73 protein-coding genes, 12 pseudogenes and 1 riboswitch are annotated in these 92,439 nt (G+C 72.4%); of the genes and pseudogenes, 43 read left to right on the top strand and 42 right to left on the bottom strand.

The window, feature by feature from the left end; translation table 11 throughout:
* A pseudogene (locus TU30_RS24870) lies at window positions 1–223 on the top strand (hypothetical protein); the annotation flags it as partial.
* A gap of 116 nt (window positions 224–339) precedes the next feature.
* The gene (locus tag TU30_RS24865) at window positions 340–1,071 is read left to right on the top strand and encodes a class F sortase (protein ID WP_176726123.1); all 732 of its coding nucleotides are present in this window, start codon (window positions 340–342) and stop codon (window positions 1,069–1,071) included.
* Between the two features lie 80 nt (window positions 1,072–1,151).
* On the opposite strand, the gene TU30_RS24860 is transcribed toward TU30_RS24865, so the two are convergent.
* The 5 genes from TU30_RS24860 to TU30_RS24840 form a co-directional block, all read right to left on the bottom strand.
* A complete protein-coding gene (locus TU30_RS24860) occupies window positions 1,152–2,834 on the bottom strand; it encodes a cellulase family glycosylhydrolase (protein ID WP_042173782.1) in 1,683 nt (560 codons plus the stop codon).
* Window positions 2,835–3,021: 187 nt separating this feature from the next.
* On the bottom strand, window positions 3,022–4,116 hold the full coding sequence (locus tag TU30_RS24855; protein WP_042173779.1) for a GDSL-type esterase/lipase family protein: 1,095 nt from the start codon (window positions 4,114–4,116) through the stop codon (window positions 3,022–3,024).
* Window positions 4,117–4,287: 171 nt separating this feature from the next.
* On the bottom strand, window positions 4,288–5,781 hold the full coding sequence (locus TU30_RS24850) for a tripartite tricarboxylate transporter permease (protein ID WP_042173778.1): 1,494 nt from the start codon (window positions 5,779–5,781) through the stop codon (window positions 4,288–4,290).
* 1 nt (window position 5,782) lies between these two features.
* Window positions 5,783–6,232, bottom strand: coding sequence for a tripartite tricarboxylate transporter TctB family protein (locus TU30_RS24845; protein WP_078878492.1), 450 nt, complete (start codon window positions 6,230–6,232; stop codon window positions 5,783–5,785).
* 117 nt (window positions 6,233–6,349) lie between these two features.
* Window positions 6,350–7,333: a tripartite tricarboxylate transporter substrate binding protein gene (locus TU30_RS24840; RefSeq protein ID WP_042173774.1), complete on the bottom strand. Its 984-nt coding sequence runs from the start codon at window positions 7,331–7,333 to the stop codon at window positions 6,350–6,352.
* 479 nt (window positions 7,334–7,812) lie between these two features.
* Here TU30_RS24840 and TU30_RS24835 point away from each other — a divergent pair, with 479 nt between their 5' ends.
* From TU30_RS24835 to TU30_RS24820, 4 genes and pseudogenes are all read left to right on the top strand, one after another.
* Window positions 7,813–8,646 carry a response regulator gene (locus TU30_RS24835; protein WP_078878491.1) on the top strand — a complete coding sequence of 278 codons (834 nt, stop codon included), beginning with the start codon at window positions 7,813–7,815 and terminating at the stop codon, window positions 8,644–8,646.
* Between the two features lie 198 nt (window positions 8,647–8,844).
* Complete coding sequence (locus TU30_RS24830; protein WP_042173772.1) at window positions 8,845–9,960, top strand: Gfo/Idh/MocA family protein; 1,116 nt, start codon at window positions 8,845–8,847, stop codon at window positions 9,958–9,960.
* Window positions 9,957–10,955, top strand: a complete 999-nt coding sequence (locus TU30_RS24825) for a PmoA family protein (RefSeq protein WP_042173770.1) — start codon at window positions 9,957–9,959, stop codon at window positions 10,953–10,955. The genes TU30_RS24830 and TU30_RS24825 overlap by 4 nt, the downstream gene beginning before the upstream one ends.
* A pseudogene (locus TU30_RS24820) lies at window positions 10,949–11,731 on the top strand (cupin domain-containing protein). The gene TU30_RS24825 and the pseudogene TU30_RS24820 overlap by 7 nt, the downstream one beginning before the upstream one ends.
* Before the next feature lie 44 nt (window positions 11,732–11,775).
* Here TU30_RS24820 and TU30_RS24815 read toward each other — a convergent pair.
* Window positions 11,776–12,447, bottom strand: coding sequence for a phosphatase PAP2 family protein (locus TU30_RS24815; protein ID WP_042173768.1), 672 nt, complete (start codon window positions 12,445–12,447; stop codon window positions 11,776–11,778).
* Between the two features lie 226 nt (window positions 12,448–12,673).
* Entirely contained in the window at window positions 12,674–14,989 is a 2,316-nt protein-coding gene (locus TU30_RS24810; protein ID WP_256081882.1) for a cation-translocating P-type ATPase, read from the bottom strand.
* A 217-nt stretch (window positions 14,990–15,206) separates the two neighbouring features.
* Here TU30_RS24810 and TU30_RS24805 point away from each other — a divergent pair, with 217 nt between their 5' ends.
* Window positions 15,207–16,202 carry a hypothetical protein gene (locus TU30_RS24805; protein ID WP_042173766.1) on the top strand — a complete coding sequence of 332 codons (996 nt, stop codon included), beginning with the start codon at window positions 15,207–15,209 and terminating at the stop codon, window positions 16,200–16,202.
* Window positions 16,203–16,250: 48 nt separating this feature from the next.
* Here TU30_RS24805 and TU30_RS24800 read toward each other — a convergent pair whose 3' ends face one another.
* Window positions 16,251–17,030, bottom strand: coding sequence for a DeoR/GlpR family DNA-binding transcription regulator (locus TU30_RS24800; protein ID WP_042173764.1), 780 nt, complete (start codon window positions 17,028–17,030; stop codon window positions 16,251–16,253).
* Between the two features lie 155 nt (window positions 17,031–17,185).
* On the opposite strand from TU30_RS24800, the gene TU30_RS24795 reads away from it, so the two are divergent.
* Together TU30_RS24795 and TU30_RS24790 are read left to right on the top strand one after the other, a co-directional pair.
* Window positions 17,186–18,067, top strand: coding sequence for an SIS domain-containing protein (locus tag TU30_RS24795; protein WP_042173762.1), 882 nt, complete (start codon window positions 17,186–17,188; stop codon window positions 18,065–18,067).
* A 23-nt stretch (window positions 18,068–18,090) separates the two neighbouring features.
* A complete protein-coding gene (locus tag TU30_RS24790) occupies window positions 18,091–18,945 on the top strand; it encodes a class II fructose-bisphosphate aldolase (RefSeq protein ID WP_042173760.1) in 855 nt (284 codons plus the stop codon).
* Between the two features lie 89 nt (window positions 18,946–19,034).
* On the opposite strand, the gene TU30_RS24785 is transcribed toward TU30_RS24790, so the two are convergent.
* Window positions 19,035–20,177 carry a methyltransferase gene (locus tag TU30_RS24785; RefSeq protein ID WP_042173759.1) on the bottom strand — a complete coding sequence of 381 codons (1,143 nt, stop codon included), beginning with the start codon at window positions 20,175–20,177 and terminating at the stop codon, window positions 19,035–19,037.
* Between the two features lie 88 nt (window positions 20,178–20,265).
* Here TU30_RS24785 and TU30_RS24780 point away from each other — a divergent pair, with 88 nt between their 5' ends.
* The 4 genes and pseudogenes from TU30_RS24780 (at window position 20,266) to TU30_RS24765 (ending at window position 23,810) form a co-directional block, all read left to right on the top strand.
* The gene (locus TU30_RS24780; RefSeq protein WP_042173868.1) at window positions 20,266–20,916 is read left to right on the top strand and encodes an alpha-ketoglutarate-dependent dioxygenase AlkB; all 651 of its coding nucleotides are present in this window, start codon (window positions 20,266–20,268) and stop codon (window positions 20,914–20,916) included.
* A 35-nt stretch (window positions 20,917–20,951) separates the two neighbouring features.
* Window positions 20,952–22,190 carry an ROK family protein gene (locus TU30_RS24775; RefSeq protein ID WP_042173758.1) on the top strand — a complete coding sequence of 413 codons (1,239 nt, stop codon included), beginning with the start codon at window positions 20,952–20,954 and terminating at the stop codon, window positions 22,188–22,190.
* A 177-nt stretch (window positions 22,191–22,367) separates the two neighbouring features.
* A complete protein-coding gene (locus TU30_RS24770) occupies window positions 22,368–23,255 on the top strand; it encodes an NAD(P)-dependent oxidoreductase (RefSeq protein WP_042173866.1) in 888 nt (295 codons plus the stop codon).
* Window positions 23,256–23,389: 134 nt separating this feature from the next.
* Window positions 23,390–23,810 (top strand): annotated as a pseudogene (locus TU30_RS24765) (pyridoxamine 5'-phosphate oxidase family protein).
* 423 nt (window positions 23,811–24,233) lie between these two features.
* Here TU30_RS24765 and TU30_RS24760 read toward each other — a convergent pair.
* Entirely contained in the window at window positions 24,234–24,788 is a 555-nt protein-coding gene (locus TU30_RS24760) for an ATP-binding protein (protein ID WP_176726122.1), read from the bottom strand.
* 195 nt (window positions 24,789–24,983) lie between these two features.
* Window positions 24,984–25,307 carry a hypothetical protein gene (locus TU30_RS24755; RefSeq protein ID WP_042173754.1) on the bottom strand — a complete coding sequence of 108 codons (324 nt, stop codon included), beginning with the start codon at window positions 25,305–25,307 and terminating at the stop codon, window positions 24,984–24,986.
* Between the two features lie 351 nt (window positions 25,308–25,658).
* Between TU30_RS24755 and TU30_RS24750 the strand changes: the two genes are divergently transcribed.
* A complete protein-coding gene (locus TU30_RS24750; protein ID WP_042173752.1) occupies window positions 25,659–26,810 on the top strand; it encodes a PLP-dependent cysteine synthase family protein in 1,152 nt (383 codons plus the stop codon).
* Between the two features lie 79 nt (window positions 26,811–26,889).
* Here the strand turns inward: TU30_RS24750 and TU30_RS24745 are convergent, their stop codons facing one another.
* A complete protein-coding gene (locus tag TU30_RS24745) occupies window positions 26,890–27,729 on the bottom strand; it encodes a DeoR/GlpR family DNA-binding transcription regulator (RefSeq protein ID WP_042173749.1) in 840 nt (279 codons plus the stop codon).
* A 293-nt stretch (window positions 27,730–28,022) separates the two neighbouring features.
* On the opposite strand from TU30_RS24745, the gene TU30_RS24740 reads away from it, so the two are divergent.
* Window positions 28,023–30,401: a membrane protein gene (locus TU30_RS24740; RefSeq protein ID WP_042173747.1), complete on the top strand. Its 2,379-nt coding sequence runs from the start codon at window positions 28,023–28,025 to the stop codon at window positions 30,399–30,401.
* An 83-nt stretch (window positions 30,402–30,484) separates the two neighbouring features.
* On the opposite strand, the gene TU30_RS24735 is transcribed toward TU30_RS24740, so the two are convergent.
* The 3 genes from TU30_RS24735 to TU30_RS24725 all read right to left on the bottom strand — a co-directional run bounded on the left by TU30_RS24735 (window position 30,485) and on the right by TU30_RS24725 (window position 34,734).
* Complete coding sequence (locus TU30_RS24735; protein WP_042173745.1) at window positions 30,485–32,920, bottom strand: right-handed parallel beta-helix repeat-containing protein; 2,436 nt, start codon at window positions 32,918–32,920, stop codon at window positions 30,485–30,487.
* 435 nt (window positions 32,921–33,355) lie between these two features.
* Entirely contained in the window at window positions 33,356–34,180 is an 825-nt protein-coding gene (locus TU30_RS24730; protein ID WP_042173742.1) for an MOSC domain-containing protein, read from the bottom strand.
* A 122-nt stretch (window positions 34,181–34,302) separates the two neighbouring features.
* The gene (locus tag TU30_RS24725) at window positions 34,303–34,734 is read right to left on the bottom strand and encodes a DUF6643 family protein (RefSeq protein ID WP_042173864.1); all 432 of its coding nucleotides are present in this window, start codon (window positions 34,732–34,734) and stop codon (window positions 34,303–34,305) included.
* A 291-nt stretch (window positions 34,735–35,025) separates the two neighbouring features.
* On the opposite strand from TU30_RS24725, the gene TU30_RS24720 reads away from it, so the two are divergent.
* On the top strand, window positions 35,026–36,318 hold the full coding sequence (locus tag TU30_RS24720) for a TerD family protein (RefSeq protein ID WP_042173740.1): 1,293 nt from the start codon (window positions 35,026–35,028) through the stop codon (window positions 36,316–36,318).
* 85 nt (window positions 36,319–36,403) lie between these two features.
* Here TU30_RS24720 and TU30_RS35610 read toward each other — a convergent pair.
* Window positions 36,404–36,547, bottom strand: a pseudogene (locus tag TU30_RS35610) (glycosyl transferase family 2); the annotation flags it as partial.
* 102 nt (window positions 36,548–36,649) lie between these two features.
* Between TU30_RS35610 and TU30_RS24715 the strand changes: the two are divergent.
* The 10 genes from TU30_RS24715 (at window position 36,650) to TU30_RS24670 (ending at window position 47,495) form a co-directional block, all read left to right on the top strand.
* Window positions 36,650–37,435, top strand: a complete 786-nt coding sequence (locus TU30_RS24715) for a glutamate racemase (RefSeq protein ID WP_199816894.1) — start codon at window positions 36,650–36,652, stop codon at window positions 37,433–37,435.
* 100 nt (window positions 37,436–37,535) lie between these two features.
* Window positions 37,536–38,081 (top strand): hypothetical protein, encoded by a 546-nt coding sequence (locus TU30_RS24710; RefSeq protein WP_042173738.1) that lies wholly within the window; start codon window positions 37,536–37,538, stop codon window positions 38,079–38,081.
* Between the two features lie 123 nt (window positions 38,082–38,204).
* Complete coding sequence (gene lnt, locus TU30_RS24705) at window positions 38,205–39,809, top strand: apolipoprotein N-acyltransferase (protein ID WP_042173735.1); 1,605 nt, start codon at window positions 38,205–38,207, stop codon at window positions 39,807–39,809.
* 75 nt (window positions 39,810–39,884) lie between these two features.
* A complete protein-coding gene (locus TU30_RS24700) occupies window positions 39,885–40,364 on the top strand; it encodes an NUDIX domain-containing protein (protein WP_042173733.1) in 480 nt (159 codons plus the stop codon).
* 113 nt (window positions 40,365–40,477) lie between these two features.
* A complete protein-coding gene (locus TU30_RS24695; RefSeq protein WP_042173731.1) occupies window positions 40,478–40,681 on the top strand; it encodes a hypothetical protein in 204 nt (67 codons plus the stop codon).
* A 246-nt stretch (window positions 40,682–40,927) separates the two neighbouring features.
* Complete coding sequence (locus TU30_RS24690) at window positions 40,928–41,242, top strand: DUF2809 domain-containing protein (protein WP_078878490.1); 315 nt, start codon at window positions 40,928–40,930, stop codon at window positions 41,240–41,242.
* Between the two features lie 273 nt (window positions 41,243–41,515).
* The gene (locus tag TU30_RS24685; protein ID WP_234307979.1) at window positions 41,516–42,043 is read left to right on the top strand and encodes an SRPBCC family protein; all 528 of its coding nucleotides are present in this window, start codon (window positions 41,516–41,518) and stop codon (window positions 42,041–42,043) included.
* Between the two features lie 116 nt (window positions 42,044–42,159).
* On the top strand, window positions 42,160–44,496 hold the full coding sequence (locus TU30_RS24680; protein WP_042173728.1) for an FdhF/YdeP family oxidoreductase: 2,337 nt from the start codon (window positions 42,160–42,162) through the stop codon (window positions 44,494–44,496).
* Between the two features lie 267 nt (window positions 44,497–44,763).
* Window positions 44,764–45,960: a Vms1/Ankzf1 family peptidyl-tRNA hydrolase gene (locus tag TU30_RS24675; RefSeq protein WP_042173726.1), complete on the top strand. Its 1,197-nt coding sequence runs from the start codon at window positions 44,764–44,766 to the stop codon at window positions 45,958–45,960.
* A gap of 326 nt (window positions 45,961–46,286) precedes the next feature.
* Window positions 46,287–47,495 (top strand): MFS transporter, encoded by a 1,209-nt coding sequence (locus TU30_RS24670; RefSeq protein ID WP_042173724.1) that lies wholly within the window; start codon window positions 46,287–46,289, stop codon window positions 47,493–47,495.
* Window positions 47,496–48,162: 667 nt separating this feature from the next.
* Here the strand turns inward: TU30_RS24670 and TU30_RS24665 are convergent.
* A complete protein-coding gene (locus TU30_RS24665) occupies window positions 48,163–49,041 on the bottom strand; it encodes an alpha/beta fold hydrolase (RefSeq protein WP_042173722.1) in 879 nt (292 codons plus the stop codon).
* Window positions 49,042–49,209: 168 nt separating this feature from the next.
* Here TU30_RS24665 and TU30_RS24660 point away from each other — a divergent pair.
* The 6 genes and pseudogenes from TU30_RS24660 to TU30_RS34550 form a co-directional block, all read left to right on the top strand.
* Window positions 49,210–51,247 (top strand): annotated as a pseudogene (locus tag TU30_RS24660) (BTAD domain-containing putative transcriptional regulator).
* A 284-nt stretch (window positions 51,248–51,531) separates the two neighbouring features.
* Entirely contained in the window at window positions 51,532–52,551 is a 1,020-nt protein-coding gene (locus tag TU30_RS24655) for an aldo/keto reductase (protein ID WP_042173720.1), read from the top strand.
* A 324-nt stretch (window positions 52,552–52,875) separates the two neighbouring features.
* Window positions 52,876–53,084, top strand: a riboswitch (cobalamin riboswitch).
* 60 nt (window positions 53,085–53,144) lie between these two features.
* A pseudogene (locus TU30_RS24650) lies at window positions 53,145–54,207 on the top strand (ABC transporter substrate-binding protein).
* Window positions 54,204–54,586 (top strand): annotated as a pseudogene (locus TU30_RS24645) (iron chelate uptake ABC transporter family permease subunit); the annotation flags it as partial. The pseudogenes TU30_RS24650 and TU30_RS24645, both read left to right, overlap by 4 nt.
* A 19-nt stretch (window positions 54,587–54,605) precedes the next feature.
* Complete coding sequence (locus tag TU30_RS24640; protein ID WP_234307978.1) at window positions 54,606–55,361, top strand: right-handed parallel beta-helix repeat-containing protein; 756 nt, start codon at window positions 54,606–54,608, stop codon at window positions 55,359–55,361.
* A gap of 99 nt (window positions 55,362–55,460) precedes the next feature.
* A pseudogene (locus TU30_RS34550) lies at window positions 55,461–55,685 on the top strand (methyltransferase); the annotation flags it as partial.
* 95 nt (window positions 55,686–55,780) lie between these two features.
* Here TU30_RS34550 and TU30_RS24630 read toward each other — a convergent pair.
* From TU30_RS24630 to TU30_RS24600, 7 genes are all read right to left on the bottom strand, one after another.
* Window positions 55,781–56,116: a TcmI family type II polyketide cyclase gene (locus TU30_RS24630; RefSeq protein ID WP_042173716.1), complete on the bottom strand. Its 336-nt coding sequence runs from the start codon at window positions 56,114–56,116 to the stop codon at window positions 55,781–55,783.
* 28 nt (window positions 56,117–56,144) lie between these two features.
* Window positions 56,145–56,627, bottom strand: coding sequence for an SRPBCC family protein (locus TU30_RS24625; protein WP_042173714.1), 483 nt, complete (start codon window positions 56,625–56,627; stop codon window positions 56,145–56,147).
* 2 nt (window positions 56,628–56,629) lie between these two features.
* Window positions 56,630–56,890, bottom strand: a complete 261-nt coding sequence (locus tag TU30_RS24620; RefSeq protein WP_042173712.1) for an acyl carrier protein — start codon at window positions 56,888–56,890, stop codon at window positions 56,630–56,632.
* Window positions 56,891–56,917: 27 nt separating this feature from the next.
* A complete protein-coding gene (locus TU30_RS24615) occupies window positions 56,918–58,168 on the bottom strand; it encodes a ketosynthase chain-length factor (RefSeq protein WP_042173710.1) in 1,251 nt (416 codons plus the stop codon).
* Window positions 58,165–59,433, bottom strand: coding sequence for a beta-ketoacyl synthase (locus TU30_RS24610; RefSeq protein ID WP_042173708.1), 1,269 nt, complete (start codon window positions 59,431–59,433; stop codon window positions 58,165–58,167). The genes TU30_RS24615 and TU30_RS24610 overlap by 4 nt, the downstream gene beginning before the upstream one ends.
* Entirely contained in the window at window positions 59,430–59,912 is a 483-nt protein-coding gene (locus tag TU30_RS24605; RefSeq protein WP_042173706.1) for a cupin domain-containing protein, read from the bottom strand. The genes TU30_RS24610 and TU30_RS24605 overlap by 4 nt, the downstream gene beginning before the upstream one ends.
* A 68-nt stretch (window positions 59,913–59,980) precedes the next feature.
* Window positions 59,981–61,120, bottom strand: coding sequence for a SchA/CurD-like domain-containing protein (locus tag TU30_RS24600; protein ID WP_370626707.1), 1,140 nt, complete (start codon window positions 61,118–61,120; stop codon window positions 59,981–59,983).
* A gap of 252 nt (window positions 61,121–61,372) precedes the next feature.
* Between TU30_RS24600 and TU30_RS24595 the strand changes: the two genes are divergently transcribed.
* The gene (locus TU30_RS24595) at window positions 61,373–63,034 is read left to right on the top strand and encodes an FAD-dependent monooxygenase (RefSeq protein ID WP_042173704.1); all 1,662 of its coding nucleotides are present in this window, start codon (window positions 61,373–61,375) and stop codon (window positions 63,032–63,034) included.
* A gap of 22 nt (window positions 63,035–63,056) precedes the next feature.
* Here TU30_RS24595 and TU30_RS24590 read toward each other — a convergent pair whose 3' ends face one another.
* On the bottom strand, window positions 63,057–64,031 hold the full coding sequence (locus tag TU30_RS24590) for a hypothetical protein (protein WP_042173702.1): 975 nt from the start codon (window positions 64,029–64,031) through the stop codon (window positions 63,057–63,059).
* Window positions 64,032–64,881: 850 nt separating this feature from the next.
* Between TU30_RS24590 and TU30_RS24585 the strand changes: the two genes are divergently transcribed.
* Window positions 64,882–65,634 (top strand): hypothetical protein, encoded by a 753-nt coding sequence (locus TU30_RS24585; protein ID WP_199816893.1) that lies wholly within the window; start codon window positions 64,882–64,884, stop codon window positions 65,632–65,634.
* A 362-nt stretch (window positions 65,635–65,996) separates the two neighbouring features.
* On the opposite strand, the gene TU30_RS24580 is transcribed toward TU30_RS24585, so the two are convergent.
* The 5 genes from TU30_RS24580 to TU30_RS24560 form a co-directional block, all read right to left on the bottom strand.
* A complete protein-coding gene (locus tag TU30_RS24580) occupies window positions 65,997–66,593 on the bottom strand; it encodes a hypothetical protein (RefSeq protein WP_052479900.1) in 597 nt (198 codons plus the stop codon).
* A 197-nt stretch (window positions 66,594–66,790) separates the two neighbouring features.
* Window positions 66,791–68,590 carry a polyprenyl diphosphate synthase gene (gene uppS, locus TU30_RS24575; protein ID WP_042173700.1) on the bottom strand — a complete coding sequence of 600 codons (1,800 nt, stop codon included), beginning with the start codon at window positions 68,588–68,590 and terminating at the stop codon, window positions 66,791–66,793.
* Window positions 68,542–69,381 carry a hypothetical protein gene (locus TU30_RS36590; RefSeq protein WP_042173849.1) on the bottom strand — a complete coding sequence of 280 codons (840 nt, stop codon included), beginning with the start codon at window positions 69,379–69,381 and terminating at the stop codon, window positions 68,542–68,544. Before TU30_RS36590 ends, uppS begins: the two co-directional genes overlap by 49 nt.
* On the bottom strand, window positions 69,378–69,983 hold the full coding sequence (locus tag TU30_RS24565) for an ATP-binding cassette domain-containing protein (RefSeq protein ID WP_042173698.1): 606 nt from the start codon (window positions 69,981–69,983) through the stop codon (window positions 69,378–69,380). The genes TU30_RS36590 and TU30_RS24565 overlap by 4 nt, the downstream gene beginning before the upstream one ends.
* Window positions 69,984–70,293: 310 nt before the next feature.
* Window positions 70,294–71,745 (bottom strand): glyceraldehyde-3-phosphate dehydrogenase, encoded by a 1,452-nt coding sequence (locus tag TU30_RS24560; RefSeq protein WP_042173695.1) that lies wholly within the window; start codon window positions 71,743–71,745, stop codon window positions 70,294–70,296.
* 231 nt (window positions 71,746–71,976) lie between these two features.
* Here TU30_RS24560 and TU30_RS24555 point away from each other — a divergent pair, with 231 nt between their 5' ends.
* Window positions 71,977–72,378 (top strand): SseB family protein, encoded by a 402-nt coding sequence (locus tag TU30_RS24555; protein WP_042173692.1) that lies wholly within the window; start codon window positions 71,977–71,979, stop codon window positions 72,376–72,378.
* A gap of 454 nt (window positions 72,379–72,832) precedes the next feature.
* Here the strand turns inward: TU30_RS24555 and TU30_RS24550 are convergent, their stop codons facing one another.
* From TU30_RS24550 to TU30_RS24530, 5 genes and pseudogenes are all read right to left on the bottom strand, one after another.
* On the bottom strand, window positions 72,833–73,222 hold the full coding sequence (locus TU30_RS24550) for a MarR family winged helix-turn-helix transcriptional regulator (protein WP_042173690.1): 390 nt from the start codon (window positions 73,220–73,222) through the stop codon (window positions 72,833–72,835).
* A gap of 77 nt (window positions 73,223–73,299) precedes the next feature.
* Window positions 73,300–74,331, bottom strand: coding sequence for a LacI family DNA-binding transcriptional regulator (locus TU30_RS24545; RefSeq protein WP_042173688.1), 1,032 nt, complete (start codon window positions 74,329–74,331; stop codon window positions 73,300–73,302).
* Window positions 74,328–75,199 (bottom strand): annotated as a pseudogene (locus tag TU30_RS24540) (carbohydrate ABC transporter permease). Before TU30_RS24540 ends, TU30_RS24545 begins: the two are co-directional and overlap by 4 nt.
* A 34-nt stretch (window positions 75,200–75,233) precedes the next feature.
* Window positions 75,234–76,213: pseudogene (locus tag TU30_RS24535) on the bottom strand (carbohydrate ABC transporter permease).
* Window positions 76,210–77,533 (bottom strand): annotated as a pseudogene (locus TU30_RS24530) (ABC transporter substrate-binding protein). The pseudogenes TU30_RS24535 and TU30_RS24530 overlap by 4 nt, the downstream one beginning before the upstream one ends.
* Before the next feature lie 216 nt (window positions 77,534–77,749).
* Here TU30_RS24530 and TU30_RS24525 point away from each other — a divergent pair.
* From TU30_RS24525 to crcB, 6 genes are all read left to right on the top strand, one after another.
* Complete coding sequence (locus TU30_RS24525) at window positions 77,750–79,771, top strand: beta-galactosidase (RefSeq protein WP_042173685.1); 2,022 nt, start codon at window positions 77,750–77,752, stop codon at window positions 79,769–79,771.
* Between the two features lie 116 nt (window positions 79,772–79,887).
* The gene (locus TU30_RS24520) at window positions 79,888–81,471 is read left to right on the top strand and encodes an arabinogalactan endo-1,4-beta-galactosidase (RefSeq protein WP_042173683.1); all 1,584 of its coding nucleotides are present in this window, start codon (window positions 79,888–79,890) and stop codon (window positions 81,469–81,471) included.
* A gap of 180 nt (window positions 81,472–81,651) precedes the next feature.
* On the top strand, window positions 81,652–81,948 hold the full coding sequence (locus TU30_RS24515) for a hypothetical protein (RefSeq protein WP_042173680.1): 297 nt from the start codon (window positions 81,652–81,654) through the stop codon (window positions 81,946–81,948).
* Between the two features lie 199 nt (window positions 81,949–82,147).
* Window positions 82,148–82,597, top strand: a complete 450-nt coding sequence (locus TU30_RS24510) for a CrcB family protein (RefSeq protein WP_042173677.1) — start codon at window positions 82,148–82,150, stop codon at window positions 82,595–82,597.
* The gene (locus TU30_RS24505; protein WP_042173675.1) at window positions 82,594–82,971 is read left to right on the top strand and encodes a DUF190 domain-containing protein; all 378 of its coding nucleotides are present in this window, start codon (window positions 82,594–82,596) and stop codon (window positions 82,969–82,971) included. Before TU30_RS24510 ends, TU30_RS24505 begins: the two co-directional genes overlap by 4 nt.
* Window positions 82,968–83,342, top strand: coding sequence for a fluoride efflux transporter CrcB (gene crcB, locus TU30_RS24500; RefSeq protein ID WP_042173673.1), 375 nt, complete (start codon window positions 82,968–82,970; stop codon window positions 83,340–83,342). Before TU30_RS24505 ends, crcB begins: the two co-directional genes overlap by 4 nt.
* Window positions 83,343–83,661: 319 nt before the next feature.
* Here the strand turns inward: crcB and TU30_RS24495 are convergent, their stop codons facing one another.
* Window positions 83,662–84,882: a D-alanyl-D-alanine carboxypeptidase family protein gene (locus TU30_RS24495; protein ID WP_042173671.1), complete on the bottom strand. Its 1,221-nt coding sequence runs from the start codon at window positions 84,880–84,882 to the stop codon at window positions 83,662–83,664.
* 165 nt (window positions 84,883–85,047) lie between these two features.
* A complete protein-coding gene (locus TU30_RS34545; protein ID WP_370626706.1) occupies window positions 85,048–85,191 on the bottom strand; it encodes a hypothetical protein in 144 nt (47 codons plus the stop codon).
* Window positions 85,192–85,257: 66 nt separating this feature from the next.
* On the opposite strand from TU30_RS34545, the gene TU30_RS24490 reads away from it, so the two are divergent.
* Entirely contained in the window at window positions 85,258–86,001 is a 744-nt protein-coding gene (locus tag TU30_RS24490; RefSeq protein WP_042173847.1) for a class I SAM-dependent methyltransferase, read from the top strand.
* A 204-nt stretch (window positions 86,002–86,205) separates the two neighbouring features.
* Here the strand turns inward: TU30_RS24490 and TU30_RS24485 are convergent.
* The 4 genes and pseudogenes from TU30_RS24485 to TU30_RS24470 form a co-directional block, all read right to left on the bottom strand.
* Window positions 86,206–86,996 (bottom strand): annotated as a pseudogene (locus TU30_RS24485) (GntR family transcriptional regulator).
* Between the two features lie 253 nt (window positions 86,997–87,249).
* Complete coding sequence (locus tag TU30_RS24480; RefSeq protein WP_042173669.1) at window positions 87,250–88,218, bottom strand: acetylxylan esterase; 969 nt, start codon at window positions 88,216–88,218, stop codon at window positions 87,250–87,252.
* Window positions 88,219–88,426: 208 nt separating this feature from the next.
* Window positions 88,427–89,146 (bottom strand): ferredoxin reductase, encoded by a 720-nt coding sequence (locus TU30_RS24475; protein ID WP_042173666.1) that lies wholly within the window; start codon window positions 89,144–89,146, stop codon window positions 88,427–88,429.
* A 136-nt stretch (window positions 89,147–89,282) separates the two neighbouring features.
* The gene (locus TU30_RS24470) at window positions 89,283–89,888 is read right to left on the bottom strand and encodes a sulfite oxidase-like oxidoreductase (protein WP_042173664.1); all 606 of its coding nucleotides are present in this window, start codon (window positions 89,886–89,888) and stop codon (window positions 89,283–89,285) included.
* A 431-nt stretch (window positions 89,889–90,319) separates the two neighbouring features.
* Here TU30_RS24470 and TU30_RS24465 point away from each other — a divergent pair, with 431 nt between their 5' ends.
* Window positions 90,320–91,069: a putative protein N(5)-glutamine methyltransferase gene (locus TU30_RS24465; RefSeq protein ID WP_042173845.1), complete on the top strand. Its 750-nt coding sequence runs from the start codon at window positions 90,320–90,322 to the stop codon at window positions 91,067–91,069.
* On the opposite strand, the gene TU30_RS24460 is transcribed toward TU30_RS24465, so the two are convergent.
* Window positions 91,059–92,439, bottom strand: a 1,381-nt coding sequence (locus tag TU30_RS24460) for a PP2C family protein-serine/threonine phosphatase (RefSeq protein ID WP_042173663.1), incomplete at its 5' end; no start/stop codon positions are given. The genes TU30_RS24465 and TU30_RS24460 overlap by 11 nt on opposite strands.

The following is a 92,439-nucleotide window of genomic DNA, read 5'->3' as shown; positions in this document are numbered from 1 at the left end:
CAATGAGGACGGCTGGAGCGGCAAGCACGACAAGGACGAGTCGAAGGACGACTACGAGGGCAAGAAGGACTGGGAGCACGAGAAGCCGAGCGGTGGCATGCACACCGGCGGTGGCGGGCTCTCCGACCCGAGTGTCTCCGGCGGCGGCCTGGCCGCGCTGGCGGTTCTCGGCGCCGGTGCCTACGCGCTGCGGCGCAAGAAGGCGTCCGGAAGCGTGGCCTGAGCCATGCCTGGCGCCATAGCAGACGGGGCCGCCGTACACGCGTCGCGTGTCATGGCGGCCCCGCTCGCCCTTTCGCCTCCTGTTCTTGCTGCCGTATCCGAATGAGGTGGTCCCCGATGGCAGCCCGCCCCCCTTCCTCCGTCCCCACCGACCCGGCCCCGGCGCGGCGGAAGCTGCGCGCCGTCATGACGGCGATTTTCTGGGGTACGGCAACCCTGGTGCTGGCGGTGACCCTGCTCGGCGGCAGGGAGGGTCCCCCTGCCGACGCCCTCGGCACGCACGCCCCTCCCGCGGCCTCCGCCACGGTCACCGCTTCCGCCGCCGCTTCTGCTTCTGCCTCCGCCACGCGTCCTGAGCCAAGCCGTTCCGACGCGCCTCAGCCGGCCGGCACGTATCTGCCGCGGTCCGCCCCGACCCGGTTGCGCATCCCCGACATCAAAGTCGACGCGCCCTTCACCGATCTGGCCATCGGCGCTTCGGGCCAGCTCGACGCACCACCCCCGGACGACATCAACCTGGTCGGCTGGTTCGCCGACGGAGCGTCCCCGGGGGAGCGCGGAACATCGATCATCGCCGGACACGTGGACACGAAGACCTCGGCCGCGGTGTTCGCCCGGCTCTCCGAACTCGAGAAGGGCGACCGCTTCGAGGTGGAGCGGGCCGACGGGCGTGAGGCGAAGTTCGTGGTCGACCACGTGGAGTCGTTCGCCAAGGACGGCTTCCCCGACGAGCGCGTCTACGCCGACACGGACGATGCCCAGGTCCGGCTCATCACCTGCTCCGGGGACTACGACCGCAAGGCCAAGGACTACACCGAGAATCTGGTGGTCTTCGCCCACCTGGTCTGACGTGCACGAACCGGTCGGCCCGGCCCGAATGGACCGCTGCCCGGAAGGGGGGAAGGACACCCTTCCGGGCAGCGCGTTCGTCAGGCCACGGTGCACACCGACCCGTTGAGGGTGAACGCCGACGGAGCGGGGTTGCTGCCCGTCGTGGTGGCGGTGAAGCCGAGGGCGACGGAGCCCGCCGCGGGAATCGACGCGGTGTAGGGAGCCGAGGCGACACCGACCTCGGAACCGGTCTGGACGGGGGCGCCGCCCCACATGGTGGTGATGCGCTGAGCGCCGGGGAAGGTCCAGTTCAGCGTCCAGCCGGCGACCGCCGAACTGCCGGTGTTGCGGATGGTCACCTCGCCCTGGAATCCGCCGGGCCATTCGTTCGCCACCCGGTAGGCGACCGCGCAGGAGCCCTGGCTCCCGCCGGAGGACGTGGTGACCGTCACCGTGCCGGAGCGCGGCGAGCGGTTGCCGGCCGCGTCCCGGGCGTACACGGCGAACGTGTGGGAGGACCCGGGGGAGAGACCGGTGAGGGTGGCGGAGGTGCTTGTGGTCGTGGTGGCGACCGTTTCCTCACCGTCGCCGATCCGGACGACGTCGTAGCCCGTCACCCCGTTCTCGTCGGTGGCCGCCGCCCAGGAGAGCGTGGCCGACGAGGAGGTCACCGCGGAGGCGGCCGGCGTGCCGGGGGCGGTCGGGGCCGTGGTGTCACCGCCCGAGCCGGAGGAGTAGATCTCGGCCTCCTCGGAGGTGGCGGCGATGCCGTTGGCGCCGTTGAAGAGCCGCTGCCCCCAACCGGTCAGCTGGTCCGGGTCGAAGTTCGTGACCAGGTCCAGGTACTCGACCCCGCCGCCGTTGCCGCTCCAGGACCAGCCGAGGTAGCCGAGGCCGAGCTGCTGGGTGACGGCCAGGATGGCGTCCTCGTCGGGGTTCCCGTCCGAGTGGTCGTGGCCGAACTCACCCACCACGATCGGCAGGCGCGCGGAGACAAAACGGCCCAGGTAGTCGCTGATCTCGGCGGCGGTGTCGAAGACGCCGTACATGTGGATGGAGAACACGGTGTTGGCGTCCGGGTCGGCGGCGAAGACCGAGGCGGCGTTGTCACGCATGGTGAATGCCCAGTCCTGGCCCCAGTTGGGGGCGTCGACCATCAGCGTGTGGTCGAAGCCCGCGTTGCGCAGTTTCCGGATGGCGGTCTTGGTGTCGGCCGTCCAGTTCGCGTAGTCGGTGTTGCCGTAGGGCTCGTTGCCGATGTTGACGACGACGTGGTCCTCCTGGCCGGTCAGCGCGCTCTGGACGCCGATCCAGTAGTCGGCGGCGCGGGAGAGGGCGACCGCTCCGCTCTGCTCGCCGTAACCGGTGGTGTCGTGCACCTCGAGGACGCAGATCAGCCGGTTCTGCTTGCACTGCGCGACGACGTTCGTCACGTCGGCGGTGTCGTTGGCGGTCCACCGGTCGCCACTGGAGAGGACCACGCGCACGGTGTTGGCGCCCTTGGCCTTGATGTGCGCGAGGGAGCTGATCCGGTCCGTGTACCAGGTGTGGGCGTGGTTGACCCCGCGCATCACGAAGTCGTTCCCGGAGGCCTCCAGCAGCCGGCCGTTCTCGACGCGGAAGCCGGTGGGCGCCGCGTGCGCCGGGGTGCCCAGGGCGAGGAGGGGGAGCAGGAGACCCAGGAGGGCGGCGATCAGGCCGGCTGTACGAGGGAGTGCGGTGACACGGGGGGCGGAGGTCGGGACGGATGCAGGGGAGGGTGTGGGCGGACGGGATCTCATGGCGGCTCCAGAGGGGCGGCTCGGGTGGGAGGAGTGATGCGGGGTCGGTCCCGGTTCGATTCCGGATCCGGTGCTGGTGCGTTGTCCGTGCCGTGGTTCATGAGGGAGCGTCATCCGTGCCGTGGGTGGTGCGGTGCGTGCGTCGGTGTGAGGGCCGTACGGGGGAGTGCTGTACGTGCGCCGCGGGTCAGGAGGCCGCCGCGGCCGTGCAGTCGACGGTTGCCGCCGGAGCCCCGGAGGTGGCCGGGGTACTGGCGATGAAGCCGAAGGAGGCGCTCGCGCCGGGATCGAGCGTGCCGTTCCAGCCCGCGTCGGTGACGGTCACCGTGCCGTCGTCGGCGGTGCCGAGCGTGCCGCCCCACACCTGGGTCAGCCGCGCGCCGTCGGCCGGCGCCACCGTCACGGTCCAGCCGGTGAGCGCGGCGGCGGAGGTGTTCCGTACCGTCACCTCGGCCTGGTAGCCGCCCGGCCAGGTCGAACCGGCCAGGAACGACGCGGTGCAGGTGGCGTTGTCACCGGGGTCGCCGGGGTCGCCGGGGTCACCCGGGACGCCCTGTTCGAGGACGTCCGCCAGGGCCGGATACCAGCGGGCGGCGATCTTCTCGTTGCCGGCGTCGTCCGGGTGCACACCGTCATAGGTGTCGGTGGCCGTGTCGAAGCCCGTCCACTGGTCGACCACGGTCACCGGCGAACGGGTGGTGCTCGTCTCCGCGGCCCAACCCGGAATCCGCGCGTTGAAATCGACGACGCGCTGGGCGCAGCCGGTGCAGCCGGCAGGGTTCATCGGGATGATCCGGGCGACCAGGAGCCGTGTGTCCGGGTTGGCCGTCCGCATCTGCGTCACCAGTTTGGTGTAGGCGGCGAGGATGCGGTCGGGAGGAATGCTGCTCCAGACGTCGTTCGTACCGAAGTGCATGACAACGATGTCCGGCCGAGTCGCCGCCAGCCGCGCGGGCAGCAGGTCCCGGTCCGCGACGTTGGTCACCAGCTCGCCGCCGTGGCCCTCGTTGTCGCCGTCGTGCGCCATGCCGCAGCCCTGGCCGGGCAGGGTGCCCACGAAGTCGATGTCCGTGTGGCCGGCGTCCTGCAACCGGTTCCACAGCAGGGCCCGCCAGCAGCCCGGTGAGCCGGTGATCGAGTCGCCCAGCGGCATGATGCGGACGGGGGCCGCGTCCGGTGCCGCGACCGCGCGCGGGGCGAGGGGGAGGGTGAGGCCGAGCGGGAGGAGCAAAGTGGTCAGCACGAGCAGGGCCCGTAGCGGTAAGTGGTCGATGACGCGCATGGTGTTCCCTTCCCTGGACGAGGTGGGAGCGCTCCCATGGAGACATCAAGTCATCTTTGTCGGTGGCTCGTCAAGGGTCTGGGGCGAGGGAGTGCGGGCAGGCCGTGGGCGCGGCGCACCTGTGCGCCACGCCCACGACCTGCCCGCGAGGGAAGGGCCCTGCGACCGGGATCAGCTCTCGGTCCCCCGGCGGGTCACCGCCTTCTTCAGCAGCGGCCAGGCCAGCAGCAGCGCGATGACCGCGTACACGGTGACCGAGAAAGGCGTGTCGACCAGGCCCGAGACACTGCCGTCGCTGATCTGCAGCGCGCGGCGGAGCTGCTGCTCGGCGGCGGGTCCGAGGACGACGGCGATGACGGCGGGCAGCACCGGCAGTCCGTACCGCCGCATGCCGAATCCGACCAGACCGATGATCAGCAGAATCACCAGGTCGATGACCTCGCCGCCGACCGCGTACGCGCCGATCGCCGCGAAGAACAGGATCCCGGCGTAGAGGTACGGCCGCGGTATGCGCAGCAGCTTCACCCACACCGGTGCCAGCGGCAGGTTGAGGGCCAGCAGCAGCACCATGCCGACGAACAGCGAGGCGATCAGGCCCCACACCAGGTCGGGCTCACGCTCGAAGAGCAGCGGGCCCGGCTGGATGCCGTACTGCTGGAAGGCGGCCAGCATCACGGCCGCGACCGCCGTGGTCGGCAGGCCCAGTGTCAGCATGGACACCAGCGTGCCCGCCGCCGAGGCGGACGCCGCCGACTCCGGTCCCGCCACGCCCTCGATGGCGCCCTTGCCCCATTCGTCCTTGTGCTTCGACAGCCGCTTCTCCGTGACGTACGACAGGAACGTCGGGATCTCCGCGCCGCCCGCCGGGATGGCGCCGAACGGGAAGCCGATGAACGGGCCGCGCGCCCAGGCCTTCCACGTGCGCCGCACCTCACCGCGGCCCAGCCACGGCCGGCCCACCGGAATCGGCTCGGGCGGCCTGCGCCGCAGATGCGCCGCGACCCACAGGGCCTCACCGATGGCGAACAGGCCCACCGCGACGATCACCACGTCGACGCCGTCGGCCAGTTGCAGGGAACCGAAGGTCAACCGCTGCTGGCCGGTCATCCGGTCCAGGCCCACCAGGCCGATCGTCAGGCCGATCAGCAGCGAGGCCAGCCCCCGGATCCGCGACGAACCCAGCACCGACGTCACGGCGACGAACGCCAGGACCATGATGGCGAAGTAGTCCGGCGCACCGATGTCCACGGCGAGTCCGGCGACCGCCGGCGCCAGTGCGACCAGCAGAACCGTGCCGACCATGCCGCCCGCGAAGTGCCCGATCGCGGCGGCGGCCAGCGCCTGCGCGCCACGGCCGGACTTGGCCATGGGGTTGCCCTCCATGGCCGCGACCACGGCGGCGCTCTCCCCCGGTGTGTTCAGCAGGATCGAGGTGGTCGAACCGCCGAACATCGCGCCGTAGTAGATCCCCGCGAACATGATGAACGCACCGATCGGGTCGAGTCCGTACGTCACCGGCAGCAGCAGTGCCACCGCCGTCGCCGGGCCGATGCCGGGCAGCACGCCGATCGCCGTGCCCAGCAGCACACCGATCGTGGCCCACAGGAGGTTGATCGGGGTCAGAGCGGTGCCGAAGCCGTCCATGAGGGAGGTGAGGGCGTTCACGTCACAGCACTCCCATCAGCGGACCACCGGGCAGCGGTACTCCGAGCAGGTTGTCGAACACGGTGTGGGCGACGAGGGAGACGGCCGCCGCGATCAGCGGGTCGCGGTCGAATCTGCGGCTGCCGAGGGTGAAGGCCGTGCCCCAGAAGAGCAGCGCGCCGGCGACCGGGAAGCCGAGCGGTTCGATGAGCACGGCCGAGCCGAGGAACACCCCGGTGAGCAGCAGCATCGTGCGCCAGTCGGCGGGTTCGGACAGATCGACGTCCTCGCCGGTCCCGGCCTGGCCCCGGCCGCCGCGCAGGACGTCCACCGCGAGCAGGGCGGCGACGACGAGGAGTCCGGCGCCGACCGTGACGGGCACCGTCCTCGGCCCGACAGGGCCGCGCTGGGTGATGTCGACGTCCATGGTGAGGGCATCGGTCAGGACGAGTATGCCGAGCGTCAACAGCATTATGCAGACGCCGAGTTCGGAGTGATCGCGCAGCCAGGAACGCTGTTCTGTGGCGGGCGCGGGCGCGGGCGCGGGCGGGGGGCGGGGTCGCGGGGGACGGTCCGCTGATCGGCGTCGTCACAGTCCGAGCTCCTTCAGAACGGACACCACGCGTTTGTCCTCGGCGTCCAGGAAGTCACCGAACTCCTCACCCGTCAGGAAGGCGTCGTCCCAGCCGTTGTGCTTCATGGACGCGCGCCATTCCTCCGAGTCGTGCAACTCCTCGGCCAGGGAGACGAGTTTGTCGCGCTCGGTGCCGGTCAGACCGGGAGGGGCCACGATGCCCCGCCAGTTGGTGAAGTTCACGTCGTAGCCCGCCTCCCGCAGTGTGGGCGCGTCCAGCCCCGGGACCCGCTCCGGGCCGGTGACCGCGAGCAGCCGCAGCTCGCCCGCCCTGATCTGGTCGAGGTACTCGCCCACGCCGGACACGCCGAACGCGACCTTGTTGCCGAGGATCGAGGCGAGCAGTTCGCCACCGCCGTCGAACGGGATGTAGTTGACCTGCTTAGGGGCGATCCCGGCGGCCCGTGCCATCAGCATCGGCGCGATATGGTCGGGCCCGCCGGGCGGGGAACCGCCGCCCACCGGCAGCTTGCCGGGGTCCTCCTTCCAGGCGCCGATCAGGTCGTCGACCGTCCTGTACGGGGAGTCCTCGGCGACCACGACGACGTCCTGCTCCTCGGTGAGCCGGGCGACCGGAGTGGTGTCGGCGAGGGTCTTCGGCGCGTCGTTGGACCGGACGGCGCCGACGATGCCGAGGCCCATCGACATGGCGAGCTTGCCGTTGCCGCGCTCGCTCACCAGCCTGCTGAGGCCGACGGTGCCGCCGGCACCGGGCAGGTTGAACACCTCGATGGTGTGGGTGAGCCCGGCGTCCTCGGCGTTCTTCGCGGCCGTACGGGCCGTGATGTCGTAGCCGCCGCCGGGCGTGTTGGGAACCATGAGGCGCAGGCCCGGGATCTGTGTGCCGGTCTCGGTGCCGCTGCCGGTCGTGAGCAGCGGCGGACCCACGAGTACCAGCACGGCGGCCCCGAGCAGGGCGAGGGGAGTGCGCAGGCACATGATGCCACCACCTGTCGGTCGGTCGTCTGAGGGTCACGCAAAGCCCTGTGGGGGTGGGTGACGTGCGCCACATGGTGCACGTGCGCCGCCCGGCTGTCCCCCTTGCGGAACCAACGGAGGTTCTGGTCATTGCGTCAGCGCGTCGCCGGGCGTTCCCGAGCCGTCTTGCCACGTTCACCCGGGCCCGTCCCTGCTCCGCGAGGCGCAGGCGGGCGCCATGCCGGGGCAGCCCGCGCCATCCGGCGCGCCGCACCTCGTCGTGCCCGCCGGGTGCGGGGCACGGCCGACCGGAGAGTCCGCCAAGGCCTTCCGGCGCGGTTGCACCGCCGAGGCCGCCCAGGAGGGCGGGCGCGGTGTCGGCCTGGCGCTCACCCGCCCCGTCTGGGAACGTCACGGCGGTGAGACGGCGGTGACCCGGTGTCCACCGCCCGCACGACCGTCAGCCACCTCGCCGACGCGGTGGCGGAAGGAACCGGCCGATGACCAGCACACACGGTGAGCACGCAGGGTCCGCGCGCGCCGACGCGATCGACGTGCTCGTGGTCGACGACGACTTCATGGTGGCCCGGGTGCACCGCGCCTTCGTCGAACGCGTCGAGGGGTTCAGGGCCGTGGGCGTCGCAGGCACCGGTGAGCAGGCGGTCGCCGCGGTGGACGACCTCCGTCCCGATCTGGTCCTGCTCGACCTGTATCTGCCGGACCTGTTCGGCCTCGACGTGATCCCCCGGCTGCGCAGTGCCGGCCACGACTGCGACGTGATGGTCATCAGCGCCGCGCGGGAGGCGGACACGGTACGCGGTGCGGTCCGCCAGGGGGTCGTCGACTACCTGCTGAAGCCGTTCGGGTCCGAGGACCTGCGGGCCCGGCTGGAGCGTTACGCCGTCCGGCGGGGCCTGCTGCTCGGCGCGGTCGTACGGGGCCAGGCCGACGTCGACCGGGTCCTGGCCGGAGCGACGGTGCCGGTGGCCACCGCACCGGCGCTTCCCAAGGGCATGAGCGTGGAGACGGCCGAACTCGTCGAGCGCACCCTGCGGGAGGCCGACGGCACGCTGTCGGCCACCGAGTGCGCCGCCCTCACCGGCGTCTCCAGGGTCAGCGCCCGCCGCTACCTGGAGCACTTCCACACCGTGGGCAGGGCCGAGGTCTCCCTGCGGTACGGGGCGGCAGGGCGGCCGGAACGCCGCTACCGGCTCCTGGGACTGCCGGGAGACCGGCCCGACCGGGTACCCCGGAAGCGGCCCGAACCGCAGATCGTCGGACAGGCCGCCGGGCGGACCGGTGGGCGCCGGCCGGGTGGCGGGGCGCGGGCGTAGAGGTACGAATCGGCGCCCCCGGCGGACCTCGTGCGGGGCGAACTCGCTCATGGCACGGGGTTGTCCCCGTTCACGTCCGGATCTATGGTCGACCAGCGGGTGCAAGCGCTTTCTGTCTCCTGCGTGACCGATGGAGGGCTCCCGGGGACCGGGAGCCCTCCGGCAGCCTGTGCCCGCGGACCGTCCAAAGGAGTGCCGATGTCCCTGCCCCCTGTCCGCCGCCGCGTCGCCGTCGTCGGCACCGGCGCCATCGTCGCCGGCGGCCACCTGCCGGCGCTGCGGGCCCACGCGGACCGCACCGAACTCGTGGCCGCCGTCGACGTGGACCCGGGCAGGCTCGGCGGCTTCTGCGAACTGGCCGGGGGGCAGGTCGCCGGATACGCCTCGGTGGACGCGATGCTGGACGCCGTACGCCCGGACCTCGTGCTGATCGGAACGCCGCCGTCGCTGCACCGGGAGCAGACGGTGGCCTCGCTCCGGGCCGGCGCCTGGGTGCTGTGCGAGAAGCCCTTGTGCCTGTCGCTCGCCGAGTACGACGAGATCGCGGCCGCGGAGGACGCGTCGGGCGCGTACGCCTCCGTGGTCTTCCAGCACCGCCACGGGTCGGGCTCCGTCCACGCCCGGGAACTGATCGCGAGCGGTGCCCTGGGCGCCCCGCTGGTCGCGCACTGCCAGACCACCTGGCACCGGGACGCCGCGTACTACGCCGTCCCCTGGCGCGGACGGTGGGCCACCGAGGGAGGCGGCCCGACGATGGGGCACGGCATCCACCAGTACGACCTGCTGCTCCATCTCCTCGGCCCGTGGGAGGAGATACGGGCCATGGCGGGCCGGCTCGTCCACGACACCGAGAGCGAGGACGTCTCCACCGCCCTGGTCCGCTTCCGGGGCGGCGCCCTCGCCACCGTCGTCAACAGCGTGCTCTCGCCGGACGAGGTGAGCCGCGTCCGCGTGGACTGCGCCGACGCCACGGTCGAGCTGACCCACCTGTACGGGCACCGCAACGACGACTGGTCGTACACCCCGGCGCGGCACGTCCCCGCCGAACGTGCCGCCGCCTGGCGCACCCCGCCGCACGACGTGCCCAGTTCGCACACGGCCCAGCTCGGCGCCCTCCTCGACGCCTACGACGCCGGTGTCCGGCCGCCGGGCAGCGGTCAGGAGGCCCGGGGAACACTCGAGTTCGCCGCCGCCCTGTACAAGTCCGCGTTCACCGGCAACCCGGTGCGGGCCGGGGAGATCGTGGCCGGCGACCCCTTCCACACGGCCATGCACGGCGACCACCCCGACTGGTCCCCGAAGGAGCACGCATGAGCACCCGCGCCGAGCAGGCCGCGCACACCGCCCGTGCCGCCCACGGTCTCCGCGTCGGCCACACCCACGGTGAGGCCGTCACCGTCACCACCGTGGACGGCACGGAGATCCTGCGCTACGTCTACCGTCCCGACCCCGACGCCTTCGAGTCCCGCAAGCCGTACGTACACCCGTTGCGCACACTCGCCGGCCGCACGGTGACCGGGTACCGGCCGAACGACCACCGCTGGCACAAGGGCCTGCAGATGACGGCAAGCCACCTGTCCGGGCAGAACTTCTGGGGCGGCAACTCCTACGTCCACGGGCGCGGTTACCTTCCCCTGCCCGAACGCATCGGCTCCATGCGCCACGACGGCTTCTCCGCGTTCACGGCCGGGGCCGACCGCTTCGACTGCACCGAGGACCTCACCTGGGTGGAGAACGGGGGAGCGGAGTGGGCGCGCGAGGAACGCGGGCTGAGCGTCCACTCGGTGGACGAGGAGGCCGGTGCCTGGGTGCTGGACTGGTCGATCCGGCTCACCAACGTCCGTGACGAACCACTGGTGTTCGGCTCTCCGACCACCGCCGGACGTGAGATGGCCGGCTACACCGGCCTCCAGTGGCGCGGCCCGCGCGATTTCACCGGTGGCACGGTCCTCGCGCCCGGTGCCGGCAATGGCGATCCGGGCGCGGGGACGCCGGCGGATACGGGCAGGTTCATGGGCACGCAGGGCCCGTGGCTCGCCTTCACCGGTGAGCACGACGAGACCGACGGTCATTCCACGCTCGTCTTCGCCCACGCCCCGGAGAATCTCGACGCGCGCGCCGCGATCCACGTCTCGCACTGGTTCGTCCGCTCCGAGCCGATTCCGTCGGTGGCGTTCTCCTGGGCGTTCTTCGAGGAGTTCGTGCTGCCGCCCGGCGAGTCCTTCGCCTACCGCTACCGGATCGTCGTGGCGGACGGCGCCTGGGACCGTGAGCGGGTGGCCGCGCACCTGGAGAGCCTGCCGTGGTGAGCGGGCCCGGACCGGCGTATCCGCATCCGCTGCCCGGTGCGGTGGGGCTGTCCCACCTGGGCGCGTGCGGCGGGGAGGCCGCCGACGGCGTGTGCGGTGGCAGCCCGCACCTGCACCTGGTGTGCACGGAGGCGTACGTCGTCACCGCAGGCCGGGGCGCGGTGCAGACGCTCAGCCCCGACGGCTACCGGGACATCCCGCTGCGGCCCGGTTCGGTCGCCCGGTTCACCCCGGGCACCGTGCACCGGATGGTCCGGGACGGGGCCCGGGGCAAGGGCGGGGACGGCACCGGAGGCGGGGACCATGTCCTGCGGATCACCGTGCTGATGCAGAACAGCGGCCTGCCCGAGGCCGGTGACGCGGTCCTCGTCCCCCGCCCGACGTTCTCGCCGACCCGGGCCGGTACGCCGCCGCCGCGGCTCTGCCGCCCGGCACGGGTCCGGAGACGAAGGCCGCGGCCCGGCGCCGCCGGGACCTCACGGTCGGGGGCTTCCTCGCCCTGCGCGAGGCGTCCGTGACCGGTGGCCCCGGCCCCTACCGGGACTTCCAGCGCGCCGCCGCCCGGTTGGTGCGCGACCGCGTGCCGGTCCGGCGCCCTGGCCGCCGCCGGGCGCACCGGCGCCCGGCTCGACGCACTCGCCGACGGTGACTCCGCCTACCTCGCCGGGGCCACGGCCTACGCGGCCGAACCCACCCGGCGCGGCGGGTTCGGCATGTGCGGACGGCGGGACGAGTACACGCCGGTGGGTGTCACGGTGCCGTACGGCGACGGCTGAACCACCGGGACGGGCGGGGGCGGCGGCCCCGGGACGGACGCCGGTCACCGTCCCCGCACCGGTTGCTGCCTCGAGCCCCCGTACGAGTGGGGGAGGCGGGCCGAGGCCACGGCGAGGGCGGTGGCCGCGCTCGCGATGCCGAGGACCGCGCCGGCGGCGACATCCCCCGGATAGTGCACGCCCGTGTGGATGCGTGAGTAGCCGACCGCGCCGGCCAGCGCGCCGAGCGGGACGGAGGCGGCGGGCAGGACCGTACCGACGGCGGTCGCGAACGCGACCGCCGACGCGGTGTGCCCGGACGGGAAGGAGGCCGACGTCGGCATCGGGACGTGCCGGTCCACGGTCACCCGGGCGGCCTCCCGGTCCGGCCGGTCCCTGCGGACGAGGCGCTTGCCGAGGACGTTGGCCGATGCCGACGCCACGGCTATCGCCCCGACCCCGACCAGCGCGGCCCGCCGCGACCGCGACCCGCCCAGGGCCAGGGCACCGGCGAGGGCGAACGAGATCTTCGAGTGGTCGGCGGCGTGCGAGAGGCGGCGCAGCGCCCGGTCGAGGGCGGGCGTGGGAGTGGCGGCCACCGCCGCGTACAGGGCGCCGTCGACGGACCGGAGATCACTGAAGACGGCGGACACCACCCGGCGGAGTCCGTCGGCAGGAGGTACCGGCGTCGTCAGCGGGCGGGTCCCGCCCTGGTCGGTGGTGCTCGGCTCGCTCATTCGTCTCTCCCGCGGTGGTGTGGTGGAGCAGGGTCCGCGCGTCCGGGGCCGGCCGGGCACACCCGCACCGCGGACCGGGAATCACCAGGTGCCCACGGTACGCGTGGTCCGCCCGGTGCGTTCGCGCACCCCCGTCACCCCTCCCGCCGCCACGCCCGGCGGAGGCGCCGCACCGGCCTGGACCGAGGAGGTCCGACGGCTGCCCGCACTCACCGGGCGCTTCCCGTCAGCCCGCCCGGAAGGTGCGCAGTCGGAGGGAGTTGCCGACCACGAAGACCGACGAGAAGGCCATGGCCGCCCCCGCGATCATCGGGTTGAGCAGGCCGGCCGCTGCCAGCGGCAACGCTGCCACGTTGTAGGCGAAGGCCCAGAAGAGATTGGTCCGGATGGTGCCGAGGGTGCGGCGGGCGAGCCGGATCGCGTCCGCGGCGGCCCGCAGGTCGCCCCGTACGAGGGTCAGGTCACCGGCCTCGATCGCCGCGTCCGTGCCGGTCCCCATGGCCAGCCCGAGGTCGGCCTGGGCCAGCGCGGCGGCGTCGTTGACCCCGTCACCGACCATCGCGACCGAACGGCCCTGCGCCTGAAGGCGCTTGACCACGTCCACCTTGTCCTGCGGCAGCACCTCCGCGAAGACGTCCTCGGGCGTGATCCCGACCTCGTGGGCGACGGACCGGGCCACCGCCTCGTTGTCGCCGGTCAGCAGGACGGGCCGCAGGCCGAGCGCACGCAGCCGGCGTATCGCCTCGGGGCTGGTCTCCTTCACGGCGTCGGCGATCTCCAGCACCGCGCGCGCCTCACCGTCCCAGGCCACCAGGACGGCGGTGCGCCCGGCCGCCTCGGCGGCCTCCCGGGCCCGCGCCAGGTCCGCCGGCGGCTCCATCTCCCACTGGGCCAGCAACCGCTCCCGGCCGACGAGCACCGCGTGGCCGTCCACGACCCCCTGGACGCCGAGTCCGGGCACGTTGGTGAAGTCCTCCGGAGCGGGCAGGGTGCCCAGCTTCTCCCGTGCCCCGTCGGCGACGGCGCGGGCGACGGGGTGTTCGGAGGAGTGCTCCAACGCACCCGCCAGCCGGAGTACTTCGGCCTCGTCGGTGCCCGCGGCGGGGTGCACGGCCAGCAGGGTCATCCGGCCGGTGGTGATCGTGCCGGTCTTGTCGAGCACGACGGTGTCGACGCGGCGGGTGGACTCCAGGACCTCGGGGCCCTTGATGAGGATGCCGAGCTGCGCGCCGCGTCCGGTGCCGACCATGAGCGCGGTCGGGGTGGCGAGGCCGAGGGCGCAGGGGCAGGCGATGATCAGTACCGCGACGGCGGCGGTGAAGGCGGCGGTGAGTCCGGCGCCGTTGCCCAGCCAGAAGCCCAGGGTGCCCAGCGCCAGCGCGATCACCACCGGCACGAAGACCGCGGAGATCCGGTCCGCGAGGCGCTGCGCCGAGGCCTTCCCGTTCTGCGCGTCCTCCACCAGCTTTGCCATCCTGGCCAGTTGGGTGTCGGCCCCGACCCGGGTGGCCTCCACGACGAGACGCCCGCCCGCGTTCAGCGTGGCGCCGGTGACGGCGTCCCCGGCGCCCACCTCCACCGGGACGGACTCGCCGGTGAGCATGGAGGCGTCCACCGCCGACGTGCCCTCGACGACGGTGCCGTCGGTCGCGATCTTCTCGCCGGGACGTACCAGGAAACGGTCTTCGACCGCCAGTTCCCCGACGGGAACCGTCTCTTCGCGCCCGTCCGGGCGCAGCACGGTGACGTCCTTCGCGCCCAGTTCCAGCAGCGCCCGCAGCGCCGTACCCGCCTTCCGCTTGGCGCGCGCCTCGAAGTACCGCCCGGCCAGCAGGAACGCGGTCACGCCCGCGGCGGCCTCCAGGTAGATGTTCCCGGCGCCGTCCGAACGGCTGATGGTCAGCTCGAAGGGGTGGGTCATGCCCGGTGTGCCCGCGGTGCCGAAGAAGAGAGCCCACAGTGACCACAGGAACGCCGCCGAGGTGCCGACCGAGATCAGCGTGTCCATGGTGGCCGCACCGTGCCGCGCGTTGGTGAACGCGGCCCGGTGGAAGGGCCACCCCGCGTACGTCACGACCGGAGCGGCGAGCGTCAGCGACAGCCACTGCCAGTACTCGAACTGCAGGGCGGGGATCATAGCCATCGCCATGACGGGCACCGACAGCACCACGGCCGTGATCAGCCGCTCCCGCAGCGGGCGCAGCTCGTCGGGCGCGGCCGGAGCCGGCGTGTCCTGGCCCGCCGCGGGCGGCGCGGGCGGCGCGGGTTCCCGCGCCGTGTACCCGGTGGCCTCGACGGTGGCGATCAGGTCCCGCACGGTGACGCCTTCACCGTGCGACACCCGGGCCTTCTCGGTGGCGTAGTTGACGGTGGCGGTGACCCCGTCCATCCGGTTGAGCTTCTTCTCGACCCGCGCGGCGCACGAGGCGCAGGTCATCCCGCCGATGGCCAGCTCCACCTGTACCTCGGCCCGGTTCCCGGCCGGCCACCCGGCGGACGTGGCCCCGGGTTCGTTCCCGGCGCCGGCTGTACGGACGGTCATGAGTGCTCCTGGTGACGAGGGTCGGCCGGACAAGCCCGACGGCCGACCGCAGTATACGGGCCAGGGGTATCTGTCCCCGCAGGTTCAGATATACCCCCCATGGGTATGTGATTCAAGGGGTGCCGACCTTGACTATATACCCCATAGGGGTATGGTGAGGTGTGTGGACACCGACCCGGAGCCGGGCCGGACACGCTGTTTTCGAGGAGAGACGGCCATGCAGACCGGACTGAAGATCACCGCATTCGCCGCAGCCCTGGCCGCGACCTTCGGTGCGGCGTACGGCGTCGGCCGGGGGCTGGACCCGGTCGTCGAGGACGGAGCACCCGTCTCCGCGCACGACGAGCAGCACACCCCCGCCCCGCCGGTCCCGCACGGGGACGACGGTGACGGCGGGCACGAGACCGCTCCCGCGGGGGGCCTGCAGATCTCCGACAGCGGCTACACCTTCGACCTGGGAACCCCGACGGTCGAGGCCGGTCGACGCGCCGACCTGCGGTTCACCGTCCGTGACGACAGTGGGCGGGCGGTCACCGAGTACCAACGCGAGCACGACAAGGAACTCCACCTCGTCGTGGCCTCGCGCGACCTGCTCACCTACCGCCACCTGCACCCCACGCGCGCCGCCGACGGCACCTGGAGCACCCCGGTCGACCTGCCGAGGGCCGGCGGCTACCGGGTCCTCGCCGACTTCACCCCGGCGGCGAAGGGTGCCGAGGGCCTCACCCTCGGCGCGGACCTCGCCGCTTCCGGCCCCTCCCGGCCGCAGCGCCTGCCCGAACCCCGTGACACGGCCCGGGTCGGCGGCTACGAGGTCCGGCTGGACGGAGCGCTGAGGCCGGGCCGCAGGACCGGGCTGAACCTGACCGTCTCCCGTGACGGCAAGCCGGTCACCGACCTCCAGCCCTACCTCGGTGCCTACGGCCACCTGGTCGCCCTGCGCTCCGGAGACCTCGCCTACCTGCACGTCCATCCGAACGGTGAACCCGGCGACGGCGGCACCGAGCCCGGCCCGGCGGTCTCGTTCACGGCCACGGCGCCCAGTGCCGGCAGCTACCGGCTGTTCCTGGACTTCAAGCACGACGGGGTCGTCCGTACCGCGGCGTTCACGGTCCGGGCGGGCGCGCAGCCGGGCGTGGAGGCGGGCACCCCCGCACCGGACGCGCCGGACTCCGGTACCGGGGGTCGGGGCGGGGACGGTCACGGTCACTGAGCCGCGCCCGCCGGGCAGGGCCGCCGCGGCCGGTCCGTGGCGCACGCTTCACGCCACGACGACGCGCAGCCCCGCCTCCTCGAACCGGCGCACCGTCTCCGGAGCCACCGCCGAGTCCGTCACCAGGGTGTCCACCGACCCGGCCGGGCAGATCCGGGCGAACGCCCGCCGGCCCAGCTTGCCGGAGTCGGCGGCCACGACCACCCGCTCGGCCCGCTCGCACAGCAGCCGGTTGACCGCCGCCTCCGCCTCGTCGTGTGCCGCCGCTCCGTGCGCGACGTCGAAGGCGACGACACCGAGCACCGCCACGTCGAGCGTGATCTGTCCCAGCACACCGTCCGCGAGCGGCCCGACCAGCTCGTACGACTGGGCCCGTGCCACACCGCCCGTCACCACGATCTTGAACTGCGGACGCACGGCGAGTTCGCCCGCGATGTTGAGCGCGTTCGTCACCACGGTCAGGGCGGGCGACCCGGACGCGAGATCACCGCGCGCCGCCAGCGCGCGCGCCACCTCCGTGGTGGTCGTCCCGCCGGTCAGTCCGACCGCCTCGCCCGGCGCGAGCAGATCAGCCACGGCCCGGGCGATGCGCTGCTTCTCGGAGGCGCGGCGCGCTGTCTTGTAGCGCAACGGCAACTCGTACGACACCCCGTGCGCCACCGCCCCGCCCCGGGTGCGCACCAGCATCTGCTGCCCGGCGAGCTGGTCGAGGTCCCGGCGGATCGTCGCGGCCGACACCCGCAGCTCGGCGGCGGTCTCGTCGACGTCCAGCCGGCCCCGTTCGGCGAGCAGTTCCAGCAAAGCCTGCCAGCGGGCGTCCCGCGACATCCGCCCTCCCGTCGTGCGGTTCCCGTCCTCTTCCGGGTTACGGCGACCCTAGCGCACCCCGCTTCTGCTCGAATGCTTGATTCTGCTCGAAAGCAAGCCCTATCTTGCAAGAACAAGCATGAAGTCAATCGCTGAGAGCCAGGGGTGGGGCGGTCATGACGTATGTCGAGGACGAGCTGACGAGTCAGCCCGAGTGCTGGACACGTGCCGCGGCCCAGGCGGCCGCGCACGCCCGGGCGCTCCCCGCCCCGGGGGAGCGGGTCGCGGTCGTCGGCTGCGGCACCTCGTACTTCATGGCGCAGGCGGTGGCGGCCCTGCGCGAGGGCTCGGGCCAGGGCGAGACGGACGCCTTCGCGGCCTCGGAGTTCCCCCACGGCCGGGCCTACGGCCATGTCGTCGCCCTCACCCGTTCCGGCACCACCACCGAAGTCCTCGGGCTGCTCGACCGGTTGAAGGGCGGCACCCGCACCACCGCGCTCACCGCCGACCCGGACACTCCCGTGACGACATCGGCGGACGAGGCCGTCGTGCTCGACTACGCGGACGAACGCTCCGTCGTGCAGACCCGGTTCGCCACCACGGCCCTCACCCTGCTCCGCGCCCATCTCGGCCTGCACGGAGACACGGTCGTCGAGGACGCGCGCACCGCCCTCGCCCAACCGCTGCCCGAAGGGCTGGCGGACCGCACCCAGTTCACCTTCCTCGGGCGCGGCTGGAGCGTGGGTCTTGCCGGCGAGGCCGCGCTGAAGATGCGGGAGGCCGCACTGTCGTGGACCGAGGCCTACCCGGCGATGGAGTACCGGCACGGACCCATCAGCGTCACCACCCGCTCCACCGCGACCTGGATGCTGGGCGACGCACCGGAGGGCCTCGCCCAGCAGGTCCGGGACACCGGCGGGTTGTGGATCCAGGGCACCCTCGACCCGCTGGCCGAACTCGTCCGCGTCCAGCGCCTTGCGGTCGCCGTGGCGGCGGCCCGCGGTCTCGACCCCGACCGCCCCCGCCACCTCACCCGCTCCGTCGTCCTCGACTCCTGACACCCCCGCCCGAAGGACAGGCCGTGCCCCTCACCACCACCGGCGAACTCGTCGGCCGCGCCGCCGCGGCCGGATCGGCCGTCGCCTCGTTCAACGTCATCACGCTGGAACACGTCGAAGCCGTGATCGCCGGCGCCGAGTCGGCAGGCGCCCCCGTCGTCCTCCAGGTCAGTGAGAACGCGGTGAAGTTCCGCTGCGGCCGCCTGCTACCGCTCGCCCGTGCCGCCGTCGCCGCCGCCGAACGCGCCGCCGTGCCCGTCGCGTTGCACCTCGACCACGTCCAGAGCGACGCCCTGTTGCACCAGACCCCGGACGCCGGCTTCGGCTCCGTCATGTACGACGCGGCCCGGCTGCCGTACGCCGAGAACCTCGCCGCGACCAGGGCGGCCGTCGACTGGGCACACGCCCGGGGGCTGTGGATCGAGGCCGAACTGGGCGAGATCGGCGGCAAGGACGGCAGGCCCCCGCTGGACGCCCACGCGCCCGGAGCCCGCACCGACCCCGAGCAGGCCCGCGCCTTCGTCGCCGGCTCGGGCGTGGACGCGCTCGCCGTCGCCGTCGGCACCACGCACGCGATGACCACCCGCACCGCAGCCCTCGACCACGCCCTCCTCGGACGCCTGTCCGCCGCCCTGGACGTTCCCCTCGTCCTGCACGGCTCCTCGGGTCTCCCGGACGCCGAACTCACCGCCGCCGTCGGATCGGGCATCGCCAAGGTGAACATCGGCACGGCGCTGAACATCGCCATGACCGGCGCCGTCCGCGGCTTCCTCGCCGACCGCCCCGAAGCGGTCGACTCCCGCGGCTACCTGACCGCGGGCCGCGAGGCGATGACCCGCGCGGTGGCGGCCGTCATCGGGAGGCTCACCGCCCGCTGAACCGCCCTGAGCCCGGACCAACCGGGAACTTCCCGGCCGGTCCGGGCTCAGGTCCGGGCACCGGGCCGACGGCCGAGGACGGGGGCGGCCTACCGCTTCACGGCCTTCAGTACGACGAACTTCCGGTCGCTCGCCACCACTTCGCTGTTCCCGAACAACCGTCGCAGCTTCACGTGGTAGCCCAGATGCCGGTTGCCGACCACCCACAGCTCACCACCCTGCCGCAGGGCGCGCCGGGCACCGGTGAACATGCGCCAGGCGGTGGCGTCGCTTGTCGCCTGGTGGGAGTGGAACGGCGGATTGTTCAGCACCAGGTCGACACTGGAGTCCGGGACACCCGTCAGGCCGTCGCCGACCCGGAACTCGGCATGCCCGGGTACTCCGTTGGCCCGGTAGGTCGCCTGCGCGGACGCCACCGCCTGGAACGACTCGTCCACGAACAGCAGCTCGGCCCGCGGGTCGGCCAGCGCCACCGCCGTACCGACGACGCCGTTGCCGCACCCGAGGTCCACCACCCGAAGCCCCGGCCGCTTCGACGACGGCTGGGGCAGATGCCGGAGGAAGAACCGGGTACCGATGTCGAGCCGGTCCGCGCAGAAGACCCCCGCGTGGTTGACGACGGTCCGGCCGGACGCCGCGCCGATACCGTCGGGCAGCCGGTAGCTGTACGGCCAGGGACCGGCGGGACGGACCAGCGCCGGGTCCGGGGTGCAGAAGATCAGCCGCGCCTTCTTCTCGGCGAGGGAGGTCCGGGTGGGGCCGATGATCCGTTCGAAGAGGTTCAGCGTCGAGGTGTGGATCTCCTTCACCATGCCGGTGCCGACGACGACCGTGCCCTCGTGCACCGCGGGCGCCAGCCGCAGCAGCTGGTCCTCCAGCAGCGCCAGGCTCTTGGGCACCCGCACCAGCAGCACGTCGATCCGGCCCGGCGGTGGGTCCTGCGTGGTGAGCAGCGGCACCGTACCGGGCCCGACCCCGGCGCGTGCCAGGTTCGCGCGGGTCGCCTCCTGTCCCAGCCAGGAGTCGGTGATCTGCGTCGGCCGGTGGGCGGCGAGCGCCGTGACGAGCGCCCCCCACCGGTCCCCGACGACCACGACCGTGCCGGCCAGTGGCACCTCTTCCCGGTCGAGATGCCCGAGCAGGTACTCGTCGGAGGCGTCCCAGGCGCGCAGCCTGTCGCGGGGATCCTCGGGGAAGCGGGCCAGGACCGGCGCGCCCCACGCAGTCGTCATGCGGTCGTTCATCGTGTGGACCAGGCTAGCCGAGCCGCAGCTCGGAGGGCGCCGGGCGGGAGACGAGCCGTCGGGCACGATGGGAACCATGGACGGCGAACTGTTCCCCCGGACCCGGGCCGAGGTCGCGCCCGGAGCGGTGCACGTGCCGCACTGGCTGGACGCCCGGACACAGCGCACCCTGCTCGACGCGTGCCGCGCGTGGGCCCGGCCGCCCGCCGGGCTGCGTACGGTCCGCACCCCCGGCGGCGGCACGATGACCGCCCGGCAGGTGTGCCTGGGCTGGCACTGGTACCCGTACGGCTACGCGCGCACCGTCGTCGACGGCGACGGCGCCCCGGTCAAGCCGTTCCCCGCCCGCCTCGGCGAACTCGGACGCCGTGCGGCGGCCGACGCACTGGGGACCCGGGCGGCGTCGGGAGCCGCGTACGACATCGCGCTCGTCAACTTCTACGACGGTGACGCCCGCATGGGCATGCACCGCGACAGCGACGAGGAGAGCGACGCCCCCGTGGTGTCGCTGAGCCTCGGCGACACCTGTGTCTTCCGCTTCGGCAACCCCGGCACCCGGGCCCGCCCCTACACGGACGTCGAGCTGCGCAGCGGTGACCTGTTCGTCTTCGGCGGGCAGTCGCGGCTCGCGTACCACGGCGTCCCCCGCGTGCACGCGGGCACGGCACCACCGGAGTTGGGGCTCACCGGGAGGCTGAACATCACACTGCGGGTCAGCGGCCGGTAACCGGACGCGGTCGCGATCATGGGAGACTCGCCCTCATGAGCGGGAAGGCGGACCCCCGGCCGGCGGGGGAAGGGACCACCTCGAGGACGCGGCTGGACCGGGGGCGCGGTGCACTCGGGCCCGCGTTGGAGCTCGTGCACACCGGACGTGCGCCGACCCGCGCGGTACTCACCGCGGAGCTGGGCGTGACGCGGGCGACCGCAGGTGCGGTCGCCGCCGAACTGGAGGCACTCGGCCTGATCCGGGTCGACGCCCGGCCCGGCGCGGCGGCCGGCTCCCAGGGCCGTCCCTCGCACCGGCTCTCGGTCGCCGAGGACGGCCCGGTGACGCTGGCCGCGCAGGTGCACGCCGACGGCTTCCGGGCCGCCCTGGTGGGCCTCGGCGGCCGGATCGTGGCCACTGCCCCCGGCTGCGAGGTCATCGACGCCGACCCGGCGAAGGTGCTCGGTTCCGTCGTCGCGGCCGGCGCCGGCCTGCTCCGGGAGACCGGGCGCCGGTGCGTCGGAGCGGGGCTCGCCGTGCCGTCCGCGATGGCCGAACCCGAGGGACTGGCCCTCAACCCGATGCACCTGGCCTGGCCCGAGGGCGCCCCGGTACGGGAGATCTTCGCCGAGCAGGTGCGTGCCGCCGGCCTCGACGGCCCCGCCTTCGCGGGGAACGACGTCAACCTCGCCGCCCTCGCCGAGCACCGGCACGGCGCCGGGCGCGGCGCGCGCGACCTGCTGTGCGTGGCCACCGGCCACCGGGGCGTCGGCGGCGCACTGGTGCTCGACGGCCGTTTGCACACCGGCAGTTCCGGCCTCGCCCTCGAGGTCGGTCACGTCGCCGTCAATCCCGGGGGCCGCCCCTGCCACTGCGGCAGCCGGGGCTGCCTGGACGTCGAGGCGGACCCGCTGGCCTTCCTCACCGCGGCCGGCCGCGAACCCGGCCCCGAGATGTCCCTCCTGAAACAGGCCGGCACACTGATCCGCGAGCACGACGACGACCCGGCCGTCCGCTCCGCCGTCGCCACCCTCGTCGACCGCCTGGGGCTGGGCCTGGCCGGCCTGGTGAACATCCTCAATCCGGACAGGATCATCCTCGGTGGCCTGCACGGCACCCTTCTGGACGCCGCCCCGGACCGGTTGCGTGCCGTCGTCGCCGACCGCAGTCTGTGGGGCCGCAGCGGCGGCGTCCCGATCCTGGCCTGCGCCCTGGACCACAACAGCCTGGTCGGCGCAGCCGAGCTGGCCTGGCAGCCGGTCCTGGACGACCCCCTGGTGATCCTGGCGTAACCGGCCGGCGTAAGGGCAGCCGGTACGGCGGACGCCCGGCCGACAGGCGCACCCTGCGCGGACCGTCGCACAATGACCCACGAGGTACGAACGGTCCGTGCCGACGGGCCGCAGACACGGGTCCCGGGAGCGGACCCGTGCCGTACGGACCGGACCGACCGACAGAAGGCCGAGGTCATGACCGACAAGCTCACCGTGAGCGTCCTGGGAACCGGCATCATGGGGGCGGCGATGGCACGCAGCCTCGCCCGTGCCGGCCACCCCGTCCGCGCCTGGAACCGCACCCGTGCCAAGGCCGCCCCGCTCGCGGCCGACGGCGTGCACGTCGCCGGCAGCCCCGCAGAGGCGGTCGAGTCCACCGATGTCGTCCTGACCATGCTGTACGACGGTCCCGCCACCCTGGAGACCATGCGGCAGGCCGCACCCGCGCTGCGGCGCGGCACCGTCTGGGCGCAGTCCACCACCGCCGGCCTCGAAGGCGTCGCCGAGCTGGCCGGCTTCGCGCACGAGCACGGCCTGCTCTTCTACGACGCCCCGGTGCTGGGCACCCGTCAGCCCGCCGAGGCCGGACAGCTGACCGTGCTCGCCGCCGGACCGGCCGAGGGCCGGGAGACGGTGACGCCGGTGTTCGACGCCGTCGGCGCCCGCACCGTGTGGACCGGGGAGGACGGTGCGGCCGGCAGCGCGACCCGGCTCAAGCTGGTGGCCAACAGCTGGGTCCTCGCGGTCACCTCGGCCGTGGGGGAGACCCTGGCCCTGGCCAGGGCACTGGACGTCGAGCCCGGCGGCTTCTTCGGCCTCATCGACGGCGGGCCGCTCGACATGGGCTACCTGCGTGCCAAGGCGGGGCTGATCCTCGACGGGCCGCTGTCCCCGGCCCAGTTCGCCGTGAGTACCGCAGCCAAGGACGCCCGGCTGATCGTCCGGGCCGGCGAACGCAACGGCGTACGCCTGGACGTGGCCGCCGCCGGCGCCGAGCGCATGGAACGCGCCGCCGCCCAGGGCCACGGCGACGAGGACATGGCCGCCGCCTACTACGCCAGTTTCGACCGGCCGCCGGCCTGAGTGCCCCACCGGGGCCGGCCCGCGCTCCCGGCTCCGCAGACCCTCACTCCCCCTCCCCGGGCGCCCGTGCGCGCCGTCCGGGAAGCCGTCCGCAGCCCCTCCGACCGCAGACCGGACCCCTCGATGAGTCCGTCATGTCCCAGCCTCCGCTGCCGCCCCGGGCCGACGCCCTGCTGGGCCGTCCCACCCCATGTGTCATGGCCACGCTCCGTTCCGACGGAGCACCCGTCTCCCCCTACCTGGTACGTGGGGGAGGACGGCCGTGCGCCGATCAGCCTCGACGAGGGCCGGGTCCGTCTGAAGCACCTGCGCCGCGACCCGCGGGTCACCCTCACCGTGCTCGCCGATGACGACTGGTGCACCCACGTCACCCTCATCGGCCGCGTCGTCGAACTGAAGGACGACGAGGGCCTGGCCGACGTCGACCGCCTCTCACGGCACTGCACCGGCAATCCGTACCCGGACCGGGTGCGGCCGCGGGTCAGCGCCTGGATCGAGGTCGAACGCCGGCGAGGCTGGGGCGCGATGGAGGACAGCGACCAGCCGTCCACCTGAGCCCCGGCCCCCGGAGCGGAACGGGTTCACCTCCCGGGGCCGCCAATGCCCCCTGGGGGAAAGCCGGTTCCGCCCCGGCGCCGCCCACGGCAGTGCCGGCCGGGAGCAGTCGTCGCAGCGCCGCGCACTCCCGCGGGGGTACGCACGGCGCCACCGGCCGTACGACGGCAGAAAGCCGGCTCCCCCCCGGCCGGGGAGCTGAACGAGCACGCAGCCTTGGCGCACTCCGGTGACGGCGGGCCCGCGGTGACGGACGCCCCGCCCCTCGAGGTGTTCGCTCACCGCTCCGCCTCCGCCGCGATCGACGAGGACGGGTACGGGCGTCGGCTGTGCGTACCGGACGAGGCGTCCGGCCGGCGCGGCAAGGGCGGCGCGGCACGCCCCCGAGCGAGGCCTTCCGTACGGAAGGAGGTCACCGCCCGGTCAGCCGGCAACGGCGGAGCGGGCGGGAGCAGGTTCGGGCCGGTGGCTCTCGACGGCGTGCTCGGCGTGCTCGACGAGCGTGACGTCCGCGAACCGGTGCGCGGCGTGCTCGGGGGCGGTGATCCTCGGATACCGGTCCCAGTCCACGACGGGAGCCGCGGAGGGGGCCGGCAGCGTGAACCACACGACCTTGCCGGACTCGCTGTCCGGCAGGGCGCCCCAGTTCTCGCTCATCGCGGCCACCATCGCGAGCCCGCGCCCACAGGTGGCGAGCGGAGCGGCGTCCCCGAGGACCGGCAACCGCGGGTCGTGGTCGTGCACCGAGACCTTGAGCCGGTCGAGCAGCACCTCCAGCTCGACCGTGCAGGTCTTGTCGGGCTGGGCATGCCGGTGGACGTTGGACAACAGCTCCGTCACACCGAGCGAGGCCCGGTCTATCAAGGTGTCCATATGCCAGTAGCGCAATTGTGCAGATACGATTCTGCGGACCTGGCCGATCCTTGGCGGCAGAGCCTGGAGCTCCACCGTGCAGTGTCTGCTTGGGTGAGTGATCACAGCTGCGACTCCCCGGTGTCAGGCCCGGACGGGCGTCCGGAAGAACGCGGAGTACGGATCCAGCAGGATGCCTGCGTGGCGTGGCCGCCTGCTGTCGTGGCCGGCGGGCTGGTTCGCAGCGTTATCGCCGGTAAACCCAGAGTGACGTGAGAACAGCGTGACGCAGGGGCTGGGGCGGCGCAACTCGCGGGCATCTCAGGCGCCGCGCCCCGATGCCCGGCGTACGGCTTCGACGAAGCGGCGCGCCGTGGGCGGCCCCGGCTCGCCCGGCGCCGGGTCGTGGTCGCCCAGGGTCAGCAGGTACCGATGGCCGTTGAGGTCGGCCAGGGCGCGGCCTCCCGGGGCGAACCAGGGGCGGGAGGCGCGCACGGCCTGCACCGGTGCGCTGTCGATCTCGCTTCCGTAGCTGGTGAGCAGCTCGAGCCTGCCGTCGCTGATCCGGACCTGCCCGGCCCGGGTGAGCGACCGCAGCCGTCTGCCGATCCGCACGCCCCTGGCCGTGAACTCCGGCTCGGCCATGCCCTGCCCCCTCGTGCGCGTCGGTGTACCGGACCGTGCTCCGCGGGCCGGCCCGTGTCCTGGTCCAGTGTGTCCCCCCGTCCGGGACCTTGCTCCGCGGGCAGTCTGCCCGCCCCCGCCGTCGAGCACCAGTACGCGCGTCCCTCTTCCCGGGGGCGCCCGAAGCACTCGCGCGAATGCGCCCCCGCCCCCTGCCAGGTGCCGGGGAGGGGCGCCCGGGCGGGCCCCCAGGGCTTCCTTTGAGCCGCTCAAAGGGGCGTTTATGCAGGTGAGGGGCGGTGCTCAGGGTCCTATGATCGGTGTGCCGGCCGCGCTGGACGCCGTCGGCGTCCCCCCGTGAGGAGCCTTGTCGTGAGCACTTTCCCGTCGTCCCGGCCGTCCCCGCCGTCCCCGCGGCCCCCGGGCGGTCTCACTCTCGACGCCGACCACAGCGACTCCGGCTACCGCGACTGGCTGAAAGAAGCCGTGCGCAGGGTCCAGGCCGACGCCAACCGGTCGGCCGACACCCACCTGCTGCGCTTCCCGCTGCCCGAGCGGTGGGGCGTGCACCTCTACCTCAAGGACGAGTCGACGCACCCGACCGGCAGCCTCAAGCACCGGCTCGCCCGCTCGCTCTTCCTCTACGGACTGTGCAATGGCTGGATCCGCCCGGGCCGCCCGGTGATCGAGGCGTCCAGCGGTTCGACCGCCGTGTCCGAGGCGTACTTCGCGAAGCTGATCGGGGTGCCCTTCATCGCGGTCATGCCGCGCACGACGAGTGCCGAGAAGTGCCGCCTGATCGAGTTCCACGGCGGCCGGTGCCACTTCGTGGACGACCCGCGCACCATGTACGAGGCGTCGGCCGCCCTCGCGGCGGAGACCGGTGGCCACTACATGGACCAGTTCACCTACGCCGAACGCGCCACGGACTGGCGGGGAAACAACAACATCGCCGAATCCACCTTCCGCCAGCTGAAGCTGGAACCCCATCCGGAGCCCGCCTGGATCGTCGCCACGGCCGGCACCGGCGGCACCTCGGCGACCCTCGCCCGCTACGTCCACTACATGCAGTACGACACCCGCATCTGCGTCGCAGACCCCGAGAACTCCTGCTTCTTCGAAGGCTGGACCACCGGCGATCCGGACGTCACCTGCGACCGCGGCTCCCGTATCGAGGGCATCGGCCGGCCCCGGATGGAACCGAGCTTCGTGCCCGGCGCGATCGACCGGATGATGAAGGTCCCCGACGCGGCCGCCGTCGCCGCCGTACGGGCTCTCGAGCAGGCGATCGGCCGCAAGGCGGGCGGCTCCACCGGTACGGGACTGTGGAGCGCGCTGAAGATCGTCGCGGAGATGGTGGCAGAGGGCCGGCAGGGGAGTGTGGTGACGCTGCTGTGCGACCCGGGGGACCGCTACCTCGACAAGTACTACTCGGACACCTGGCTGGCCGATCAGGGCCTGGACATCGCCCCGCACACGGCGACGATCGAGACGCTGCTGCGGACGGGAGCCTGGCCGGACTGACCGCGGGAGCCCGTCCGGACCGACGGCCGCCGCGCCTTTGCCCACGGTCGCGTGACCCCGCCCGAGCGCCGGAGGCGGGTCAGGCGTCCGAGGGGTCCGCCGGCTCCTCGGGCTCGCCCGCCACGACCAGCCGCGGCAGGTGCTCGGAGATCTCACCGCGGGCCTCGGCCGGCAGTCCGAAGTCCGTGACCAGTGTGTCCACCTGGTCCAGGGAGGCGAACGAACTCAAGCCCACCGTACCCCACTTGGTGTGGTCGGCGACCACGACCACCCGCCGCGCCGACTGCACCAGACGCCGGTTCGTCTCGGCCTCGGCGAGATTCGGAGTCGACAGCCCGGCCTCGACCGATATCCCGTGCACGCCGAGGAACAGCAGATCGAAGTGGAGCACCGCGATCGCCTGGTCGGCCACCGGCCCCACCAGCGAGTCGGACGGCGTACGCACACCGCCGGTCAGAACGACCGTGGCCGCGCCCTGACGGGGGCCCGAGGTGCGCTGCGCCGCGTGGAAGACGTCCGCCACCCGCACCGAGTTGGTGACCACGGTGAGGTCGGGCACGTCCAGCAGCTGATTCGCCAGCGCGTACGTCGTCGTACCGCCCGAGAGGGCGATCGCCGCGCCCGGGGAGACCAGTTCGGCCGCCGCCCGCGCGATGTCGTCCTTCGCGCTCAGCTCCAGACCGGACTTGGCCTCGAAGCCGGGCTCATGGGTGCTGGCCTCGACCAGCGGGACCGCGCCGCCGTGCACCTTCTCCAGCACGCCCTGACGGGCGAGGGCGTCGAGATCGCGACGGACCGTCATGTCCGACACGCCGAGCTTGCGGGTCAGTTCGTTGACCCGGACTCCGCCGCGGCGCCGGACCTCGTCGAGGATCAGGGCGCGCCGCTGCTCCGCGAGGAGGTTCTGATTCTCGCTCACGTACGCTCCGGTCCTTTCGCCGCCAAGCCGTCCGACACGCCCCGCGCACCCGGTCCGACGGGTACGTTCCGCCCGCCGCCGGTGCGCCGGCGTCCCATCCTCGCATGCCGGGGCAAGGGGGGGCGCACCCGGTGATTCGTCGCGCACATGCCATTGCTCTCCCGCGGGTCGCCCGTTCGTCACCCGGCTCGGGAAAATTCCGTGAGGAGGGGTGTCAGCCGCTCAGGATGAGGAGATCCTGTTGCCCGCACGGACGGATCCGACGACGCGTCACCGGGGGGAAGTGCGAAGCAGTGGAACGTGCGCAGGAAGGCACACCCGCCGAGCGGGGCGAGATCGTGGACGGCCCCGCCGAGCGGCCGAAGGACTCGGGAGCCGCCCTGGAACTCCTGGTCCACGGGGTGGGCGGCGCCACTCCGAAGGACATGCTGAACGATCCGCGTACCGTGCGGATCACCGGCGACGACGTCGCCGCCGTGTTCCGGCGCGCCGACGACGTCCGGGCGGAGCACGGACCCGCCGGCCACCGGGAGGAACCGGTCCCCGAGGCCTACGTCTGGTGCAACCTCACCTCCGGGAACGGCACCCGCGCCCTGTGGCTGTTACTGCTGCCCTTCATGGTGGTCAACCTCGCCCACTGGATGCGCCCGACGGCCCGCGGCCGCAGGCGCCTCACCCGGCTGTACGGACTACTGGTGCGGCTCGCCGGGCTGAGCCTGACGGTGCTGCTCGTCGCGGCGGCGTGCGAGGTCGCCCTCGACCTGGCGGCCTGGCAGTGCGCGGGTACACGGGCGTGCGCCGACCGGCACTCCTGGCTCGGCTTCCTCTCGCCCGAGGCCTCGGACGGCGGCTGGTGGAGCGGGCCGGGACGCCGGCTCGCCCTCGCCGCCCTGGTACCCGCCGCCCTGACCGGGCTGCTGTGGTACCTGTCCCTGCGCACCTGGAGCGCGTACGAGTCCCAGCAGCCGATGACCCACGAGACCGCGCCCGAGGACGACGGCCCCGTCGCGCTGGGCCGGCCCGGTTTCTGGTACGGCCGGCGCCTGGTCGCCCGACTGCGCGCCGCGCACACCGCCGCCGGACTGCTCACCGTCGCCCTCGCCCTCGCCCCCGCGGCCGCCCGGCACGACCGCGCACCGGGCGGATCCGAGGCCCTGGCCGTCCTCGGCCCGCTCCTGCAGGCGTCCCTGCTCGCCGCCGCGGCCGTCGTGGTGTGGGTGGTCTGCCGCCGCGGCCGTACCGACCGCCGCCTGGACGACGCCCTCGACGCACGCCTGCTGCGTCTGCTGCCCCTCACCGCGCTCCTCCTGCTCGCCCTCACCCTTCTGTACGCCGGATGGCGCCGCCCCGGCTGGGAATCGGCCGGCCGGCTGCCCGGCGACACGGCCTTCGGCGCGATCACCCTTGCCCAGGGCCTGCTCGTGATCGTCCTCGCCGGCGTCGCCCACACCCTGCACCGCGGCGCCCCCGACCGGCGCGCCGCCATGCGGGGCCTGGCCGGGCCGGCCGTCGCGATGCTGGCCTGTGCGCTGGGCGGCGTGATGTCCGGCGGCGTGGCCCAGCGCGTCGCCGACTGGCTGGACGGCACCGGGGCGTCGATCCCGGGGCCGCCGGTGGTCCTGACCTGGCAGGCGTCCGTGATCCCGCCGCTGCTCGTCCTGATCCTCGGGCTCTGCTGCTGGCTGGCCCGGCGGGCCTGGCACATCGCCCGCGACGAGCGCGCCGCCGTGGCACGCGAGTTCCCGGACGAGACCGGCGACCCCGCCCGCACCCGGCGGATCGCCAACGCCCGGGCCATGGCCTCCCTCACCGACCGGGGGCCCCGCATCGTCGCCGTCACCTCCGCCGCGACCCTGCTGCTGGGCGCGGGCGCCCTCGCCGGCTCCCTGACCACCGGCCGCACGCCCGGCGAGGCCGCCCAGGGAACCTACGCCGTCGTCCACGGTGCCGCCGAGACGGCGCAGGCGCTGGGCTCCTGGCTGATCGGACTCGGCTTCATACTGTTCGTCACCTGGGGCCGGCGCGCCTACAAGGACTCCTCCGCGCGGCGCACGATCGGCATCCTGTGGGACGTCGGCACCTTCTGGCCGCGCGCCGCCCACCCCTTCGCCCCGCCCTGCTATGCCGAACGCGCGGTGCCCGACCTGACCTGGCGGATCGAGACCTGGACGCGGGCCACCGGCGGACGTCTGGTGCTCTCCGGCCACTCCCAGGGCAGCGTCCTCGCCGCCGCCGCGGCCTGGCAGCTCACCCCGTCCGCCCGGGGGCGCGTCGCCCTGCTCACCTACGGGTCCCCGCTGGAGCGGCTGTACGGCCGCTGGTTCCCCGCCCATTTCGGAACGGACGCGCTCGGCGCACTGCACCAGGAGGTCGACTGCTGGCGCAACCTCCACCGCCGCACCGATCCCATCGGCGGCCCGGTGCGGCTGCCCGGCGGCCGTGGCCCCGAGGTGGACCGCTCCCCGCTCAAGGACCCGCTGGCGTACGGCCGCACCGAGAGCCACCCGCTGCCCGAGCCGATCCTCGGCCACTCCGACTACCAGGCGGACCCGGCCTTCTCGGAGGAACGCCGACAGCTGCTCGCCCGGCTGCGGCCGGACGTCCCCGCACCGCGGCACCCCCAGGAACCCGGCGACGGCGCCCGCACCGGCTCAGGGGCCCCCGCCGGGTGAGGGACCAGGGAGCCGGAACGCGCCCGCGCCTCGGCCAGGGCCTGGTGCGAAAGCCCCGGATGCCGGGCGCGACAGGCCCTGGGTCAGGACAGCTCGGGCAGATCGTCGGCGTAGAGCAGGGTCAGGTCGTCCGTGCTCGGCTCCGGCAGCTGGGCGACCCGGCTCGCGTGCCGCTCCACCATCGCCTCGAACGTCTGCCGCGCGGTACGGCCGTTGCCGAAGGCGGGGCCCTTGGGGATCTCCGTGAAGTACTTCAGCAGGCCCTCCGAGGCACCCGGCGCCAGCCGGTACTCGTGCTCCTCGGCCTGCTGCTCCACGATCCGCAACAGCTCCCCGGCCCCGTAGTCGCCGAAGGTGATGGTCCGTGAGAAACGGGACGCCACACCCGGGTTGACAGACAGGAACCGCTCCATCTCGGCGGTGTACCCCGCGACGATCACCACGACCGCGTCCCGGTGATCCTCCATCAGCTTCACGAGCGTGTCGATGGCCTCCTTGCCGAAGTCACGCCCGGAGTCCTCGGGGGAGAGTGCGTACGCCTCGTCGATGAACAGCACGCCGCCGCGCGCCTTCTCGAACGCCTCCTGGGTACGGATCGCCGTGGATCCGATGTGCTCGCCCACCAGATCGACGCGCGAGACCTCGACCAGGTGCCCCTTCTCCAGTACGTCGAGGGAGGCGAGGATCTCGCCGTACAGCCGCGCGACCGTGGTCTTGCCGGTACCCGGGGAACCCGTGAAGACCAGGTGGCGCTTGACGGACGCGGCCTTCAGCCCCGCCTGCTGCCGACGCCGGCCCACCTCGATCATGTCGGTGAGGGCCCGTACCTCCCGCTTGACGCTCTCCAGGCCCACCAGCGCGTCGAGTTCGCCGAGTACGGTGCCCGACGGACGCGTCTCCTTCTCCTCCGGCCCGGTGACCGGCCCGGGCGGCGTCCGCTCGGCCGGCTGCCCGGGCAGGGCGCCGAGCAGGCCGGGGGAGTGGCCGGTGGTCTGCACGACCGGCTCCGGTGCCGCCGGCGGTGTGAGGCTGCCGCTCTCGTCGCTGGTGCAGTCCTCCACCAGCGGACCTCCCGCACCGGAGGCCGCGCCGCTCTCGGCGAACTCGTACCCGCTGCGCGCGCAACGTTCCGTGCGGCACTTGCGCAGCGTCGTCCGGCTGCCGTCTATCACGTGGAAGCCGTAGCCGCCGCTGCCCGTGACCCGGCAGTTGAGGAAGCTGCCCCGGCCGCCGGCCGAGACGTAGACACCGGCCTCCGCCGGAGAGGCGATGGTGCAGCGCTCGACGGTCGGGTCGGCGCCCTTGGTGACGATCACGCCGGTCTGCATCCCGTCCAGGGTGCAGTTGCTGAGGGTGCCGCCGCTGCCGTGGTCCCGGAACCAGGCTCCCGTGGCCGCCTCCCGGATCCGGCAGTCGTCGAGCTGGGCGGTGGCGCCGTCGCTCACCGACACGGCGGTGTTGCGCACCTGCGACAGGTCGCTGTCGACCACGTCCGCGCGCGAACCGCGGTCGAGGACGAACAGGGCGTCCGGCACGTCGTGCACCCGGCACGAGTCCAGGACGACGGTGGCGCCGTCGCTCACCCACACCGCCGGATAGTCGCCGGTGCTGTCGAAGATCTCGCACTGGTTGGCGTCCACGCGGGTGCCCGGGTCCCACACCGACAGGCCGTTGCGGCCGAACTGCCGCACGGTGGTGCGGGTCATGGTGAGCACGGAGCGGGACCGCAGGTCGACCGCGTTCTCCGGGATGTCGTGAATGCGGCAGTCGGCCAGCGTCAGCACCGCGTCGGTGTCCAGCGTGACCCCGTCGCCGGTGGTGCGGTGCACATCGCAGTCGGTGAGGTGCGCGGTCGCCCGGCCGGTGACCTGGACACCGCTGCCCCGCACCTCGTAGACCTCGCAGCCCACCGCCTCGAGCGCCGAGTCGTCCCCGGTCGCGGTCAGGCCCGAGCCCGCGGCATGGTGCACACGGCAGCGTTCGAGGCGGGGCCGGGCGCCCCCGCGCACCGCGATGCCCGCCTGCCCCGCCGCGACCACCTCGCACTCCTCGAACACTCCGCCCCCGCCGTCGAGCACGGCTATGCCGATGCCCGCCGGATTGTCGACCGTGCAGCGGCGGACCGTCGGCCGGGCACTGCCGCGCACCTCGATGCCGGCCGCGGACCGGGTGACCACCCGTATGTCCCGCAGCTCCGGGGTGCCGTCCTCGACCAGCAGGGCGGGCGCCGCCGCGTCCTGCCCCTCCACGTGCAGGTCCTGGACCACCGCCGAAGCGCGTACGGTCAGCGGAACCCCGTCCAGGGGCGCGATGCGCACCGATCCGGACGAGCCCTCGGGACCGCGAAGGGTCACCGCCCGCTCCACGACGAGGTTCTCCCGGTAGGTGCCGGGAGCGACGGTGAGGACGTCGCCTTCGGCCGCGGCCTCCAGGGCGGCGGCGAGCGACGCGTACTCACCTGTGCGGCGCCGCCACCGCGATGTGCCGGTGTGCGTCACCTGGACCGTGCCCTGTGCCATGGCGTAGCTGTGCCCCCACCTCGTTGTACGCGGGTTTGTCGTCGATTCCTTCGGCCGGACCACCGTAGCGTGCGCACGGCCGCCGGATTGACCAGAGGCGGAAGACCGTCGGCTTCCGGCGCCGGTCGGGCCCCGGTCGGGGCCCGCTTTGCCCCCTGCCCGGTCCAGGACCGCGTACCGGCGGCGGACCGGGCGCCGGAGCCGGAGTTCGCCGACCGCCCGCACCGGCGCACCCCCTTTCTCCCTCCGTGACCATCCCGTGGTACCCCCGACGGGGCCGTTCCCCCGGGGGTTCCGCCGGCAGGGAGAGGGAGGTCGCCCCGACGTCACCCCGGGCCCTCCCGCCGACCTCCCGGAAAGGCCGACGGGCGGGCCCGGGACGCGGTTCCCGCGCACGCCCAGGCCCTGCACGGCATCGCGGCGTCCGGACGTGTGTCAGGCGAGGACCGTGACCGGATCGCCGACCCGGACCGTGCCGGGCGCGAGGGGCACCAGGTTCTGCCCGAACACCAGCTTGCCGCCGAACCGGCGGTGTCTGCCGAGCGAGTGCAGGGGTTCCCGGCCGCGCCCGGCGGTGCGCTGGTCGGTGGTCGTCACCACACACCGTCCGCTGGGCTTGGCGACGCGGAAGGCGACCTCGCCGACCGTGATGCGCGACCAGGTGTCCTCGGCCCAGGCGGTGGTGCCCTCGACCACCAGGTTCGGCCGGAAGCGGTTCATGGGCAGGGGCCCTTCGCCCGCGTGATCGCCCTCGGCGACCAGGGCGTTGAGGGCGTCGAGGGACGCGGTCGTGGTGAGCAGCAGGGGATAGCCGTCGGCGAGGCTGACCGTTTCGCCCGGCAGTGCGAACCTCGGGTCCACCGGCCGGCGCGTGGCGGGGTCGTCCAGGTGCACCAGACGCACCTCGGAGCCGAGGAAGGCGCTGCACCAGGCGTGCACGGCGTCGTCCTCGGCCGGCACCACGTGGATCCTGTCGCGGAAGATCTCCACCCGCTCGGCGGGGCCTGCCGGCACAGCCACCGTCACCGGGGCCCTGCCGGGTGCGGACAGCCGCAGACCGCCGCCGGGCAGCGGCTCGGCAGCGGCCAGCGCGAGGCACGGGTGCGTGCGTTGTGTGACGACCCTTCCCCCGTCGTCGATCAGCATCCAGCGCCGGTCTCCGGCCGGTCCCCAGGGCTCCACGACGACCTCCGGGAGAGGCAGGCTCCGGAAGGCCTTGACCGGATGGATGTGAAGCGAGTGCAGCAGCATGTTCCCCATGGGGTCATCGTGCCAGCCGGTGACGACGACTTCGGGGCGGCGGCCCGCGGGACGGTTCAGGATCCGGGGCTCATCGTCCGGAACGGCTCGGTGTCCAGTGCTCGGCGAGCACCGGACACCGCTCAGTACCCGCGGTACTGCTGGTTGTTGTACGGGTCCTGGTACGGCGTCGGCACCGGGCGCGGGGCCGCGGGGCGCATCGCCTCGTAGCCCGAGCCGGGAGCGGCGGGACGCGGCTGCTGCGGCTGGGGGCCGGGGTAGCCGCGCGGCGCGGTGGCCTGCTGCGGGATGTACGGCGAGTACGCCTGCTGGAGCGGCGCCGGCTGCTGCGCCTGCGGGTACCCGTAGGCGGGCTGGGAAGGGGCCGCCGGGAGCGCGGGCAACGCCGAGGGAAGCGCGGGCAGGTGACTGCCCGGCGCGTCATAGGCGGAGGGGACCCGGATCGGGGCGATCTGCGGGGTGCCCCGCTCGGCCACGAGCGAGTCGTAGATCGGAGTGTCCGGGAAGGAGGCGGAGTAGTAGCCGCCGCCATAAGTGGAGCGGGGGGAGGTCATGGCCATAAGTTAAGCCCACGATGTGCTGGTTGGGGAGACCGATAAGAGGGTTGTTTTCCGTGCCCGACGTGCCCTGGGATAGCTAATCCGGGCGAACTTGGATGAAACGGCTGTATGTTCGGATGGCTGTCTGGTAAAAGCCGAGTTCCGGTGGGGTTACCTGCGGTGATCGACCTCTCCGCGCATGCCCCGTGGGAGTTCCCGTGCGCGGGTATGAGGTTGTGCGGACGGAGTACGACGCATGCCGGGTGCCGCCCGGCGAGGTGACATGCGATGGAGGCGGACATGTCAATGTCGAAGGGGTCGAACACGCCGGTGCCGACCACGGCACTCCGCGTGGAACTGGGGTGGCGCACCGGCCCCGGAGTACCCGACGCGGACGCCTCCGCGCTCCTGCTGGCCGGCGGCAAGGTCCGCTCCGACAGCGACTTCGTCTTCTGCAACCAGCCCGTCCACTCCTCCGGAGCCGTCCGGCACGAGGGCAAGCGGAACGCCGGAGGGCAGGTCACCGACACCGTCCTCGTCGACCTCGCGCGGGTGGAGCCCGGCATCGAGACGGTGCTCCTCGCGGCCTCCTGCGACAGTGGCACCTTCGACCGGATCCCGGGCCTGTACATCGAAGTCAAGGACGCCGCGCAGGGGGCCGTCGCCGCCCGCTTCGACAGCACGGGTGCCACCAGCGAGAGCGCCTTCGTGCTCGGCGAGTTCTACCGCCGCCAGGGCGCCTGGAAGTTCCGCGCCGTCGGACAGGGCTACAGCAGCGGACTCGAGGGCCTGGCCACCGACTACGGCATCACCGTCGACGAGCCGCAGCGTGCCGCTCCCGCCTCCCCCGCCTCCCCGGCGGTCGCCCCGCCGCCCCCGGCCCCGGAGCCCCCGGTCACCGCCCCGCCGCCCCGGCCGGCCGGCCCGCCCCCGTCGGCCGCGCCCCCGGCCGCGTCGCCGGTGCGGCTCACCAAGGTGACACTCACCAAGGCCGCCCCCTCCGTCTCGCTGACCAAACAGGGCGGAACCTCGGGCGCCCTGCGGGTGAACCTCAACTGGCAGGTGCGCAAACAGTTCTCCGGCTGGGCGGGCAAGCTGGGCCGTCCGGTCGCCACGCACTCCGACCTCGACCTCGACCTGTGCGCCCTGTTCGAACTCAGCGACGGCAGCAAGGGAGTCGTCCAGGCCCTCGGCAACGCGTACGGGGCACTGCAGCGGCCCCCCTTCATCCACCTCGACGGCGACGACCGCACCGGCGCCGTGGACTCCGGCGAGAACCTCACCGTCAGTCTCGACCACAAGCAGTACTTCCGCCGCATCCTCGTCTTCGTCACCATCTACGAGGGCGCCCGCTCCTTCGCCGACCTGCACGCCACGGTCACCCTCCAGCCGCAGCACGGCGCTGCGGTCGACTTCTCGCTCGACGAGTGCACCGTTCCCTCGACGGTGTGCGCCCTCGCCCTCATCACCAACACCGGCGGCGACCTCGTCGTCCAGCGCGAGGCCCGCTACCTGGTGCCCGAGCGGGGCGTCAGTCCGCAGCGCACCGTCGACCGCGTCTACGGCTGGGGCATGAACTGGACTCCCGGCCGCAAGTGATCCCCGGCCGGCAGCGGCTCCGGCGGCACGGGACCCCCGACCGGGCAGAAGACGTCCTGCCCCCTGACGCCTCACAGGCCCCGGTTCAGCCCTCGTCGGGGCCGGGCACGGCGCCCGGACGCGGGTAGGTGCGGCCCTTCCGGGCCCCGCCCCGCCCGCGGTGGTGCCGTACCGCCGAGTCGACCGTCATCAGCAAATACAGGAACGCGGTGAACGGCAGCAGCCACAGCCAGGCGGCGAGGGACACGGCGGCGGTCCAGGCAAGGGCGCTCACGTGCGCAGTCTGCCCCGGACGAGCGGCCGGACACGGTCCATCGTCTATCGTGACCGGGTGAAGATCGCGCTCATGGACTCCGGAATCGGCCTGCTGGCGGCCACCGCAGCGGTACGGCGCCTCCGCCCCGACGCCGATCTCGTCCTCTCCCTCGACCCCGACGGCATGCCCTGGGGGCCCAGGACCCCTCAGGACCTCACCGCCCGCGCCCTCGCCGTCGCCGAGGCGGCCGCCGCGCGCCGGCCCGACGCCCTGATCGTCGGCTGCAACACCGCGACCGTGCACGCGCTCACCGCCCTGCGTGCCCGCCTCGAACCGGTCCTGCCCGTCGTCGGCACGGTTCCGGCGATCAAGCCGGCCGCGGCCGGCGGCGGACCGCTGGCGATCTGGGCGACCCCCGCCACGACCGGCAGCCCGTACCAGCGAAACCTGATCCGGGAATTCGCCGGCGGCGTCGACGTCACCGAGGTGCCGTGCTGGGGGCTCGCGGAGGCCGTGGAACGCGCGGACGAGAGCGCGATCGCCGCCGCCGTCGCCGCCGCCGCCGAACTCACCCCGGACGAGGTGACGACCGTCGTCCTGGGCTGCACCCACTACGAACTGGTCGCCGAACGCATCCGGGCCGCGGTGCAGCGCCCCGGCCTGCCGCCGCTCGTCCTGCACGGCTCCGCCGGAGCGGTCGCCGCCCAGGCCATGCGCCGCCTCGGCGAGCGGCCCGCCCCCGGGACCCCGGCGACCGGCACCCTCACCGTGCTGCTGAGCGGACGCGAGGGCACGTTGCCCCGGCCCGCCCTCATCTACGCGGAAGGCAGGCTGCTCCAGCAGGTCACCCCCGCGGTGTGACCCCGGCCACCCGACACCTCGGCTCCACCCCCGCCCGGTCGGCGCAGTGACGCCGGGCGACGCGGTGCCCGGGGAGCGAGACGTGAGTAACCTCGAGGGCATGAGGGACCAGCCCCGTGGCGTCCACACCCCTTCCCCCTACGTCTGGACCGGTCGCGCGACCAACCGGATGCAGTGGCTGCCGGCGCTGATCGGTGCCGCCTGCACGGCGCTCGGCATCGTGCTCGCCGTCGACCCGGCCTGGTCGAACGGCACCGTGCCGCTGGCCATGGCCGTCGTCGGGTGCATCGCGGCCGGACTGCTGGTCCTGTTCGGCACCCTCGCCTTCGTGCACGTCGCGCTGCGTGTCGACGAGGAGAACGTGGAGGTGCGCTGCGGCCACATCGGAGTGCCGCGCCGCCGCATCCCGCTGTCGCACGTCGCCGGAGCCGAGTTAGTCCCGCACGTCACACCGCGGCACTGGGGCGGCTGGGGCTACCGCTGGCGGCCCGAGAAGGGCACCGCGGTCGTCGTGCGCCGTGGCGAGGGCATCGCCCTGAGCCTGTGGGACGGACACACCTTCACGATCACCGTGGACGACGCGGAGGCGGCGGTGAGCGCCATCCGTGACCGTCTCCACCCGCACCGGCCGGACCCGGCGGGCTGAGCCACCGTGCCGGGGACGGTCACGGTGCGAGCCGGGCCCCGCCCACGGGAGTGTCCGTCGGCCGCCCCGGTGCACCGGAGGCGGCACGGCCGGGGCCCGGGCCGGTCGCCGTAGACTCGCGGAGTGACCGTCACCGCAACCTCCGTCGGCGAGTCGGACCCGATGCCCCCGCAGACCGCGCCCGGTGCGTGGCGCCGGCGGCTCGTGCGCCTCGTTCCGTTCGCAGCGGCAGCACTCTCCGGGCTGCTCCTCTACGTCAGCTTCCCGCCGCGCACCCTGTGGTGGCTGGCGCTGCCCGCCTTCGCCGTCTTCGGCGGGCTGCTGCGCGGGCGGAGCTGGAAGGCGGGGCTCGGCATCGGCTACCTCTTCGGCCTGGGCTTCCTGCTGCCGCTGCTGGTGTGGACCGGTGTGGAGGTCGGGCCGGGCCCGTGGATCGCCCTCGCCGTGATCGAGGCGGTCTTCGTCGCACTGGTCGGCGCCGGTGCCGCCGCGGTCTCGAAGCTGCCCGGGTCGCCGGTGTGGGCCGCCGCGCTCTGGACCGCCGGGGAAGCGGCACGCGCGCGTGTGCCGTTCAGCGGGTTTCCCTGGGGCAAGATCGCGTTCGGGCAGGCGGACGGCGTGTTCCTGCCGCTCGCCGCGCTGGGTGGTACCCCCGTGCTCGGCTTCGCGGTCGTCCTGTGCGGCTTCGGCCTGTACGAGATCGTGCGCGTGGTCCTGGACGCCCGCCGTACCACAACCGTGCGCCGCGTCGCGGCGGCCGTCGGCGCGCTGAGCGTGGCGGCGCCCCTCGTGGCCGCGGTCGCCGCCCGTCCACTGGTGAGCGACACGGCCGAGGACGGCACGGCGACCGTCGCGGTCGTCCAGGGCAACGTGCCGCGTCTGGGGCTCGACTTCAACACCCAGCGGCGGGCCGTCCTCGACTACCACGCGCGCGAGACGGAGCGTCTGGCCGCCGCCGTCGACGCGGGCGAGGCCGAGCGGCCCGACATCGTGCTGTGGCCGGAGAACTCCTCCGACATCGACCCCTTCGCCAACGCCGACGCGCGTGCCGTCATCGACCGTGCGGCGCAGGCGATCGGCGCCCCGGTCTCGGTCGGCGCCGTGGTGGGCAAGGACGGCAAGCTGCTCAACGAGCAGGTTCTCTGGGACCCGGACAAGGGCCCCGTGGACATCTACGACAAGCGGCAGATCCAGCCCTTCGGCGAGTACCTCCCGCTGCGTTCCCTGGTCGGGGCGATCAACGACGAGTGGACGTCGATGGTCCGCCAGGACTTCAGCCGGGGCACCGAACCGGGCGTGTTCACCATGGCCGGCACCGGCGTCGGACTCGTCACCTGCTACGAGGCGGCCTTCGACTGGGCGGTGCGCGACACGGTCACCGAGGGCGCACGGCTGATCTCCGTACCCAGCAACAACGCCACCTTCGGCCGCAGCGAGATGACCCACCAGCAGCTCGCCATGTCCAGGGTCCGCGCCGTCGAGCACAGCCGCACCGTCACCGTTCCGGTGACCAGCGGCGTCAGCGCGATCATCATGCCGGACGGGAAGGTCAGCCAAAGGACCGGCATGTTCGTCGCCGACTCCCTGGTGCAGGAGGTGCCGCTGCGCTCCTCGCTGACGCCCGCCACCCGCCTCGGCGTCCTCCCCGAGACCGTCCTCGTCCTGGTCGCCGCGGGCGGCCTGGGGTGGGCCGTCGCCACCGGTGTGCGCGGGCGGGTGCGCCGGTGACGCGCCGTCGTGCGTCCGGCGCGCGCCTCCTGAAGCGTCGTGGAGCGGCCCGCCCTGCCCGTTAGGGTCTGGGGCATGGCTACTCCTGACTTCATCAGCACCCTGCGCGTCCTGGCCGGTCACCAGTTGCTCTGGCTTCCCGGGGTCACCGCCCTCGTCTTCGACGACGAGGGCAGAGTGCTGCTGAACCGCCGCTCCGACACCGGTAAGTGGTCGGTGATCGGCGGCATCCCCGATCCGGGGGAGCAGCCCGCGGCCTGCGCGGTGCGCGAGGTCGAGGAGGAGACCGCGGTGCGCTGCGTCGTCGAGCGGGTCGTGATGGTCCAGGCACTGGAGCCGGTGACGTACGACAACGGCGACATCTGCCAGTACATGGACATCACCTTCCGCTGCCGTGCCGTCGGCGGCGAGGCCCGCGTCAACGACGACGAATCGCTGGACGTCGCCTGGTTCGACGTGGACGCGCTGCCGGAGCTGAACGAGTTCGGGCGGTTCCGGATCAAGCAAGCCATGGCTGACGCACCCACATGGTTCGACCCCACTGCTTCCGGCTGAACTGTGGGGCACCACCACACGGGGCGGAGCAGGGGCGCTGCCCAGGGTCAGGACATGACCGCGCCCCACGCCCCGGTGCCGACGGGGCGCACAACCTGAGCGGTGGCCTGGCGGTGGGCGGCGCGTCCGTGGTCGACGTCCGGCCGGGCCCGGTGACATGGCTGGTGGCCGCGGCGCACGAGGTGCCGCAGAAGCTGGGGGACTTCGGCATCCTGGTGCACAGCGGCCGGAGTCCCCGCCGGGCGCCGGCCTGCAACCTGGTCTCGGCGCTGTTCTTTCCGCATCGTCCGCCCACGCCCCGAACCCCCCACGCCTGACGCCACGGTCCTGTCAGGACGCCCACGCGCCGTGCCCCGTTCGGCGGAAGTCCGGTGGCTGCCCGCGGTGCCGACGCCCACGCTCGACCTGGTGGGCCACGCTCACGCCAGTCGCCCGCCGCTCGCAGTCGGTGACGGGCCGGGCTGCGAGGAGTCCATGAGCTGCCACCCCGGGGCCGGAAAGACACGCCGAATACCAGGAGACCCGTCATGGAGATGCCCGTCGTGACCGGAGCTTGAGTTCTAGTGATCGTCGCCCTCGTCGTCCTGGTGGCGCCGCGGGTGACGGCGTGGAAAGCCGGCGCACTTGAGCTGGCCGTCAGTTGGGGGGTCGAGTTCCTGCAGCTCAGTGGGGTGCCGGCAGAGCTCTCCCGGCACAGCGTTGCTGCCCGCTTGATCCTCGGTTCCATCTTCGACGCACCGGACCTGTTCTGGTACGCGGTCGGTGCGCTGGCCGGACGGCTCGGCGTGGCCTCTCGAAGGGCGGGTGGGCGGTGGACGTCCTTGTCCGCACGGAAGGCCCCGGCCGGCTCGCGGACCAGGCCGCGGAAGGTTCCGTAGCCGCGACGCCGGAGCGGCGTGGAGCGGCGTTCTTCGAGAGGGCGGACCGGGCGTGCGGGGGTTCTCGGCGTTCCAGGGGCGCCGACGTCGTCCCGGTCCCGCGAAGGGTCCGGCAGTGACCTCCGTCCCGTCCCACCTGTGCACGCCGGCCACCCGTATGCCCGACCATCGATCGGCATAAAACGGTGCTTACCGGAGACTCGATGGTGCGAGCGTGGGTGAGCGCGCCCGGTGTCGTGCTGCGCGACCACCGGTGACGGCGAGGAGACGGGCATGGTCCTGAAGTCCATGAGCACCATCGAAGAGTCGGTCGACATCGACGTCCCGGTCCATGTGGCGTACAACCAGTGGACGCAGTTCAAGACGTTCCCCCGCTTCCTGGACGGCGTCAGACGTGTCGACCAGATCCAGGCGGTGATGACCCACTGGGTGACCCGGTTCGGCCCGAGGACGTACGAGTACGACGCGGAGATCGTGGAACAGATCCCGGACCGGCTGGTCCGCTGGGAGGTCCTCGACGAACCCCGGCACACCGGCGCGGCGGTCTTCGAGGCACTCGACGCCGGCCACTGCCGGATGATCCTGCGCGTCGACCTGCGGTCCCGGGGAGTCCTGAAGCGGGCGGCGACCGCTCTCGGCCTTCCCCGCCGTGTGGTCCACACCGCTCTGACGTCCTTCAAGGAGTTCACCGAGGGGCAGGGCCGCGAGACCGGCGCCTGGCGCGGCGAGATCAGCAAGGGTCACGTCCAGCCCACCGAGGGCCGGAGCCGCCCCCATGTGCCGACCTGGCCCACCGGCTGACCGGCTGACCGGCAGGCCGGCAGGCCGGATCAAGGGGCCGGCCCGTACCCGGCAGAACGGCCACGGGGCCGCACCGGCGTCAGGGGATGCAGGACACGGAGCGAGGAGGGATCACGTTGCAGAAGCCGCCGAACGAGGAACCGGCCGACGACCGCCCTGAGGTCACCCCGCCCCACACCTGGGCCGCGGGCGTACCAGCGGTGTACCACGCGATGAAGTACTCCCTGGGCCAGACGTCGGTCCGGCGTACGGGGCTCACGCTGCTGAACCTCAACCAGGTCCGCGGCTTCGACTGCCCCGGCTGCGCGTGGCCCGAGCCCGAGCCGGGGCACCGCCCCGTGAACGAGTACTGCGAGAACGGTGCCAAGCACACCAACGACGAGGCCACCTCGCGCCGTATCACGGCTGATTTCTTCCGCCGGTACCCGATCAGCGAGCTGGCCGGGAAGTCCGACCGGTGGCTCAACCAGCAGGGCCGCCTCACCCGGCCCGTGGTCAAGCGGCCCGGCTCCGACCACTACGAGCCGATCAGCTGGGACGCAGCCCTCGACCTGCTCGCCGGCGAGCTGGAGGCGCTGGCCTCCCCGAACGAGGCGATCTTCTACACCTCCGGCCGCGCCAGTAACGAGGCCGCGTTCGTCCTGCAGCTCTTCGCCCGCGCGTTCGGCACCAACAACCTGCCGGACTGCTCCAACATGTGCCACGAATCCAGTGGCACCGCGCTCAACGAGACCCTCGGCACCGGCAAGGGCGACGTGTCGCTGCGTGACATCCACCACGCCGACCTCATTCTGGTCGTCGGCCAGAACCCGGGCACCAACCACCCCCGGATGCTGTCCGCGCTGGAGAACTGCAAGCGCCGTGGAGGCAGGATCGTCGCCGTCAACCCGCTGCCCGAGGCGGGCCTGGCCCGCTTCAAGCAGCCCCAGCGGCCCCGCGGCGTCATCGGTCGTGGTACGCGGATCGCCGACCGCTTCCTCCACATCAGGATCGGCGGAGACCTGGCCCTGTTCCAGGCGCTCAACCTCCTGCTCCTGGAGGCGGAGGAGGCCGCGCCCGGCACTGTCCTCGACCGGGACTTCGTCAACGCCCAGACCGAGGGCTTCGAGGAGTTCGCCCGGCACCTGCGCGCCACCGTCTCCTGGCCCGAGGTCGAGAAGGCCACCGGTCTGACCCGCGCCCGGATCGAGGAAGTGCGCGACATGGTCCTCGAGAGCAAGCGCGTGATCGTCTGCTGGGCGATGGGCCTGACCCAGCACAAGCACGGCGTGCCCACCATCCGCGAGGTGGTCAACTTCCTGCTGCTGCGCGGCAACATCGGCCGGCCCGGCGCCGGTGCCTGTCCCGTGCGAGGTCACAGCAACGTGCAGGGCGACCGGACCATGGGCATCTGGGAGCGGATGCCGGACCACTTCCTCGACGCCCTCGCCCGCGAGTTCCGCTTCGAGCCGCCCCGCGAGCACGGCTGGGACTCCGTCGGCTCGGTCCGGGCCATGCGTGACGGCCGTGCCACGGTCTTCCTCGGCCTGGCCGGGAACTTCGTCCGCGCCATCTCGGACAGCGAGGTCAGTGAGGCCGCCATGCGCAACTGCCGGTTGACCGCGCACATCTCCACCAAGCTCAACCGCTCCCACGTCGTGTGCGGCGAGACCGCCCTGATCCTGCCCACCCTCGGCCGCACCGAGCGGGACGTGCAGGCCACCGGCGAGCAGTTCGTCACCGTCGAGGACTCCATGAGCCAGATCCACGCCTCCCGCGGCGTCCTCGAACCGGCCTCCCCCCACCTCCTCAGTGAGGTCGCCGTCCTCAGCCGCCTGGCCCGCCGTACCCTCGGTGACAAGGCCTCCGTCCGCTGGGAACGCTTCGAGACCGACTACGACTGCGTCCGCGACCACATCTCCCGTGTCGTCCCCGGCTTCGAGGACTTCACCACGCGTGTCCGCCGCCCCGGCGGCTTCGGCCTGTCCAACCCGGTCAACGAGGGCGTCTTCCCCACACCCGTCGGCAAGGCCCTCTTCAGCCGCAACGACTTCGAGGCCCTGACCGCCCCGCCCGGCCATCTGATCCTGCAGAGCCTGCGCTCCCACGACCAGTGGAACACCGTGCCATACACGGACGACGACCGTTACCGAGGCATCCACGGCTCCCGCCGCGTCGTCTTCGTCAACTGGTACGACATGCGCGAACTCGGCCTGGAAGAGGGCGTGCCGGTCGACCTGGTCGGTGTCTGGAAGGACGGTGCCGAACGCCGGGCGGAGAACTTCCGGGTGGTCGGCTACCCGACCTCACGGGGCTGTGCGGCTGCCTACTACCCGGAGACCAACGTGCTGGTGCCGCTGGACAGCGTGGCGTACCTGAGCAACACGCCGACCTCGAAGGGGATCGTGGTGCGGCTGGAACCCCGGGAGGGGGCGCGTGCGACGGCGGCGGGAGAAGAGGGAGGCTCGTCCTGACCCCGGTCCCCTGACCCCGGTCCCCTGACCCCGGTCCCCTGACCCCGGTCCCCTGACCCCGGTCCCCTGACGGGGCCTCCGGATGAGGCCCCGTCAGGGGGAGGGCATGCCGGCGACGGGAACGACGGCACGAGCGGCGCGGCGGGAGCGCTCCGCCGGGCGAAGCCGTCGAGCGTGGTCGGGGGGGGAATGTGCACACCCGCGGGTGTTCCCGGCCGGTCTTCGGGCACTCGGCCCCGGAACCACTGGGACGTATGGGGAGGAACCATGCAGCTGTCATTCCTTGAGCCGCTTTTCGACCGTCCCGGTCCCTGGGCGACGGTCTACCTCGGCCCCGGGGAGAACGACGAGTCGGGTGCCAAGCGGCGTGAGCTGTCCGTACGGGAAGCCTGTCGGACGCTGGAGGAGAACGGCGCCGACGAGGCGACCGCACAGGCGGTCCACGACGACCTGATGGGCATGAGTCCCGCGGAGGACCCGGCGGGCCGGGCCGTCTTCGCCACGGGTGGCGAGGTGGTGCTCGGGCACCGCCTCGCCCGGCCCCCGCAGCGGGACATCGCGGCCTGGGCCCCTCTGCCCCGCCTGACCCCGCTGCTGGAACTGGCCGGTCAGGATCCCGTATGCCTCGTGGCGTACGTCGACCGGGCCGGCGCGGACTTCGAGGTGCGCGGGGCGGCCGGGCGCACCCGGGACGCCGGGCAGGTGGAGGGCCGGCAGTGGCCGATGCACCGCACGTCCACGGCGGACTGGTCCGAGCGGCACTTCCAGCTCAAGGTCGAGAACACCTGGGAGCACAACGCCGGTGAGATCGCACGGGCGCTGACCGGAGTGTACGAGGAGTCCGGCGCCGATCTGATCGTGCTGGTCGGTGACGCCCGTGAACGGCCGGCGGTGTATGACAGGCTCCCCGACGCCGTCCGTGAGGTGACGGTGGAGACCGAGCACGGAGGCCGTGCCGCCGGTTCGTCCTCACCCGCACTCGAGCAGGCCGTCGAGCAGGCCCGGAGCCGGTACACCCGCCGTCGCGTGGACGAGGCGCTGGAACGCTTCCGTGCCGGGCGGGTGGGCACCGACCGGCCCACGGACGCCGTCGAGGGTGTCCCGGCCGTGGTGGAGGCGGCACGCGAGCACCGTATCGACACCCTGTTGATCCGGCCCGACGGACCGGATCTGGGCCGTGAGACGTGGGTGGGAGCGGGGCCCGACCAGGTGGCGGTGCGCCGGACCGACGCGCAGACCCTCGGCGAGAGCGATCCCGTCTCCGCCCGCGCGGACGACGCGCTGTTGCGGTCGGCTGCCGTCACGGCCGCCGACGTGCTGGTTGTTCCGCCACTGGATCCTCGGAATGTTTCCGATGCTCCCGACGTTTCCGAGGCGGTCGAAGGCACGGGGGAGGACGCCGACATCCCGGTGGGCGGTCTCGGTGCCCTGCTGCGCTGGACGCACGAGCCCACCGTGCGGTGACCGGGCTCAGCGCCCGGCCTTGACCTCCGTACCGTTGCCGCCGCCCGTCGGGGCGGCGGCAACGTGGGTGAGACGGTGTGTGACCGTGGACAACGTTGCCGCCGTTGCCACGTGTCAATATATGACCAATCAATTATTTGAATGACCACCGGTCCGAGGGAGTCCTCGCGGCGCCGTCACTCGGGCGCGCAGCGCGAACTCGCGACGACCGCCATGGGCCGAGAGGCTTACCAGCTCGGGTTCCAGGGGCCGACGACGTCCCCGCCCCTCCCGCTCCTGTACCGCTCCGCTCCTGTACCGCTGCCTTCGAAAGGTTGTTCCGCACCATGCCGCTGGCTCTGCTGGCCCTGGCCGTCGTCGCGTTCGCCATCGGCACGACCGAGTTCGCCACGATGGGGCTGCTGCCCCAGATCGCCGACGGGATCGGTGTGTCCGTGCCGCACGCCGGCAACCTCGTCTCCGCCTACGCGCTCGGTGTCGTCGTCGGCGCGCCCCTGCTGACGGGCATCGGTGCGCGCATGCCCCACAAGCGACTGCTGCTTCTCCTGTCGGGACTGTTCGTGGTCGGCAACGCGGCGTCCGCGCTCGCTCCCGACTTCGGCCTGCTCTTCGCCGCACGGTTCCTGGCGGGCCTGCCGCACGGAGCGCTGTTCGGCGTGGGGGCCGTCGTCGCCTCACGACTGGTCGCCCCGGGGCGCGCGGCACGTGCCGTCTCCAGGGTGTTCCTCGGTCTCACCGTCGCCAACATCGTCGGCGTACCGGCGAGCACGGCCCTCGGGCAGCAGCTGGGCTGGCGGTCCGCCTACTGGGCGGTCACCGTCATCGGACTCGTCGCCCTCGTCATGCTGGCCTGCTTCGTCCCCCACCAGCCGCGTGGCCGGCAGTCCGGCATCCGGTCCGAGCTGCGGGCCATGGGGAACAGGCAGGTCGCGATCGGCATGGCCGTCGCCGTGGTCGGGTTCGGCGGATTCTTCGCCGTCTACAGCTACCTGGTGCCCATGCTGACCAATCTGACGCGAATGTCGGACTCCTCGACCACTCTGGTCCTTGCGCTCTACGGCGTCGGCATGACGCTCGGCACGCTGATCGCGGGACCGCTCACGGACCGCGCCCTGCGGCCGACGCTGTACGCGGGCCTGACGCTGCTCGCCGCGGCACTGGTGACGTTCTACTTCACCGTGCACAGCGTCGTGCCCGCCCTGGTGACGATCACCGTCATCGGCGCGATGGGCTCTCTCATCACCACGCCCGTCCAGATGCTGCTCATGGCCAAGGCCAAGAACGCTCCGACGATGGCGGCTGCCTCCAACCACTCCGCGTTCAACCTGGCCAACGCGGGTGGGGCCTGGATCGGAGGCCTGGTCATCTCGGCGGGCTGGGGCTGGGCCGCGCCCAGTCTGGTCGGTGCGGCTCTTGCCCTGGCCGGTCTCGGTCTGGCCGTCACGGGTGGCCTGATGGACCGGGGCAGCCGGCCCTCCGAGGTGATCATGGAAGGCCCGGCCGTGGCCGACCAGGAGACGCGTACGGCCACGTGACGACCTGAGAAGAGGACGAACCGCCGGGCCCGTCAGCAGTGTGGGCGGGCCCGGCGCGGTGTCCAGGCGTCGGCAGGGGGTGCCGGACGTCTCCGGACGAGTTGCCCGCGCAGCGTCGCGAGGGGCAGGTGCGGGTCGGGCGTCCGGTGCGGGAACGCGTGGGGCGGTGGACCCGTGCCGGCCCTTCGCGCCGCGTCGTTGAGGGTCTCCCGGCCGGTCGTCCGGTCATGGCCGGCCCGGTCATGGCCGGCCCGGTCTGCCGGCGGGCTGCGGCCATGGCCGTCCCGAGCGTGACGCGTGGGTGGACGAGGTCGTGGACGTGGCCGGAGAGGCGGCTGCGTCACCGGGTTCCTTGCAGAAAGCCCCGGCGTTCGCGCCGGGGATGGACGCGTGCACTTCAACGGGGGCGTTTCTGCTGCTCGATGTACTGACGCAGGACAGCCGACGGCGCCCCGCGGCACGACGCGGAGAAGCAGGACGGCGACCGCAGGTGTCCGTGTATGACTGCGTCATCCGTTCCATCGCGGCGTCGGAGTTCTCTCCACCGGGCGCGTCGACGCACCCGATCGGGGCGCGTCCCGACGCGCGGCCGAAGGAAGTCGTACCTCCGGCCGCGCTGGAGGCGACAGCCGGCGACGGTCGCTCAGAGGGCCCAGCCGGTCAGGGCTCAGCGGGCGAGCAGGTCCCGCAGGGCCCCGGTGACGTCGCCGGGTGCCTCCTCGGCCATGAAGTGGCCGGAGGTGACGGTGGTGTGCCGCAGGTCGGGTGCCCAGGCGCGCCAGACCGCGGCGGCGTCGTAGCCCAGGGCCGCGCCCCGGTCCTGCTGGAGCACCGCGACCGGCATGCGCAGCCGGTTCCCGGCGGTCCGGTCGGCCCGGTCGTGTTCGAGGTCGACGCCGGCGGAGGCACGGTAGTCGGCCACGATCGAAGGAACCGCGGCACGGCAGGCCGCCAGGTACGCGGCGCGGATGTCGGCCGGGACCGCCCGGTCGTCGGCCGTCCAGCTGTCGAGGAAGTGCCCGAAGAAGACGTCCGGCTCGGCAGCGATCATGCGCTCCGGCAGGCCCGGCGGCTGAGCCATCAGGTACAGGTGGAAGGCGACGGACGCGGTGACCCCGTGCAGCACCTCCCACATGTCGAGGGTCGGCAGGACGTCGAGGCAGGCCAGGTGGGTGACCGTACCGGGGTGGTCGAGCGCGGCGCGGAAGGCCACCAGGGCGCCGCGGTCGTGCCCGGCCAGCGCGAACCGCTCGTGCCCGAGGGCGCGGGCCAGGGCGATGACGTCGCCGGCCATGGTCCGCTTGGCGTAGACGGTGCCGTCGGTGTCCTCCGGTTTGCCGCTGGCACCGTAGCCGCGCAGGTCGGGGCAGATCACGGTGTGATCGGCGGCGAGGTCGGTGGCCACGTGCCGCCACATGAGGTGGGTCTGCGGGAAACCGTGCAGCAGTACGACGGGAGGGCCCGAGCCGCCTACGGCCGCGTACAGGAAGACCTCGTCGGCGACGGGAATGCGATGACGGCCGAAACCGGCGATGACAGGCGTCATGGCCAGGCTCCTTTCCTCGGGGAAGCGGGTTCTTCCATGCTGTGGGCGCCGGATGAGCAGCGAATGAGCAACGTCGCGCGGCAGCCGGGAACGGCACACGGACGGTTGCCTTGCGGCGGCATCCCGGCCTGAGGCCACCGCGCCCGGCGGAAAGAGAGTGGGGGAAGGGTGCGTGTCGTCTTCGGTGTGCTCGGACCGGTGGTGGCCTGGAACGCAGACGCAGACGCAGACGCGGGTGCAGGAGCTGAGGCCGGAGCGGAGGGGAGCGGCAGGACGGCCATCGCCCTCAAGGGCCCCCGGCACCGCTCGGTGCTGGCGCGGCTGATCATCGCCCGGGGACGTGTCGTGCCCCTCCGGCGTCTGATCGACGACCTCTGGCCCGATCCGCCCGGCGACGCGGTGGGTTCGGTACGCACGTTCGTCGCCGCGCTGCGCCGTGCTCTGGAACCGGAACGCGCTCCGCGTACTCCGGCCGGGCTGCTGGTCACCGAAGGCCCCGGGTACGCGCTGCGCGCCGCCGCGGACGAGGTGGACGCCTGGTGTTTCGAGCAGGAGGTCACCGCCGCCGCGGCGCTGCCGCCCACGGACGTGGCCTCCCGGCTGGGGGAGGTGCTCGGCCGGTGGCGCGGACCGGCCTACGCGGAGTTCGCGGACCAGCCGTGGGCTCGGGCGGAGAGCCGACGCCTGACCGAACTGCGGCTGCACGCCGTCGAGCGGCACGCCGAAGCGCTGCTGGCCCTGGGCCACCCCGAGCGGGCGGCCGCCGACCTGCGGGTGCACACGACGGAGCACCCGTGGCGGGAGCACGCCTGGCGGCTGCTCGCCCTGGCGCTGTACCGCGCGGGCCGTCAGGGCGACGCACTGGCCGTGCTGCGGCAGGCCCGCACCGCGCTCGCGGAGGAACTGGGCATCGAGCCGGGTCCGGGCCTGCGCGGCCTGGAGGCCGACATCCTCCATCAAGCGGACCCTGCGCGCCCCGCCTCCGGCACCGGCGGGACGGCGGGGCAGGTGTGGGAACGGGCCGCTGCCTCGTACGACCGCACCGTGGCCACCAGCGCGCGGGCCCGCCTGGAATCCACGGTGGGACTGCTGCGCGACCTCGCGGTGGCCGGCGGTGGCCGGCGGTGGTGGCGGCCTGCCGGCCGCCTTCGAGCACCGGGTCTCGGCGGTCATGGCGGCCGAGGAACTCGGCGACGCCGAACTCACCGCCCGAGTGATCGGCGCCTACGACGTCCCGGCGATCTGGACGCGCTCGGACGACCCGAAGCAGGCGGCGCACATCGTCCGGGCCGCCGAGCGTACCCTCGCAGCCCTGCCCGCCGGGGGCCACGAGGCCGCCAAGGCCCGGTTGCTGGTGACGATCGCCCTGGAATCGCGCGGCACGGGCGGCCTGCGCGGTCCGCAGGCCGCCCGGCAGGCCGAGCAGCTGGCCCGCGGTCTCGGAGACCCGGCGCTGCTGGCGTTCACGCTCAACGCCGTCTTCATGCAGTCCTTCGACCGGACCGGGCTGGCCCCGCGCCGGGAGGCGATCGGCAGGGAGCTGACCGACGTCTCCGCCCGGCACGGCCTGGCCACGTTCGAGATCCTCGGCCACCTCGTCCGGCTGCAGGCGCGCGGCGCCCTCGGCGACTTCCCCTCGGCCGACCGGCACGCGGCCGCCGCCGACCGTCTGGCCGCCCGTCACGAACGTCCGCTGGTCGCCGTGTTCACCCGGTGGTACGCCGCTCTGCGGCTGGACGCGACCGGCCGGGCACCGGCCCCCGAGGCGGAGGCGGCCTACCGGGACGCGGCCGCCCTGCTGGACGGCTGCGGCATGCCCGGCCTGGCCCGGGGTCTGCTGCCGCTGGCGCTGCTGTGCCTGCGTCTGCGCCGTGGCCTGTCCCCGCGCTTCGACGGGACCGTCGACTGGGGACCGTACGCGGACTGGGTCCGACCGCTGATGCTGCTCGAACAGGGCAGCCGCGCCGAGGCCGCCGAGGCCCTGCACGGGACTCCCGAACCGCCGCGCGACCTCCTCCAGGAGGCCCTGTGGTGCCTCACCGCCCGAGCGGCACTCGCCCTCGGTGACCGGGACGGCATGCGACGTGCCCGCACCGCGCTCGCCCCGGCGGCCGGCGAACTGGCCGGCGCGGGCAGCGGGCTGCTCACCCTCGGTCCGGTGTCGGCCCACTTGGCCGACCTCTCGGTCGCCCTCAAGGACACGTGACGGTTCTCCACCGCTGCCGGACGGCCGAGCCGGTTCGGGAGCGCACCACCGGCCCCGGCCGCGACGGCGCACCGGCGTGTCCGTACCCGCCGTGACGAAGACGGCGGGTGCCGTCCTTTCGGCCGCTGCCGCCGTACCACTGCCGCGCTTGTAAAACGGAACGTCGTTCCGTATTGTTTCCGGAGCGGTGTTCCGCTTTTCTCGTGGTGCCGGAGCGGACGTCCGGCACCCAGGCCACGCCGCGCCCCACCACAACACCCCACTCCCTATGGAGGAACACGGCCATGCAATACCGCACCTTGGGCCGCACCGGCGTGCAGGTCAGCTCCCTCGCGCTCGGCGCGATGAACTTCGGCAGGATCGGGCGCACCACTCAGGACGAGGTCACCGCCGTCGTCGACGCAGCCCTGGAGGCAGGGATCAATCTCGTCGACACCGCCGACGCGTACAGCGGCGGCGAGTCGGAGGAGATGGTGGGCAGGGCCGTCGCCGGGCGCCGTGACGACATCGTGCTGGCCACGAAGGCGACCATGCCCATGGGGGACGAGCGAAATCATCAGGGCAGTTCGCGCCGCTGGCTGGTCACCGCCCTTGAGGACAGCCTGCGCCGCCTCGGCGTCGACCACGTCGACCTCTACCAGATCCACCGATGGGACCCGCGCACCAGCGACGAGGAGACCCTCTCGGCGCTGACCGACCTGCAGCGCGCCGGAAAGATCCGCTACTTCGGCTCCTCGACCTTCCCGGCGCACCGGATCGTGCAGGCCCAGTGGGCCGCCCGCGACCATCGCCTGAGCCGCTACGTCACCGAACAGCCCAGTTACTCGATCCTGCAGCGCGGGATCGAGACCCACGTGCTGCCCGTGACCGAGGAGTACGGCCTCGGCGTACTGGTGTGGAGCCCGTTGGCCTCCGGCTGGCTCTCGGGTGTGGTCCGCGAGGGCCGGGACGTCACCACCAACCGCTCCACGTTCATGCCGCAGCGCTTCGACACCGCCATTCCCTCCAACCGGGCCAGGCTCGACGCCGTCGAGCGACTCGCCAGGATCGCCGACGAGGCCGGCCTGACCCTGATCCAGCTGGCGCTCGGATTCGTGACCGCGCACCCCGCTGTGACCAGCGCGCTGATCGGCCCTCGCACACTGGACCACCTGCGCTCGCAACTCGCCGCAGCCGGCACCGTGCTCCCCGCCGACGTGCTGGACGCGATCGACGCCGTGGTCGCCCCCGGCACCGACCTGGCCGCGCACGAGAAGAACGACACCCCGCCCGCGCTGCTCGACCCCTCGCTGCGCCGCCGTTGACCCTCCGGGGGCCGCGCGCCGAGGGGGAACGCGCACGGCAGGCCGTCGCACGGGTGCTCCCCGCGACGGCCTGCACGGAACGCGCCGTGGACGGCGCCGACGCAGGTCGCGGCCCGTTCGGGGCCAGAATGCCGGTGCCCGCACCGGCGTGGCTCGGCGGGAGGCGTCCGTCCACCCGTCAGGACAACTGCAGCGTACGCGTCCGAACCCTCTGAGCAGTCCCCACGCCCGGCCGGTCCGCCACCACCGCCGCCGCCACCACCGCCACCGACGGCACCGGACACGGCAACCCCATACGCTCCGTCCAGGTCGTCCGACCGGTCTTGGTACGCTTCCGGGGCCAGTCGTGCCACATCCGAGGCCAGGGAATCCGGTGGAAATCCGGAACTGACGCGCAGCGGTGAGGGGGACGGGCGGAGCATGCATGACGCCACTGGGGCGGCCGGCCGGAAGGACGGCGCGCACTGCCCCGGGAAGGCGCTCCGTCCGGGCGAACCCGAGTCCGAAGACCTGCTGGCACCCCGCCGCCATGGGTGGTGGGGTCCCTCGTAGGCCAGGCTCCGCGTACGAGCCCCGACAGGCAAGGCGTCCCCGTGCCCCGTGCTCTCTCCGTCCCCCGCTGCCGTGCCGCCGTCCTTCTCCTCACTCCCGCCCTGCTGCTCACCGCCTGCGGCGGTGGCTCCGGCGACAACGACGCAGGCAAGGGCTCGGACAAGCCCGCCGCGTCCGGCCACCCGCTCACCCTCGACAACTGCGGGCACCAGGTCACGGTGAAGTCCGCACCACAGCGGGTCGTCTCCCTCAACCAGGACACCACCGAGATCCTGCTCTCCCTCGGCCTCGCCGACCGCATGGCCGGCACCGCCACCTGGACCGACCCGGTGGCCAAAGGCCTCGAGAAGGCCAACGCGTCGGTGCCCCGCCCGGCGGACAACGGTCCGTCCTTCGAGAAGGTGCTGGACACCGAGCCCGACTTCGTCACCGCCTCCTTCGTCTCCACGCTCGGCAGAGGCGGCGTCGCCACCCGCGAGCAGTTCGAGGAGCTGGGCGTACCCACGTACGTCTCACCGGCCGACTGCGCCGCCGGAAAGGACTAACGACAGCGGCGGCGACGGCTCCCGCAGCAAGCCGCTCACCCTCGACACCGTCTACGGCGAAATACGCGACCCCGCCCGCGTGTTCGGCGTCGAGGAACGCGGCGACGAACTGGTCGCGGAACTGGAGGAGCGGGTGCGCAGGGCCACCGACGGCCTGGACGCCTCCGGCACCTCCCTCATGTACTGGTTCGCCAACTCGCAGTCGCCCTACCTGGCCGGCTGCTGCGGCGCCCCCGGTGCCATCACCCGCGCGACCGGCGCCGAGAACGCCTTCTCCGACACCCACGACGAGTGGCCGCAGATCGACTGGGAGACCGTCGCCGACCGCGACCCCGACGTCATCGTCCTCGCCGACCTCACCCGCAGGTCCCAGACAGCGGAAACCGCCGAGGCGAAGATCCGTTTCCTGGAGACCCATCCGGCCACACGCAACCTCGCCGCGGTGAAGGAGAAGCGGTACGTCCTGCTCAGCGGGCAGGCGATGAACCCCTCCCTCCGCACCGTGGAAGGGATCGAGCAGGTCGCCGCCGGCCTGCGCGACCTCGGGCTCACCACGTGAGCCTCCGCACCCTGCTGCCGGCGGGTGGCGGGCTCGCGGCGCTGGCCGCCTCCGTCGCCGTGACCATCGGGGCCGCCGACATCTCCACCGCCGACGTGTGGGCGTCGGTGGTGGAGATGTCGGCCGCGGCGAGAGCACGTTGACACCGTTGCGCGACGGAATCGTGTGGAACCTGCGGATGCCGCGCACCCTGCTCGCCGCCCTGTGCGGCGCCGGACTCGCCCTGTGCGGCGCGATCATGCAGTCCCTGTTGCGCAACCCGCTCGCCGACCCGTTCGTCCTCGGCGTGTCCTCCGGGGCGTCCACGGGCGCGGTCGCCGTGGTGGTGCTCGGCATCGGCGGCGGGGCGGTGTCGCTGTCGGCGGGCGCCTTCGTCGGCGGCGGGACACGGCATCTGCGTGACCGGCACGCACAAGGCCCCGCTCGAGGACGTCACCGTGAGCTCGTTGACGCTGCGCGGCTTCACCCGGAACGGGCTGTGGGCCACCGGCACCGACCGGCTCCGGGTGCAGGGCGTGACCGCCGAGAAGAACGGCAGGTGGGGCATCGCCGAGCAGCGCTCGGTGCGCAGCGTACTCAGCCACAACGTGCTCGAGGCGAACGGCGACGCCGGACTGTTCGTTTCCAACACCGCCGGCGCGGAGGAGGACGCCCGGGACGCCCGGATGACGGTGATCCGCCACAACCGCATGGCCGGCAACCGTGTCGGCGTCACCGTGCGGCGGCTGCGGAACCTGACCGTCTCCCACAACGAGGCCGCCGGCAACTGCGTCGCCGTGTTCGTGGTGGGCGACGGGTCCGGGCCCGCCGCCGACGGGCTGCGGGTGCCCCACAATCACCTGTACGCCAACAACAAGCACTGCGCCGCCACACCCCGGCTCCCCTTCCTGCAGGGCACGGGCATCGTCCTCACCGGAGCCGAGGACACCCTCGTGGCCCACAACCGGGTCGAGAGCAACAGGGGCACCTCCCCGCTGTCCGGTGGTGTCGTGATCCGCACGGGCTTCGTGGGCGCCGCCCACAAGCGCAACGCCGTCCGAGACAACCTGGTCACCGGCAACGGCCCGGCCGACCTGGCCGACCGGGACACCGCCACGCCCCACACCTTCGCCGGCAACACCTGCACGCTCTCCGAGCCCGCCGGACTGTGCTGAACGCCCCGCCGCGCCACCGCCCCGCCCCTCACCACGCCCTCGCCCCTCCCCAGCACGACGGAAGAAGCGGGGCGACGGATGACGACAGTCGCCCCGGCTTCCGCCGCGCGGCCCGGAGCGCGCGTCGTCGTCATCGAGAACCTCGTCGACCACACCCCCTCGATGCGGTTCACCACGGCCACGGGCCTGCTGCTCCTCGACGTCGGCGGTGCCGGGCACGCCCGGCGGAGCATGACCGACCGGCCGACCGACGCGGGCCCGGTCATCGGCGAGGTCCGGCCGGTCGACGCCTGCCCGCACGCCGTCGAGTGCGCCGCCCCGGCTGATCCGTACCGCACCGGCCGGGGCCACCCCCCCGGGGCCGCCGGCTCCGCGACATACGCGGGACCGGCGGCCCCGGGGGTGTTCCGGGCCGGTGCTCAGGAGCCGGCGCCGCGCTCCCAGTGGTAGAAGCACTGCGCCATGGCGTCCTTGGGGCCGCGCCAGGTCTGGGGGTCGTACGGACTGACGTAGGCCTCCAGCCGTTCGCTGATGCCGCGGAACTCGGGGTGCCCGGCCACCTTCGCGATGGCGGGCGCCGGGTCCCGCTCGGACTCGATGAGGTGCAGATACACGTCGTCGCCGAACTGGAAGAGCCGGCGCCTGTTCACCCCGATCAGGCCGGGGAGTTCGCCCCGGTCGGAGGCGGCGAACACCTCGGCGATCTGCGAGGCCGAATCGGGCGCCATACGGGCCACGATGAGTGCGTGGTGCATCGACGGTCCTTTCCGGATCGGTCGGCGGTCAGCCGGAGGTGACGGACGCGGTGCCCCTGCGCTCGCCGGCGGCCTGCTCGATCCGGTCCCGGATGAGCGCCATCTGCGTACGCGAGTTGCGGTTGATGTTGTCCGTCATCCAGGCGTCGTCGACCGGCGCGTCGGGCTTCATTGCGAAGTCCTGCGTCCAGTTCATCCGGACGCCGTCCGGCAGCTGTTCGTACTCCCACAGGATGTCCATGTGGGCGAACGGGCCCGTCTCGACACGGCGGGCGCGCACGGTCCGGCGGGCCCGGTCGGGGGTGCGCTCGGAGACCCAGCTCCACACCTTCCCGTTGTCGTCCGGGTGCATGGTCAGCCGGAACGTCGTGGTGTCCCCCTCGCGGGAGAGCACCTCGACCGACGCGTACTCGCTGAACAGGTTCGGCCAGTTCTCGAGGTCGTTGGTCATCTCCCAGACGAGGTCGAAGGGAGCGTCGACGGTGATGCTGTTCTCGGTGTGTCCTGCCACTTTCAGGCTCCAGCCTTGAGGGTGCTGTTGACGAGGTCCAGGAACTCCCGGGGCGACCTGCAGCGCTCCGAGTCGGGAGGAAGGGAGAGGCCGTAACGGTTCTCCAGCTCACCGACGATGCCGAGCAGGCCGAGCGAGTCGAGGCCGAAACTGTCGAAGGGGGACTCCGCGGCCTGCTTCAGCTCCTGCGGGTCGACGGTGATGCCGGCGGCCTTCTTCATCAGGACGGCCAGTTCGTCGACGGTCACTTCGGTGGTGATCATGAGTGTCTGCTCCTTCCGCGCCCGGACCTACCGGGCGGATTCGCCGCCGCGGCGCACGACCAGCGCCGCGTTGGAGCCCATGAGTCCCCTGCTGAGGACGAGGGCCGTGCGCAGCTCGGCGGGCCGAGCACGCGCCATCACCAGGTCGAGGTCGTGGCAGATGTCGAACACGTTGGGCGTGGGCGGCACCTGGCCGTGTTCCATGGCGAGCACCGCGGCCACCGTGTCCAGCACGGGCGCCGCGCAGTGGGCCCGTCCGAAACCGGTCTTCGGCGCAGTGACGGGTACCCGCCTGCCGTGCGCGCCCAGCGCGTCGGCGATCGCCAGCGCCTCGGCGCGGTCCGCCTCCGGTACGCCCATCGCGTCGGCGAACACCACGTCGATGTCCTCCGGCGCGGCGCCCGCCTCGTCGAGGGCGCCGCGGATCGCGCGGGCCAGGCCCTCCCGCGACTCCTCCCACCGGGAGGCGCCGGTGAAGGTGGCGGCATGGCCGGCGAGGGTGGCCCGCACCGGTACCCCCCGCCCGCGGGCCCGGTTCTCGTCCTCGACGACGAGCAGCGCACCGCCCTCGGCGGGCACGAACCCGCAGGCCTTCGCGGTGAAGGGGCGGTAGGCGAGGTCCGGGTCCTCGACGGTGCTGATCTCGGGGTAGCCGAGCTGGCAGACCATCGAGTACGGGGCCAGTGGGGCCTCCGCGGCCCCGACGACCATCGTGTCGGTGCCGCGCCGGACCGCCCCGGCGGCGTGCGCGAGCGAGTCGAGGCCGCCGGCCTCGTCGCTCGCCACCACACCGCACGGGCCCTTGAAACCGCTGCGGATGGAGATCTGTCCGGTGCTCGCGGCGTAGAACCAGGCGATGGACTGGTACGGGCCGACGAACCGGGGGCCCTGCCCCCACAGCTTCTGCAGCTCACGCTGCCCGAACTCACCGCCGCCGGAGCCGGCCGCGGTGACCACGCCGACGGAGAACGGCTCCGCGGGATCACCGCTGCCGAGCCCGGCGTCGTCGAGGGCGAGGGCGGCAGCCGCCATCGCGAAATGGCTGAACCGGTCGGTCTGGACCAGGAACCGGTCCTCGATGAGGGCCGCCGCGTCGAAGGAGCGGACCTCGCCCGCCACCCGCAGCGGCAGGTGCCCGCAGCCCTCACGGGTGATGCGGTCCAGCACGCCGATGCCTTCGCTGACGGACTTCCAGTAGGCGTCGGTCCGCTGCCCGTTGGGTGCGATCACACCGATGCCGGTGACGGCCGCGCGGCGGGGTTGCCGAGTGCTGCTCATGGTGTCCTCCCACCCGGCCCGGTCAGCAGTACCGCGGACTGGAAGCCGCCGAAGCCGCTGCCGACGGAGAGCACGTTCCTCAGCTTCCGGGGGCGGGCGGTGCGCGGCACGTAGTCCAGGTCGCACTCGGGGTCGGGGGTCTCGTAGTTCGCCGTCGGCGGTACGGCCTGGTGCCGCAGGGCGAGCACGCAGGCCACCACCTCGATCGCACCGATCGCGCCCAGCGAGTGCCCCACCATCGACTTGATGGAGCTCATGGGCGTGTCGTAGGCGTGGGCCCCGAGGGACCGCTTCACCGCGGCCGTCTCGTGCCGGTCGTTCTGCCGGGTGCCGGAGCCGTGCGCGTTGACGTAGTCGATCAGTGTGGGATCGAGACGGGCCTGGTCGAGGGTGCTGTCGATGGCCCGCGCCATCTCCAGGCCCTCGGTGGTCAGACCGGTCATGTGGTAGGCGTTGCCGTACGTGGCGTAACCGCCGATCTCGCAGTGGATCCGCGCGCCACGGGCCCGCGCGTGCTCGTACTCCTCGAGGACCAGGACCGCCGCGCCCTCGCCCATCACGAACCCGTCGCGGTGCGCGTCGAAGGGGCGGGAGGCGTGCTCCGGGTCGTCGTTGTTCGGCGACGTCGCCTTGATGGCGTCGAAGCACGCCATCGTGATCGGCGAGATCGGAGAGTCGGAGGCCCCGGCGATGCAGACGTCGGCCCGGCCCTCGGCGATGGTGTGGAAGCCGTACCCGACCGCGTCCAGCCCCGAGGTGCAGCCGGTGGAGACTGTCTGCACCGGTCCCCGCGCACCGAAACGCTCGGCGACGACCGCGGCGAGCGTGCTCGGCTGGAACGCCAGGTGCAGTTTCGGGTCGGCGGCCCGGTGGTCCACGTCCCAGCGCGAGCCGTGCTCGCTGACCTGGACGTAGTCGTGCTCCAGCCGGGTGGTGCCGCCGACCGCGCTGCCCAGTGACACCGCGGTGCGCCAGGCGTCGTCGCCCTCCGGGGCGAGCCCGGAGTCGCGGACCGCCTCGCCGGCGGCGACCACGGCGAACTGGATGTACCGGTCGGCGTGCTGGCACAGGTCCGGCTCGAGACCGTGGCCGAACGGGTCGAAGTCGCACTCGGCCGCTATCCGCGAGCGCAGCCCGCTCGGGTCGAACAGAGTGATGCCGCGGGTCGCGGTGCGGCCGGCCGACAGAAGGTCCCAGAACGCCGTCGCCCCGGTGCCGCCCGGAGCGACCACCCCGATACCGGTGACGGCCACCCGCCGGGTCACTTTATGGCCTCACTGCGTCCGGCCGGCCGGCCCTGCCCGGTCCCGGACGTGACCGGACCGCCCACGGTCAGCTGAGGGCCGGTCTCGGAGCCGGCGTTCTCCTCGGTGTCGACGTGCCCGAGGCTCGGGTGCGGGGCGAGCGGGCCCAGGTGGAAGACCATGCGGGCCTCGGCGTCGGAGACGTTGCGGAAGCGGTGCCGCATGTCGATCGGGATCATCAGACCCTGCTCGGCCCGCAGCGCGAACGCCTCCCCGTCCAGGTCGACCTCGAGCGCGCCGCTGACGACGTACACGAACTCCTCGGAGTACGGGTGGTAGTGCTCGCCGATGCGCTCACCGGGCTGGATGACGGCCAGACCCATGAAGCCACTGGTGGAACCCACCGTGGCCGGGGTGAGGAGGGTCCTGAGATCGCCTCCACGCCTTCTGTTGGGTTCCGTCTCGCTCAGGTCCACGATGCGTGGATGCTGTTGGGACATGGTTGGTACCTCCGGGTGGGGCGGGGACGTCCGGGCGGGCCGGCCACGGACGTCACCACGGTGTGCCGTCAGGAATCCACCGCGCTGCGGTCGGTGATGGGCAGCATGTCGGCGTGCGACAGCAGCCGGTTGAGGTTGCGCTCCGAGTTCAGCGGGGCGTCGACTCCGACCGCCGCGCCGTCCAGGAGCCGCTCCAGCTCCGCCGCCTTCCCCGCGCCCTTGACGCCCAGGGCCCATTCGGGGTCGACGTCGAGGTCGCCGGCGACGTCGATCATGCGGACCACGATGTCGTCGCGCTGGAAGACGGTGCTCGTGAAGACCGGGCTGTCCGGGGCGCCGGTCGCGGCCTCGTCCTGATGGGAGAGGAACCGGGCCAGCTCCGTGCCCCGGCCCTCGACGGCCGGGTAGTACAGGGCGTGCCGCCGCAGGCCGGCGGGCTCGGGGCCGTCCGCACGGACGTGGTGCACGGAGGGGAGCGCGGCCCGTGTGAAGAACACCCGCGCGGAGCCGGGATCGGACAGATCCCGCTCCTGTTGCAGGTGGGGGTCTATGGCCTCCTCGACCGCCCGGATCCCGGGCTGAGCGGCCACGTGGCGCAGCGCCGCCGGCAGGTCGCCCTCGACCTCCACGGCCCGCACCACGCGGTTGCCGTGCATGAACACGGAGGTGCGGCGCAGCCGCGTGTTCCCGTCCAGCTGGGCCTGGGGGGAGGAGTACCCGGCCAGGTGCTCCGCGACCTTGGACTCACTGCCCGGCTTGACGGTGAAGGTGAGCGCGTGGCGGGCCACCCCGTCGCCCACGTGCACCTGCGCCTGCAGACCGGACCGCGCCTTGCGCTCGGTGTCCGGCTCCGTCTCGCGCAGGACGCTGTAGCGCATGGAGCGGGTGTCACGGACGCAGCTGTGCATCGGGCGGACGATCTCGATGTGCTCCTCGCTGTTCACCCAGGCGAGGAACGGAAGCGCGCTCTCCCACTCGCTGGTGATGAGCCACTGCGAGGGGTTCTCGATCGACTGGCAGAGCTGGTCCTGGATGTGGCCGGGGATGGACGCGACCTTGCTGCTCATGTGCTCGTAAGCCTCGAGGAACTGCTCCTGGGCCCCGTCGTACAGGTCGAGCAGCAGGATCACCCGCAGCCTGGAGCCGTCGAACGCCGACTGCGCTATGCGTCCCGCCATGGGTCCCGTCGTGCGTTCCGTCGTGGTCATCCGGCGCACCTCTCCTCTTCTTCACGAAAGGCTCTTCAGTGGGGGGGGGGGCGGAAACGGCCCCGTCGCCGAAACGGCCGGGCTCGCCCTGAACCGATCGTCGACGCGCCCCGCGAGGTGCGCGAGACACACGGGGCAGGTGGGTGAACCACGCGTCAACCGGGTGCCGCCGGGACACGAACCGACCCGTACCGGGCATGAATGCCGCGTCCTGTTCCACCGCCCGTCGAGGGCGACGCTGGAGGCACTTCAATGAACCGATCGCAAGAGGCCGGCGAGACCGGCCACCACACGCCCGTTCTCATCGTCGGAGGCTCCCTCGTGGGCCTGTCCCTGTCCGTGTTCCTGGGGCGTCTGGGCGTGCCCCACATGCTCGTCGAACGTCACACGGGCACGTCGATCCACCCGCGCGGGCGCGGCAACAACGTGCGCACCATGGAGCTGTTCCGGGTGGCCGGAGTGGAGCGGCAGATCAGGGAGGTCGCGTCGGTCCTCGCGGACAACCACGGCATCATGCAGACGCCGAGCCTGGCGGACGGCGACGGCGAGTGGCTGTTCAAGGAGATCGACCCCGGAGGCGGACTGGCCCGGTTCAGCCCCGGCGGGTGGTGCCAGTGCAGCCAGAACGACCTCGAACCGGTGCTGCTGGCCCACGCCCGCGAACTCGGCGGCGATCTGCGCTTCGCGACCGAGCTGATGTCGTTCGACCAGGACGACGACGGGGTGACGGCGCGGGTCAAGAGCCGGGAGACCGGCGAGCACACCACCATCCGCGCGGACTACCTGGTCGCCGCGGACGGCCCGCGCAGCCCCGTACGGGAGCGGCTCGGTATCCGGCAGAGCGGTCCGGGAGACCTCTTCCACAACGTGAGCGTCACCTTCTCCTCCCGTGACCTCGCGGGCGTCGTCGGCGACCGGCGGTTCATCGTCTGCTACCTGACGAACCCGGAGGCCGACGGGGCACTGCTGCCCGTGGACAACACCGAGAACTGGGTGTTCCACGCCCCCTGGCACCCCGAAGACGGCGAAACGCTCGAGGAGTTCACCGACGAGCGGTGCATCGCCCACATCCGGCGGGCGGTCGGCGTGCCCGACCTCGACGTCAAGATCACCGGCCGGGCCGCCTGGCACGCCGCCGAGCGGGTCGCCGACCGGTACACCGACCGCCGGGTGTTCCTCGCCGGCGACTCGGCCCACGAGATGTCGCCCACCGGGGCGTTCGGTTCCAACACCGGCATCCAGGACGCGCACAACCTCGCCTGGAAGCTGGCCGCCGTCCACGCCGGCTGGGCGGGTCCCCGACTGCTGGAGTCCTACGAGGCCGAGCGCCGGCCGGTCGCGGAGGCGACCAGCGCCCGTGCCTCGAACCGCTCGGTCGAGCACAGCCACCCCGGCTACACGCCCGCGGCGGGTGCCGGCAGCAAGGGCCCCAAGGGTGGAATCCTCAACGTGGCGCTGGGCTACCGCTATCCGCAGGGCGCGGTCGTCGGCGGCGACCCGGCGGCGCCGGTCGTCCCGGAGGGACTGCAGCTGACGGGGGAGCCGGGCACCCGGGCCCCCCACCTGTGGCTGGACCGCGACGGCGTCCGCATCTCCACCCTCGACCTGTACGAGCGGTCCCTGGTGCTGCTGACCGGCGAGTCGGGCGACGGGGACTGGCACACCGCGGCGGCACAGACGGCACAGCAGTTGCGGGTGCCGCTCGACGCCTACCGGATCGGTACCGGCCCCGCCGCGGACCTGAGGCCGGACGACGGCGTCGACTGGGCCCGGGCCCACGGCGTCACCGGGGACGGCGCGGTCCTGGTCCGCCCCGACGGGTTCGTGGCGTGGCGCTCCGAAAGGGCCGCGGCGGACCCCGCGACGGCGCTGCGGAAGGCCGTCACGGACATCCTGGCCCGGGAGCGGGACTGACGGTGCGCGCGGTGAGGCGGCGTCAGGCTCCTCTGACGCCGCCCTGCCGTCCCCGCTCCGCCTTGGCCTTGTGCTGTTCGAACCGCTGGACCGCGGGCCCGTCGTCGTTCCACGGCCACGGCGTCACCGTGCCCTGGAGCGCCTCGAAGACATGGTGCGCGTCGACGGCCCGGCCGGCCGCGCACAGCGCGTACGCCAGGACGTTCAGGTCCGCCTGGGCCGCCGCGTGCTGGAAGAATCCCGGCTTCGCCCAGAGGGAGGCGGCCTGCTCCAGCGAGGCCGCGATCTGCCCGCCGTCCCACAGCTGACCGGCCGTCATGGCCCGGACACCGCCCTGTGCCACCAGCCCCTGGTACTGCCGGACGGCCGCGGTCAGTTCGATCGCGGCGCACGGCGCGTTGGCCGGTATCCGGGTGCGCACCACATCGATGAAGTCCAGGACGGCCGCGCTCGAACCCCCCTCCTCCGGCGACAGATGGGCGAGCATCTGCAGATATGCCTCGCGGTGCCAGCGGTCGCGCCCGGTGGCCTCCCGCCAGATGGCGTTGACCTCGCTCTGCGGGTACCGCTCGACGCGGGCCATGCCGAGCAGGACCACCCAGGGCAGCGGATCCGCCGGACTCAGCTCCGCGGCCCGATGGCACTGGGTCACCAGCTGTCCCGCGTCCTCCAGGTGTCTGTCCCGCAGACCGCGCATCAGGCCGACCCACGAGTGGAAGACCAGGGCGTCGGGATTCTTCGGCGACCTGGCCAGCCAGGCCGAGGCCAGGTCGGACCCCGATTCGGCCGTCTCCCCGGCCAGCACGGACACCCGATGGCTGCGCCGGTCCCAGTTGTCCCCGGTCTCCTCCAGGAACCCCGCGACGAGAGTCACCTCCGTCGGCCTGACGCCTCCACCGCGCTTGCTCACCTGCCGGAGGACGCGCGCGAGGGCGTCGTCGTCGAGGGCGGGGACGATACGGGGACGTTTACCGGTACGACTACTGAAGAGCGCCATGTCCGCAGACTAGGAACTGTGCCGGGGTGGGCAACCGGTACGGGCCGATCGTTACCGATCCGGACCTGGGCGGGACGAGGTTTCGTCACCGTATCGGCGCTTGGAACCTGAACGGGCCTTTATTTGTCGGTAGTTGAAGAAGCCGGTGCAGAGCGGCGGGGCGGGGCCGGACTGCTCGCCGGCCCCGCCCCGCCGTGCCCTGCGCGTGTCTTCCGGCGGTACGTCCTTCTGCCTGCCTGCCTGCCTGCCTGCCCGCCCGCCCGTCTTCGCCCGTGCCCGGCCGGTCAGTGTGGGTTGCGCATTTCGGTGGGCACTCGCGAGCCTCTGACCTGGGGTGTTGGTATGGGTGAGCACTATCGGCTGTGGACGCCGTCGTCGGATCATGGGCAAAAGCCCCCTGTGGGCGCGTTTGCGCGGTAACGCTGGGTAGTGATCGCTGTCCTGCTTACCCGGGCGCGCGGGTGTGTTTGGGGCTGAGAAATGGCCCCTCCGACGTGGCGGCCAGCAGATCGCGTGCATGGCGGACTGCTGGAGTTCTGGGGGAAGGGGAGCTTCAAGTGTCACGAGGATCGCCGGTTGGGGTAACCGGCGATCGTCGGCTGTGTTGCGCCGTGACCGCGGCCCAGGCTTCTCGAAGGCGGATGTTCGATCCCGCCCGGCGGTCGTGAATGGCAGAATCGGCCCATGCAGGATCTCTCGCCTTCAGACGACTCGGACGCCGGGAACTCCGCGCTCGATACCAGCGTCATCACCGCTTGGTGAGCGCGCCCTGCGGGGCATTCTTGGGCACGTAGTCGCTGTTGGCGATGAGGCTGAGACGACCTACCTCGAGGTCAAGAGCTCTCTCGACATGAACAGCAAGGCGACTGCGGCCAAGATCGCAAAGTTTCTTCTGGGCGCAGCGAACCGGCGTCCGGGGGAGGCGGCCCGACACTTCCACGGGTACGCGGTCCTGGTCATCGGCGTACAGAAGAACAGTGCTCCCGGAGTGCCGCGTGGAACCGAACCACACGAGCTTGAGGACCGGCTCCGCCCCTACCTCGGGTCCCGGTTCCCGGCCTTCGAGTTCGGCAGGATCGGCATCGACTCCGATCACGAGGTTCTCTTCGTCATCGCCCAGCCGCCGGAGGATGGCCAGAGGATCTTCCCGTGTCACAAGAGTTATCAGAATGACGACCGCCGCGACAGCCTTGAAGACGGCGCGATCTATGTTCGAGGCACCAGCAACACGTGGCCTGCACGCTCCGGAGAGGTCCTCGCCCTCGTCGAGCGCGTCCGCCGGGGTGGGAGGCCACCGATTGACCTTGAGGTACAAGTGCTCGGTCCGATCTGCCGGGTCGACCGTGTGGACGAGGCCCTGGAGAGCTTGCGCTGCTATGAGGAAGAGCAGTTCAGCAAGCAGCCGACGCCGGATGAAAGCACTCGCAGCTCGGCGCTGTTGACATTGCCGTCGAGCGTCTTCGGCAATCCGAAGCCGCTGTCGAGGCAGGACCGGGAGCAGGCGCTCGCCGCATGGCGGAGCAAGAAGGCCGAGCACATCGCCGAGGGGCGGGAGCACTTCCTGGTACTCCAGCAAGATCAAGATCTACGGCTGGAGTACTAACCGGGCGACAACTGACGACTACCGAGTGCTACCCCTGCCCATGATCACGCGGAAGTGTCCACGGAATCGCGGAAACTACACCGCGTGTACGTAGTGCGGCTTCATGAGCACTGGCTCCTGCGTAAACACCGGGCTCCGCGCCTGGTGATCAGCGCGTGCTCTCGGTGATCACGAACAGGATCGCCAGCCGCCCTTCGAACGGAAGTTGCTGTAGGTAGTGGGCCCTGGTTCCAGGGCTGTAGGAAGCACGTCAAATTGCGGAATGCACGTTCAGCAGAACGCCCGATTGGCTGCCCAGCCAGGCGTTCTGCTTCCCGGGCTGCTGTCTCACATGCTGTGGATGCCGCCGGTGGAGGGGGTGTCTACCAGCCTGTCTGGGCTTTGGTGTAGGCCGTGCGACAGGCGGGGTCGGCGGCTGTTGTAGAGAGCTTGGTCATGACTTCCTTCCAGATCCTCTTGGCCGCTTCTTCCTGCGGCTTGTACTCAGCGGGGACCTCCGAGGCGTGGTTCTTGATCGTCGCGAGGGTGGCGACGGCCCACTTGTTGCATGCCGGAGCGGCGGCGTTGCGGTAGCGGTTGTCGAGCTCGGTTGCCACAGCGGCGCCGTTGAGGACGGCCCACGTGTTCCAGGTCGCGCACGCGGACTCGGTGAGCAGGGCCTGGTCTTCCTCGCTCAGATTGGCCACGGCGTTCAGGGCGGCGTTCCACGGTTCGTCGGGAACGGTGTAGCGGGTGGTGGGGAACTTCTCCGTGGTCTTGAAGATCGCTTCCTGGCAGGCGGGCGGCAGCGGGGCTGCCTGCAGGCGGGAGGCGGCAGTCAGCTGCGAGGCGTCCACGGCGTGCTCGGGCGGGGTCTGCGCCTGGCTGGTCATGCTGAGGAAGGACACGCCGAGGGCAGCCGTCGAGACCACGCCGGCAGTGAGGAGGAAGGGCTTGAAGGTACGGCGGCTGGGTTTCATGGCGGCAGGCTCCTTTGTGAGTACGGCTGGGGAGGCATCGGCTTGAAGCAGACCGCTGCCCGTTCGGAGAACTTCTGCGGAGCTTCGCAGGACACGAGAGATCACCTGGCGAATGGGCGTTCGTCCGGGGCCGTCCCTGTCGCACCGCCGCCCGGCGATGGCGGCGCGGGTGGTGGTGGGTAAGCCTCTGTGGTCTGTCAGCCGCTTGTGCCAAGGCGCATCTCTTGAGCGGGGACTACAGGCTGTGAGGCGGGGGCCGCGCCGTAGCGGCGGTGGCGATGGGTGTATTCGGTCACGGCCTCCCACAGGTCGCGGCGGTCGATGTCCGGCCAGAGTTTGTCGGTGAAAAGGAGTTCGGCGTAGGCGGTGTGCCAGGGCAGGAAGTTGGAGATGCGCTGTTCGCCGCCGGTGCGCCATAGAAGGTCGACGTCGGGCAGGTCACCCAGGGGCAGATGGGAGCGAAGCAGGTGTTCCGACACCCTGGTGCCCTCGAGCTGTCCGGTGCGTGCGGCGCCGGCCAGGGAGTCGGCGGCCTGGGTGAGTTCGCTGCGACCGCCATAGTTGAGGCAGAACGTCAGAGTGAGACCGGTGCGATCTTCGGTGGCCATTTCGTTGGTGCGCAGGAGGTCGACGAAGTCGCGGGGCAGGCCGTCGGGGAGCCCGGCCCAGCGGATCCGTACGTCGTAGCGCAGGAAGTCTCCGGACTCCAGCTGTTCCCGTGCGAACGTCAGCAGCTTGTCGATCTCCTGCGGAGGGCGCTTCTCCAAGTTCTCGGTGGACAGCAGGTACACGGTCAGGTGAGGGAGCCCGATCTCCGCGGCGCCGTGGACGACGTCGACGAGTGCCTTCCCTCCGGCCTTGTGACCGTCGTTGCGTGGGAGGCCGCGTGCGGTGGCCCAGCGGCCGTTGCCGTCCATGATGATCGCGACATGCCGCGGCATGCGCTCGGCCGGGAGAGCTGGCGGGCGGGCCCCACCGGCGTGCGGTTCGGGTGGTTGCAGGAGCTCGGGGGAAGCGACCCGGGGAGCGGGAAGCACCGGGCGGGTCGGCGGGGGCGCGGTGCGTAGTTCGGGGAGGGGAAAGAGGCGCCAGGTGGTGGCTGCGAGGAGCCGGCCGGGGCCGGTGACGCGCAGGCGGGCGGCCAGGGCCGGGCGGGCGGCATGTTGCAACAGTGCGGGTCCGGCCTTTTCGGCGGCGTGCAGGCGGGCGCGGTAGAGAGTGCAGCCTGTGCGCAGGACGACGGCAGGGCCGGGCGGCAGACCGGTCCACAGTCGCGGTTGGTCCAGCCAGGTATGGGCGGTGTCCAGGAGGTGGCTGATCAGTGCCTGGACGGCGGGGGTCCAGCGGCGTTGGAGGAGGTCTGTCTCACAGGTGCCGAAGCGGTGCAGTTCTTCTGCGGGAAGGGTGATGTCGCCGCGGCTGAGGTCGTCGGCGAGGTCGGTCAGTGAGTCGGTGAGGAACAGGCCGTCGGACAGCCGCTGGTAGGCGTCCAGGCGGGTGAGGTGGAGGGGGATGTCGAGGCCGGCGTGTCGCAGCATCGTCAGGCACAGCAGCAGGAAGGGCACGTTGGTGTCCTTGCTGCGGGTCCGCCATTGCTGCCAGGTCGCCGCGGCGGGAGCGGTCCGCAGGGCGTCTTTCTCAAGGGCCGTGAAGGTGACGTCGAAGGCGTCGGTCTTCAGGTTCCAGCACCACATGGTGTGCACCAGCGCCTGGCGCACCGGGTCTTGGCTGGTGCCCAGCCGCAGGTCGGTGTCCAGGGCTTCGCGCCATGCCCGCAGCCGCTGAGAACCGTCGCCCTCGGTGCTGTCGGCCAGGTCATCGGCAAGGGAATGCGCGGCGAAAAGGGCCCAGCATGCCGGACGCAGGGCAGGGGGCATCAGCTGCAGGCACCAGAACTCCTCGGCGCTGGTGGACCGCAGATGATCGTGGCACGCCTTGTACGCGGCTTTCAGCTGCGGGTCGTGGATTTCGGCCTGCGCGCAGTCGGCAGCGAACACGGTGCTCCTTGGATGGAGGACGGGGCCTGGCCGGTCACCGCGGACCGGGTGCGCCGACGGAAGGCGAGCAGGCTGAGGAGGGCCGCACCGGCGAACCAGACCAGCTGCACGCCCAGACAGCTCAGGAGAACGGAGTGGGAGAAGCCGGCGGCGGAGGCGGACTGCATGGCGCCGTAGGAGGGCAGCAGACGCACCAAGGCGGTGTCGGCTCCTTTGCTGGCGATGGGGTTCTGCAGCGCGAGGTCGATGACGCTGATCATCACGACGAGGAAGATGCCCTCCAGCTCGCGGCGCACCACCGTGCCCAGGGCGACGCCCACGGCTCCGTAGGTCATGGCCGCGCTGAACAGCGAAGCGGCCAGCAGCACGGGCTGGCGGGGCGACCAGTACGCCCACATGACCGCTGTGGCATGAAGACTGACGACGGCCGAGACCAGAACGAGGGAGGCGACCTTCGCCAGCAGCAGCTGGAGGCGGGGGTAGCCGGCCATGGCCAGACGCCGGTCGAAGGTTCCCGAGCTGAAGGTGGCCGAGAACATCGCGAACCCGACGATCAGCGTCACCGCGTTCAAAGCGCCGCTGATCTGAGTGAGCTCGTTGCCGCGGGCGACGAGGATCTCGCCGGTGGCCCAGAGCCTGAACGACACCCCCACGTCCACGATCATGAACTGTCCGAGCGAGATCCACAGGGGAACGAAAAGGAACACCAGCGCCACGGCGAACTGGTTGCGCACATGCTCGATCAGCGTGAACCGCGTCGCGATGACAAACCGCGCCAGGGAGGGGCTCACGACACCACCCCCGCCCCAGCGCACAGCACGCCTTCCTCCAGGCGCCACAAGACGTCCAGCCGGTCCACGTCGTAGGCGAGGTGGGAGACCACCAGCACGGACTGGCCGGCGGTACGCAGCTGGACGGCCAGCTCCCAAAACCGCACATAGGTTTCCCAGTCGAAACCCTGGTAGGGCTCGTCCAGCAGCAGCACATCAGGATCGTGCATCAACGCGAGGGTCAGGTTGAGCTTCTGCCGGGTTCCCCCGCTGAGCGCCCCGACCCGTTCCTGCGCGTACTCGCGAAAGCTCAAGACCTCCATGATCTCCTCGGCCCGGCGCAGGTCACGGAGCGAGTACGCCGTCCTGAACAGCTCAAGGTGCTGGCGGACGGTGAACGCGTCATTGAGGACCACCTGCTGCGGGCAGTACCCGAACCGGCCCTCGTGCCGCACCACCCCCCGATCGGGCCGCAGCTCACCGGCCAATACCTTCAGCAGCGTGGACTTCCCCGCACCGTTCTCCCCCACGATGCCGACCAGTGAACCCCGCGGCAGTTCCACATCCACGCCGCGCAACACCACCCGGCCACCGTAGGCATGATGAATACCTGCCACCTTCATCAACGCCCCCCATGGATCAGACCGTTCCGTTCCCAACAACGCCATAAGCGGGTAATGGTCACGCCCGACGGCAGGGGAAGCGGGCACGCCCCTGGCGCCGAGGTCGCGCACGCCTGCCTGCGACGGCCCCTTCTCGGGCGCTCTGTGGCCCTACTGGGACGATGTGGAGGGATGCGCAGCGATGCCGGAAGATCATTAACAGGCAGCAAGTGGAAATCACTGAGCGTCACCATTGCTCGTGATCACGCGGAAATGTCCGACCGGTGCTCATGATCACGCGGAAGTGTTCACGAAACTGCGGAACCTACAGTCAGGAAGCCGGAGCCGGAGCCGGGAAGGTCGGGTACTCCACCCCGGAGACGTACTGGACGACCCGGACGACCTGGCAGGAGTAACCGAACTCGTTGTCGTACCAGAGGTACAGGATCGCGTTGTCGCCCTCGACCTTGAGGGCGCCGGCGTCGACGATCGAGGCGTGCCGCGAGCCGATGAAGTCGCTGGAGACCGCGTCGGGGGCGCTGATGAAGTCGATCTGACGCTTCAGAGGCGAGGTGAGCGACACCTCGCGGAGGTACTCGAGCACCTCACCGCGGCCGGCCTCGCGGCCCAACTGCAGGTTGAGGATCGCGATGGAGACGTCCGGCACCGGGACCCGGATCGAGCTGCCGGTGATCGTCGCATCGAGGCCGGGCAGCGCCTTGGCGACGGCGGAGGCGGCACCCGTCTCGGTGATCACCATGTTCAGCGGCGCGGAGCGGCCGCGGCGCTCGGACTTGTGGTAGTTGTCCAGCAGGTTCTGGTCGTTGGTGAACGAGTGGACGGTCTCCACGTGGCCGCGCAGCACGCCGTACTCGTCCGCCATCGCCTTGAGCGGCGGGACGATCGCGTTGGTGGTGCAGGACGCGCAGGAGATGATCCGCTCGTCGGGCTTGAGGGTGTCGTGGTTCACGCCGTGCACGATGTTGGGCACGTCCCCCTTGCCGGGCGCGGTCAGCACCACCTTGTCGACCCCCGGACGCAGGTGCAGCGAGAGGCCCGCGCGGTCGCGCCACGTGCCGGTGTTGTCGATGAGGATGGCGTTCTTGATGCCGTACGCCGTGTAGTCCAGCTGTGACGGGTCGTCGGCGTAGACCACCTTGACGGTGTTGCCGTTGGCGACGATCGTGCTGTTCGCCTCGTCCACGGTGATCGTGCCCTGGAACTGGCCGTGCACGGAGTCGCGGCGCAGCAGGGAGGCGCGCTTGACGATGTCCTGCTCGCCGCCCCGGCGGACCACGACGGCGCGCAGCCGCAGGCCGTTGCCGGACCCGGACTTCTCGATGAGCAGGCGGGCGAGGAGCCGGCCGATACGGCCGAAGCCGTAGAGGACGACGTCGCGCGGCTCACGCCGGTCGACCCTGTGGGCACCGGTGGCCCCCGCCACGGCCTCGGCGGTGAACTCCTCCACCGACAGTCCGCGGCCGTCGGTGCGGTGGGTCGCGGCGAGCAGGCCGAGGTCGATCTGGGACGGACCGAGGTCGAGCGCGGTGAGTGCCCGGAGGAACGGCAGCGTCTCGGTGACCGACAGCTCCCGGCCCGAGATCTGACGGGCGAAGCGGTGGGTCTTGAGGATCGAGACCACCGACTTGTTCACCAGGGAGCGGCTGTGCAGCAGGACGGTGACGTCCCGCTCGCGGTGCAGCTTCCCGATGATCGGGATCATCGACTCCGCGACTTCCTCGCGGTGTTTCCAGTCGGTGAACGAGTCTTCGTTGACAGTCACAGGATTATCTTTCGAGCTAGGCGGCGCTCATATGATAACCATGCCGGTCAGGGGGTCTGAAGGGGTGCCCGTCCTGCGGGTGTCCAGCAGGATTGCCGCCCGCGCGATCGGGTACGCGTGCAGGACCGTGCCCGGAGCGGATCCCGGCCCGACCGCTGATCCGCCGTTCTGCCGATCCGTCGATCCCGTCCGGGACGGGTCCGTACGACCGCCGTTACGAGGGAAACTGCCATGGAGACACCTGCGCACGAGAACAACGCCCCCACGTCCGCCCAGCGGGCCCTGAACACTCTCGCGGAGAACACCCGGGACGCGGCGGCGCTGGACGCCCTCGCCCACAGTGACGTACTCATCCCCGTGCCCGACGACGCGGGCGACGAGGCCGCCGAGCCCGGCGCGGTCGCGCTGCCCGTGATGGAGCAGCCGGACGGCAACCAGGTGGTGCCGGTGTTCACCTCGGAACTGGAGATGTCGGGGCTGCTGCCCTTCGTCTCCCGTTACCGGCTGGTGCCGCTCGGGGCGCTGGCCGCGCAGTGGCCGGCCGACGAACTGTCCCTCACCATCGACGGCAGCTCGGAACACCGCCTCACGCTGACGTCCGAGGGGGTACGCACCCTGCTTGCCCGTCCCTAAGGGTGTGTCCGACGCATGAGCGCGGGAGGAGGAGCGGCGCCCGGCACATGCGATCGCAGGGCGTCGGGGCGTCCTCGACGGGGGTCCCCCGCTCGGGCGAAGCCGAGAGCGGGGGAGGATCCACGTGGGCGCTTCGGCAACGCGGCGAGCGTGCGTGCCGGGCGTCGTGACGCCGCGTGCAGGTGCCGGACATCCACCCCCTGGGGCCTGTGGCGGGAGCGGCGCCTGCCGTGCGGCGCCCGGCATGTGCTCCCGCCGCACCGTCCGAAAGCCCGGGTGCGCCCGGTACGAGGGCTTCCGGGCGGCACGGCGGGAGTACGCGCCTCCCCAGGCTCTCGGCTTCGCTCGAGCAGGGGCCCTCATGGCGCCGCGCGGCCGCCCTCCGGGCGGCGACCCCTCTGCCCCGGGCCCCGGCCGCGCCGCCGGGCGTGCCGCGGCCGTCCGGTGCGGCGGACTACTCGCCCAGCGCGCGGGCCAGGGCCGCGCGCTGGAGCGGCAGTACCTCGGCGTGCAGGTTGCGGCCCTTGGAGGTGAGCATGACGTAGACACCCCGCCGGTCCTCCGCGCAGACGCTGCGGGCGACCAGGCCGTCCTTTTCCAGCCGGGCGATGAGGCGGGACAGTGCGCTCTGGCTGAGGTGGATTCGTCCGCCCAGGTTCTGCACCCTGCACTGCTCGCCCTCCCGGGGCGACGCGCTCGCGAGCAGGTCGAGCACCTCGAAGTCGGATGCCCCGAGACCGTGCGGATGCAGCGCGCGGTCGACCTCGCCGAGGGTGCGGGCGTGCACCGCCAGGATCTCCCGCCACCGCTCCTCGAGCCGGACGCCGACCGTGTCCGCTGTCATGGTTGAACGATAACATTTGTCCAAAATTCAACTAATGTTGGGGCGGTGCGCGCCGCGCCCGGGCCCGGCGCGTGTTCCTAGGCCGACCCGCGCTTCACCAGTTCCGTCGGGAGGATCACCGTGGCCGGGTCCTCACCGCCGACCTGGGCCAGCAGGACCCGCACCATCTCGGAGCTGATGCGGTCCCACGGCTGACGGATCGTGGTCAGGCCGGGACTGGTGGAGACCGCGGCCTGGGAGTCGTCGAAGCCGCCGACCGCCACGTCCTCCGGTACCCGCCGCCCCGCGCGGTGCAGCGCCGTCAGCACGCCCTGCGCCATCAGGTCCGAGGCGACGAACACGGCGTCCATGTCGGGCGCCCCGGCCAGCAGCCTCTCCGCGCCCGCCTCTCCGCTGGCCCTGCTGTAGTCGCCGGAGACGATGAGCCGCTCGTCGCTCCCGACACCGGCCTCGGCGAGCACCTCCTTGTACCCGGCGAGGCGCTCCACGCCGCCCGGGGTGTCCAGCGGGCCGGTCACCATGCCCACCCTGCGCCGGCCGAGCGACAGCAGATGGCGCACCATGTCCCGGGCGCCGTCCCGGTCGTCCGCGGCCACGTGGCTCACCTTGGAACCCGGCCCGATCGGCTTGCCGCACGCGACCAGCGGGACGCCCGCGGCCCGCAGCTCCTCGGCCACCGGATCGCCCGAGTGGCTGGAGACCAGCAGCACCCCGTCGACATGCCCGGCGGTGATGTACCGCACTATGCGCCGCCGTTCGGCCTGCGTACCGGCGATCATCAGCAGCAGCGGAATGTCGTGCGCGGCCAGTGCCTGCGTGCAGCCACGCAGCAGGACGTTGAAGTTGGGATCCTCGAAGAACCGCTCCTGGGGCTCCGTCAGCAGGAAGCCCACCGAGTCGGAGCGGCCGGTGATCAGCGAGCGGGCGTGCCGGTTCACCACGTATCCCGTCCTGCGGATCGCGGCGTTGACCGCTTCCGCCGCGGACGGGCTGACGTAGTGGCCGCCGTTGAGCACGCGCGAGACGGTGCCGCGCGAGACACCGGCCTCGCGCGCCACGTCGTGGATCGTCGGCGGCCTGCGCCTGCCCCCCGTGTTGCTCATGGTCATGACTTTACGGCTCCGGAGAGCAGGTCCAGGCTCCAGAACCTCTGGACGACCAGGAAGAGCGCGACCAGCGGGAACACCGCGAGGAACGCGCCGGTGATCACCAGGGTGTACAACGCCGGAGCGTTGGCGCCCTGCTCGAGGAGCGTGTGCAGACCGAGCGTGATCGGGAACTTCTCGTCGTCGCTGAGCATGATGTACGGCAGCAGGAAGTTGTTCCAGATCGCGACGAACTGGAACAGGAACACCGTCACCAGTCCGGGCAGCATCATCGGCAGCGCGACCCGGGTGAAGATGCGCCACTCGCCGGCCCCGTCCATCCGCCCGGCCTCCACCACGTCGGACGGCACCGACGCCGCGGCGTAGATCCGCGCGAGGCAGACGCCGTACGGGGAGAGGATCTGCGGCAGCAGCACGGACAGGTAGGAGTCCGTGAGGTCCGCCTGGGCGAGCAGCAGGTACTGCGGGACGGCGAGGATCACCGGCGGCATCAGCACACCCGTGAGCAGCACGTTGAACAGCGTCTCGCGGCCCCGGAAGCGGTAGACCCCCAGCGCGTAGCCGCTGACCGCCGACACGCACGTCGACAGCAGGGCGCCGAGGCCGGCGTACAGGGCGGAGTTGCCCATCCACGTCCAGTAGACGCCGTCACGGTAGGCGTTCAGGTCGGAGAGGTTCCCGGTGAAGCCGGTGCCGGGCCAGAACGTGAACGTGGAAACAGCTCACTGCCGGACTTGGTGGACGCGACGACCACCCAGGCGACCGGCAGCAGGCAGTACAGCGCGCCGAGGAGCAGCGTCAGGGTGGGGATCAGGGCGGTCCGGCGGGGCCCTGCCGGAGCCCGGCCGGTGCCCGGGGCGGTGCCGGCCACGCCACGGGCTCGGCCTTGTTCAGGGCCACGGAACTCATCGGGCCGCCTCCTGCTTGTTGCGTCGGTTCGCGGCCCGCAGGAAGCCGAAGGAGAGCACCAGGGTGGCGAGCGCGATGAGGGCGGCCTGAGCGGCGGCCGAGTGGATGTCGCCGTTGCCGAAGGCGTCCTGGTACACCTTCATCAGCGGACTCCAGGTGGTGGAGACGGAGTTGGTGAGCGGCTTCAGCGTGGTCGGTTCGTTGAACACCTGGAGCGTCGCGATGATCGAGAAGAAGAAGGTGAGCACCAGCGACGGCGCGACCATCGGAATCTTGATCCTCAGCGCGATCTGCAGAGGGGTGGCGCCGTCCAGCTTCGCCGCCTCGTGCACCTCGAGCGGGATGGCCCGCTGCGCGGTGTAGATGACGATCATGTTGAAGCCGGTGCCGCCCCACACCGCGATGGTTCGACAGGGCGAGGAACAGCGGACCGCCGTCCAGCAGGTCCGGTTGCGGCAGGCCGAACGTGTCGAGCACGAAGTGGAACGGGCTCACGTCGGGCAGGTGGAGAAAGCCCCACAGCAGCGCCGCGATCACGCCCGGGACGGCGTACGGCAGGAAGATCGCGAGCCGGGTGAAGGGCGCGAGCCGCACCCGCTCGGAGTCCAGCATCAGCGCGAACACCAGGGCGAGCCCCAGCATCACCGGCACCACGATGCAGCCGTAGCCGAGCACACGCAGCGTGCCGTCCAGCAGCTCGCTGTCGGAGAGGGCGGCGGTGTAGTTCTCCAGGCCGGCCCAGACCTCCTTGCGGGCACCCGAGCCCAGGCCGAGCCCGGACACCTGCACCTTGCGGAAGCTGGGCCAGACCGCGTACCCGATGGGCAGCGCGAAGAAGAGCAGGAAGAGAACCGTCGCGGGGATCAGGAAGAGGAAGGGGGGCGCTGCGGGTGCGCCTGAGTGCAGAGGTGCGGGACGGGGAGGCGTGCGGGGCCCCTCCGGCCCCGTACGCCTTCCCACGTGCCGGGGGTGTCACGGAGCGACCTCGAAGCCCTGCTTCTTCAGGTCGGCGACCGTGTCCTGCTGCATGCTGTCCACGGCGGCGACGAAGTCGGACCTGTTCTTCGCGGCGGCACCGAAGGCGTCCCTGAACGTCGTGTACGCCACGTTGACGTTCGGGCCCCAGGCCGACGGCGCGGTGGTCTGCGCGATCCCGGCGGCCTTCTCGTAGAAGTCCGGCTGGTTGGAGAAGTACTCCGGCGGGGTGGTGAAGGCGCCGCTGAGCTGGGCCGAGGTGGAGGCGGGGTAGATGCCGCTCTCCTTCGCCAGCGCGTTCAGCGCCTCGCCGTCGGTGTTCAGCCAGGCGGCGAACTTCGCGGCGGCCTCCTTGTTCCTGGAGTCCGTGGTGACGCCGGTGGAGGAACCGCCCCAGCTGCCGGTGCGGTTCTCCCCGTCGCTCCACTGGGGGAGCGGGGCCATGGCCCACTTGCCCTTGGTGTCGGGCGCGGCCGTGCTCAGCGTTCCCGGCGCCCACACGGCACTGACCCACGCGATCTGCTTGCCGGTGTTGAGCGCCTTGTTCCAGGCCGGGGTGTACATCGGCTGGTTGTCGATGGCCCCCTCCTTGACCAGGCCGCCCCAGAACTCGGCGACCTTCTTGGTCGCGTCGTCGGAGATGCCGACCTTCCACCTGGTGCCGGACATGGTCCACCACTGCGCGCCGGCCTGCTGGGCGAGCCCCGCGAACAGCCCCGAGTCGTTGGCGGAGAACGTGGTCAGGTCCGTCTGCGGTGACTCCTTCTTGAGCTTGCGCGCGGTGTCCGCGAACTCGTCCCAGGTCGTCGGCACCGTCAGGCCGTACTCCTTGAACAGGTCCTCGCGGTAGTAGAACATCATCGGCCCGATGTCCTGCGGAACCGCGTACACCGCGTCGGTGCCGAGCGTGGTCTGCTGCCAGACACCGTCCGCGAACTTGCTCTTCGCGTCGCCCACGTCCTTCGAGACGTCGGCGAGCGCGTCATTGCTGACCAGCGTGGGCAGCGCCTGGTACTCCGCCTGCACCAGGTCCGGGGCCTTGCCCGCCTTGTGCGCGGTGAGGATCTTGGTGACCAGCGTGTCGCCGGACGCCTGCTTCTTCACCGTGACCTTGATCTGTTCCTTCTTGCCGGGGCCCTCGTTCCACAGGTCCACGACCTTGTCCATGCCGGGGGCCCAGGCCCAGTACGTCAGTGAGACCGGGCCCGACCGGGCCCCCGCTGTCGTCGTCGGACGACGAGCCGCACGCGGCCAGTGTGGTGGCGCCGAGCGTGACCGCTATGGCGGAACTCACGAGGCGACGGTGCTTCGTGTATCGCATGGAACTCTCCCCTGACCTGGGCCCCCGCCTCCCGCGAAGACCTGCTGCCCAGCTGCGCGCGGCTCGTACCGTGGCTCGCGCTGCTCTGTGAGCGTTCACAGTAGAGAAACATCCCGGACACTTGTCAATGGTTGTTGCTGTGCGGTTGTGTTGGCTTCGTTTCGCTCAAAGTGTGTGTGCACGTTCCCAGCAGTTCGACATATCGGGAGACAATCCATGCCGGAGACCACCCCCACGGGCCTCACCGGGCTCGCCTTCGGTGGGGACTACAACCCCGAGCAATGGCCGGAAAGCGTCTGGACCGAGGACGTCCGGCTGATGCGTGAGGCCGGCGTCACCATGGTGAGCGTCGGCATCTTCTCCTGGGCCCTGCTGGAACCCGAACCCGGCGTCCACGACTTCGGCTGGCTCGACCGGGTCCTGGACCTGCTGCACGAGAACGGCATCCGCGTCGACCTCGGCACGCCCACCGTGGTGCCGCCCGTCTGGTTCTACCGCGCCCACCCGGACGCGCTGCCGGTCACCGCGGACGGGGTGCGCCACGAGTTCGGCTCCCGCGGCGCCATCTGCCACAGCAACGCCGCCTACCGTGCCGCCGCCGCGGACATCACCACCCGGCTCGCCGAGCGCTACGGCGACCATCCCGCGCTCGCGATGTGGCACGTCCACAACGAGTACGGCGTCCCCGTCTCCGCCTGCTACTGCGACGGCTGCGCCGCCCACTTCCGCCGCTGGCTCGCCCGTACCCACGGCACCGTCGACGCCGTCAACGAGGCCTGGGGCACCGCCTTCTGGGGCCAGCGCTACGCCGACTTCGAGCAGATCAACCCGCCGCGGGCCACCCCGACGGTCGGCAACCCCGGCCAGGCACTGGACTACCGGCGGTTCGCCGACGCCACCGTGCGGGAGAACTTCACCGCCGAGCGGGACATCCTGCACCGCCTCGCGCCCGGCATCCCGGTCACCACCAACTTCATGACGGCCCTCAGCCAGTGCGACTCCATGGACTACTGGGCCTGGGGCCGCGAGGTCGACCTCGTCACCAACGACCACTACCTGATCACCGACGGCCGCCGCACCCACGTGAACCTGGCGATGTCCGCCGACCTCACCCGCTCCGTCGCGGGCGGCGCCCCCTGGCTGCTGCTCGAACACTCCACCTCGGGCGTCAACTGGCAGCCCCGCAACCCTGCCAAGGCACCCGGCCAGATGGCCCGCAACTCCCTCGCCCACGTGGCCCGCGGCTCCGAGGGAGCCATGTTCTTCCAGTGGCGCCAGTCCCGGCGCGGCGCCGAGAAGTTCCACTCGGCGATGCTCCCGCACGGCGGCACCGGCACCCGCGTATGGCGCGAGGTCGTCGAACTCGGTGCACACGTCGACGCGCTGGCACCCCTGCGCGGCACCCGCACCGAGGCCGACGTCGCCGTGCTGTGGGACTGGCACTCCTGGTGGGCGCAGAACCTCGACTGGCACCCCAGCGAGGACCACGACGCCCGCGAACGGGCCGACTCCTTCTACGAAGCGCTCTACGACCGCCACCTCACCGTCGACTTCGCGCACCCGGAGGCCGACCTGTCGGGGTACCCCCTGGTCGTCGTCCCCGCCCTGTACCTGATGACCGAGGCGGCCGGCCGCAACCTCAAGGAGTACGTCGAGAACGGCGGTACCCTCGTCGTCTCGTACTTCTCCGGCATCGTCGACGAACACGACGCCGTGCACGACGGCGCCTACCCCGGCCCCCTGCGGGACGTCCTCGGCCTGACCGTCGAGGAGTTCTCGCCGCTCCCGGCCGGCGGCCGGGTGCGCCTGACCGGCCCCGACGGCTCCGAACTCGACGCCGACGTGTGGTCCGAGTTCGTGGTGCCGCGCGGCGCCGAGACCGTCTGGACCTACGCCGACGGCCTCACCGCCGGCCGCCCCGCCGTCACCCGGCACCGCCTCGGCGAGGGCAGCGCCTGGTACGTCTCCACCCGCCTGGGCGCCGAAGGACTGGACACCGTGCTCGGCCGGGCCGTCGAGGAGACCGGGATCACCCCGCGCGCCGACCTGCCCCGCGATGTCGAAGTGGTGCGCCGCACCGGGCAGTCCGGCACCTTCCTGTTCGTGATCAACCACACCGCCGGCGACACCGAGGTGCCGCTGGACACCCCCGGCACCGAGCTGCTGACGGGTGAACGCGCCGCGGACCGCCTGGCGGTCCCGGCCGGAGCCGTCCGGGTCGTCCGACTCGACGGCTGAGCCGCGACTCCCCTCCGCCCGCGTGAGCAGCACACGCCGCGGGGCGGAGGGAGGCCCCCGCCCCGCCGCGGGCGGGGGCAGCTCCTCTCCCCACGTCGAAGGGACGACGAACACCCATGTTCCATCCCAGACGCACGCGCGCACACACCCGCACAGCCGTCCTCAGGGCCCTGCTGCTGCCGCTCGCCGTGGGGCTCTCCCTCACCGCACTGCCCGCCCAGACCGCGACCGCGGCGAGCACCCTCACCAACGGCGGCTTCGAAGCCGGCGGTTCGGGCGCCGCCACCCCGGCCGGCTGGTCGGAGCACGGCTCCACCGCCGCCTCGTACTCCGAGTCCGGCGGACGCGGCGGCGGCCACCGCCTCTCCCACTGGTCGTCCTCGGCCTACCAGGTGGAGACGTACCAGTACCTGTCCGGTCTGACCAACGGCGACTACAAGCTGACCGCCTGGGTCCGTTCCGGCGGCGGCCAGAACGCCGCCCACCTCGCCCTCAAGAACTGCGGCGGCCCCGAACAACGCACCGACCTGCCGGTGTCCGCGAGCGACTGGATACGGATCGTCGTACCCGTCAGAGTGACGAACAACCAGTGCACGATCAGCGTCAGCAGCGATGCCGACGCGGGCAACTGGATCAACGTCGACGACCTGACCTTCGCCCCGGGCACCTCCGGCCTGGCGGTCAAGGGCGCCGACATCTCCTCCCTGCCCAAGAGCGAGGCCATGGGCGGCGTCTACCGGACCGCCTCCGGCCGTGCCGGTGACGGCGTCGCCATCCTGCGGTCGGCCGGCATGAACTACGCCCGCCTCAAGGACTGGGTGAACCCGGCCGACGGCTACAACAACAAGGCACGCGTCCTCGCCATGGCCCAGCGGGTCAAGGCCCAGGGCATGAAGCTGCTGGTCGACCTCCACTACTCGGACACCTGGGCCGATCCCGGCAAGCAGAACAAGCCCGCCGCCTGGGCGGGTCACTCCTACGGCCGGTTGAGGACGGACGTGTACCAGCACACGTACGACGTCCTCAGCGCCCTCAAGGCACAGGGCACCACCGCCGACATGGTCCAGGTCGGCAACGAGATCAACGGCGGCATGCTCTGGAACGAGGGCTCCACCGGCAACTGGACGCAGCTCGCCGGCCTGCTCAACTCCGGCTACGACGCGGTCAAGGCGGTCGCCCCGTCCACCACCGTCGCGCTGCACCTGGCCGAGGGCGGCGACCTCGACGGCACCCGCTGGTGGTTCGACAACGCGGTGTCCCGGGGCGTGAGGTTCGACGCCATCGGGCTGTCGTACTACGGCTACTGGCACGGCACGCTGCACGACGTCCAGACCACACTGGACGATGCCGCCTCCCGCTACGGCAAGCCGGTCTTCCTCGCCGAGACGGCCTACCCGTTCCGTCTCGACAGCGAGGACGGGCTGGAGAACATCATCGACCTCACCGGGGAACTCGTCCCCGGCTACCCGGCCACCACGGCGGGCCAGACCCGGTGGATGAACGACGTGGCGAGCATCGTGGAGGCCGTCCCGAACGGGCGCGGCCTCGGGATCTTCTACTGGGAGGCCACCTGGACCGCCCGCACCGGCAACGGCTGGGACCCGGCCGACCCGGCCTCCGGCAACGGCTGGGAGAACCAGGCGCTGTTCGGCTACGACGACCGGGCGCTGCCCGCGATGTCGTGGTTCGGTCACCGGTGAGCGTGTGAGTTCCTGACGTACACCGGGGCCCGGCCGCACACATGACGGGACGTGTGCGGCCGGGCCCCGCGCTGGTGCGCCGTTGCGCCCGTGCGTTCTTCAACCGCCCCTTTCCGGGGCGTGCCGGTTGTTGGGGCGACGTGCCGGAGCGCCTGACACGGAGGCGTCGGCCGCGGGACGGTGCAGGCGCCCGGAGAGGACGCCGGGGCGGAGACGGACAACACGACCAGGACTCCCGACGACGGGACACGGCTGCACATCCCGGCCCGGCCGAGGGAACCCGGCCGCGCCGGACACGGCGCCACCGCGGAGGCCGTCGCCGGCCGGTCCGGCACGACCCACCCGGTCGCCCTCACCCACCTGCGGCTGCTCACGGCCGTCGGCCCGCTGCGCACCGGCGGCGCCGGACATCCGTACCACCGGTGCGGCCAGGTGCGGATCGCCGGGGTCGCGCGGACGCCCGAAAAGGGTCGGTGACGCACACCGCCGACGGCATACACCTCCGTGGGCTCCCGCGGCCGCGGGCGTTAAACTGGCCCTCGGCCGCGAGCACGTCTCGCGGCGCGGCGGTGGGACCCGCCGTACCCGAACCGCGGCGCCGCCGCCAACGGTCCCTACTTGTTGCAGACGCGCGCCCGCACGTCCGGGCCGCTCGACGAGTAGGAGACGTACGCCCGTGACACCCCCGCCGCCGCCCGTCCAGGCCCACCGTGCACGCCCCGTCCTGCGCGTGCACGCTCCCGTCGTCGCCGTGGTGGCAGCCGGCGGGGGAGCGGGCGCCGCCGCCCGCCACGCCGCCTCCCTGTGGTGGCCGACACCGGCGGACGGCTTCCCGTGGACGACCCTGTGGGTCAACATCACCGGCTGCGCCGTGATCGGCGTCTTCATGGCGGTCATCACCGCAACCCGCGCCGCCCACCCCCTCGTCCGCCCGTTCTTCGGCACCGGTGTCCTCGGAGGTTTCACCACCTTCTCCACCTATGCCGTCGACGGCCGGAACCTCTTCGCCGACGGCAACGGGGGCCTCGCCCTCGTCCACCTCGTCGTCACCCCGCTCGCGGCGCTGGCCGCCGTGTGGGCGGCCGCGTCCGCGGCCCGCCGCGTTCTGAAGAGGAGGCAGTCATGACACGGCTGACCGGCAGCGCCCTGCGCCTGACCGTGTTCATCGGCGAGAACGACACCTGGCACCACCGGCCCCTCTACTCGGAGATCGTCCACCGTGCCCACGCGGCAGGACTGGCGGGAGCCAGCGTCTTTCGCGGCATCGAGGGCTTCGGCGCCTCCTCGCTCGTCCACACCTCCCGGCTGCTGTCCCTGAGCGAGGACCTGCCGGTGGCGGTCGTGGTCGTCGACACCGAGGAGCGGGTACGCGCCTTCCTGCCGGAGCCGGACGCGCTCGTCGCCGAAGGCCTGGTGACCCTCGAGGCCTGCGAGGTCGTCCGGTACCCGGACGGTGACCGTGGTGCCCCCGCATCAGGGCCGGGAGATGAGGGCCCGTGACCTGGCTGCTGGTCGTACTGGGTGCCACGGTCGGGGCGCCGCTGCGTTATCTCACCGACCGCGCGGTGCAGTCCCGGCACGACTCGGTCTTCCCCTGGGGGACCTTCACGGTGAACGTCGTCGGCTGCCTGATACTCGGCCTGCTCACCGGCGCGGTGGCCGCGGGCGCCGCGGGCCCGCAACTCCAGCTGCTGCTGGGAACCGGTCTGTGCGGTGCCCTGACCACGTACTCCACCTTCTCCTACGAGACGCTCCGCCTCACCGAGGCGGGGGCCGCCCGTTATGCCGCCGTGAACGTCGTGGCGAGCATCGCGGCCGGCCTGGGCGCGGCGTTCGCGGGCGCGGCCCTGGCCGACGCGCTGTGGGCGTAGGGGGCCGCCCGTCCCTGCCCGCCCTCCGGCCGGGAAGCGTGCTGCCGGTCCGTCAGCGGCCCTCGCGCAGTGGTTGCCCCGCCCATGCCGGGGTCGGCCCGGTCGTGCTCACCGCGTTCGCCGGCGAACCGCTGCTCGGCGGCTGCGGCGGCCTGCCGGTCGGTGGCCCTGGCCCGCTGGCCCGGTACCGGCGTCGGAGCCGCTGCCCCGGACCGCCGCACGGCGCCGGCGGCCTCCCGGAGCGCCGAGCGGTGTGAGGAGGCGTGGCGCGGGGCGCTCGGCGTGGTGGTGTGCGGTGGGCGACCTGCGTCGAGGCCGGTCAGTCCGCCACCGCCGGACCCCACCTGAGCCGCAGGAACAGGCCCGTGCCCACCGCGCCCAGCAGTGCCGTGCCCGACACGGTCCACACCACCGTCCGCTCGGGCCCGGCGTCCCGCGCCGCCGGAACCGTGGTGAGGGCCGGGGCGGCCGCGGGCTGCGCCGGGGACCCCGGCAGCGACGCGCCCCGCAGAGCGTCCAGCGACCCCACCGCATCGACCCGGCCCGACGCCTCGAACCCCCAGTCCAGCAGCGTGCGGGCCTCCTCGTACACGGCGTGCGCACCGCCCCGCCGGGGGTTCAGCACCGTCACCACGAGGCTGCGTCCGTCCCGGCGGGCCGCCGCCACGAGGGTGTGGCCGGCGCCGCTGGTGTAGCCGTTCTTGATCCCGACGATCCCCGGGTACCGTTCCACCCCGTCCGAGCCGGTGAGCAGCCGGTTGGTGTTGCGGATCGCGTACGACCCGTCGTCGCGGCCCGGGAAGACGGCCTCCTCGCGGGAGCAGTACCGGACGAAGTCGGGGTTCTGCAGTCCTGCCCGGCCGAACACCGCCAGGTCGAACGCCGACGACACCTGGCCCGGGGCGTCGTAGCCGTCGGGCGACTTCACCCGCGTGTCGTGGGCACCGAGGGCGTGGGCCTTGTCCTGCATCCGCTCGGCGGTGACCTTCCAGCCGCCGTTGAGCGAGGCCAGCACGCGCACGGCGTCGTTGCCGGAGCTGAGGAAGACCCCGTTCCAGAGGTCGGAGATCCGGTAGGTGAGGTTCTCGGCGACTCCGACACGGCTGCTGCCGGGGCCGATGCCCGTCAGTTCCTCCTCGCTGACGGTGTGCCGGATGCCGACGGGCAGGACGGGCAGCAGGGTGAGCGCGAACAGGGTCTTGATGGTGCTGGCGGGCGGCAGCCTGCGGTGCGCGTCGTGCGCGGCGAGCACCGCACCGGAGCCGGCGTCGGCCACCAGCCACGACCGGGCGGACAGCGCCGGGACGACGGGCGCCCCGGCGCGCGGGCGGACCTGGGTGCCGGACCGGTACAGCAGCGCATCCGGCGCCGCCGCGGACGCGGCTCGCGTTCCCGTGGCCGTCCGTGCTCCGGAGCCGGGCGACGGCGCGGGGTCCGTGCGCGTACCGGCACTCGCCGCGGCGGGGGCGAGCGTCAGCAGGCCCGCTGTGCAGAGGGCACAGGTGGATGCGGCCGCTCGCGAAGCAAATCCGATAGTCATACCGCAAACGTAGGAAGGGGACCCCGGGCGGCCGCGGTGACCGGGCCGGAGGTTCTCCGCAAGCACTCGGATGCCGCACGAAGGCGGCGACGGCGGCGACGACGACGGTCCGCGGCCCGGAGGCCCGGGCGGCCGGGTGCCGGGAACCGCCGGCTGCCCGGGGCGTCAGCCGCCGGGCAGGGTGGGCTGGACGCGCCGGAGGAAGGCCGCGTTGTCGGGGACCTCGCGCATCCGCTCCAGCAGCGTCTCCAGGCCCGACTGCCCGTCCTGGGACCGCAGCACCCTGCGCAGACCGCGGGCGGCCGTCAACTCCGCCGGTGTGAGGAGCAGTTCCTCGTGGCGGATCCCGGCCGGTCCCGGGGCTGGGCTGATCCGATGTTCAGCCCAGAAGGCCCCCGCCTGAGTGAACTCGCCGTCCAGGCGCTGTCGTCCGTGGAACGTGGATACGACCTCCTCGCGCCGAAATTCGACCACACCCCCTTCCGCACGCCCGCCCCGGTGCTCGACGCCACCGCCGAGGCACTGCGGAGGCTGGGGCCGTTCGACTCCGGGCTCGATCTGTGCTGCGGCACCGGGGCGGGCATGGACGTGCTGGCGCGGGTGTGCCGCCGGCGTGTCACCGGCGTCGGCTTCAGCGCGGGCATGCTCGGCGTCGCGCGCGAGCGGAGCCGGCCCGGGGGGCCGACGACCGGATGGGTACGGGCGGACGCGCGGACGCTGCCGTTCGGGCCGGTCTTCGACCTGGTGGTGAGTTTCGGGGCGTTCGGCCATTTCCTGCCGGTTGAGCTGCCGGGGCTGTTCGCCCAGGTCCACCGTGTACTGCGGCCGGGCGGACGGTTCGCCTTCCCGGTGGCCGCCCCGCCCCGGCCGGGTTCCCTCGCGTACGGGGTGCTGCTGGGCTTCGACGTGGCGATGCGGGTGCGTAACGCGGTGTGGCGCCCGCCGTTCGTCATGTACTACCGCGCCCTCCGCTTCGGTGATCTCCAGCGCGAGCTGGGCCGGGCCGGGTTCCGGGCCGAGCTCCACCCGCTGCCCGAGTTCGGGCAGCGGCCGGACGGCAGCCCGCGCGTCCGCCTGGTCGTCGCCGAGCGGCCCGAGGAGCGGCGGGCCGGCCAGTAGGGCCTGTCCGGCGGATCCCGGCGGAGACGCGGGGTTCCGGCACGCACTCCTCCAAGCTCTTCGAGCAGGGGCGTCCCAGCGCGTCGACGCCCTCCTCCGCCTTGCAGTCGCACGCACCGGACCCCGCTCACCCCAGTGGAACAGGCACCGCCGGTTGCCTCCGACTTGATCCGCCGGGCAGGCCCTCGTCGTCCGCCGTGCCGGTCAGACCGCTGCGGGCAGGGTGAACTCGTAGACGAGTGAGTCCTGTTGGGCGTCCACGATCAGCTCCGTGATCTCCAGCGGCCGGGCGTACTGGTCGTGCACCCGCGGGGTGACCCGTACGGACGGTGTGCCCGCGATCCTGGTGATCGTGTCGCGGTGGTGCAGCGTCAGCCCGGCCCTGCGCAGCCAGTCGTAGGCGCGCCGCAACTCCGCGGCGGTGGCGCCGTCGGCGCGGTCGAGGCAGCGGGCCAGCTCCTCGACCTCCGAGAGCGCGACGGCGAGAACGAGCTCACCGCCGTACGCAGTTCGCGCCCGTCGGCCGACGCGGACCAGTAGCGGTGCACCAGCGTCGGCCGGGAGGGTGCCAGAGCCAGCGCCTCGGCGTGCCCGGGCGGCGGAGCCTCCCAGGACACGGTGGCCCGTGCCGTCGCGCCCCGGCCGGCGTACCGCGCGCCGACCGGGCAGGTGAGCGAGGCGGGCGTCTCCACCGGCGGCCCCTGCAGGGTGGCATGGCTGCCCCGCCGGTCGGTGGCGACCAGACCGTCGCGGCGCAGCACCTCCAGCGCCTGCCGTACGGTCTCCCGGCTCACCCCGAAGTGCTCGGCCAACTGCCGCTCGCCCGGGAGACGTTCGCCGGGCGGAATGGCTCCGTCGCGCAGCTCGCCGAGCAGCTCCGTCGCGATCCGCCGGTAGAGCGGTTCGTCACCGAAGTGCGGAGGGCCGTGTGGAACGGTGTGCGGTGTGGTGGGTGGCGAGGGTTGTGGAGGATCGTGCGGGGTGGTGCGGGCCATGCCGCGCCTCCTGTTGGTGACGTCCCGTGATGGTGTGGGTTCGTTGCGCCACCACATCTGCCATTGGTCTAAACCGCCAGGGAAGGGTGGTCCGGGAGTTCGGCCGAAACAGGACCGGGGCGACGTCCCCGCACGGTGTCGTGCGGGGGGGCGTGCGTGCGGTGCGGCGGCGGCCGAGTCCATTCTCCGGGAGTCGGACCAATCGCGGGAGCCCGCCGCGCCCGTCCTGTCCGAAAGTCCGCGGTTCGGCGCCTCAGAGGTGCGAGCGCATCCACCGGAGCTGGGCCGCCTCCTGGAAGGGGCCGCCGCCCTCGTGGTCGTTGAAGTCGTACACCTCGATCGACTTGTCGGTGTGACTCCAGGCGTTGAACGCCGCGAAGACCGTCGAAGGCGGGCAGGTCTGGTCCTCGAGCCCCGTCGAGAAGAGCGCGGGTGCCGAGCCGCGGGCGGCGAAGTGCACGCCGTCGAAGTAGGACAGGGTGCGCAGGGCGTCGTCGGTGCGGCCCCGGTGCGTCCTCAGGTAGAGGCCTACCTCCCGGTACGGATGCCGGTCGGTGAGCGTCGTCGCCCGCGGGAAGTCGCACAGGAACGGCACGTCCGGGGCCACCGCCGTCAGGTCCGGGACCAACCCGCCCACCGCGAGGGTGATGCCGCCTCCCTGGCTCGAGCCGAGAACCGCAGTACGTGCCGCATCGGTCAGGGGGTGGGAGCGGGCCGCCTCCACCGCGCGTACCGCGTCCGTGAACACCCGGCGGTAGTAGTAGTTCTCGGGCGCGTCGATGCCGCGCGTCATGAACCCGGGATACGCGGGCGCGCCGCCCTCCGGGTCCGCCGTGCCACCGCCACCGCCCCAGGCGCTGCCCTGGCCGCGGGTGTCCATCACGAAGTGCGCCCGGCCCGTCGAGGCCCACAGCAGATGCTCGTGGGGCAGGCCGCGGCCGCCGCCGTAACCGATGAACTGCACGACCAGCGGCAGCGGCGCATCGGCCTCGGCCGGCAGCGTCAGCCAGCCCTTGACCGGGTGCCCCCCGAACCCGGCGAACGTCACGTCGAGGACCCGCACCGTGGACAGGCCCGTGTCCACCGGCTCGAAGCGGGCGTCCAGGTCGTGCTCGCGAGCCTCCGTGAGCGTCCTGGTCCAGAACGCGTCGAAGTCGTCCGGCGCCGTGGACGCGCTCCGGTACGCGTGCAGTTCGTCGAGGGGAAGGTCGAACAGGGGCATGAGGAACCGCCTTTGTGCCGGGACCGTATGAAGCGATCACACCGTACGTGGGCCGTCGTAGCGCCCGCCAGACCCTTCGCCGGACTCGGTTCATGTATACACAAGAACAGAGAGGCGCAGGTAAAGGGCGTGGAAAGCGTTTGCTGCCGACGGGTGCGGAACGGCAACCGGGCCCGGCCTGCCCCGGCTCCGCCCCTCCCGGCGCGGGTCAGCCGAAGCGCTCGATACGGATCCGGTCCACGGGCTGTCCGGCCGCGACGAGCAGCCTGGAGGCATGCTCGGCAAAGGAGTTGGAACCGCACACATAGGCCTCCCACCCACCCGGAGGTGCTTCGGCCAGGAGCGGCGCCACATGTGCGGCCGCCATACGTCCCACGGCCACGTCCTGTGGCGCGCTGCGGGTGAACACCGGCAGGGTCTCCGCGCCGAACTCACCCCCGTAGATCAGCTCCTCGGGGCTGCGTGCCGACACCAGCAGTCGCAGGGGCAGCGACAGGCCCCGGGCCCTGTGGTGCCGCACCATCGACATCAGCGGGACGACGCCCGAGCCGGCACCCACCAGGAGTGCGGGCCGGTCGCCCGGCCAGGCGAAGAAGCCACTCAGCGGACCACGCACCTCGACCCGGTCGCCGGGCCGGGCCACCGAGTGGAACCAGCCCGACACCTCGCCGCCCGCCACATGGTCCAGGGTCAGCTCGACGTGCCCGGAGTCGTCCGGCGCGGACGCGATCGAGTAGTGGCGCTGGGCCACATAGCCGTCCTCGGCGGTCAGCCGCAGCAGCAGATGCTGACCGGGCACATGCCCCGGCCATCCTGGCACGGCGAAGCGGAAGGTCGCGGCGCGCGGGGTCTCGCGACGGATGCCGGTCAGGGTCGCAGTCCGCCACACCGAGGCCGTCTGCTCGCTCACCCCGATGCGCCCGGGCACGGCGAACCGTGTCGGAGGGGCGAACGGCGCCGGTGAGGCCTCCGCCCTCCGGCTCCGTGCCCCCTGCGGCTGCGCCGCACACCCCGCCACCGCAGTCCCTTCGGCCGCCTCAGCCACTTCAACCACTCCAGCCATCTCAGTCACCGGAGTACCGCTGTTCCTCCCAGGGATTGCCGCGCGCATGGTAGCCGTTGCCCTCCCAGAACCCCGGCTCGTCGTGGTCGAGGAGCCGCAGACCCGCGATCCACTTGACGCTCTTCCAGAAGTACAGATGCGGCACGATCAGCCGGGCCGGGCCGCCGTGCTCCGGTGCGAGTGGCCGGCCGTCGTACTCCCAGGCGATCCAGGCCCGCCCGCCGGTCAGGTCCGCGAGCGGCAGGTTCGCCGTGTAGCCGGTGTGCGAGTAGGCGACCACATGTGTGGCGGCCCCATGGGGCCGGGCCACCTCCCAGAAGGCGTCCAGGGAGACGCCCCCGAAACGCACCCCGAACTTCGACCAGCTCGTCACACAGTGGATCGCGCCCTCGTACGCCGAGGCCGGCAGGGCGTGGGCCTGCTCCCAGTTCCAGGTGCGGGGCTCCGCCACCAGCCCGTCGATCCGCAGCGCCCAGTCGGCGGGCGCGAGGTCGGGAGTGACCTCGGCGGACAGGACGGGCCATTCGTCGCCCGCGTCGTACTGACCGGGCGGCAGGCCGGGATTGTGCACGCGGGGGCGGCCGGTGAAGCCGCGGGTGATGTTCACGTGATCGGCGATTCCGTTGCGAGTGGTGCTCAGGTGGTTTTGGACTCAACCGTAAGGGGTGTCCGGGAACACCGGCACACGCCGGTCCTGTCCGCCCCCGCCCTCTTGCGGACCGCCCGCCCCGCGGCCTCGCCGACCACAGGAGATGTGCCGGACGGCCGGTGATGCCGTCGGGTACTGTTGCGGTCCGGCTGCGGATGGTCCCAGTCGTCGACGGCCAGGGGGTGAGACCCATTACCGCTCTGTCAGGTCGGGTGCTCTCACCACGAAGTGACGCGGATCGCTCCCAGTAGGTGACCGCGGGAGCATCCTTCGGCTCTCGAAAGGCTCCTGCCGCCATGCCGTCCCGTTCTTCCCGCTCCTCGTGGGCTTCCTCCCCCGTCTTTTCCACCCCCGTCGCTCCGTCCGCGCCCGCCGCACCGGGCTCCGTCGTGGCCGCGCTGCGCGCCGCGGGCTGTGTCTTCGCCGAGGCCGAGGCCGAACTGATCCTCGCCGCCGCGTCCACCCCGGCCCACGCGACCGGGATGGTCGAGCGCAGGGTCCGCGGACTGCCCCTCGAACTCGTCGTCGGCTGGGCCGAGTTCAGCGGCCTGCGGATCACCGTGGCCCCCGGGGTCTTCGTCCCCCGGCGCCGCACCGAGTTCCTCGTGGCGCAGGCCCTCGCGCAGGCACCCGACGCGTCCGTCGTCGTGGACCTGTGCTGCGGTTCGGGTGCCGTCGGCGTCGCCCTGGCCGACGGACTCGGCACGGTCGAGCTGCACGCCGCCGACATCGACCCGGCAGCCGTGCGCTGCGCCCGCCGCAATGTCGCGGACCTCGGCGGCCTGGTGCACGCCGGAGACCTGTTCGACGCGCTGCCCGGCACGGTGCGCGGCAGGGTCGACATCCTCGCGGCGAATGTGCCCTACGTACCCAGCGACGAGATCGGCCTGCTGCCCCCGGAGGCCCGCGACCACGAGCCGCGCGTCGCGCTCGACGGCGGTGCGGACGGGCTCGACGTTCTGCGCCGGGTGGCCGCCGGGGCCCCCGGGTGGCTGGCACCAGGCGGCTGCCTCCTGGTGGAGACCGGCCGCCGCCAGGCCCCCGCTGCCGTCGCCGCCTTCACCGGTGCCGGACTGCGGACCCGTCTGGCCGTCTCGGAGGAGGAGTACGCCCATGTCGTGATCGGAGTCAGACCGTAGCTCCGCCCGACGCGGCGGAACGGCGGGGGGAGGCCGGACCGCCGGGCAGGGTGGCACGGGCGATGAGCAGGGCCACGTCGTCGAAGTTGTCGGGCTCGTGCAGGGTGCGCAGCAGCAGGTCGCACATCTCCTCGAGGGAGTGGTCGGGCCGGCCGCGCAGCAGCGTGAGCAGGCGGTCGAGGCGCTCGTCCAGCGGGTGGTGCCGGGTCTCGACCAGACCGTCGGTGTAGAGCACCAGCCGGTCGCCGGGCTCGAGTTCCACGACAGTGGTGGAGAACTCGACGCCGCCCACCCCCAGCGGCACCCCGGTCGGCAGGTCGAGCAGTTCCGGGATGCCGCCGGCCCGGACCCGCACCGGCGGCAGATGCCCGGCGTTGGCGATCAGGCACTGCCGCTCACGGGGGTCGTGGACCACGTAGACGCAGGTGGCGATGGCGTCCTCGAGATCGCCGGTGATCCGGTCGAGATGCTCCAGGAGCACCGCGGGATCGAGACCGAGTGAGGCCAGCGTGTGCGTCGCCGTGCGCAGCCGCCCCATGGTGGCCGCCGCCGGGATGCCGCTGCCCATCACGTCCCCCACGACGAGGGCCGTCCTGCCGCCGTCCAGCGGGATCACGTCGAACCAGTCGCCGCCCACCTCGCTGGTGGCCCCCGCCGGCTGGTAGCGGGAAGCGACCTCGAGCCCGCCCGTCACGGGCGGGTGGCTCGGCAGCAGGCTGCGCTGCAGGGTGAGCGCGGCGTCGCGGGCGCTCTGGTACCAGCGGGCGTTGTCGATCTGCACCGCCGCGCGGGCGGCCAGCTCCCGGGCCAGCAGCAGATCGTCCTCGCCGAACGGCAGCGGGTTGCCGGCGCGCTTGAGGTCGAGCGCGCCCAGCACCTCGCCGTGCGCGATCAGCGGCACGGCCAGATACGAGTGCACACCCGCCCGGCCCAGCAGTTCGGCCGCCCGGGGAGAACGGGCTATACGGGTCAGGTCCTCGTCCTTGACCTGCGGCACCAGCACGGGCAGGGCGGTTCGTACGCACTCGGTGACGAACCGGTCCGGGGCGTAGCGGGCCACCTCGCCCGGCCGGGCGGCCGCTTGCAGGGCGTCCCTCGAGCCGGCTCCCGTGCCCTCGACCGCCAGTGCCCGGATCACCGCCGACTCGGCCGGACCGAGGGTGCTGCGGCGGCCCAGGACCACCGTGTCCAGCAGGTCCACGGCGGCCACGTCGGCCAGCTCCGGTACGGCCACCTCGGCCAGCTCACGCGCCGTGCGCTCCAGGTCGAGCGTGGTGCCGATCCGCGCCGAGGCGTCGGCGACGACGGCGAGCCGGCGCCGGGCCCGCTCGGCCTCGAGGCCCGCCCGGTGCTGCTCGGTGACGTCCACC

It is taken from the genome of Streptomyces sp. NBRC 110035 (assembly GCF_000829695.1).
Taxonomy (GTDB): domain Bacteria; phylum Actinomycetota; class Actinomycetes; order Streptomycetales; family Streptomycetaceae; genus Streptomyces.
This window is presented reverse-complemented; position numbering and strand designations above follow the sequence as displayed.

Coding starts and splice junctions, on each gene's coding strand:
- TU30_RS24865 (WP_176726123.1), top strand. CDS start 340: ATGGCAGCCCGCCCCCCTTCCTCCGTCCCCACCGACCCGGCCCCGGCG.
- TU30_RS24860 (WP_042173782.1), bottom strand. CDS start 2,834: ATGAGATCCCGTCCGCCCACACCCTCCCCTGCATCCGTCCCGACCTCC.
- TU30_RS24855 (WP_042173779.1), bottom strand. CDS start 4,116: ATGCGCGTCATCGACCACTTACCGCTACGGGCCCTGCTCGTGCTGACC.
- TU30_RS24845 (WP_078878492.1), bottom strand. CDS start 6,232: ATGCTGTTGACGCTCGGCATACTCGTCCTGACCGATGCCCTCACCATG.
- TU30_RS24840 (WP_042173774.1), bottom strand. CDS start 7,333: ATGTGCCTGCGCACTCCCCTCGCCCTGCTCGGGGCCGCCGTGCTGGTA.
- TU30_RS24835 (WP_078878491.1), top strand. CDS start 7,813: ATGACCAGCACACACGGTGAGCACGCAGGGTCCGCGCGCGCCGACGCG.
- TU30_RS24830 (WP_042173772.1), top strand. CDS start 8,845: ATGTCCCTGCCCCCTGTCCGCCGCCGCGTCGCCGTCGTCGGCACCGGC.
- TU30_RS24825 (WP_042173770.1), top strand. CDS start 9,957: ATGAGCACCCGCGCCGAGCAGGCCGCGCACACCGCCCGTGCCGCCCAC.
- TU30_RS24815 (WP_042173768.1), bottom strand. CDS start 12,447: ATGAGCGAGCCGAGCACCACCGACCAGGGCGGGACCCGCCCGCTGACG.
- TU30_RS24810 (WP_256081882.1), bottom strand. CDS start 14,989: ATGACCGTCCGTACAGCCGGCGCCGGGAACGAACCCGGGGCCACGTCC.
- TU30_RS24805 (WP_042173766.1), top strand. CDS start 15,207: ATGCAGACCGGACTGAAGATCACCGCATTCGCCGCAGCCCTGGCCGCG.
- TU30_RS24800 (WP_042173764.1), bottom strand. CDS start 17,030: ATGTCGCGGGACGCCCGCTGGCAGGCTTTGCTGGAACTGCTCGCCGAA.
- TU30_RS24795 (WP_042173762.1), top strand. CDS start 17,186: ATGACGTATGTCGAGGACGAGCTGACGAGTCAGCCCGAGTGCTGGACA.
- TU30_RS24785 (WP_042173759.1), bottom strand. CDS start 20,177: ATGACGACTGCGTGGGGCGCGCCGGTCCTGGCCCGCTTCCCCGAGGAT.
- TU30_RS24780 (WP_042173868.1), top strand. CDS start 20,266: ATGGACGGCGAACTGTTCCCCCGGACCCGGGCCGAGGTCGCGCCCGGA.
- TU30_RS24775 (WP_042173758.1), top strand. CDS start 20,952: ATGAGCGGGAAGGCGGACCCCCGGCCGGCGGGGGAAGGGACCACCTCG.
- TU30_RS24770 (WP_042173866.1), top strand. CDS start 22,368: ATGACCGACAAGCTCACCGTGAGCGTCCTGGGAACCGGCATCATGGGG.
- TU30_RS24755 (WP_042173754.1), bottom strand. CDS start 25,307: ATGGCCGAGCCGGAGTTCACGGCCAGGGGCGTGCGGATCGGCAGACGG.
- TU30_RS24735 (WP_042173745.1), bottom strand. CDS start 32,920: ATGGCACAGGGCACGGTCCAGGTGACGCACACCGGCACATCGCGGTGG.
- TU30_RS24730 (WP_042173742.1), bottom strand. CDS start 34,180: ATGGGGAACATGCTGCTGCACTCGCTTCACATCCATCCGGTCAAGGCC.
- TU30_RS24725 (WP_042173864.1), bottom strand. CDS start 34,734: ATGACCTCCCCCCGCTCCACTTATGGCGGCGGCTACTACTCCGCCTCC.
- TU30_RS24720 (WP_042173740.1), top strand. CDS start 35,026: ATGTCGAAGGGGTCGAACACGCCGGTGCCGACCACGGCACTCCGCGTG.
- TU30_RS24710 (WP_042173738.1), top strand. CDS start 37,536: ATGAGGGACCAGCCCCGTGGCGTCCACACCCCTTCCCCCTACGTCTGG.
- TU30_RS24700 (WP_042173733.1), top strand. CDS start 39,885: ATGGCTACTCCTGACTTCATCAGCACCCTGCGCGTCCTGGCCGGTCAC.
- TU30_RS24685 (WP_234307979.1), top strand. CDS start 41,516: ATGGTCCTGAAGTCCATGAGCACCATCGAAGAGTCGGTCGACATCGAC.
- TU30_RS24675 (WP_042173726.1), top strand. CDS start 44,764: ATGCAGCTGTCATTCCTTGAGCCGCTTTTCGACCGTCCCGGTCCCTGG.
- TU30_RS24670 (WP_042173724.1), top strand. CDS start 46,287: ATGCCGCTGGCTCTGCTGGCCCTGGCCGTCGTCGCGTTCGCCATCGGC.
- TU30_RS24665 (WP_042173722.1), bottom strand. CDS start 49,041: ATGACGCCTGTCATCGCCGGTTTCGGCCGTCATCGCATTCCCGTCGCC.
- TU30_RS24655 (WP_042173720.1), top strand. CDS start 51,532: ATGCAATACCGCACCTTGGGCCGCACCGGCGTGCAGGTCAGCTCCCTC.
- TU30_RS24630 (WP_042173716.1), bottom strand. CDS start 56,116: ATGCACCACGCACTCATCGTGGCCCGTATGGCGCCCGATTCGGCCTCG.
- TU30_RS24620 (WP_042173712.1), bottom strand. CDS start 56,890: ATGATCACCACCGAAGTGACCGTCGACGAACTGGCCGTCCTGATGAAG.
- TU30_RS24615 (WP_042173710.1), bottom strand. CDS start 58,168: ATGAGCAGCACTCGGCAACCCCGCCGCGCGGCCGTCACCGGCATCGGT.
- TU30_RS24605 (WP_042173706.1), bottom strand. CDS start 59,912: ATGTCCCAACAGCATCCACGCATCGTGGACCTGAGCGAGACGGAACCC.
- TU30_RS24600 (WP_370626707.1), bottom strand. CDS start 61,120: ATGACCACGACGGAACGCACGACGGGACCCATGGCGGGACGCATAGCG.
- TU30_RS24595 (WP_042173704.1), top strand. CDS start 61,373: ATGAACCGATCGCAAGAGGCCGGCGAGACCGGCCACCACACGCCCGTT.
- TU30_RS24590 (WP_042173702.1), bottom strand. CDS start 64,031: ATGGCGCTCTTCAGTAGTCGTACCGGTAAACGTCCCCGTATCGTCCCC.
- TU30_RS24585 (WP_199816893.1), top strand. CDS start 64,882: ATGAACAGCAAGGCGACTGCGGCCAAGATCGCAAAGTTTCTTCTGGGC.
- TU30_RS24580 (WP_052479900.1), bottom strand. CDS start 66,593: ATGAAACCCAGCCGCCGTACCTTCAAGCCCTTCCTCCTCACTGCCGGC.
- TU30_RS24565 (WP_042173698.1), bottom strand. CDS start 69,983: ATGAAGGTGGCAGGTATTCATCATGCCTACGGTGGCCGGGTGGTGTTG.
- TU30_RS24555 (WP_042173692.1), top strand. CDS start 71,977: ATGGAGACACCTGCGCACGAGAACAACGCCCCCACGTCCGCCCAGCGG.
- TU30_RS24550 (WP_042173690.1), bottom strand. CDS start 73,222: ATGACAGCGGACACGGTCGGCGTCCGGCTCGAGGAGCGGTGGCGGGAG.
- TU30_RS24545 (WP_042173688.1), bottom strand. CDS start 74,331: ATGACCATGAGCAACACGGGGGGCAGGCGCAGGCCGCCGACGATCCAC.
- TU30_RS24525 (WP_042173685.1), top strand. CDS start 77,750: ATGCCGGAGACCACCCCCACGGGCCTCACCGGGCTCGCCTTCGGTGGG.
- TU30_RS24520 (WP_042173683.1), top strand. CDS start 79,888: ATGTTCCATCCCAGACGCACGCGCGCACACACCCGCACAGCCGTCCTC.
- TU30_RS24505 (WP_042173675.1), top strand. CDS start 82,594: ATGACACGGCTGACCGGCAGCGCCCTGCGCCTGACCGTGTTCATCGGC.
- TU30_RS24495 (WP_042173671.1), bottom strand. CDS start 84,882: ATGACTATCGGATTTGCTTCGCGAGCGGCCGCATCCACCTGTGCCCTC.
- TU30_RS24490 (WP_042173847.1), top strand. CDS start 85,258: ATGTTCAGCCCAGAAGGCCCCCGCCTGAGTGAACTCGCCGTCCAGGCG.
- TU30_RS24480 (WP_042173669.1), bottom strand. CDS start 88,218: ATGCCCCTGTTCGACCTTCCCCTCGACGAACTGCACGCGTACCGGAGC.